Here is a 111,945-nt window from a genome sequence, read left to right as displayed (position 1 = left end):
CCGAGTCCAAGGGGTTGACGCGCACCCACAGCGCGGGCCCGTCGCCCGGCCGCGCCGCCAGATACTCGCGCACCATGCCGCGCGCCAGCGGCAGGCGCGAGGCATCCACCGAATCCTCCAGATCCAGCACCAGGGCGTCGGCGCCACTGGCCTGGGCTTTGGCCAGTTTGCGCTCGCTATCTCCGGGGACGAACAACAACGATCTCAATGCCATGACTGCCTCCTTTACTTTCCTTGGAATACTGCCGGCCGCCGCTCGGCGAAAGCGGCCACGCCCTCGGCCACATCCTCCGAACCCTGCAAGAGCCGCAAAAAGAGTTGTTCCATGCGCAAGCCCTCGGCCAGGCTCAGGTCGCGGCTGCGTACCGCCAGCTCCTTGGCCGCCTGCACGGCCAGCGGCGCATTGGCCGCCAGGCGCCGCGCATAGTCCTGCGCGACCGTCATCAGCTCGGCGGCGGGCACCACTTCGTTGACGATGCCCCAGCGTTCGGCGCGAGCCGCGTCGAACGCATCGCCCAGCAACAGCAGCTCCATGGCAATGGCGTGCGGCAACTGGCGCGCCACGCGCTGCGTGCCGCCATTGGCCGGGAATGCGCCACGCTTGACCTCGGTCAGGCCAAAGCGGGCTTGCGGCACGCACAGGCGCAGATCGGTGGCCAGCAACAGCGTCATGCCGCCGCCCAGGCAATACCCGTTGACCGCGGCGACCACCGGTTTCCAGACTTCCAGCCCGCGGTTGAGCAACTGCCCCTGTTGCGTGAGCATGAGTTCGCTCAAAGTGGGCGGCGCGTTGACGAAGGACTTGAGGTCCGCGCCGGCGCAAAACGCCTGATCGCCCGCGCCGGTGATGATGGCCGCCCGCACCTGGGGATCGTCGCGGACCTGGCACCAGGCCTGCGACAGGGCCTCGTAATGCGCGTGGTCCAGCGCGTTGCGCCGTTCGGGACGATCGATGACGATGGTCGCCACCGCGTCCTGCACCTCATAGCGGATCGGCATCAGTCGGCCTCCGGCGCCTGCGCCGCCAGCGCGGCGAGAATCTCCTGCGTGTGCGCGCCCAGCGCAGGCGGCGGCGCGCTGGGTTGCGGGCGTTTGCCATCGAAGCGCAAGGGCTGCGACACCACCCGCAAGGGGCCGCGCTGGGCATCCTCGATGGTGTGCACCATGCCGCTGGCGGCCGTATGCGGGTGATCGATCAGTTCGCCGAGGCTGTGAATCGGCGCGCAAGGGATGCTGGCCTGCGCGAAGCGCGCGAGCCATTCATCGCGCGGGCGCTGGCCCAGCGCGGCCTGCACCAGTTCCAGCACCGCGTCGCGATGCAGCACCCGCTGGGCGTTCGTGGCATAGCGGGGATCATCGGCCAGGGCCGGCTGGCCGATCTCGCGGCAGAAGGCCTGCCACAGGCTATCGTTGGCCACGCCCAGCAAAAAGGGGCCATCGGCCGCATCGAACACCTGATACGGGCAGAGCGACTCGTGCGCCGAGCCCCACCGGCGCGGTTCGGTGCCGCGCTCCCAGTAACTCTGCATCACATAACCCATAAAACCCACGGCCGTGTCGAACAGCGAAGCCTCGATGCGGCAACCGCGGCCATCGCGTTCGCGGCGCAGCAGCGCCGCCACGATGCCCATGCCCGCATGCATGCCGGTGGCCTGATCGATGGGCGAGATCGGGCTGCGCACCGGCGAGCCTTTTTCTTCGCCCGTCAGGGCCATCATCCCGCTGAAGGCCTGCAGAATGACGTCATAACCTTTGGCGTTGCTCAGCGGCCCCTGGCTGCCGAAGCCGGAAATACTGCAATAGACGATGTCCTCGCGCAGTTCGCGCGCGCTCTCGTAGTCGATGCCCAAGCGGCGCGCCACGCCGGGGCCGTAGCTCTCGACCACCACGTCGGCGCTGGCGATGAGCTGGCGCGCGGCGTCGCGCCCCTGCGGCGTCTTCAAATCCAGCACCACGCTGCGCTTGTTGCGATTGGCGCTCAGAAACACCGTTCCGTCGCCGTCGCGAAACGGCGGCCAGCGCCGCGTATCGTCGCCTTGCGCCGGCTCCACCTTGATGACATCGGCGCCCATGTCTCCCAGGTACTGGGTGCACAGCGGCCCGGCCAGCACCTTGGAGAAATCCACCACGCGCATACCCTGCAAAGCATCCATGCTCTCGCTCTCCCGGTTCAGAACGCGACCTGATCGCGGCCCTTGGTCTGAATCATGGCGCGCGCCTCATCCGGCGTGGCCACCTCGAGCGACAGCTCTTGCAGAATGCGCCGTATCCGGGCGACCTGGTCGGCATTGGAGCTGGCCAGTTGCCCGCGCCCGAGATACAGGCTGTCCTCCATCCCCACGCGCACATTGCCGCCCAGCAACGCGCTGGCCGTCACGAACGACATCTGATGCCGGCCCGCGGCCAGCACCGAGAGGTAGTAGTCGTCGCCGAACAACCGGTCGGCGATCAGGCGCATATGCATCAGGTTGTCGTGATCCGCGCCGATGCCGCCGAGAATGCCGAAGATGCACTGCAGAAAAAACGGCGGCTTGGCCAGGCCGCGATCGACGAAATGCGCCAGGTTGTAGAGATGCCCCACGTCATAGCATTCGAACTCGAAACGGGTTCCCTGCTCGGACAGCGTGCGCAGGCCATGCTCGATCTGATTGAACGTGTTCGAGAGAATGAAGTCGCGCGTCATCTCCAGATAGGGCTTTTCCCAGGCATGCTTGAACTGGCTGATGCGCTCGCCCGCGCCGGCGATATTGAAATTCAGCGAGCCCATGTTCATCGACGCCACTTCGGGCTGGGCCCAACGCGCCGGCGCCAGGCGCTGCTCCAGCGACATGCCCAGGCCGCCGCCCGTGGTGATGTTGATGATCGCGTCGCTGCGCGCCTTGATCTGCGGCAGGAATTCCGCGAAGCGCTCCGGCGTCTGGTCGGGCTGGCCGGTCTGCGGATCGCGCGCGTGCAGGTGCACCATGGCCGCGCCGGCTTCGGCCGCGGCCACGGCTTCGTCAGCGATCTGTTGCGGGGTGATCGGCAGATGCGGCGACATGGTCGGGGTATGGATGGACCCCGTCACCGCGCAGGTGATGATGACTTTCGGCGCTTTGCGCATGGCTGTCTCCTCCGGCCCGACTGGGCTCAATACGATTTGGGCAGGCCCAGCACCTTCTCGGCGATATGGCAGAGAATGAGCTGTGGCGACACCGGCGCGATGCGCGGCAGCATCGCTTCGCGCAGGTACCGTTCGACGTGGTATTCCTTGGCATAGCCCATGCCGCCATGGGTCAGCACGGCGGTTTCGCAGGCCCGGAACCCCGCCTCGGCGCAGAAGAACTTCGCCGCGTTGGCTTCGGCCGCGCAGGGCTTGCCCTGGTCATAGAGCCAGGCCGCGCGGCGATAAAGCAGCTCGGCGGCCTCCAGATCCACCCAGCGTTCGGCCAAGGGATGCTGCACGCCCTGGTTCTTGCCGATGGGGCGGTCGAACACGACGCGCTCGGCGGCATAACCGACGGCGCGGCGCAACGCCGCGCGCCCCAGCCCGGTCGCCTCGGCCGCCAGCAGCACGCGCTCCGGATTCAGGCCATGCAGAATGTAGGAAAAGCCCATGCCCTCTTCGCCGATCCGGTCCGCCACGGGCACCTCCAGGCCGTCGATGAACAGCTCGTTGGAGTCCACGGCCTTGCGCCCCATCTTCTCGATCTCGCGCACGCTGATACGGCTGCGGTCCAGATCGGTATAAAACAGGCTCAGCCCGCGCGTCGGTTCGCTGACTTCCTCCAGCGGCGTGGTGCGGGCCAGCAACAGGATCTTGCTGGCCACTTGCGCGGTCGAAATCCAGATCTTCTGCCCGTTGACGACATAGCGGTCGCCCTGACGGCGCGCCAGGGTGCGCAGCTTGAGCGTGTTCAAGCCCGTATTGGGCTCGGTCACGCCGAAGCAGGCTTTGTGATCGCCGCGGATGATGGGCGGCAGCCAGCGTTCTTTCTGGGCGGCGCTGCCGTGCACCACCACCGGATGCAGCCCGAAAACATTCATGTGGATGGCCGAGGCCCCGCTCAGGCCGGCGCCGCTGGCGCTGACCGTCTCCATCATGAGGGCGGCTTCCTGGATGCCCAGGCCCGCGCCACCGTATTCCGCGGGCATGGCGATGCCCAGCCAGCCGGCGTCGGCCATGGCGCGGTAGAAGTCCTCGGGAAACCCGCCTTCGCGGTCGCGTTCCAGCCAGTAATCATCATCGAAACGAGCGACGGTCTGGCCCACGGCCTCGCGGATGGCCTGCTGATCGGCGTTAAGCGCAAAATCCATGATCGCGGCTCCGCTTCAGGCCGGCTGGCGCAGCATCAGCGCCACGCGGCGGCACGAGGCCACCAGCTCGTTGCGCTGATTGAAGGCCTGATGCTCGAACACCACGATGCCGTTGTCCGGCCGCGACTTGCTGTCGCGCAGCTCGAGCACGGCGCTCTCCACCCGCACGGTGTCGCCCACGAACACCGGCCGCGGAAAGCGCACCTCGTCCCAGCCCAGATTGCCCACCGTGGTCCCCAGCGTGGTGTCTCCCACCGAGATCCCCACCATCAGGCCCAGGGTGAAGGCGCTGTTGACCAGCGGCCGGCCGAATTCCGTGCCCCGCGCATACTCGGCATCCAGGTGGATGGCGGCAGGATTGTGGGTCATGGTGGTAAAGAGCACGTTGTCCGTCTCGGTCACCGTGCGGCGGATGTCGTGCGTGAAGCGCTGCCCGACCTGGAACTGCTCGAAATACAACCCTGCCATCGTGTCTCCTTCGTGATGCTGGCGCATCGTTTTTTTGTAAGCTACCATATTGTATGCATGCATACTATATAAGGAATAACCCGAGGAGAGAGGCATGAATCGACAAGTCGTTCTGGTCAGCCGGCCGCACGGCATCCCGCAGGCCGAGCATTTCGCCATCCGCTCGGCGCCCCTGCCCACCCTGCAGCCTGGCCAGGCCCTGGTGCGCAATCGCTATCTGTCCGTCGACCCGGCCATGCGGGGCTGGGTCAATGCCGCGGCCAATTACGCCGATCCGGTGGCCATCGGCGCGGTCATGCGCGCCTTCGCCGCCGGCGAAGTCATCGCTTCGCGCAACGACGCGCTGCCGCAAGGCACGCGGGTCATGGGTATGCTCGGCTGGCAGGACTACGCCGTCACCGACGGCAGCGATCTGCGGCGCATCGTGCGCGAAGACGATCTGCCCCTGTCGCTGTCGCTGGGGGTGCTCGGCATCAACGGCCTGACCGCCTATTTCGCCTTGCGCACCCTCGGCCAGCCCGCAGCCGGCGACACAGTGGTGGTGTCGACGGCCGCCGGCGCCGTGGGCTCCATCGTGGGCCAGTTGGCCAAGCAGGCGGGCTGCCGCGTCGTGGGGATTGCCGGCGGCGCGGAAAAGTGCCGCCTGTGCATCAGCGAATTTGGCTATGACGCGGCGCTGGACTACCATGCGGACGATCTGGGCGCGGCGCTCGATGCGGCCTGCCCCGATGGCATCGATGTGTACTTCGACAACACGGCCGGGCGCATCAGCGACGCGGTGCTGCCCCGCATCCGCCGGCATGCGCGCATCATCGTCTGCGGCACCGCCTCGGTGGCCAGTTGGGATCCCTGGCCCCAAGGGCCCCGCGTCGAGCGGCACCTGCTCAACAAGGCCGCCCGCATGGCGGGATTTCTGGTCTGGGATTACGAAGACCGCTACGACGAAGCCATCGCGGCGCTGGCCCCGCTGGTGCGCAGCGGTGCGCTACGCTATAGAGAAGAAATCCAGCAGGGATTGCAGTGCGCGCCGGGCGCCATCGCCGATCTCTACGCCGGGCGCAACCTGGGCAAGCGCCTCATTCAGCTGGAAGATCCCTCATGACGTCCGCGACCCTTTCCATGGCAGAAAACACACCGACAGACCCGCCCGCGCGCGAAGCGCTCCAGGAAAACTGGGATCAGCGCCTGGGCTTTCTCATGCATGATGTCTCGCGCCTGCGCCGCAAGGTCTTCGACGAAGTCATGAAACCCGAAGGCATCACGCGTTCGCAATGGTGGGTCATGGCCCACCTCTCCCGGCACGACGGCATGTCGCAAAGCGATCTGGCCGAACGTCTGGACCTGGGCCGCGCCGCGCTGGGCGGCCTGGTCGACCGGCTCGAGGCCGCCGGGCTGGTGCGGCGCGGCGCCGATGAGCAGGACCGGCGCGCCAAACTGGTTTTCCTGACGCAGGAAGGCAGCTCCGTGATCGAGCGCATGCGCCTGAAAAGCGATCAGATGAGCGAGGCCATCCTCCATGGCTTAAGCCGGCAGCAGCGCACGCAGCTCGCCGAGATGCTCAGCCTGGTCAAAGCCAATCTGCTGGCCTTCGACGAACTGCCCGCCGGCTGAGGCGGGGGCCGCTGCTATACTTTTTTCAGCGCCGCCCCTACTCAGACATCGCGTGAATCCACCCCCGCTGCCAGGCCAGCTCGCCTTCCTGCACGAGATCGACCAGCTCAAGCGCATCGTGCGCCAGACGACGCTCATCGATGCGTCGCGCCGCGAAAACAGCGCCGAGCACTCCTGGCATCTGGCCATGTACGCGCTCACCCTGGCCGAACACGCGGCCGCGCCCGTCGATGTGCTGCGCGTGATCAAGATGCTGCTGATTCACGACATCGTCGAGATCGACGCCGGTGACGCCCCCTTTCATGACGCGGCGGCGCAGGCCGGCCAGGCCGAGCGCGAGCAGGCCGCGGCGCGGCGCCTCTTCTCCTTGTTGCCGCCCGCGCAAGGCGAGCCGCTGCGCGCACTGTGGCAAGAGTTCGAAGCCGGCGCCAGCGCCGATGCCCGCTTCGCCAAGGCGCTGGATCGGCTACAGCCGCTGCTGCACAACGTCGCCACCGGCGGCGGCACCTGGAATGCCGCGCAACTGAGCGAAGCCCAGGTCATGGCGCGGTATGGCCCGGTGATCGAGCGCGGCGCGCCCGCGCTCTGGCACGCGGCCGCCTCACAGGTGCGCGCCCACTTTCACTCCTCTTCCCCTCTCTTCAAGGACGCCAGCCGCATGCTGCGTATCGAAAACCTGAGCAAGCGCTACGCCGACCACCTCGTCTTCGAGGGGCTGACGCAAGACTTCGGCCCGGGCTGCGTGGCCTTGTGCGAACAGGAAAGCACCGGCAAAAGCACTCTGCTGAAACTCATCGCCGGCGTCATGACGCCCGATACGGGCAAGATCTGGATAGGCGGGCACGATCTGGCGGGCGAGCCGCAAGCGGCCCGTGCGCGCCTGGCTTACGTCCCCGACGATTGCCTGGCGTTTCCCGAGCAGACCGGGCTGGGCCTGCTCAGGCAGACCGCCGCCGATAAGCAGGTCGCGCTCGATGACAGCGTCATCGATCTGGCGCGGCGGCTGGGCCTCGAACCGCATCTGGCAAAGCGCTTCGAGCAAATGTCCACCGGCACGCGCCGCAAGGTTTATCTGGCGGCGGCGGCCATCGGCGCGCCGGCCGTCGTCCTCGCCGATGGCCCCAGCCAGGGCTTGGACGCCCCGGCCCGCGAGGTGCTGGCCGAGACCTTGCGCGACTGGGCGCGCGACCGCGTGGTGCTGTTTGCCAGCCATGACCCGGAACTGGTCGCGGCCTGCGGCGCCCGCCTGGCCGACGTCGGCGCGCTGCGCCACCGCAACGCGCCCTGAAGGGCTTATTGCGGTTCGATCTTGGCGTCGACGGCGCGCTGGGTCCAGATCTGACGCTGCGTCTGCGCAAACGCCTTGTGCTCGTCGACCGTATTGGGCGAGACCTGCATGCCCAGCGATTCGAAACGTTGCACCACGTCCGGCTCGCGCAGAATGTCGGCCACCTCTTTGTTCAGGCGCTGCACGATGGCATCGGGCACACCGGCCGGCGCGGCCACCCCGACCCAGACCACCAGATCGAAATTCTTGTACCCCAGTTCGCCCAGCGTAGGCACCTTGGGGAAATCCTTGGCGCGCTCGTGCCCGGTAAAGGCCAGCCCGCGCAGCTTGCCGCTTTGCATGAAAGACGTCACGACCGACAGATCCGCGAACAGATAGTCGACATGGCCGCCCAGCAGATCGGTCACCGCCGGCGGCTGGCTCTTGTACGGCACGGCGTTGGCGGCCGCGCCGGCCACGGTGTTGAAGGTCGCGCCCGCGATCTGGCTGGTGGGCGAACCGTAGGCGTAGTTCAAGGGCTTGCTTTGCGTCGCCTTGACCAGCGCCTGCAGCGTATCGTAGGGCGCGTCCTCGCGCACCACCAGCATCATGGGGATGGTCGCGATGCGGATGATGTGGACAAAGTCGCCCGTGGGATCGAAAGGCAGCTTGCGAAACAGCGCCGGCGTGGCCGAATGCGTCGAGCTGCTGGTCAGGATCAGCGTGTAGCCGTCGGGCTGGGCGCGCGCGGCGAACGACGCGCCGATCGTGCCCGAGGCGCCAGGCTTGTTCTCGATCACGATGGGCACGTTCAGGCGCGGGCCGAGCTTCTCGGAAATGATGCGCGCGCTGGTATCGGTGGCGCTGCCCGGCGAGAACGGCACCACGATGGTGATGGGTTTGTCGGGATAGCCGGCCGGCTCCGCGGCGGCGGCCAGCGTGCTGCTCAGCGTCAGGCCGCTCAAGGCCAATACGCCGACGGCGCGGCTCAGGAAGGTGCGCTTCATCATTGTTGTCTCCTGTGGACCTCGGGGCCCTCTTGCTTGAGACCGTATGATGCGCGCCGACCGTTTATCCCAACAAGAGACTAATTTTCATAGACTCATTCCGGTTCGGGATCAATCTTCCTCGGCCTCGCGCTGACGCAGCGCCTGCTCGGTTTCGTGCAGAAACGCCGACGCCGCCATCGACAGGCGGGCGTTGTGCCGCTGGATCAGCCACAGCTCGTGGCCATGGCGGCGCGCGCCGTCGATGTCCAGCACCCGCAGGCCCAGTTCACGGGCGAGGCCGCGCGCATAGCCCGGCACCACGGTGATGCCCAGCCCCGCGCCGACCAGCTTGAGCACCGAGGTCAGCATCCCCGCTTCGATACGGTAATCGAAGGCAAGGTGCAGATCCGCCGCCACACGATCCAGACTGCGCCTGACGCTATACACATTGCGCAGCATGATCAGCTCGTGGCGCGCCACCTCGGCCCAGGACACGGCGCGCTGCCGCGCCAGCGCATGGTCGGCCGCGCACACCGCGAACATGGTGTCGCGGTAAATGACCCGCGTGCTGAGTTCCGCGGCGGGCGTTTCCAGCGACACGATGCCGAAATCGGCATGGCCATTGCGCACATGCTCGATGGTGTCATCGGTGGACAATTCGAAGAGATCCAGCTTCACGCTGGGATGGGCGCGGTGATAGGCGGTCACGACCTCGCCCAACAGGCCCACCATCATGAGCGGCGAGGTTGCCACGCCCACCCGGCCGCGCTCCAGGCTGCGCAACCCCGACATGCTGCGCTCGGCCGCGCGCACCGTGCCCAGAATTTCCTGCGCATAGGCGTAGAAATCCGCCGCTCCGTCGCAGGGCGTGACGCTGCGGGTCGAGCGCTCGAACAGCGGCTGGCCGACCTCGGCCTCGAGTTCGGCACAGAGTTTGCTGACGGCCGATTGCGTCACGAAGGCCGCGCGGGCGGCCGCCGTGAAACTGCGCAATTCATACAGCGCGCAAAAGACGCGCAATTGCTTGAGGGTGATGTTCATGATCGCGGCCGCGCCCCGGACCGCCGGGCAGAAGCTAGAGCATATCGCGATCGGCATCCTGCTGCGGCGCCAGGCGCCGCAGCTCGCCCGGCGTGCGCGAAAAGCGTACAGGAATGGCGGTCGCCAACAGACTGCCCTCGGTGGGATGCTCCACCGGTTGAAAGAAACCCGTGGCGCGCAGATGCGGGTCGTCCAGCAGCGACTCCGGCGTATTGACGCGCGAATGCGGGATATCCGCGTCGGCCAGCAAGGCCAGCCACGTCTCGGTATCGCGGCTGGCCACGATGTCCGCCAGGTCCTGATACAGGGCGTCGAAGTGGCGCGCGCGCGTGGCGGCATCCCCATAGCGCGCGTCGGCCGCCAGATCGGGCCGCTGCGCCAGCGCGAAAAAGCGCGTCCATTGGGCATCCGTATAGGGCAGCAGCGCCAGATAGCCGTCACGCGTGCGATACGGCCGGCGCTGCGGCGAAAGCACCCGGCTGTAACCCATGGGCCCGCTCGGCGGCACGAAGGTGTGCCCGCTCATATGCTCGATCAAGGTGAACGAGACCATGGTCTCGAACATCGGCACCTCGATGGCCTGCCCCTGGCCGGAACGCTCGCGCTCGTACAGCGCCATGGGGATGGCATAGGCCAGCGTCAAACCCGCGACCTTGTCGGCCAGGATGGTATTCACATACGCCGGGGCGCCGCCATTGCGCCCCTGCAGGTCGGCCATGCCGCTCATGGCCTGGATGATGTCGTCGAAGGCCGGATGCGCGGCGTAGGGGCCGTCCTGGCCGAAGCCCACGGCCGAACAGTGAATCAACCGCGGATAGCGCGCGCACAGCGCCGCCGCGTCCAGGCCCAGCCGGGCCAGGGCCGCCGTGCGCACATTGGAGACAAAGACGTCGGCCCCAGCGATCAGCGTCAGCAGGCGGTCCCGGTCGGCGGGCTGCTTGGCGTCCAGCGTCACGCTGGCCTTGTTGCGATTCAGGTTGAGATAGGCCGGCCCCATGCCTGCATGCCGGGCCGGCGCAGACGTGCGAAAGACATCGCCGTCCGGCGCTTCGACCTTGATGACCTCGGCGCCCATATCGCCCAGGATCTGCGTGGCGTAAGGCCCCATGGCCACCGACGTCATGTCGATGATCCGCACTCCCTGCAACGGCCCTGCCATCACTTGGCTTCCTTATGCTGTTTGCGCGCGACGAATGGCGCCATGTAACGCCGAGGCTCGTCCGTGGTGAACGCCTCGCCGAAAGCGGCCACGCTGCGGTCCAGACCGGCCTGCACCGTGGAGGCGCTCCAGTAACGCAACAGCGCCTTCTGCGAACGTACCGCAAGCGGGCCGCTGGCGGCAATGGGTGCGACCGTCTTTTCGACCAGCTCGTCCAGGGCGCCCTGCTCGCTGACGAACTCCACATAGCCCCATTGCAGCGCCTGCCCGGCGTCCACCGTTTCGCCGGTCAACAGCAGCCAATTGGTCGGGCCCGGTCCAATCAGCGCCGGCAACAACACGGCATGGATGACCGAAGGAATGCCCACGCGCACCTCCGGCATGCCGAAGACCGCGTCCTCATTGGCCAGGCGAATATCGCAGGCGGCGGCCAGTTCCATGCCGGCGCCCAGGCAGAAGCCCGGGATGCGGGCGATGGTGGGCACCGGAATATCGGCCACGGCGTCACAGAGATCGCGCAGCCGCGTGATGAACACCCGCGCGCCTTGCGGATCGAGCTCGGCCATTTCATAGATATTGGCCCCGCCCACGAACGCGCGCTCGCCGCTGCCGCGGATGATGACGGCGCGCGCATCCGCCTGCGCGGCGATCCAGCGCACCGCCTCGGTGAGGCTGAGCGTCACGGCGGAGGCCAGAATATTCAGGCTCTTGGCGTCATGGATGCACAGCGTATAGACGCCGCGCGCATCGCGGCTGATGCGGGCGTGGGCAAAATCGGGGATGGCGGCGGGGGTGCTCATGGACAGGCTCCAGCTAGGGTGATGCCGCCGATGCTACGGGCGCCCTTTGATCACAACAAGCGAGTAATTTTCATGAAATAAGTCCTGTTGAGAATAAATCAGGACAGGCCGGCGGCCCGCCCCTGCCGCCGGCGCGCGCGGGCCCCTCCTTCCCGGCGTGCGACATGCGTGTGCGCGAGGCCGCGCGGCACCTGGCACAAGGCCCGCCGGCCCGCGGGCTCGGCGGGCCGGCAGGCGCTTACCAGCGATGCTGATAGATCAGCTTGAGCACCGCGCCCGAGGCGGGCAGGCGGCTGGTGTTGGTGTTACTGCGCAGCAGCTGGCTGTACAGCGGGTAGTAATCGCGATTGAAGAGATTTTCCACACCCAGGGTCAGCGTGTCCTTGGCGCTGAACTGGTAACGGGCCATCAGGTCCACCGTGAAGTAACTGCTGACATCGCGGCGGCCGAAGCTCGCCACGCCGTCGAGCCGGTAATCATGCGCGGCCTGGAAGTTGCCCTGCAGGCGCGCCGTCCAGCGCTCGTTGGGCCGGTACTGCAGGTAGGCGCTGAGCTTCAGCGGCGGAATGCGGTAGCCCGTCATGTCGCGCCAATCGCCATTGTCCGGCTGCTCGCGGCCCTGCATCCAGGTCAGGGTGCCGCCCGCGCCCCAGCGTTCGTCGTCCGTGGTGGTGTCGAGCGTGGCTTCCACACCGTAGATGCGCTCCTTGGTGCGCGTCAGGATGAGGCCATTGTTAAAGCTCTGCACGTCGCCCAGCTTGGAGGTGGTGTAGAACAGCGCCAGCGAGGTCGAGGTCCGGCCGAAGCTACCGCGCCAGCCCAGCTCGTAGTTGTTGATCTTGACCGGTTCGAGATCGGAGGACGAGATATCGAAGCCCGGCCGGGCGTTGCGCATCTGCACCCCGATATCCGGCAGCTGAAAGCCCTGGCTGAACGTGGTGTAGAACTCGTGGTCGGGCACCGGCGCGAAGGTCAGGCCGATATTCGACAGGATGGCGTCGTAGTTGACCGAGCCGCCCGACACCCGGGTCGGATTGGCCACGCGCAACTGCGACAGCGGCATGAAGTCGTCGAAGCTGGCCTGCGCGTACTCGTACCGCAAGCCGCCATGGGCCGACCACTGCTCGGTGAAGCGATGCTCCAGTTGGGCAAAGATGCCCGTGCTGCGCGTGGTCAGCTCGGGCATGTACGTCAGGCGCCCGGTTTTGCGAAACACCCGTCCGCCGCTGGCGTCGAAGGCCGCCGCGTCGAAGATATCGATGGGCATGTCGCTGCGTTCCTGGTTGAAGTCCGCGCCCCACAGCAAGCGTGTGTGCTCGGCCAGCGGCGTGTCCAGCGTCAGGCGGCTGCCCCAGACCTTGGAGCTTTGCATGACCTGATCCACATGGTTGCCGCGCGTGACCACCGCCCGCGCGTCGAACGGCGTGAAGCGGGTGTAGAAGTCGCGGTAGTACACCTGCGCCGACAGTTTGCTGCCCCAGACGTTGAGGTGCTCGTATTCGAGGTTGAGCATGGTATTGCGGATCTGGTTCTGATCCACCAGCTCCAGGCCGCCCAGCGGCAGCGCGCGCGTCGAGCCGGCCGGCAGGCGCGCCACCGTCGGATCGGAACCATAGTCTGAATCCTGATCGGCGTTGTAATAGCTGGCCGACAGTTGCACGCGCTGTTTGTCGTCGATGCGCAACCCCAGCTTGCCGCCCAGGCTGTAGATATTGGAGTCGAACAGATCACCCTGGCTGGGTTCGGAGGCAATGCGCCGGCCCCGTGCGTCATAAGAGGCGCCGTTATGGCGCGCGCCCAGGTCCAGCGCGTAGTCCAGCATGCCCTGGCTGCCGGCGAAGTACTGCTGCAATTGCCCGCCCAGGCCGTCGGCCCGCAGGCGGCTCAGCGGCGAGATGGCCGTGACCGTGGTCTCGGCCACCGGCTCGCCGCCTGCCGGACGCGTCGTGATGGACACGATGCCGCCCGTGGCGCCCGCGCCGTAGATCGAGCTGCTGCCGCGCATGACTTCGATGCGCTCGATGGACGCCGGATCGACGTTGGCCAGGTTACGCGACGAGTCGCGGTTGGTGTTGAGCGGGATGCCGTCGACCAGCACCAGCATGCCCCGGCCGCGCAGCGTCTGACCGTAGTCGGTGATCGTGCGGCTGGAGTCCGCCATGCCCGGCACCTGTTTGGACAACAAGGTCGCGAGGCTGTCGGAACCGGTGCGCAGCTCCTGCAAGGCCTCGCGCTCCAGCACGATGGTCTGCTGCGTGGCGAACAGACCGGAAGTGCGCGAGGCGCTCACCTCGATGGGCGCCAGCTCGGAGGCGGCTGGCGCCGGCTCGAGAATGTAGGCGTCGCCGTCTTGCCGCAGCCGCAAGGGCTGGCCCGCCAGCAGCGCCTCCAGTGCCTGGCGCGCCGACATCCGCCCCGAGACGGCTGGCGCCTGCAGGCCGCGCACCAGGTCTGGCGAATAGAAAACCTGCAGGCCCTGGGCCTGCGCCAGGCTGCGGATCGCCTGATCCAACGGCTGCGCGGGCAGCGAAATATCGACGTCGGCGGCGATGGCCGCGGCGCTGGCCATCCAAAGCACCGCGCCGGCCGTGGCCAGCCGCACGCGCCGGCCCGGTTTTAGTCTGCGATTCACTTCCTCTTCTCCCTGAATCCGGCCGGGTTCGTTCCCGGCAATGGCGAAGAAGACGCAGCGGCGCGAAAAAACCTGAATCGCCGGCACAAGTATTTTGTAACAGCGCGCCGTCAGCGCGGCACGACCTCGACGCGGCCATCGGCCAGCGTGCGCAGTTCGACCGGCAGGATGCGCGGCAAGGCGCGCAGAAAGGCCTCGGTATCGTCGATGCGGAACACGCTGCTCAGGCGCATCGTGGCCAGGCGCGGATCCGCGGCCGGCACGACCGCATGCTCGCGGTAGCGCGACACCTCGCGCAGCGCCGCGCGCAGATCGGTGTCGGTAAAAACGATCTGCCCCGAACGCCAGGCCAGGGTGGTCTCCAGACCGGCCGGCTCGACCGCCCCGACCCGGCCCTGCGGGTCCACGCTGGCGGCCTGCCCCGGGCCCAGGGCCACGGCCCGGTCGTCATGCTTGCCGGCCACGCTCACCGAACCGGATTCGACCGCCACGCGCAGCGCCTGACCATCGCGCCGCACATCGAAACGGGTGCCGGTCACGGTGGCGGTGCCCGCGCCGGCGTCCACCGAAAAGGGCCGGCTCGCATCCTTGACCACGGAGAACATGGCTTCGCCGGCCAACAGCTCCACCTTGCGGTGGTGGGCATCGAAGCGCAACCGCAGATGGCTGCGGCTATTGAGTTGAGCCAGAGAGCCGTCGGGCAGGCTGACCTCGCGGCGCTCGCCGGCGGCGGTGCGATACTCGATCAGCGGCTCGCCGGGCAAGGACCGCCACACCACGACACCCAGCCCCAGCGCGAGGGCACAGGCGCCCAGCGCCAAGGCCTGCCGGCGGGCAGGCCGGTGGCCGGGCGGCTCGGCCAAGGCGCGCAGACGGTCGGCCGGCACCTGCGCGGCGGCCTGCCAGATGGACTCCAGCGCCTGAAACTCATAGCGGTGGCGCGGATCCTCGCGCAACCAGGCATCGAGGTCGGCGCGGCCGGCCGCGTCCAGGGCGTCGGCGCGGCTGCGTGCGAACCAGCGCGCAGCCTGGGCACGCACCTCGTCGGCCTTGCGGTCAGTTGGGCGCATATTCCCCCAGGCGCTCGCGCAGGTGCAAAGCAGTGCGGATCATGTATTTTTCGACCATGTTCTTGGACAGGCCCATGCGCTGGGCGATCTCGGCCTGGGACAGGCCCTCCAGGCGCTGCCAGATAAAGACCTGGCGGCACTTGAGCGGCAACTCCGCCAGGGCGGATTCCAGCGCCTCGCCCAACTGCTGCGCGCGGGCTTGCGCCACCGGATCGCCCAGCGTGCCGGGCTCGGCAGCTATGGTATCAAGCGGCACCCACTGGCGGTCGCCCTCACGGCGGAAGTTGTCGATCGCCGCATTGCGCGCGGCCTGATGCAGATAGGCCCGCGGCTGCTCGATCTTGGCGCTGTCGGCCTCCAGGCATTTGACGAAGGCATCGTGCGCAAGATCGCGGGCCGCGTCGCGGCAGCCCAGCTTCCGGGTCCAGACCGCAAGCAGCTCTTCGTAAAAGACAAGGAAACCGGAAGGACGCATGGCACATGATCGTTAAGGCCACACATGATAATGGTTTCAATTATCAATTACCAAACGGCCGGTCCGCAAACCGGCCGGCCGGCACGGCGTCAATCCACCTCGGCGCCCGAGCGGCGCACCACCTCGCCCCATTTTCCGACTTCGGCGGCAACGAAATCCGCCGTCGCCTTCGGCGATGAAGGCATGGCTTCGGCGCCGCGGTCATGGAAGAACTTGCGCATCTCCGGGCTGTTGAGCACCTGCCCGATATGCTGGCTCAGGCTGCCGGTGATCGCATCGGGCGTGCCCGCCGGCGCCAGCACGGCGGCCCAGCCGATGGCCTCGAATCCGGGATAGCTCTCGGCCACGGTGGGGACGTCGGGCAGTTGCGCCAGGCGCTTGCGCGTCGTGACCGCCAGCGGCACCGCCTTGCCTGACTGGATGTGCGGCAGCGCCGCGGTGACCGAGTCCACCATCAAGGGCACCTGCGCGCCCAGGAAGTCGGCCTGAGCCGGGCCGCTGCCCTTGTACGGAATGTGGCGCACATCGACATTGGCCGCGGCCTTGAACATCTCGGCCGCCAGATGTTGCGTGCCGCCGATGCCGGCGCTGGCGTAGACCAGCTCGCCCGGTTCGGCGCGCGCGCGCTCGACCAGGGCCGCAAGGCTGGTGATGCCCGAGGCCGGCGTGGCCAGGAAGACCAGCGGCACGGAAAACACGCCGGACACCGGGGCGAAATCCTGGGTCAGGCTGTAGTTGATGTTTTTGTACAGCGTCTGGTTGACCGCGGCGGCGCTGCCGGCGATCACCAGCGTGTAGCCGTCGGGCTTGGCGCGCGCGGCCTCGGCCATGCCGATGTTGCTGCCCGCGCCGGCACGGTTCTCGACCACGATCGTTTGCTTGAGGTTGCTCCCCAGTTTCTCGGCCAGCGCGCGCGCGAAGATATCGGTGGCCTGCCCGGGCGGGAAGGGCACGATCAGGCGGATGGGGCGGTCGGGATAGGCGGCGTGGGCGGCCGAGGCCAGCGCCAGGCTGGCGCACAGGCCGGCAAGAATACGTTTCATGATCAGCTCGAAAAAGGAAATCGTCGCGGGCCAGGCCCGCCCTGTCTCGGTACGCCTTTTGAGCCACCGTCGGGCTGGCGCGCAGCACGCGGCCCCCCCTCCTGCCCTTGTCGGGCCAGGCCTTCATGATAAAGGCAAACGCGGCCGGGCTCGTCGCGCCGCCGCTTGCCGGCAGGGCTGGCCCGGCGCAGCCCGCCTTGCGGGCCCGCGGTATTTGCTCATAAGCACAAGAAAAGAACGAATCCTTCGTTGGGCCGCGCGGCACGCTGTCATAGAGTTTTCGTCAGCAGTGATGCCCGTGATTTTCTTTTCTGGAGCCCGCCATGAACGACCGCCTCAGCCGTGTCCAAGCCTCGCGATCCGCCGCCGTCAAGGCCACGCTGGACTATCCGGTGATCGACACCGACGTCCACGTCAACGATTACGCCCCCATCCTGGAAGACTATGTGCAGCACTATGGCGGCGCCAAACTGGTCGACGCCTTGCGCCGCGCATTGGGCTCGCGCTTCGCGACCAAGTCGCAGGGGCGTGATTGGTATGCGCAGACCGCGCAAGAACGCCAGTACCACCGCACGCTGCGCTCGCCCTGGTGGGCGCGCGTGACACGCAATACCCTGGATCTGGCCACCTACACCCTGCCCGAACTGCTCTATGAGCGTCTGGCCGAACAGGGCGCGGATTACTCCGTGCTCTTTCCGAACGATGTGCTGGCGCCCCTGGCCGCGCGCGATGACACGCGCCAGGCCCTGCACCGCGCCATCAATCATTTCCACGCCGACCAGTACCGCAAGTACAGCGACCGGCTCACGCCGGTGGCGGGCATCCCGATGACCACGCCTGCCGAAGCGATCGAAGAACTGGAATTCGCGGTCAAGACGCTGGGCCTGAAGGTGATCAACATCCCTGGCGGCGTCAAACGCCCTATCCGCGCCATCGCCGACAAATACCCGGCCAGCGACTATCCCGACATCGCCCGGCATGCGCACTACACCGACTTCTACGGCATCGACAGCGAGTACGACTATGACCCCTTTTGGGCCAAGGTGGTCGAGCTCGGCGTGCCGGTTACCACGCATTACGGCAGCCAGGGCTGGACGGGCCGTCAGTCCATCAGCAACTACATGTTCAACCATATCGGCCATTTCGCTGATGGCTCGCAAGCCTTCGCCAAGGCGCTGTTCTTCGGCGGGGTGACGCGGCGCTTTCCGGGCTTGCGCGTGGGGCTGCTCGAAGGCGGCGCCGACTGGGGTTCGCACGTCTACACGCATCTGGTGGATCGCTGGGAAAAGCGCAATCGCGTCGCCGTCCAGAACTACAACCCCGCCAACGCCGACCTGGCCCTGCTCAAGAGCCTGTTCGAGCGCTACGGCGCGGACTTCATCAAGGGGCGCGACCTGGATCCGGCGCAGTTGCTGCGCGATAGCCTGGGCATCTCCGCCCTGCCCCACAGCCGCGATCCCCATCCCGACGAACTCGACGACTTCGCCCTGGCCGGCATCGAAAAGGTCGAGGACATCCGCGACCGCTGGGTCAACAGCTTTTACTTCGGCTCGGAAGCCGATGACCGTACGGTGGCGGCCGCCTTCAATGACCGGGTCAATCCGCTGGGCGCCAGGATCAATGCCATCTGGTCCTCGGATGTGGGCCACTGGGATGTCCCCGATCTGACCGAACCCCTGGCCGAAAGCTGGGACCTCGTCGAACAGGGCGTCCTGAGCGCCGAGGATTTCAAGGCCTTTGTCTTCGGCAACCCCTACCGCTTCTACACCGAAGCCAATCCCGCCTTTTTCGCCGGCACCGAAGTCGAGCGCAAGCTTGCCCCCCAGGCCAAAGCGGCCTGATCCCTGGAGTCCTGCATGAACACCGTGTCCAAGACGGCCGCCCGCGCGGCCCTGATTCTCGCCTTGGCCCTGTCGGCCAGCGCCCAGGCCGCCGAGGTCATCCGCATCGGCGTGGCCACCGCCGGCGGCGGCGACCCCATCACCTGGGGCGGCTCCCCCGGCGGGGTGGCGCGCGCCACCCACGCGCTCGAAGACGCCTTCAAGGCCGATGGGGTCAAGGTCGAATGGCTGTTTTTCAAGGGCGCCGGACCCGCGGTCAACGAGGCCTTGTCCAACAAACAGATCGACTTCGCCTATCAGGGCGATCTGCCGCAGGTCGTGGGCCGCGCCAATGGTCTCAAGACCAAGCTGCTGCTGGTCAGCGGCGCGCGCAACAACCTCTATGTCGTCGCGCCGCCGGCCTCTCCCTTGGCGCGCATCGAAGATCTCAAGGACCGCAAAGTGTCGATCTTTCGCGGCACCAACGGCCATCTGGTCGCCATCAATGTGCTCGCCGCGCACGGGCTGGCCGAGCGCGATATCAAGGGCGTGAATCTGGACGCGGGCAGCGCGCAGGCGGCCCTGGTGTCCAACGGCGTGGACGCGGCGTTCGGCGGCTATGAATGGTTCAAGGTGCGCGACCAGGGCCTGGCCAAGGTCATCTACTCCACGCAGGGCGAGGATCCGGCCCTCACGCGCCAGGCGTCGCTGCTGGTGCGCGAGGACTTCGAGCGGGACAATCCCGCCCAGGTGCAGAAGGTGGTCGACGTTTTCGTTCAGGCGGCCAAGTGGGCCTCCGACGAAAACAACCGGGATGCGCTGTTCAAGATCTGGGAAAAGAGCGGCGTGCCCTATGCCTCGTGGGCCGCCGAGTTCGACAAGCAGGATCTGGCCGTGCGCAATTCGCCGCTGGTCGATGACTTCATCATCGCGCGCTACAAAGCGGTCGCGGCGGATGCCCTGAAAGAAAAACTCATCCGCCGTGAAGTGCCCATCGACGGCTGGTTCGACACCCGCTATCTGGAACAGGCGCTCAAGACGCAGGGCCTGACGGGTTACTGGACCCCGTACGACGCCAGCGGCAAGGCCGTGGCGGCGCCGCGCCAGGCCAGTGCGCAATAACGTGCCCCGCCGAGGAACCGTCATGAGCACTGTGAGCCTGCCGCGCCTGCCGGCAATCGCCCTGGATGGCCGCAACCTGGCCTGGCAGATCGCGCCCTGGCTGCTGCCCATCCTGTTGTACATCCTCTGGCACGCGGGTGCGGCCCAGGGCTGGATCTCGCCCCAGGTCCTGCCGCCACCCGCCTACGTCTGGGACACGCTGCGCGAGCTGGCCACCAGCGGCGATCTCTGGCTGCACCTGGGCGCCAGCATGGCACGGGTGCTGGTGGGCTTTGCCGCCGGCGCGCTGCTGGGCCTGGCCCTGGGCGTGGCCATGGGCCTGTGGCGTCCGCTGCAGGCCTATGTGCTGCCGCTGTTCAACGCGCTGGTGCAGATCCCCGTACTGGCCTGGCTGCCCTTCGTGCTGCTGCTGGTGGGCATCGGCGAGACCCTGAAGTACATCCTCATCGCCAAGGCCGCGCTCGTGCCCGTGACGCTGGGCACATTGCAGGGCTTTCGTCAGGCCAGCCCCGCCTTGCGCGAAGTGGCGCGGGTCTACGGCTATACCCGGCGCCAGGAAGTGCTGGAAGTGGTGTTGCCTCTGGCCACGCCGACCATCTTCACCGGCCTGCGCCTGGGCTTCACAAAGGCCTGGCTGTCGCTGGTGGTCGTCGAACTGGTCGCCTCGAGCGAAGGCCTGGGCTACCTCATCGTGTATGGCCGCCAGTTGTTCCAGCTCGATCTGGTCATGGCCGCCGTCATCATCGTGGGCGCCGTGGGCTATGCCATCGACCGCCTGCTGGACTGGACCGAAGCGCGCCTGATCGGCGCCAGCCGCCGCCGCAACGCACAGGGAGAACGGGCATGAGCACGCAAACGCTGGCCACGGGAGACGAACACCAGCGCCGCTGGCACGGCGCGGTCCTGCCCCTGGCCCTCATTGTCCTCTGGTGGGCCGCCTCGCAGGCCGGCGTCGTCAACTCGGCCTTGCTGGTCTCGCCGGCGAAAGTGCTGGCAACGGCCGCCGACCAGATTCTCACCGGCAAGCTCTGGCGCGCCCTGGGCGCGAGCCTGGCGCGCGAGTTGACCGGTTTCGTCATCGGCACCACCAGCGGCCTGCTGCTGGGCGCGCTGCTGGGGCTGTCACGCCGCTTCAACCGCCTGGTGGGCCCGAGTTTCAACACCTTCAAGCAGATCTCGCTCTTTGCCTGGATCCCGCTGATCTCGGTGTGGTTCGGACTGGGCGATATCGCCAAGGTAGTGTTTCTGTCGCTGGCCGCGCTCGTGCCGGTGGTCGTCAACACCTGCGACGGCATACGCAGCACCCCGCCGGCCCTGCTGGAAGTCGCCCGCGTGTATGGCTATACGCGCTGGCAGACCTTTCTGTACGTGGTGCTGCCCGCGGCCACGCCGGCCATCTTCACGGGCATCTATCTGGCACTGATCTACTCCTGGCTGGCCACCATCGGCGCCGAGTATCTGCTGGTTGCCGGCGTCGGCATCGGCAATCTGCTCATCGAGGGCAGCGAACACTTTCAGATGGATCTGGTGATCTTCGGCATGTTCGTCGTCGGCCTGGTCGGCTGGCTGATGAACGCGCTGGCCCGCTTCCTCGAACGCCGCCTCGCCTTTCTGCGCGGCGCGGCGCAATAACAACAGGACAGACCCGCATGACACAGCATTCTCAAACCCCGCTGGACCTGGACCTGCAGGCCGTCAGCAAACGCTACGCCAGCAACCAGGCCGACGGCGGCGTGCTGCAGGTGCTCGAAGGCATCGACCTGCACATCCCCTCGGGCGAGTTTCTCTCCGTGGTGGGCACCAGCGGTTGCGGCAAGTCCACGCTGTTGCGGCTGATCCTCGGTCTGGACGATCAATACGAAGGCCACATCACGCTGGGCGGCGCCCCCGTGCGCGGAACCGGACCGGAACGCGGCATCGTGTTCCAGGATCACCGGCTCTTCCCCTGGCTGACGGTGGCCCAGAACATCGCCGTGGGCCTGCGCAACGCCGGCGTGAACGCGGCCGAGAAACGCGACCGCGTGGCCGAGCATATCGCGCTGGTCGGGCTCGAGGGCTTCGAGCACTCGTATCCGCACCAGATCTCCGGCGGGATGGCGCAGCGCGTGGCGATCGCGCGCGGTCTGGTCAACCGCCCGCGCGTGCTGCTGCTGGACGAACCGTTTGGCGCGCTCGACGCCCTGACGCGCGCGCGCCTGCAAGCCGAGCTGCAGCGTATCTGGCAGAAGGAGCGCATCACCATGATTCTGGTCACCCACGACGTCGAAGAAGCCGTCTTTCTCGGCGACCGTATCGTGGTCATGCAACCGCGTCCCGGGCGCATCCGCCGCATCGTGCCCGTGCCGCTGGCCCATGCCCGCAACCGCAGCGACCCGCGCTTCATTCAGATCCGCGACGATGTGCTGTCCGATTTCCTCGGGCCGGTGGCGGAAGCGCCGCTGCCCGAGCGCCCCTTGGTTCAACCCTCTCTTGCCTCGCTGCGCATGGCGTGGTGACCGCCCGGAGACTTTCATGACCTCACGACACATCAAGCTCGGCGCCTTTCTCATGCAGACGGGCCACCATATCGCCGCCTGGCGTCATCCCGACGCGCAGGCGGACGCCGGCGTCAACATCCGCCACTACGTGGACCTGGCCCGGCGCGCCGAAGCCGCCTGCTTCGACGCCCTTTTTCTGGCCGATTCGGTCGGCGTGCGCAACAGCGAGATCGACTCCCTGGCGCGCACCGCGCGCAGCGACCAGTTCGAGCCCCTGACGCTGCTGTCGGCGCTGGCCATGGTGACCGAGCGCATCGGTCTGATCGCCACGGTCTCGACCACCTACAACGAGCCCTATCATGTCGCGCGCAAGTTCGCATCGCTGGACCACATCAGCGGCGGACGCTCCGGCTGGAACCTGGTGACCTCCAGCGGCCAGGGCGAGGCGCAGAATTTCAATCTCGACGAACACGTCGAACACGCCGCCCGCTACGCGCGCGCGGCCGAATTCCACGATGTGGTGCTTGGTCTGTGGAACAGCTGGGAAGATGACGCCTTCGTGCGCGACACGGTCAGCGGCCAGTACTTCGACCCGCAGAAAGTCCACCCCCTGAACCATCGCGGCGAGCACTTCCGGGTGCGCGGCCCCCTGAACGTCGCGCGCTCACCGCAAGGCCGCCCCGTCGTCGTCCAGGCCGGCGCTTCGGCCGCCGGACGCGATCTGGCCGCGCGCACCGCCGAAGTCATCTTCGTGGCGCATCAGACCTTCGAGGAAGCCCAGTCTTTCTACCGCGACATCAAACAGCGCGCCGGCGTCTACGGACGCCATCCGGACGACATCAAGATCATGCCGGGGATCTTCCCGGTCATCGGCCGCACACAGGAAGAGGCCGAGGAGAAGTTCGCCCGACTGCAGGATCTCATCCATCCCGTCGTGGGCGTGCGCCTTCTGTCGAACATGATCGGCGCCGATCTGAGCGGCTACCCCGTTGACGGCCCCCTGCCCGATCTGCCGCAGACCAACGGCGGCAAAAGCCGGCAGCAACTGCTGGTGGATCTGGCGCGGCGCGACGGGCTCACCATCCGGGAGCTGTACCTGCGCATCGCCGGCGCTCGCGGGCACCAGCAGATCGTGGGCACCCCCCAAAGCGTGGCCGATCAACTGCAGCAGTGGTTCGAAGAAGAAGGCGCCGATGGATTCAACATCATGTCGCCCTGGCTGCCCGGCGGGCTGGACGACTTCATCACGCTGGCCCTGCCCGAGCTGCGCCGCCGGGGGCTGGTGCGCACCCGCTACCAGGGCACGACCTTGCGCGAGCACCTGGGACTGCGGCGTCCGGCGCATCCGGCGGCCGAAGCGCGCCAGGCGCGCGCGGCCGCCTGAGGCCGGCTCACAGCTTGGCGACCGAGACCTCGGTGGCCTTGACGAAAGCCAGCACCTCGGTGCCGATCTGCAAATCCAGCTCCTTGACCGACCGGGTCGTGATCACCGACGTCACGATGCCGGCCGGCGTTTCGATGTCGACCTCGGAGACCACGGAGCCGAACACGATCTCCTTGATCTTGCCCCGGAACTGGTTGCGCGCATTGATGGAAGGAAGGGTCACAATAAAACTCCTGCGTGAATCGCCCGGAAAGCCCCGGGGTGGCGGGTCCGCGGGCATCGCTGCCGCGTGATCGCATAGCCTAAGGCGATCCGCCCCGCCGGCAAACGCACAATTGCGACTAAGGATATAAGCGCGCGGCCTCAGGCGCGATACCGGCTGACGGCGGCTTCATCCCATTGCAAGCCGACACCCGGCGCTTGCCCGATGATGGCCTGGCCGTCCTGAAAGCCCAGCGGCTGGCGCAGAATCGGCGCCGCCAGATCCATGCGCTCCAGATAATGCGCGCCAGGGGAGGCGGCCAGCACATGCGCGCTGAACTCCTGGAAGATGTGGCTGGACAGGGGCACCCCGTGCGCCTGGGCCAGCGCGGCGGCCCGCTGCCAGGCCGTCACGCCGCCGATCTTCATGATGTCGGGCATGGCGTAATCGCAGGCGCCGGCGCTCAGGGCCTTGTGCATCTCCTCCACGCCGAACCAGTTCTCTCCCATCTGCACCGGCACCGGACCGCGCAGCCGCGCATGGCCCGCATAGTCTTCCTGCAGCGTCGGCTCTTCGATCCAGCACAGCCCTTCATCGCGCAGGGCATGCAGGCGTTGCGCGGCCTGCGGCACGCTCAGGCCCTGGTTGTAGTCGGCCATGATGGCGACCTCGTCGCCCACTGCGCGCCGCAAGGCCCGCAACACCCGCAAATCCTCCTGCAAGGTGGGATAGCCGATCTTGGTCTTGATGGCCCGAAAGCCCTGTTCGCAGGCCTGCGCGGCCCGTCGCACGCCCAAGGCCTCGCCATCCATGGCGTGGCTGTCATAGGCCGCCAGCGGCGCGCACGTGCCGCCCAGCAGACGCGCCAGCGGCATCTCGCACGCCACGGCCAGCGCATCCCAGGCCGCCATATCCAGGCCGGCGCAGGCCATGCCGGCCAGACCGGTGCGGCCCAGCAGGCGCAGACGTGCGCCGAGCCGGCGATCCAGATCGACGGGCGCCAGGGGCTGCCCGGCCACTACCCCGGCCAGTTGCGAGACCAGCAGGCAGGTCGGCGCCAGGGCCAGCGGCGTATAGGTGAAAAGGTAGGCGCGGCCCACCACGTCCGGCCGGCTGGTGTGCAGGTCGATCAACACCAGCGGCGCGGCATCGACCACGCCGACGCTGGTGCGGATGGGATGCTCCAGCGGCACCAACACCGCGCGCGCCTGAATCCCGGTAATGACGATGTCCAACGCTGGTCCCGACATATCGCTTCCCCCTTGGGCTACAAACCCAGATACGCCTGCATGACGCGCGGATCGCGCAACAAGGCTTGCCCGCTGCCCGACACCGTGATGCGCCCCACTTCGAGCACATAGGCGTGGTCCGCCAGCGCCAGGGCCGCACGCGCATTCTGCTCCACCAGCAGCACCGGCATGTCCAGATCGCGCAGGCGCGCCACCACGTCCAGCACTTCGCGCACCAGCAAAGGCGCCAGCCCCATCGAGGGCTCGTCGAGCAGCAACACCTGAGGGCGGCTCATGAGGGCGCGGGCAATGGCCAGCATCTGCTGCTGGCCGCCCGACAGGGTGCCCGCCGGCAGCGACCGCTTCTGCTGCAGCACGGGAAACAGCGCGAACATCTCGTCCATGCGTTCGCGCGCCTGACGGCCGCGCACATACCCGCCCAACAGCAGATTGTCTTCGACCGACAAGGGGCCGAAGACCTGGCGGCCCTCCAGCACCTGCGCCAGGCCCAGACGCACCCGGCCGTCGGCGCTGGCGCGGGTAATGTCCCGGCCCAGAAGATCGATGCGCCCGGCGCGCACCGGCACCAGCCCGGACAATGCCCGCAACAAGGTCGTCTTGCCCGCGCCATTGGCGCCCACCAGGGCCACCAGCTTGCCCCGGGGCAGATCCAGGTCGATGCCGTGCAGCACTTCGATGCGGCCGTAACCCGCTTTCAGGCCGCGCACCGTCAGCGCCTGCGCGGCGCCCGGGGTTTCATTCTGCATGGCTGACATCGTCGGCTCCCAAATAGGCCTGGATCACTTTCTCGTCGGCGCGAATCTCCTGCGCGCTGCCTTCGGCCAGCCGCTTGCCGTGATCGAGCACCAGAATGCGGTTGGACACGTCCATCACCAGCCGCATGTCGTGCTCGACCAGCAGAATCGTGATGCCGCTGTCGGCGATGCGGCGGATGAGCCGGGTGAGCTCGGCCGTTTCGCTATCGTTCAGGCCGGCCGCGGGCTCGTCCAGCAACAGCAGGCGCGGTTCGCTGGCCAAGGCGCGGGCGATCTCCAGGCGCTTGAGCACGCCGAAAGAAAGCTGCGAGGCGTGATGGGCGCCGTAAGCGCCCACGCCCGCCATCTCCATCCAGCCCAAGGCCTCCTGGGCCAGGCGGCGGTCGGCCGCGCGCGTCCAGCCGAACAGGCCCGCCAGCAAGCCGGCATGCTGGCGCAGATGCGCCCCCAGCATGACGTTCTCGCAGGCGGTCATGTTCATGCAGATCTGCAGGTTCTGGAACGTGCGGCTCAAGCCCCGGCGCGCCAGTTGTTCGGGAGCCATGCCCCCCACGGGCTTGCGGTCGAGCAGAATCTCGCCCGCGCTCGGCGCATACACGCCGCTGATCAGATTGAACAGCGTGGTCTTGCCCGCGCCATTGGGCCCGATGACGGCATGCACATCGCCCTCGCGCACCGAGAAGCTGACATCCTGCACGGCGGTCACGCCGCCGAAATGGCGGCTCAATCCTTGGACTTCCAGCATCAGGTTCTCCGGCGCAGAAGATGTTGCAGCGTGGGAACCAGTCCCTTGGGCAGAAAAATCATGGTCAGCATGAGGATGAGGCCAAAGCACATCATTTCGTACTCGTGCAGGCCGCCCAGCAACTGCGGCAACAGCGTCAGCAGCGCCGCGCCCAGCACCGCCCCGAATGTCGAGGCCATGCCGCCGAGCACCACCATGGTCGCCAGCTCCACCGAATAGGTGAAACCGGCCAGCGACGGCGTGATGAATCCCAGGTAGTGCGCCGTGAGGCAGCCTGCCAGCGAGGTGAAGACAGCCGACGCCACGAAGGCCCGGACCTTGTAGCTGGCCACATTCACGCCGGCCACGCGGGCGGCGACTTCCGAGCCATGCAGCCCGCGCAGTGCGCGGCCTGCCGGCGAGGCATAGAGATTGAGCGACAGCGCTACCGCGCCAAAGAGCAGAACCGCCGCCAGGGCGTACCACAGCGTCATGCCCTCGACGGCATGGCCCATGACCTCCAGCGGCCCCACCGGCATGCCGTCCGGGCCGCCCGTCCAATCGACTTCGTTGATGAGGATGATGTTGACGATGATCCCCAGGCCCAGTGTCGCCATGGTGAGCGAATGGCCGCGCAGCCGCAGAATCGGCCGCGCCACCACGTAGGCCACGGCTGCCGCGCCCAGCACGGCGGCAGCCATCGCCGCCAGCGGCGGCCAATGCAGATGGACCGTCAGGATGCCCACGCCATAGGCGCCGATGGCGACGAAGGCCGCGTGACCGATGCTGACCTGGCCGGCGAATCCCATCAGCAGGTTCAGGCCCACGGCGGCAATGCCGGCCAGGCAGATGCGGACCGCCAGATCCATGAGGAAGTTATTGCCCAGGGCCAGGGGCAGCAGCGCCAGCACCAGGGCCAGCACACAGAGCGAGGGGCGGAGAGGCCAGGCTTTCATACACGCTCCGAACTGCGTTTGCCGAAAATGCCCTGCGGCATGACCAGCAGAATGACGATGATGAGCACAAAGGGCACGGCGTCCTTGTAGGCCGAAGACACATACCCGGCCATGAAGGCTTCCAGCAGCCCGACCAGCAGGCCGCCGGCCACGGCCCCGATCCCGCTGCCGAGTCCGCCCAGGGTAGCCGCCACGAAGCCCTTCATGCCCAGCATCAGGCCCAGGTCGTAGACCGTGGTGGTGATGGGCGCGGCGGTCACGCCGGCCACGGCGCTCAGCCCTGCGGCCAGGCCAAACGACAGCATGAGAATGCGCGAGGTGCTGATCCCCACGGCCTGCGCCGCCAGGCGGTTGGCCGCCACGGCCAGCATGGCCTTGCCGGTGAGCGTGAAGCGAAAGAACACCGCGCAGCCCAGCACCATCAGCAGCGACACGCCCCAGATCCACAAGCTCTGCGGCAGCACATAGGCACCGGCCAGCGAGATGGCCTCATCGCCGCTGAAAGCGGGCAGCGTGCGCTGGTTCTTGCCCAGCACCAGCTGCACCGCTCCCTGGATGAAGAGCGAGGCGCCGATGGTGATGATGATGAGCGACAGCACATTGGCCTCGCGGGCCGGGCGGATGGCCAGGAAGTACAGCAAGAGCCCCACGGCGATACCCACCCCCACGCCCGCCGCCACGGCGGCCGGCAGCGGCACCTGGGCGGCGACCAGCGTGGCCGCGACCATGCCGCCCAGCATCAGAAAATCCCCTTGGGCGAAGTTGATGATGCCGCTGGCGTTGTAAATGACGGAAAAACCCAGTGCCGCCAGGGCGTAGATGGCGCCCGTGGTCAGCCCGGCGAAAACGAATTGCGCGAAATCAGCCATGCGAGCCTCGCTTGTCGAAATCCTGCCTGCAAATATGCGTTGCGCCGAAGTCCTGCACGCGCGCCACCCCCATGAGGGTCATGGTGCGCGCCAGCTCGGCGGCCAGAAGCGTCAATACCTGTTCCACACCGGCCTGCCCTGCCACGGCCAGGCCATAGGCCATGGGCCGGCCCACGAAAACGCCGTTCGCGCCGCTGGCCAGGGCGCGCGCCACATCGGCGCCACGGCGCACCCCGCCATCGACGAACAGCGGCAGGGTCTGCCCCGCCGCGGCGCGGATCTGCGGCAGCATCCGAATGGCGGAAGGCGCGGCATCCAACTGGCGGCCGCCGTGGTTGGACACGATGATGCCGTCCACACCCAGGCTGGCGGCCCGGCGCGCATCCTCGGGATGCAGCACCCCTTTGAGCAGCAAGGGCCCCCGCCACAGCGAACGCAGCCAGGCCAGATCCTCCCAGACCAGCGAGCGATCCATGGCGCGCGCCAACAAGGCCGCCTGGGCCTGGGGCGATGCCGTCTGCCGCTGCGGCGCCAGGTTGACGAAACCCGGCGCGCCGGACGCCGCCATCCTGGCCAGCCAGCGGGGATGGCGCAGCATGTCCCATAGCATGGCGGGCCCGGGACGAAACGGCAGCGAGAAACCATTGCGCACATCCCGCTCGCGGTAGCCGCTGACCGGCACGTCGATGGTCAGCACCAGCGCATCGAAGCCGGCCGCCTGCGCCCGCTGCACGATCTGCTCGGCCAGTTCGCGCGCCTGCATGACGTACAGCTGCATCCAACAGGGGCCGGACGTGGCCTCGCGCACGGCCTCCAGCCGGCTGTTGGAGGCCGTCGACAGGACATAGGGCAGGCCCGCGGCACCCGCCGCCGCCGCGGCCAGCACATCGCCGCCCGGGCGCACCAAGCCCGCCAGCCCGACGGGCGCCACGCCCACGGGCGCGGCCCAGCGCTGGCCGAAGACGTCCACGCCGGTATCGACATGGCGCGTATCGCGCAGCCCCTGCGGCAGCAGATCCAGCCGCTCGAGGTCAGCGCGATTGCGCGCCAGGCAGCGTTCGTCCTCGGCGCCGCCTTCGACATAATCGAACACGAAGCGAGGCAGCACCCGGCGGGCCCGCTGACGGAAATCCGCGACATTCAAACGCATGCCGGCCTCGTCAGGGCAGCGCCTGGAAGGCTCCCTTGCGAACCTCCACCATGCGGAACGCGGAGATATCCAGGCCCATATGGTCCTCGGGCGTCATGGTGTAGATGCCGCTCACGCCGACGAAGCCCTTGGTGTCTTCCAGCGCCTGGCGCAGCTTGGCCGGATCGGTGCCGCCGGCGCGCTTGATGGCGTCGACCACCATCAGCAGGCCGTCATGGGCGTAACCGCCAAACGTCGACACCTCCACCTTGTGCTTGTCCTCGAAGGCCTGGGCGTAATTGACGCTGACCTCGCGCTGGGGATCGCTGGCAGGCAGGCTGCGGGCCACTTGCAGCGCCGGCGACGGCATGCGGATGCCTTCCGCCGCATCGCCCGCCAGACGCACGAACTCCATCGAGGCCTGACCATGGCTGGTATAGAGCGGCTGCTTCATGGCCAGTTGGCGATAGTTGCGGGCGATGATGGCCGGCGCCTGGCCGGTGCCGAAGACAAAGACCGCCTGGGCATTGCTGGACTTGATGCGCGTGAGCTGCGGCGTCATGTCGGTGTCGCGCTCGCCATACTGCTGATCGTCGACCACCTCCACGCCCATGGCCTGCGCCAGCTTCAAGGTTTCGGCGCGGCCGGACTTGCCGAAGCCGCCGGTATCGGACAGCAGCGCCATGCGGGTCACGCCGTTTTTCTTCATGTCCTCCAGCACCTTGGCGGCGGCCATGCGATCCGAGTGCGGCATCTTGAAGACCCAGGGTTTGACGGGCTCGACAATCACACTGGCGGCGGCCAGCGACACGAAGGGAATCTTGGCGCTTTGCACCTGCGGCACCATGGCCATGGTGGAGCCCGTGGTCGAGCCGCCGACGATCACGTCGACGCCGTCCTGCATGATCAGGCGGCGCACGAAGGCGTTGGCCTTGTTGGCATCGCTGGCGTCGTCATACAGCGTGAGCGCGAGTTTGCGCCCCAGCACCCCGCCGTCGGCGTTGAGCTTGTCCACGTAAAGCTGCAGGGTCTTCTGTTCCGGGTCGCCCAGAAAAGAGGCGGGGCCCGTGGCCGAGACCACGGCGCCGACCTTGATCGGGGCAGGATCGGCGTGCACGGGGGTGGCGAATACCGCTACGGCACAGGCCAGGGCGGCAGGCAGCCGCCGGGTCAACATGCGCTTCATCGTTTGTCTCCTAGTCGTTTTGGGACTGCTGGGCTTGCCCGCCGTCTGACGCGGCGATGCGGGGGAACTGCCTGCGGCCGTCAGGCCGCCACTCAGGAACTGGCGGCCTTGCGCACGAAGCGCAACGGCTGCTCGATCATCGGGGGGTCGGGAAGATCCAGGGCGCGCGCCAGCGCCTTGCCCTGCGGGTCGGCCAGCGCCGCGCGGCGCGCCGCCGCGATGCGGGCGGGCAGGTCCTGCAGCGCACCGGTCTGCTGTGCATCGTCCAGAATGGCGCCGAGATTGCGGTGCCCGCGCTCGCTGGTTTCGCCATAGCCCTTGACCAGGTTGCCGCACAAGGCGAGCTCCAGCGCGGCGGACGGCGACAGCGGCAGCAGCGCGCGCACCTGATGCAGCCAGCGCTCGATCAAGGCCTGCTCCTGCAGATACCGCTCGGTGCGCGGGCGCCAGCGGCGCAGGCTGCGCAACAGGCACAGCAAGGCAAAGCCGCTCACCGTGCTGGTGCGCACATGCAAGCCCATGCCGCGCTTGCCCAGCCGCGGCGTCAGCCGCCGCCGCAACCAGCCCGCCAGGCCGGCGGGCAGCACCGAACAGACCTCGTCCAGACCCGGCTTGAGAAACTCGGTGACATGCAGCGGCTCGCCCTGGCCCGCGCCAACCTCGCGACGCACGCGCGCCAGCCGTTCGCGCCGCGTCTTCAGATCGGCCACGCGGATCACGTCCTCGTAGCTCATCCACAGCGCCAGATAGCGTGCCGTCTCACGGCTGACATCCAGCGCCGCATCGCCATAGGCCTGTTCGTCCTGCAGCATCCGTTCCACGCGATCCAGATACAGATCCGCGTAGCGGCGATCCTGATAGTCCTGCACTAGCGCCGCCCCGGCGCCAGCCACCTCGCGCAGCACGGCAGGCAGGGCCGCCACGCGCGCCGAAGGCAGCGCCGCGGCTTGCGCGGGCCGCGCCGCCTCGGGCGCCGCATCGCCGCGCGCCCGGTCGTAACCGGCCGCGAAACCGGCCAGGCTGGCCTCGACCGCCTTGCCGGACTGCCGGATCGCGGCCTCACAGGCGCTGCGATCGAAAGGCAAGGCCCCGCTGCCGGCCATGGCGCCGAACAGCACCGTGTTGATCACCGTGCGGTGGCGGGCCGCCAGCACCGCCATATCGAACAGAATGGCCTCATGCGCCAGCGTGGCGGCGGCGGCGGTGACACGCGCGCCGTCATAGCGGCCGTCGCCCATGGCGGATTTCTCCGAGACGGCGTACTCGCGATGCGTCGACGCGACCAGCACCGTCTTCTGCGGATGCACATAGCCGCCCTGCAGCATGCGGCCGGCTTCCACCAACTCGGAAGCGGCCACGATGGACACATCGCCCGGATAGGGCACGAGCGAAAACACCGGCTCGCGGCCACCCAGTTCGGCGCGCGGCACCGGCAGAATCTCCAGGTAATAGTTGGTCGCGCCCGTGCGCTGCGCCACGCCGGGCACCGACGTGCTCTGCACCGGATAGTCCTGCGCCGTGGCCGCCGCGATGATCCAATCGGCCAGCACCCCGCCGCCTTCGCCGCCCAGGGCGGCGATCAATATCGTCACGGGGGCCGTCATGCCGTCACCTCGCGCGGCAGGCTGGCCCGCCCGGCCATGGCATGGATGAGCCGTTCGCGCCAGCGCGCCAGGCGCCGCTCCCACGCGCTGGGGTTCTGAACGATCTCGGCCTTGAAGAAAGAGGGGCACAGCTGCGCCGCATGGGCCACCTCGCCACACAGCCCGCAACCCACGCAACCCTGATTGACCGTGGCCACGGGGTCGGTGCGCAAGGGGCTGGGATTGGGCTTGACCGACAAGGACGGACAGCCCGAGAGCCGGATACAGGAATGATCGCCCGTGCAGACGTCCTCATCGATGCCAAAGCGCGTGCGCACCACGCGCAGCCCCTGCTTGAGCCGTTGCGCGTTCTGCGGTTTGATGCGCCGCTGGCGTTCGAGCTGGCATTCGCCATCGGCGATGATGACTTTCAGACCGCCCTCTTCGGTGGTCATCGCCTCATCCAGGGTGCGCCGCATATCCGCCACGTGATAGCTGGGCACTTTGCGCAACCACTTCACGCCCACCCCGCGCAGCGCCGTCTCGATATCCAGCGTCAGCGGCTTGGCGGCCGGCTGCGACGGCGAAGAAGGAATGGCCTGCGTGCCCGTGGCCGAGGTATAGCCATTCTTCAGGATCACCAGCACGGAATCCTGGTTGTTGTACATGGCGTTGACCACGCCGCTGGTAAAGCCGTTGTGCCAGAAGCCGCCATCGCCCATCACGCTGACCACGCGCCGGCCCATGAGCGGGGCGATGCCCGACGAACTCGCCAGCCCCAGGCCATAGCCCAGCACCGTGCTGCCGATATTGAACGGCGCCAGGGTGCCGAAGGTGTGGCAGCCGATATCGGCGCTGATATGCAAGGGCCCCAGCTTCTGCTGCACCATCTTGATGGCCGAGAACACGGGCCGCTCCGGACAGCCCACACAAAAGCCCGGCGGACGGGTCGGCACCGGTTCGCCCAAGGCCTGCACGGCGGCCTGTTTGTGGCCGGTCAGGCCGCCTGCGGCGGCCGCGCTGCCCGATTCCGGCTGGGCGCGCTCCAGGTAGGCGGCCACGCCCCGCAGCATCACTTCGCCGTTGTACTCACCGGCCATGGGAAACACATCCTTGCCATGCACGCGGGTAGCCAGCCCGGCGCGGCGCAACAGGGCCGTGAGCGCCTCTTCCAGATAATTGGGCTGCCCTTCCTCGACGATCAGCACGGCGTCCTTGCCGGCACAGAAGGCCTGCAGCGCATCCGGCACGAGCGGGTACACCACGTTCAGCACATGGATGGGCAGCTCGCTGGCGCCGAACACATCGGCCAGGCCCAGTTGCTGCAAGGCGCGGATCAGGCCGTTGTACAGGCCGCCCGGCACGATCAGGCCGAGCTTGTCACGCTTGCCCGGAAAGGTCTCGTTCAGGCCCGCACGGCGGATATGCTCCAGCGCCGCCGGCCAGCGCACCTGCACCTTCTGGCGTTCGTGCTCGTAGATCGAGGGCGGCAGATTGATGCGCGAATAATCGAACTTGCCCTCGCGCAGGGCCTGGCGCGTGGACACCGCGGGCGCGACGTTGTCCTTGCACACAAAGCTGCCATGCACATGACAGGCGCGGATGCGCAACTGCATCATCACCGGCGTCTGGCTGGCCTCGGACAACTGAAAGGCCTGCTCGACCGCATCCACGATCGACGTGAGATTGGGGCGCGGATCCATGAGCCAGATCTGCGACTTCATCGCGAAGGCATGCGTGCGCTCCTGAATGATGCTCGAGCCGTCACCGTAGTCTTCGCCCAGGATGATCAGCGCGCCGCCCGTCACCCCGGCCGACGCCAGGTTGGACAGCGCGTCGGAGGCCACATTGGTGCCCACCGTGGACTTCCAGGTCACCGCGCCGCGCACCGGATAGTGGATGGAAGCGCCCAGCATGGCCGCGGCCCCGGCCTCGGAGGCGCTGTTCTCGAAGTAGATGCCGAGCTCGTCGAGCAGCTCGCGCGCATCGCCCAGGACATCGATCAGATGCGACACCGGCGCGCCTTGGTAGCCGCCGATATAGCTCACGCCGGACTGCAGCAGGGCCTTGGTGACCGCGAGAATGCCCTCGCCATGAAAGACCTCGCCGGCGCCGAGCGCCAGACTGCCCACTTCGCGTGCGAATGAACGCTCCATACCCCTTGTCTCCCGGGCGGCTCTGCACCGCCATCATCGATTTGGAGGCATAGTAGGAGCGGAACTACAATCTAAACAATCGATGATTGATATGTTTCATATCGATGTCATCGATAAATAAAAACAGGCGCCAGGCGCCACGGAGACAGTGCCATGGATACCCCCGCCGAGGCTCGCCTCGACCTGAATCTCGTGCGCCTCATGACGGCGGTGTTCGAAACCCGCAGCGTCAGCCTCGCGGCCGAACGCCTGGCCCTGACCCAGCCGACGGTCAGCTACGGGCTGGCGAAACTGCGGCAGGCGTACGGCGACGCGCTCTTCGTGCGCGATGGCCGTGGCATGGCGCCCACCCCGCGCGCCGAACAGATCTACCTCGCCTTCCAGGAGGCCCTGGCCTGTATCGACAGCACGCAGGAGCTGGCCAGCCCCTTCGACCCGGCCACCACGACGCGGCGCTTTCGCGTCGCGATGTCGGATATCGGCGGGCTGTGCTTTCTGCCGCCCTTGGTGGCGCATATGCGCAAAGTGGCGCCGCTGGCGGATCTGGAGGTCGTCCAGGTGCCGGTCGACACCCTGATCGAACATCTGGCCGCCAGCAAAGTCGACGCCGCGATCGGCAATCTGCCCATGCTGCACGAGAAGCTGCACAACCGCCTGCTGTTTCGCGAACACTACGTCTGCCTGATGGCGCAAAGCCACCCCGCCGCGTCGAGCCGGTCCCTGACGCTGCCCTCGTTTCTGGCCGCGCGCCATGTGCTGGTGACCTCGCCCTTCTTCGCGCACCAGCATGTGGAAGACACCCTGCGCGCCCAGGGCATCCATCGCAAGATCGCCCTGCGCATTCCGCACTTCACCATCCTGCCGGGGCTGATCGCGCAAAGCGACCTGCTGGCGACTCTGCCGATGCGCGTGGCGCGCGTGTTCGAATCCTACGGGCAGCTGTGCAGCATGGATCTGCCGGTGGACATCCCGGAGTTCGAGGTCCGTGTGCATATCCACACCTACCATGCCTCCCAGCCGGCGGTGCAATGGTTCGCCGAACAGATCGTGCTGGCCCTGCAGGACCTGTGACCACGATGAGCGCCCTGTCCCAACTCGACATCGCCGCCCTGCGCCTGCTGATCGCCATCGCCGACCAGGGCAGCATCAGCGCCGGCGCGGCGCGCAGCCACCTCTCGGTGGCGGCCGCCAGCAAACGCATCAGCGACCTGGAGACGCGCGTGGGCATGGCCCTGCTGCTGCGCCACCGGCGCGGCGTCAAGCCCACGCCGGCGGGCGAAATCTTCATCGCGCACGCGCGGCGCATGGCCGCGCTGGCCGGCGCGATGGAAGAAGACCTGCGCGACTATGCCAGCGGCGTCGAGGACCGCGTGCGCATCGTCGCGAACTCGGCGGCCATCGTGCAGTTTCTGCCCGAAGACCTGCACGGCTATATGCAGGGCAATCCCCGCGTGCGCATCGAACTCGAAGAACACACCAGCCGCTCGGCGGTCGAGCAGTTGCAGACCGACCGGGCCGACCTGGGCTTGTTCGACGGCGGCTATGCGGCCGCCAACGTGCATTGCCATCCCTACCGCGCCGACACCCTGGTCTGCGTCACGCATCCGCGTCACGGCCTGGCGCGCGGCCGAGGCGCCCTGCGCTTCGAACAGACGCTGGAGCACGATCACGTCGGCCTGTACCGGGGCACGGCCATCCTCACGCAGATGGAGCGCGCCGCCGCGCAAGCCGGCCGCAGCCTGCGGCTGCGCATCCAGGTCACCAGCTTCGACGCCGTCTGCCGCATGGCGGAAAGCGGCATCGGCGTGGGCATCGTGCCGGCCCGCGTGGCGCAATCCTATGTGACGCTGGGGCGCCTGCGGCAGATCCGGCTCAGCGACGCCTGGGCCCATCGCCAGCTCATGCTCGGCTGGCCGCAGCAGCGCGAACCCTCTCCCGGCGCGCAGGCGCTCATCGCCCATCTGCTGACCGCCCCTGCTTTAACCTAAGTCGAAAGCAGCTTGAGAAAATCGCGATTGTCCACGGCGCTCGGCGCGACCTATAACGCGGAAAGCCCACCACGGAGACAATCATGCAGCAGATCGGCGCGGACATGGACATCACACGGGTGTCCGCCATCCCCCTGAATATCGACGTCGCCATGCCGGTGCCCGGCGGCGAAAAACGCAGCAATCTGTCCTGTGTGCTGGTGCGCATCGACACGGCCTGCGGTCTGAGCGGCTGCGGTTTCACCGCCATCACCGAAGAAGAAGTCGTCGCCGCGGCGATCGAACACATCGCCGCCGATGCCCTGATCGGCGAGTCGGCCATGGACAGCGAAAAACTGTGGGACAAGCTCTACTGGCTGCTCTCCCCGCGCGGCCAGAGCGGCTACGCCAGCCATGCCATCGCGGCCATCGATATCGCGCTGTGGGACCTCAAGGCCCAGCGCCTCGGCCTGCCGCTGTGGCGCCTGCTGGGCGCGGCGCGCGCCCGTGTGCCCGTCTATGCCACCTTCGGTTTCAACTTCCTGAACCGCGAGCAACTGGCCGACGCCGCCGCGCAATGGGTCGAACGCGGTTTCTCGCGTTTGAAGATGACCGTCGGCAACCACGGCCTGCAACGCCGTGACGAACCGCGCCCGCTGGCCGAGCTGATCCGCGAGGATGAAGCCCGCGTGCGCGCCGTGCGCGACCGCGTGGGACCGGATGTCGAGCTATGCATCGACGCCAATTGCAGCCTGGATGCCTATCACGCCCGCATGCTGGCCCAGCGCCTGGCCGACTGCGACATCGCCTTCTTCGAGGAGCCCCTCACGCAGAACGACGTCCAGGCGCTGGCCGATCTGCGCCAGCGTGCGCCCATGCCGCTGGCGGCCGGGCAGAACGAAGGCCTGGCGTCGCGCTTTGCCGATTTCTTCCGCGCCGGTTCGGTGGACATCGCTCAGCCCAATGTCGTCATCACGGGCGGCTACACCCAATGCCTGCGTATCGCCGGCATGGCCCAGGCCTGCAACATCGCCATCGCCAATGGCGGGGCATGGCCGTTTCACAACATGTCTCTGCACGCCGGTCTGGCGCATGGCGGATTCATCGAGTACCACACCGTCGCCGTCAAGGTCTGCGAACAGATTTTCAAAGGTCTGCCGCAACCCGAAGCCGGCTGGCTGCCCTTGCCCGACACGCCCGGGCTGGGTTTCACCCCCGATTGGGAGCGTATCCAGGACATCGCCCGGCGCCCGCTGTCGCGCGGCCACGGCAAACACTGACCACCCACCATCCACGAAAAGCCGTGCCATGACGCGGCGGGAGACAAACATGCAAAGCATTCGCCCCAAGGGGAACCGGGCACGCGGCTGGCTGGCCGCCCTCTTCGCTGCAGCGGTCACCTGTAGTTCGCAGGCCGCGCCCTGGCCGCAGCAGCAGCCCATCCGGCTGATCGTGCCGGCCGCGCCGGGCGGCTCGCTCGACATCCTGTCGCGGCCGCTGGCCACGCAACTCGGCGCCATTCTCGGGCAGACCGTCATCGTCGAGAACCGGGGCGGGGCCGGCGGCATGCTGGGCGCGGACTATGCCGCCAAGGCCACCCCCGACGGCTACACCTTTCTGATGGGCGCGGTGCATCACGCCATCGGCGCCACGGTCAATCACAACCTGATGTTCAAACCCGAGCGCGAGCTGGTGGGCGTGGCCAGCATCGGCACCACGCCCAACGTCGTCATCGTCAACAAGAAAATCCCCGTCAACACGCCCCAGGAGCTGGTGGCGTGGATGAAGCAAAAGGGCGACAGCGCGAATTACGCGACCGGCGGCCCGGGCACCTTGCAGCATCTGAGCATGGAATGGTTCAAGGCGCTGACCGGCGTCAAGGCCGTCGCGGTGCACTACCGCGGCAGCGCGCCGGCCATGAGCGACCTGCTGGGCGGACAGGTGGACCTCATGTTCGAGACCATGCCGCTGGCGCTGGCGCAGACCCGCTCTGGCGCGGTGCGCGCCATCGCCGTGACCAGCCAGGCGCGCGCCCCCGCCCTGCCGGATCTGCCCACGCTGAACGAAACGGTCGCTCCCGGCTTCGCGGTCTCGAGCTGGTACGGCGTCATGGCGCCGGCCGGCACGCCGCCGGCCATCATGGACCGCATGCATGCGGCCATCGACCAGGCGCTGCAAACGCCCGAACTCAAAAAGGTCTGGGACGGCGCTGGCGTGCAGCCCGAGCAAATGTCACGCACGCAATTCCAGGCCTTCTGGCTGGCGGACATCCAGCGCTGGGGCAAGATTGCGCGCGAGCACGGCATCCGCATCGATTGAGCTCCCGGCCCGCGCGGCCGCGGGCTGCGCTCAACCGTCGCGCGGCTCCTGCGGCGTGGGCAGAATCCGCTGATAGAAGGCCGCATCCAGCCAGCGGCCGAACTTGAACCCCACCTGCGGCAGCGTCCCGGAATGGGTAAAGCCCAGTTTTTCGTGCAGCGCGATGCTGCCCGCGTTGCTGGCGTCGATGCAACCGACCATCACGTGCAACTGGGCCTGCTGCGCCCGCGCGATCAAGGCGCGCAGCAACAAAGCGCCCAGGCCCCGGCCACGCTGGTCGCGCTGCACATACACACTGTGCTCCACGGTGTACTTATTGGCCGGAAAGGCGCGGAAAGTCCCCCAACTGGCAAACGCCAGCAGGCGGCCTTGCGCATCGACCGCGCCCAGCACCGGAAAGCCTCCGGCCCGCTTGGCCGCGAACCACGCCGTCATGGCGGACGGCGGGCGCGGCACGTAGTCATACAGGGCCGTCGAATTGACGATGGCATCGTTGAGGATGTCGAGAATCGCGGCGGCGTGTTCGGCCTCCGTGCATTCGATCAGGCGCACATCTTCGTGCGGCGTAGAGGCGCTCATCAGAGGCTCCGGCAGGTAGGGACGGTCATGGTGGGGCAAGCGGATCGAGCGTGGCCAGCAGATAGCGGGCGGGGGTGCGCTGCGGATTGCTGAATACGATGGGGCAGTCCAGCGTCATGGCTAGGCAATCGCCGGCGCGCAACTGAAAGCGCGCCTCGCCCAGCAAAATGTCCATGCTGCCCGCCAGCATCCAGAGCTGTTGCTGCAAGGCGGGCTGACGCACCGCGATGTCATACGCCACGCGCGCGCCGGCGGGGAACGTCACTTCCACCAACTGCAGGGCTGAAGACCCGCCCGAGGGCGACAGCGAGCGGCGCGCATAACCGGAAGCGGGGTCGCGCCAGAGGGCTTGATCGGCATGCCGCCGCAAGGGTCCTCCGCCCGGGGGGCCGGCGTCGAACAGACTAGCCAGGGCCACGCCCAGCCCCGCGGCCAGGCGATCCAGCACAACCGCGGTGGGGCTGGCCGCGCCGCGCTCGATCAGCGAGATCATGGAGCGGCTCACGCCGCAGCGCTCGGCCAGGGCCTGCAGGGACAACCCGCGTGCGGCGCGCAGCTCGCGCACCCGCTGAGCGATGCGCGCGTTGACGCCGGCGGCGGCATCCTGTGCATCGGCGTCGTCGGGGGGGCTCGTGATATCCATCATAATAGATATATTATCCATCAAAATAGACAACCCTCACCCGCCCGCCAAACAAAAACGCCCGGCGCGCAAGGCGCCGGGCGTTATCCGCCTGCGGGACGAAACGGCTTACTTGGCGCGTTCGAACGTCAGCGTGGTCACGAAGCGCGTCTTGGTGAACGGCTTGCCGTCGTGCTGGCCGTTCTTCTCGACCAGGTGGCCTGCTTCCAGGACGTACTGGCCAGGCCAGGGGGTCTCGATGGTGAACTTGCCAGCCTCATCGGTGTGGAATTGCTTCATCCACTTGGGCGGGCCGAACACGGTGACTTCGGTCTTGGCCAGGGGCTTGCCTTCGAAGGTCAGCACGAAGGTGTTGCCACCCGCTGCCGTGGGCGCGATCTCCAGGGGCAGCAGGGCCTTGGTGTCGTCGCGGCCCAGGCGGGCGTTGTAGTCCACCAGGGTTTCCTTGAAGAGCACGGGCTGGCCCAGACGCGTATCGCCGCGCGCTTCGAATTCGAAGTAATCCGCGCCAGTGGCCAGCGGCTTGACCTTCTTGCCGTTGACCGACGGCTCGACCACGACCTTGCCCAGGAAGCCATCCGTCTTTTCGCGCTGATCGTCGGCCCATTCGCCGAAATAGGCGCGGACCTTGTTCTCGCCAGCCGGCTCCAGCCACACAAAGTGAGCCGATGCCATGCTGGTCCAGCCCAGCAGCGCCAGCGCTGCCACGGATTTGATGATGCGCATATTGCCTTCCTTTTTGGTGATGTTGTCGCGGCGCGCCCCGACGCACGGCCGCTCATGGGCACGATGGCCGACTTATGGCCGATCGAGGATGAAAATTATAATCATTAATGATTGGCCCACGAACCAAAGCCCCTGTGCATCATGCCGGTATTGCGGCCGGCGCGCGAAGCGCCGCCTGCCCGGCTCAGAGATACAGCCCGCCGTCGATCATGACTTCCGCGCCGGTGATGTACTTGGCGGCGTCCGACAACAGAAACACCACCGTCGGCGCCACATCCTCGGCCTCCGCCAGCCGCCCCAGCGGCACCTCGGCCGCCCGCTGGCGATTGGCCGCTTCACCCCGGAACTGGATCATCGGCGTATTGACCGGCCCCGGCGCCACATAATTGACGCGCACATTGTCGACCCCCACGTCGGCGGCCAGGGCCTTGGTCATGCCGCGCAAAGCCCATTTGGTGGCGCAGTACGAAAAGGAATTGGGCGAACCCCGCATGCCCGCGGCCGAGCCGATGTTGACGATGCTGCCGCCTTTACGGGCGCGCAGATGTTCGGCGAAGACCTTCATCCCGAGAAAGGCGCCCAATTGGTTGACCTGGAAATGGCGCTCGAAATTCTCCGCCGTCGTGCCGGCGATGGGCTGCGGATCATAGATGCCGGCATTGTTGACCAGACCATGCACCTCGCCCAGTTCCTGCGCCACCGCCAGCGCCTGCCGCCAGTCCGCCTCGCGGGTGACATCCATCGGCTCGAAACGCGCGCGCGCGCCCAGGTCGCGCTCGGCCTGCCGGCCTTCCGGCTCCAGCACGTCACCGATCACGACGCTGGCGCCGCGCTCGATGAGCATGCGGGCCTCGAGCAGCCCCTGGCCGCGCGCCCCTCCGGTGATGACAATGACTTTACCGGCGAATTCATCCATGTGTGTGCTCACTGAGTTGTGCTTGACGGGAATCGATGCCCGCCCGCCGACGGGCATCGGGAGTCAATCGGCGGAAATATTGCCTTCCTTGATGATGGCATTCCACTTGGCGATTTCCGCGGCGATGTAGTCCTGCGATTGCGCGCGCGACAGCGCCATCGGCTCGGCGGCGTTCTCGCGAAAGAGCTTCTGCAACTTGTCGGTCTTGATGACAGCCTGCGTGCTCTTGTGCAGTTTGTCCAGGATCTCCGGCGCCACGCCCTTGGGCGTCATCAGCGCCACCCAGGTCGTGGCATTGAACCCCGGGTAGTACTTGGCCACGGTCTCCACCGCCGGATAACCGGCCAGGCCCTTGGCCGAGCCGGTGGCGATGATTTTCAGCCGCCCCGAATCGAGATGCGGCTTGGCCGCCGGCAGCGACTCCACCATCAGATCCACGTCGCCGCCGATCAGCCCGGTCAGGGCCGCCGTCGCGCCTTTGTAGGGAATGTGCAGCACGTCCACGCCGGCGTAACGCTTGAACATCTCCATGGTCAGGTGGTTGGTCAGCCCGATGCCGCCCGAGGCGTAATTGGTGCCTGGCTTCTTCTTCAGATAGGCCACCAGCTCATCGACCCGGTTGGCCGGCATATCGGCCCGCGTGATCAGCACCTGCGCCATTTCATACAGCACGGCGATCTGGTCGAAGTCGCTGAGCGTGTGATACGGGATGGCTTTGTACAGGCTCTCGTTGATGGACGCCGGCCCGCCCGAGGTAAACAGCACCGTGTAGCCGTCGTTGGGCGCCCGCTTGGCCGCCTCGGTGCCGATGATGCCGCCCGCGCCGGCGCGGTTCTCGACGATGATGGGCTGCTGCAGCTCCTTCTGCAGCTCTTCGGCGAAAGCCCGCGCGATGATGTCGGTCGTCTGGCCCGGCGGAAACGGCACGATCAGCTTGACCGGGCCTTCCGGATAGGCCGCGTGCGCCGAAAAGGCCATACAGGCGCTGATCAGCCATCCCTTGATGATGGTCTTCATAATGTCTCCTCGTTTTTATTGTTCGTCGCGCTCAGCGGATGAAGTGCTTGACGAAGTCTCTGCCCAACCCGACTTTCTCGAAATGCGCCTCGGCCAGATTGGCGTAGTAAAAGGCGTCGACCACTTTCTCGATACTGCCGTCCTCCCGGTAGTACGTGATGGCGCCGTGGTTCTGAAAGAGCGTGATCATCTCGTCCTGATCTTCGTCCACGACCAGGGTGTGAATATCGCCCGGCGTCTCGTACAGATAAGAGCCGGCGCGTGCGACCCAGTCACGCTCCAGATAGCGCCACGATCCTTTGATGACATAGGCATGCACCGGCGCGGGATGCCGGTGGCGCGACAGAAAGCCGCGGCCGCGAAAGCGGGTGAGATGGACCCAATAGCCTTGCGACAGATTCAGGCACAGCGGCCTGGACCAGCGGTTCTCGCCATTGGGGACCCATAGCCGGTCGTCGTCGGCCGCGAGCACGTCGGGCACGAACAACTCCGGCAACATATGTCTTTCCTGGGGCCCGGTATAGGGTTTGATTTGCTCCACGATTCCCTTCTGCTGCTCTGATGATCGGAGCGGGCAGTGTAGGAAGCGGCCCGGGCCCTATATACCCCGGTTCGGAAATGGCGCCATCAGTTTTTGTGATGGATCAGGCGCGTCCCCTGCCAAATGCCGTCGCCGATCAACTGCCGGATGCATTCCGCCATGACGGCGCGCGCGGCCAGCGCGGCCGGCGAGAGATCCTCTTCCTTGAGACTGCACAGCAGATTGATCCTGAGCGCATCCTCATCCTGGATGCGCGCCCACTCGAAGCGCTGCGCGGCATCCTTGACGCTGCCCATGACGGCCCAGGGTTGAATCACCGCGCCCAGGCCGGCCGCCAGCGCGGCCATGGTCATGGGCTGGGAGTCGACATCCAGCGCGATGCGCGGCTGGACCTGCGCGCGCGTGAACGCCGCGTCGAGCACCGAACGCAGGCCGTGGCCCACCGTCGGCAGGATGAGGGGCTCGCCGCCCAGATCGCCCAGCCTGACCTCGGCCGGCAAGGCCGGCCCCTGCCGGCGCCGCGCGCGGATCAGGAACAGCTCTTCCTCGAACAGCGGGCGCACCGTCCAATTGCGCCCGGCGAACACGCTTTGCCGGCCGCGCAGGTCGAACAGGATCGCCATGTCCAGCGCGCGCGCATTGAGCATGTCGGCCAGCATGCCGGACATGCCGCCCACCATGTGCAGACGCACATCGGGAAAGCGGCCGCGCAAGGCGGAGATCAGCGGCAATCCCAGCATGGACTCGGTGGTCGCGGGCAGGCCGATACTGACGCTGCCCGTCAAGCGCGGCTGCTGCGCGCTGCGCATGGCCTGCTCCGCATGGCGCAGGGTCAGCTTGGCTTCGCGAAAAAACGCCGTGCCGGCTTCGGTCGGCTCCACGCCGCGCGGGTTGCGCTTGAGCAGGCGCGCCCCCAGTTCGCCCTCGAGCCGGCTGATCTGCTGGCTGAGCGCGGACTGCACCATGTCCAGCTCCAGGGCGGCACGGCTCATCGAACCCAGTTCGACGATACGGATGAAATAACGGAGCTGGCGAAGTTCCATCGCGCGGGCGGACCTGATCGGTGGCAAGGAGCCCGATTATCCCTCACCTGCCCGGCCTCACCGCGGGTCGCGCTAACGGCGCCCGGGCACTCAGTACTGATGCTCATGGCGCGGCAACCCGGGCTCTGCTACTTTATCGCCCCATTCAAATGACCGCGCATGCGATGTTCCCTGCTATTTTCCGGCGCCGCGACCGCTTGGCTCTGACGCGCGCCGCCTGCCTGGCCCTGCTGCTTGCCGCAGCCGCGCCGCTGCACGCGCAAGACAGCCAGGCCGCGGCCCTGGCCCTGGTCGAGCAACGCCATCTGGGCGACAACCTGGCGGCCCTGGGCGCGCAGGTCGCCATCCGCACTTCGACCTACGCCGTCCTCGTCAAGCGCCTCGGCCAGGAACAGGCCGGCGCGCTGGTGCGCCAGCAGCTTAGGCAGGCCCTGCCCAAATACCAGCCCCAATGGAATGCCCATCTGGCCACGGCTTACGCCAGCGTCTTCAGCGCAGCCGAACTGGCCTCGCTGGCGCGCGAAGGCCAGGCCTCGGCGGCAGCCCCCAAGCTCGCCGCGCACCAGCAGGACATCGGCGAAGACATGCGCGCGCGCTCCACGCCCGTCTTGCAGGCCTACGTCACCGAGGCCATGAACCAGGCCTTCAAACTCTCTAAATGACGGCCCGGCGCGACCGCCGCCGGGCCCCTGCGCAAGACTCAGACCTGGGCCAATGCCTGGTCCAGATCCGCGATCAGATCGTCGATATGCTCGATCCCGATGGACAGGCGCACGGTTTCTTCGCGCACGCCGGCGCGCGCCAGCTCCTCGGGATTGAGCTGCCGGTGCGTGGTCGAGGCCGGATGCGTGGCCAACGACTTGGCGTCGCCAATATTGACCAGCCGCGTAAATAGCTGCAGGGCGTCCTGAAAGCGCGCGCCCGCCTCGCGGCCGCCCTTGACCCCGAAGGTGAACAGGCCCGGCGCCTTGCCCCCGAGGTACTTCTGCACCAGCGCGTGGTCGGGATGATCCGGCAAGCCGGCGTAGTTGACCCACTCCACCTTGGCGTGGCCTTGCAGGAAACCGGCAGCCTTGACGGCGTTCTCGACGATGCGGTCCACCCGCAGCGCCAGGGTCTCGATGCCCTGCAGGATCTGGAAAGCGTTGAAAGGCGAAATGGCCGCACCGGTGTTGCGCAAGGGCACCACGCGCGCGCGGCCGATATAGGCCGCCGCGCCAAAGGCTTCGGTGTACACCACCCCGTGGTAACTGACGTCGGGCTCGTTCAGGCGCTTGAAGCGCTCCGCGTGCTGCGCCCACGGGAACTTGCCCGCATCGATGATGGCGCCGCCCAGGCTCGTGCCGTGGCCGCCCAGATACTTGGTGAGCGACTGCACGACGATGTCCGCGCCGTGCTCGATGGGCCGCAAGAGATAGGGCGACGGCACGGTGTTGTCGACGATGAGCGGCAGGCCATGGCGATGGGCCAGCGCCGCGAGCGCGGCGATGTCCGTGATGTTGCCCAGCGGATTGCCGACGGATTCCGCGAAAATCGCCTTGGTCCGCGCGTCGATCTGCCGCTCGAAGCTGCTCAGGTCGCGCGGATCGGCAAAGCGCGTCGTGATGCCGTACTGCGGCAGCGTATGCGCAAAGAGGTTGTACGTGCCGCCATACAGCGTGCTCGACGAGACGATGTTGTCGCCCGCCTCGGCGATGGTCAGCACCGCATAGGTCACCGCCGCCTGCCCGGAAGCCAGCGCCAGCGCGGCGATACCGCCTTCCAGGGCGGCCACGCGCTGCTCCAGCACATCGGTGGTGGGGTTCATGATGCGCGTATAGATATTGCCCGGCACCTTCAGGTCGAACAGGTCCGCGCCATGCTGCGTGTCATCGAAGGCATAAGCCACCGTCTGGTAGATGGGCACGGCAACGGCCCGCGTGGTGGGGTCGGGTCGGTAGCCGCCATGCACGGCGATGGTCTCCAGACGCCATGGGGGGGATGTACTCATGTCTTGCTCCTCCTTGTGCTCACGCTGATCGGGCCAGCCTCGAGGGCGATTGTAGGCGTGCGGAAAACGTCCGCCAGCCCTGACGCCGGCATATCGATATGCGAGGGCGCAAGGCGGCGGGCCGACGGCGCATCGTCTCGTCACAATTTGAAATAATAGGGCCGTAGCCCGGCCGCCGCGGCGGTATCCCCGCTGTCATTCCGGCTGAACGCACAATAATATTGCGGGTTTACCCTAGGTTTGCGGCTATTTTTGCGAAAAACCTACATCCAACGGCAACTTTTAGTAGCGAGATCCGATATACCCCGGGATCAAACAGGTATTCTTCGTGCTCTTGATCGAAAATCCGCGCCTGCCGCGCCTTCGATCTCCAGGCTGGGCCCGACTCGGCCGGATCCCTATTAGCTATTCGAGACAATGAGGGTGGTACTCAATATGCAATTCAAGCCCCAGAAACTGCTGGTCGCAATCGCCGCCGCCGGCCTCATCCCGGCCGCCCATGCCGCCGATATCAAACTCGGCGTGGCCGAAGCCCTGTCCGGCGGCGCCGCGCAGTACGGCAACTCGATCCGCAACGGCTTCCAGCTGGCTGCCGACGAGATCAATGCCGCCGGCGGCATCAATGGCAATAAGCTGGTGCTGGTGGTCGAAGACGAACAAGGCAAGAAAGAAGAAGCCATCAACGTCTTCAAGAAACTGATCTTCAAGGACAATGTCCTGATGGTCTTCGGCCCGACGCTGTCGAACTCCGCCCAGGCCGCCGACCCGATCGCCCAGGCCGCCAAGACCGTGGCCTTCGGCACCTCCAACACCGCCGATGGCATCACCTCCATCGGCAACTATGTATTCCGCAACTCGGTCACCGAAGCCGACGTGCTGCCGGCCACCATCTCCACCGTCAAGGCCAAGACCGGCCTGAAGAACGTCGCCGTCCTGTATGGCAACGACGACGTCTTCACCAAGAGCGGCTACGACAACTTCAAGAAGGCCCTCGAAGACCAGAAGATTCCGGTCACCACGACCGAAACCTTCGCCAAGGGCGACGTGGACTTCAAGGCCCAGCTCACCAAGATCAAGGGCACCAATCCCGACGCCATCGTGCTGTCGGCCCTGCTGGCCGAAGGCGGCCCCATCATGGTGCAGGCACGCCAGCTGGGCCTGAATGTGCCGGTCATCGGCGGCAACGGCATGAACTCGGTCAAGATCTTCGAACTGGCTCCGGGCGGCGCGTCCAACAATCTGTGGATCGGCAGCCCCTGGTCCATCGAGAACAAGACGCCGCAGAACACCAAGTTCATCGACGCCTACAAGGCCAAGTTCGGCAACGCGCCGGATCAGTTCTCGGCCCAGTCGTATGACGCGATGTACATCGCCGCCCAGGCCCTGAAGAACACCAAGCTCACCGGCGACCTGCCCAAGGATCGTGCCGCGCTGCGCGACGCGCTGCCTTCGGTGCAATGGACCGGCGCCACCGGCCCCTTCAAGTTCCGCCAGGCCAACGACCGCGCGGGCAAGCCGGCTGGCTATGACGCCGACCAGGCGCCGATCATCAGCGTCACCAAGGACGGCAAGTACGTCATCGAGAAGTAAGCTGCCGCCTTATCGGTAAGCCGCCTCTCTATCGGGAAGCACAGCGCCTTGCGGAAGACACAATCCTCCGCAAGGCGCTTGATTTGGGAAGTCCCTTATGTTGGAACAACAATTCGTCAACGCGCTCTCTCTGGGTAGCGTTTACGCCCTCTTTGCGCTGGGGTTCACACTGGTCTTCGGCGTGCTCGGCGTCATCAACCTGGCGCACGGGGCCGTGTTCATGGTGGGCGCCTACGCGGCCCTGACCGTGGTACAGCTTTTCGCCCTGCCGCTGTGGCTGGCGCTCATCGTCGCCTTCTTCGTCGCCGGCCTGACCGGTGTACTCATCGATTTTCTGGTGCTCAAGCCGCTGCGCAAGCGCAATGCGCCCCACCTGATCCCGATGATCGCCACCATCGGCGTGGGCATCATCCTGAATAACGCCGCACAGGGCATCTTCGGCGCCGGCAATATGCGCTTCCCGCACGGCACCGTGCCCGAGGAAGTCATCGAGATCGCCGGCCTGCACCTGACCGTCATCGAACTGGGCATCATCTTTCTGTCCTTCGCGCTGATGGCCGTGCTCATGTTCGTCATGCGCCGCACGCAATTCGGCCGCGCCCTGCGCGCCATCGCCGAATCGCCCAAGGCCGCCTGGCTGCTGGGCATCAACGTCGAAAAACTCTTCATCACCACCTCGTTCGCCGCGGCAGCCCTGGGCGGCGTGGCGGGCGTGCTGATCGGCCTGTACTCCAACGCGCTCTTTCCGCTCATGGGCCAGCCCATGCTGCACAAGGGCATCGCGGTCATCATCCTCGGCGGCATGGGCGATATTCGTGGCGCCATGCTGGGCGGTCTCTTCCTGGGATTCGCAGAGGTGCTGTCGGTCGCCTATATCGGCTCGACCATGCGCGATGCGGTGGCATTCGGCCTGCTGTTCCTGATCCTGCTGGTGCGTCCGCAGGGCCTGTTCGGCAAAGTGGTTCAACGCAAGGCGTAAGTGATGAGCGGATTTGAGAATTTCTGGGCCATTTATGGCAACCTGGTGCTCACCCTGGGCACCAACGCCCTGCTGGCGCTGTCCATCTGGCTGACGCTGGCCTGCGGCATGCTGGCCATGGCCAATGCGGCCTTCATGGGTATCGGCGCCTATGCGGCGGCGCTGCTGACGATGAACTACGACGCGTCCTTCCCGGTGGCGCTGCTCGGCGGCATGCTCGCCCCGGCCGTGGTGGCAGCCCTCATCGGCCTGCCCACTTTGCGGTTGTCGGGCGTGTATCTGGCCATGGCGACGCTGGGCTTTGGCGAAGTGGTGCGCGTGACCATCCTCAACACCGAGTCGGTCACCGGCGGCGCGCTGGGCCTCAACGGCATCCCGCAACTGACGCAATGGTGGCATGTGGCGCTGGCGCTGGTCATCGTGCTGTTCGTGCTCTGGCGCATGCGGCGCTCCAAGATCGGCCGCGCATTTGACGCCATCCGGGGCGACGAAACCGCCGCCGGGCTGATGGGCATCGACGTGCGCGCCAACAAAATGCTGGCCTTCGTGCTGGGCGCCATGATCGCCGGCCTGGCCGGCGGCCTCAACGCCCATCTGACCTTCTTCATCGGCCCCAATGAATACGGCTTCGACCGTGGCGTCGAGATCCTGACCATGGCCATCCTCGGCGGCATCGGCAGCCTGGCCGGCCCGGTGCTGGGCAGCACCATCGTGACGGTTCTGCCCGAACTGCTGCGCGGTTTCGCGGATTTCCGCCTGGTCATCAATGGAGTGATCCTGGTTGTGATCGTGTTGTTCCTGCCGCAAGGCATATGGGATCCGGCGCGCTTCAAGCGCTGGTTGCGTCAAGGAGGCAAACGCCATGCTTGAGCTTTCCTCCGTTTCCAAGAGCTTCGGCGGCCTGCACGTCCTGCATGACGTGAATCTGTCCGTGCCCGAAGGCAGCATCTATGGCCTGATCGGCCCCAACGGGGCCGGCAAGACCACGGTGTTCAACCTCATCACCGGCCTGCTGCCGCCCAGCGGCGGCAACATCAGCTTCAATGGCGAGACCCTGCTCAAGCGCGCGCCGCACAAGATCACGCGCATGGGCATCGCCCGCACCTTCCAGAACATCCGCCTGTTCAAGGAAATGACGCTGCTGGAGAACGTGGTCGTGGGCGCCTATCGCCACATGAACTACGGCCTGGCGGGTCTGCTGTTGAGCCTGCCCGCCTTCCGCGAAGCCGAACAGCGCGCCCGCGAGCGCGCGCATGAACTGCTGACCTGGATGCGCCTGGATCACAAGGCCAATGATCTGGCCGACAATCTCTCCTATGGCGAGCAGCGCCGACTGGAACTGGCGCGCGCGCTGGCCACCGAGCCCAAGCTGCTGCTGCTCGACGAGCCGGTCGCCGGCATGAACACCGGCGAGCGCGCCGAGCTCATGCGCGAGATCCTCGCCATCCGCGACCGCGGCTACACCATCCTCATGATCGAGCACGACATGCGCTTTGTCATGGGGCTGTGCGAGCGCATCGCGGTGCTCAACTTCGGCAAGATCATTGCCTGCGGGGGCCCGGAAGAGATCCGCAACAATGAACAGGTCATCGAAGCCTATCTGGGCCGCGAAGACGACGAAGACACCGAACAGGCGGAGGCCGTGCAATGAGCGCCATGCTGGAAGTCCGTGGGCTCGAAGTGAACTACGGCCATATCGAAGCGGTGCGCGGGATCGACCTGAGCCTGCACGCCGGAGACATCACCGCCCTGGTGGGCGCCAACGGCGCGGGCAAATCCACCACGCTGCTGGCGCTGTCGGGGCTGCTGCCCAAGGCCGCCGGCCGCATCGTCTTCGAAGGCGAAGACGTCACCCAACTGGCCCCGCATCAACTGGTCGCGCGCGGCATCGTGCAAGTGCCCGAGGGCCGTGCCATCCTGACCACCATGACGGTGCTGGAGAACCTCGAGCTGGGCGCTTACCGGCGCGGCCTGAAGCATCTCGGCAGCGATCTGGAATATGTCTTCAACCTGTTCCCGCGCCTGAAAGAGCGTATCCACGGCATGGCCGGCAACCTGTCGGGCGGCGAGCAGCAGATGCTGGCCATCGGCCGGGCGCTGATGGCCAAGCCGCGCCTGCTGCTGCTGGACGAACCCTCCATGGGCCTGGCGCCCATCGTGGTGCAGGATATTTTCCGCTCGCTGCGGGCCATCAACGCCGACGGCCTGACGCTGTTCCTGGTCGAGCAGAACGTCAGGCAGGCGCTGAAGATCGCCCAGAAAGGCTATGTGCTGGAAAACGGCGCCATGGCCCTCGAAGGCACCGGACGCGAGTTGCTGGGCCACCCGCGCGTGCTCGAAGCCTATCTGGGCGCCTGAGCCCGCGCGCGGCGCGCGCCACAGCGCCTGCGTCTCGACCTCAGCCGCGAGCGCACGGCGACTGACCGCCAACGCCCCGAAGGCCTGAGTCCGGTATCGCACCGGACTCAGGCCTTTTCACTTGGGCGGGAGGGGGACGCCACGGCGGCCTGGCCGGATGCCGGCCGGCCACGGGCCGAGGCCGGCGATGCAGCCGCGGCTCAGGCCTGCGCCGTCAGCCGCTGCCGCAAGCCTTCGAGCAGCGCGGGCCAGCCCTGCGCGCACCGCAGCAACTCGACCGAGGGGTACCACGGGGTGTCGGCGCGCTGCAGCTGCCAGCGCCAATCCGGCATGGCCGGCAGCAGCAACCAGGTCGGCACCGCCATCGAGCCGGCCAGATGGGCGGCGGCGGTATCCACGCTGATGACGCGATCCAGGTTGGCGACCAGACCGGCGGTGTCATGGAAATCCTCGAGCGGCGGCAGCGCCAGACGCGCCGCCGCGCCGCGGCCGCGCCAGGCGTCGATGGCCTGCAGGTCGGCTTCGCGCACATCCTTCTGGATGCACACGAAGTCGCAGGGCGCATCGAGCAGCGCGGCCAGCTGCGCAAACGGAATCGAGCGGTTGTGGTCGTCCGGATGCACCGCGTTGCCGGACCAGGACAAGCCGATGCGCGGCCGGCGCGGGCCGTCGAACATCGTATCCAGCCGCTCGGCCCAGGCGGCTTGCGAGGAAGCGGCCGCCTGCAGAGGGCGCGCCAGCGGCCAGGGCTCGGCGCCCCGCGCGGCCAAGGCCAGCGGCAGGCTCAGCAAGGGCACATGGCGATCAAAAGCGGGCAGCGGCTCGTCCGCGGCCAATACGGTGACCTCCGGCAGATTGGCCTTGAGCAGGGCCAGCAAGGGAGGCTGCACCTGCAGCACCACTTGCCCGGCCTGCGCGGCCAGGGCCGGCACGTAGCGGCTGAACTGCAAGGTGTCTCCCAGCCCCTGCTCGGCATGCACCAGCAGCGTCAGGCCCGTCAATGCCGTCTCACCCAGCCAGGGCGCGCCTTCGACAGGGCGGGTCTGCCCGCCGTCGCGCCAGCGCCATTCATAATCGCGCCAGCCATGCGCATACTGGCCCAGCAACAGATTGGTCTGCGCGCGGTTGTTGCGCGCGCCGGCGTTGTCCGGATCGATGGCCAGCGCCTGCTTAAAATGCCGCAAGGCATCCTGCAGGCGCAGTTCGTCACGGGCCAGCACGCCCAGATTGGTGTGCGCGTCGACCAGCTTCGGGTCGAGTTTGAGCGCGGTCTCATAGGCTTGCCGCTCGTCGCGGCGGCGGCCCAGCGCACTGAGCGCCATCCCGCGCAGATAATGCAGGCCGGCCGATTGCGGCGCCAGGGCCAGGGTGCCATCGATCACCACCAGCGCCTGCTCGGCGCGCCCCAAGTGCTGCATCAGATCGACGATCTGTCCAAGCAGGGCGATGTCATGGCCCGCGAGCCGGTAGGCGGCCCGGTAGTGGGCCAGGGCCGCCTCGGGCCGGCCCGCCTTGCGATTGACCGCTGCGGCGTCGCGCAGCAAGGCGGCGTCGGTGGGGCGCGCGCGTACTGCCCGGTCGAAATGGTCCGCCGCCTCGGGCAGACGCCCCTGCCGGCTCAGCGTATAGCCCATCGCGCTGAGCACGCCGGCCTCCTCGGGCGCGAGGACCAGTGCCTGCGCGAGCAGCTCGGCGGACTGCGCATAGGCGCCCGAAGCAAACGCCTGCGCGGCGCGCTGGCGCAAATCAGAGAGAGAGTCGGTCATGCGGCGGTCGGAATCCGTGCGGGGCCGGGGGCGACCCGGCTGAGAAGGAAGATCCGGATTTTATCGTCCGCCCGCCGCGGGCGCGCAATCAACGCACCTGCTGCTCCACCACCATGTCCAGCACATAGACCTTGTCCGGCGCGTCGGCCGGCGGCTGCTGCCGCGTGTAACGCTTGACGCGCAGCACCGTCCGCACGCCATCGTGGTGTTGATAGCCTTCGATGCCCTGGTAAAGCGGCTGCCAGTCTGCCTGCGGCGGCAGCGCCACGCCGGATTCGCTGTAGCGGCGCTCCCGCACCTGCAGGCAGCGCTGGCCGGGCATCATGGGATGGTTGCAGGCGGTGGTGGCGCCGGCCACTTCCAGAAAGATCGTCTCGCCCGCTCCGCCGTAACGGGTTTCGGCCGTCGGCTCGCCGGCGAAGGTCAGCACGCTGCCATCGGCCGCCGTCAGTTGCAAGCCCGGCGCGGCCGCGCCGCCGGTGCGATTCAGGCGCAAAGCGCCCTGGAACACCCGCGCGACGTCGGCATCCAGGCGCATGAGCGCGGGTTCGCAGGCTTTCATGCTGGCCGCCAGGTTGGCCACGGTCAGCACGTCGCCGGCCAGCTTGTAGCCGCCGAACTGCGTGTTGCAGCCGCCCTGGATGTTGAGCGCGTCCGGCGTGAAGCTCAAGCGCAGGCCGCGTTCGACGCCGGTGCGCAGGATGGCCTGCCCGCCCGCGTCGGTCGCGCCGCTCAGGCGCCAGGTGTAAGCGGTCAAAGGCAGCGCGGCAGCCGCAGCGTTCATGGTCGTGGATTCCTCGCGAGGCGCAGAGGCCGGCGCGCAGCCCGCCAGCAAGGCGGCCAGCATCGGGGCCAGAAGCAGATGTTTCTTCATGGACGTACCTCTCTGGATTTCAGGCCGCATTCTACGAAGCGCGGACAGGCCGGCCGCCAGGGGCCGTTTCAAAATCTAAACCATGCCCGCCGCCGCGCCGCGCCACCTTACATACTGAAACGATAAAAACCGCGCGCCCAAGCAAAAGCCCCCTTGCGGGGGCTTTGGACTGCCTGCTTCCTCGGGAAGCAGCAAGCGGCATTACACGCGCTTGATCTTTTCCAGCATCTTGAAGATGCCCTTCGGGGCATTGACGAAAAGGCGCTTGAACGACTTGCCCAGGCAACGGCGTTCGAGGGTGTTACGACGTACGCGCTTGCGTTCGGCCATGATGAATATCTCCGCTAAAGGATTCGTGGGGTTCGAGCCGCCCCGCAAGCTGCGCGCGGCGAAAATTCGGGTAACTCGGGATTCTAGCCCGAAATGGGTGCAAGCGACAAACCTGGCTTTGTCAACCCGTCCCCTTTACCTATCCGGCGCCGGCCCGTCCCGCCGGCGCGCCGCCAACGCGGGGATTTGCGATCCGGCCATAAATTTGTTGTACTGTTTATTCATCCAGTTTTGTCTGTATCCCGCGCTCGCGGTCCCGCCCGCGCTCCGAGCGTGACGGCCCCCCGCAAGGCGGGCCCCGCCCCCGCATCCGGGCTCGCCCCCCACACCGGCTACGATTACGCCCCATGAGCTCCCATATCCGCATCGTTGGCGCCCGCCAGAACAATCTCAAGAATCTTGATCTCACCATCGCCACCGGCGAGCTGGTCGTCGTGACCGGGGTTTCCGGCTCGGGCAAGAGTTCACTGGCCTTCGACACGCTGTACGCCGAAGGGCAGCGGCGCTACGTCGAGACCTTCTCGCCCTATGCGCGCCAGTTCCTGGACCGCATGGACAAACCCCAGGTCGACCGCATCGAAGGGATTCTGCCGGCCATCGCCATCGACCAGACCAACCCGGTGCGCAGCTCGCGCAGCACGGTCGGCACGATGACCGAGCTCAACGATCACCTCAAACTGCTGTTCGCGCGCGGCGCGCAGCTGTATTGCCGCGGCTGTGGCAAACGGGTGCGGCGCGACACGCCGGAATCCATCTTCCACTCCCTGGCCGAGCGCAGCGCCGCGGCCGCGGATCCGCGCCTGGTCATCACCTTCCCCATCACGGTGCCGGCCAACTTCACCGAGGAAGAGGTCAAAGGCTTTCTCGAAGGCCAGGGCTACACCCGGGTGCATCGCGAAGAGGCCGCCGCGGCCGTGGCCAAAAGCAAGGGCCGCGGCAAAAAAGCCGAGGCGCCCGAAGCCCGCCGCACCCTGCATGTGGTGCAGGATCGCCTGCGCTTTGGCAATGCCGAGCGCGACCGCGTCATGGAGGCGCTGGACACCGCCTTGCGCATGGGCGCCGGCCACCTCGCGGTGTATGCCATGGACGCCGAGGGCGGCGACGCCGCGGTCTGGAAGTACAGCGACCGGCTGCATTGCGCCGACTGCAATATCGAATACAGCGACGTCCTGCCCAGCAGCTTCTCCTTCAACTCGCCGCTGGGCGCCTGCGAAGCCTGCCGGGGTTTTGGCCGGGTGATAGGCATCGATCTGGGTCTGGTCATCCCCGATGAAAACAAAACGCTCAAGGAAGGCGCGATCAAACCCTGGCAAACCCCTTCCTTCAAGGAGTGCCAGGATGAAATGATGAAGTACGCGCCGCGCGCCGGCGTCCCGGTTTCCGTGCCGTGGAAATCCCTGTCGCCGCAGCAGCGCGCCTGGGTGCTCGATGGCGATCCGGATTTCAAGGGCGGCGCCTCGGCCTGGAAACATCAGTGGTACGGCGTGCACCGCTTTTTCGCCTGGCTGGAGAGCAAGGCCTACAAGATGCATGTGCGCGTGCTGCTGTCCAAGTACCGCAGCTATACGCCCTGCCCCAGTTGCCACGGCGCCCGCCTCAAACCCGACGCCCTGCTCTGGCGCCTGGGCAGCAAAGCCGAGGCCGATGCCGTGCTGCCGCCGGGCGACGCGCGCTATCAGCGTTTCATGCCGGCCGGCGTGAGCTGGACGCGCGAGTTGCTCGACAGCCTCGATGGGCTGTCGGTGCATGACGTGATGTTGCTGCCCATCGAACGCGTGCGGCGCTTCTTCGATGCGCTGCGCTTCCAGGGCGCCATGGATGCCGCCGCCGACCTGCTGCTGACCGAAGCGCGGGCACGCCTGAAGTTCCTGTGCGACGTGGGCCTGGGCTACCTCACCCTGGATCGGCAGAGCCGCACGCTGTCCGGCGGCGAGGTGCAACGCATCAACCTCACCACCGCGCTGGGCACCTCGCTGGTCAACACGCTGTTCGTCCTGGATGAGCCGTCCATCGGCCTGCATCCGCGCGACATGCACCGCGTGGTCGAGGTCATGCATCGCCTGCGCGATGCCGGCAATACGCTCGTGGTGGTCGAACACGACCCGCAGGTCATGGTGGCGGCCGACCGCATCATCGACGTGGGCCCCGGCCCCGGCGAGCGCGGCGGACGCATCGTTTTCGACGGCACGCCGGCGCAATTGCGCGCCGCGCCCACCCTGACCGGCGACTATCTCGGCGGGCGGCGCCACGTCGAGGCCCCGCGCCCCATGCCGGTCGCGGCCAACACGCCGCGCCTGTTGCTCGAAGGCGTGCGGGCGCACAACCTCAAGAATGTCTCCATCGAACTGCCGCTGGGCCGCCTGGTCTGCGTGACCGGCGTCTCCGGCTCGGGCAAGTCCACCCTGGTGCAGGATGTGCTGTACCCCGCGTTGCTCAAGCAGCAGGGCAAACCCTCCGAAGCGCCCGGCCCCTTCGACCGCCTGCTGGGCGCCGAGCAGATCGCCGATGTCGTCATGGTGGACCAGACCCCCATCGGCAAGACCGCGCGCTCCAATCCCGCCAGCTACGTCGGCGCGTTCGACGCGATCCGCAAACTGTTCGCGCAAGCGCCGCTGGCCAGGGAGCGCGGCTATACCGCCGGCACCTTCAGCTTCAACAGCGGCGACGGCCGTTGCCCGACTTGCGGCGGCACCGGCTTCGAACACGTCGAGATGCAGTTCCTGTCGGACGTCTATCTGCGCTGCCCGGATTGCGATGGCAAACGCTTCCGCCCCGAAGTGCTCGAAGTCCGCGTCGAACACCTGGGCAAGAGCGCGTCCATCGACCAGGTGCTGGAGATGACCGTCAGCGAAGCGCTGGAGTTCTTCCGCGGCCTGCGCGACGTGCAGACCGGCCTGGCGCCGCTGGGCGACGTGGGCCTGGAGTACGTGCGCCTGGGCCAGCCCGTGCCCACGCTCTCCGGCGGCGAGGCGCAGCGCCTGAAACTGGCCGGCCATCTGGCCGAGGCCGCGCGCTCGGGGATTTCCACCGCCAAGGTGGCCAAGAAAGGCAGCCTCTTCCTGTTTGACGAGCCCACCACCGGCCTGCACTTCGACGACGTGGCGCGGCTGATGCGCGCCTTCCGCAAGCTGCTGGCCGCCGGCCACACGCTGCTGGTCATCGAGCACAATCTGGACGTCATTCGCGCGGCCGACTGGCTCATCGACCTCGGCCCGGACGGCGGCGATGCCGGCGGCGAACTCGTCGGCGTGGGAACGCCGCAAGACCTGATGGACAACCCGCGCTCGTATACCGGGCGGGCGCTGCGCGATTACGCCACCAGCATCCTGCCGGCCGACGTGGTGGTATCCACCGACGCCGATCGCCAGGAAGCCGAGCAGGCCGGGCTGACCGCGGTGCTCGAAGAGCCCGCCACGCCCTACGCCAGCGGCACGCCCCTGCAATCGCTGATGCGCCGCCGCCGGCAACAGGCCGAGGCCATCGAGATCCGCAACGCGCGCGAACACAACCTCAAGAACATCAGCGTGGAGATCCCGCGCGACACCTTCACCGTCATCACCGGTGTGTCGGGCTCGGGCAAGTCCACGCTGGCCTTCGACATCCTGTTCAATGAAGGCCAGCGGCGCTATCTGGAGTCGCTCAACGCCTATGCCCGCGCCATCGTGCAACCGGCGGGCAAACCCGACGTGGATGCCATCTTCGGCATTCCGCCGACGGTGGCCATCGAACAGCGCACCAGCCGCGGCGGACGCAAGTCCACCGTGGCGACGATGACCGAAATCCATCACTTCCTGCGTCTGCTCTACGTCAAACTGGGCACGCAGTTCTGCCCCGATTGCAACGTGCCGGTCGAACCGCAGAACACCGAACAGATCGTCGCCCGCCTGCTGCGCGAGCACAAAGGCCGCCATCTCGGCCTGCTCGCGCCGCTGGTCACCGCGCGCAAGGGTTACTACACCGACCTGGCCAAATGGGCGGCCGGCAAGGGCTACACCCATTTGCGCGTCGATGGCGAGTTCATCCCGGTCAGCCCCTGGCCGCGCCTGGACCGCTACAAAGAACACACGATCGAGCTTCCGGTGGCCGACGTGGTGGTCGACGCGGCCAACGAGGCGGCGCTGCGCGAGGCCGTCAAGGGCGCGCTGGAGCATGGCCAGGGTGTGATGAGCATTCTTTGGGATCTGACGCCGGGCGCCCAGGGCGACGCGCCGCTGCGCCGCGAGGCGGGCCTGAACCAGCAACTGCAGCAGCAGCATTTCTCGGTCAAGCGCGCCTGCCCCTCGTGCGGCATCAGCTTCCCCGAACCCGATCCGCGTCTGTTCTCCTACAACTCCAAGCATGGCTGGTGCGAAGGCTGCTTCGGCACGGGCCTGCAATTGCAGGGCTTTGACGCCGAACAGACCGGCGAGGAAACCGCCTGGAACGCCTGGTACGAGGGCGAGGCCAAGGCCTGCGGCGTCTGCCACGGCCAGCGCCTGAACCGCACCGCGCTGGCCGTGCGCTGGCGCGATCGCTCCATCGCCGCCCTGGCCTCCATGCCGGTGTCCGAGGCGCACAGCTTCTTCACCGGCCTGGTCATGCGCGGTCGTGAAGCCGAAATCGCGCGCGACATCCTGGCCGAAATCCGCGGCCGCCTGGACTTCATGCAGGAAGTCGGCCTGAACTACCTGGCGCTGGATCGCGCCGCGCCCACGCTCTCGGGCGGCGAGGCGCAGCGCATCCGGCTGGCCGCGCAGCTCGGCTCCAATCTGCAAGGGGTGTGCTACGTCCTGGACGAGCCCACCATCGGGCTGCACCCGCGCGACAACCGCATCCTGCTCGATGCGCTGGCACGGCTGGAGGGCAATGGCAACACGCTGGTCGTCGTCGAGCACGATGACGACACCATACGGCGCGCCTCGCACATCATCGACATCGGGCCGGGCGCCGGCATCCGTGGCGGCCGCGTCGTGGCCCAGGGCAGCGCCCAGGATCTGATCGACGCGCCCGAGTCGGTCACCGGCCGCTATCTCGCCCGCCCGCTGGCGCATCCGCTGCAGGGCCGGCGCGCCATCGACCAGGACACCCCCATGCTGCGCATCAAGGCCGCGCACCTGCACAACCTGGGCAACGTCAATGCCAGCGTGCCGGTCGGGCGGCTTACCGTGGTCACGGGCGTGTCCGGGTCGGGCAAGTCCACGCTGGCGCGTGAGGTCCTGCTCGACAACCTGAGCCGCGTCGTTGCGGCGGGCAAGGCCGACCAATGGATGGGTTGCGCGCGCATCGAAGGGTGGGAAGCCATCGACCGGGTGCTCGAGGTGGATCAGACCCCCATCGGCAAGACGCCGCGCTCCTGCCCGGCCACCTATGTGGGCTTTTGGGACGATGTGCGCAAGCAGTTTGCCGACACCCGCGAGGCGCGCATGCGCGGCTGGGGCGCGGCGCGCTTTTCCTTCAATACCGGCGACGGCCGCTGCCCGATCTGCGAGGGCCAGGGCATGCGCACCATCGAAATGAGCTTCCTGCCGGACGTCAAAGTGCCGTGCGACGCCTGCAATGGCGCGCGCTTCAACGCCGACACGCTGAGCGTGCAGATGCGCGGCAAGAACGCCGGCGAGGTGCTGGCCCTGGAGGTCGACGATGCGCTGGACTACTTCGCGGCGCATCCCAAGATCCATCGCCCCCTGCAATTGATGCAGGATGTCGGCCTGGGCTATCTGACCCTCGGACAGCCCTCGCCCACCCTGTCCGGCGGCGAAGCCCAGCGCATCAAGCTGGTCACCGAACTGGCCAAGGCCCGTCTGACCGACGGGGTCATCAAGACCGGCCGGGCCTCGCGCATCCCCCACACCCTCTACGTCCTCGATGAGCCCACCGTGGGCCTGTCCATGGCCGACGTCGAAAAACTCATCCACGTCCTGCACCGGCTGGTCGAGGCCGGCAATACGGTGGTCGTGATCGAGCATAATCTCGATGTCATCGCCGAAGCCGACTGGCTGCTGGACCTCGGTCCGGAAGGCGGGACGGGCGGCGGCCAATTGGTGGCCGAAGGCGCTCCGGAACATGTCATGAGCCTGCGCGACCGGTCCCATACGGGGCAGGTGCTCGCCGAGTTCCTCAAACAATAGACGGATATGGATTGTTGGTTCGAAGACCGCCTGGCCGGGCGGTCGCGCCGCCTGTCGGGGCAGGTGGCGCGCATCGAGGCCGCGCAGCCGCAAGCGCTGCCGGCGGCCTGGGAGGCCATCGAGGCGGCGCGCCGCGCCGGCCGCTGGGTGGCCTTGCTGCTGGATTACGAATTGGGCGAATGGCTGCTGCCGCAGGCGCTGCACGCGCCGGCCAGCGGGCCCAACCCGCCGCCGCGCCCGGACCTGCCGCCGCGCCTGACCGCACTGGTGTACGAACAGGCCGAGCTGACCGGCCCCTGGACGGGCAGCACCGACGCGCGCGTCGTCTGCGCCACCCCGCGCCAGGCCGAGGCCGACTATATCGAGCGCATCGAGCGCATCCGGACCGGCATCGGGCAAGGCGAGTTCTACCAGGTCAACTACACCCAGCCGCTGGACGTCCGCATCGAGGGCGCGCCAGACGCCCTCTACCGTGACATCGCCCAACGCCATCCCGTGGCGCATGCCGCCTACGTGCGCGACGGCCGGCGCACGGTGCTGTCCTTTTCGCCCGAACTCTTCGTCGCCCGCCAGGGCGAGCGCCTCGTCACCCGCCCCATGAAGGGCACGGCGCCGCGCGCGGCCGATCCGCAGGAAGACGCACGCCTGGCCGGGCAATTGCTGGCCAGCGAGAAAGACCGGGCCGAAAATCTGATGATCGTCGACCTGCTGCGCAACGACCTGGGCCGCCTGGCGCGGCCGGGCTCCGTGAGCGTGGACGCCCTGTTCTCGCTGGAGCGCTATCCGACGGTCTGGACCATGACCTCGACGGTCAGCGCCCACGCGCCCCAGGCCAGCCTGGCCGAGGTCATCACCGCCCTGTTTCCTTGCGGTTCGATCACCGGCGCGCCGAAAATTTCCGCCATGCGCCGCATCCGCCAACTGGAGATAGCGCCGCGCGGCCTGTACTGCGGCAGCGTGGGCTGGCTCGCGCCGGACGGCGATTTCTCGCTCAATGTCGCCATCCGCACCCTGGTGCTGGACGACAGCGGCCAGGGGGTCTACAGCACAGGGGGTGGGATTGTGTACGACTCGGACCCCGGGTTAGAGTGGCAGGAATGCCAATGGAAGGCCCGCATCCTGGGTCAGCCCCTTTAGGATAGCCATGGCCCCCGAGCTGATCGAAACCCTCCTCGTGACCGCCGACCGCAGCCTGCCGCTGCTGGGCCGGCACCTGACCCGGCTGGCGGCTTCGGCCCAGGCGCTGGGCTATCACTGCGACGAAGCCGCCATCGAGCGCGACATCCTGGCCGCCGCGCGTGCGCCGGCCGGCCTGGAGCCCTATCGCATGCGCGTGCTGCTCGAGCGCAGCGGGCGCTACGACATCCAGACGACGCCGCTCGCACCGCTGCCGCTGGTGCAGGAAATCCTGCTGGCGCCCGAACCGCTGGACTCGCGCGAACCGCTGCTGCGCTACAAAACCACCTTCCGCCCCTGGTACGCCAAGGCGGCGGATTGGTTGCCCGCGCATCCGCAGATCTTCGACATGGTGTTCTTCAACGAAAAAGGCCAGCTCTGCGAAGGCAGCCGCAGCAATCTCTACCTGCTGCTGCACGGCCAGTGGTATACGCCGCCGGTCGAATGCGGCCTGCTGCCGGGCGTGCAGCGCGCCGAACTGCTGGAAACCGGGCAAGTCCGCGAGCGGGTGCTGGAGGTCGACGACCTGCGCCGCGCCGATGGCCTGCGCCTGTCCAACGCGCTACGCGGCTGGATCGACGTCACCCTGCACGACTACTGACGGCCCGCCTGGGCGGTCAGGGCGCTGGCGGCCGGGCCAAGATGGCCTGGATGGCCTCGTTGGCGGCCGCCATGCCCATGGCCGCCGTCACCGTCACGACCGATCCGTAACCGGCGCAGGACAACCCCTGCGGCGCGCCGGGCGCCGCCTGCGCGGCGTCGGCCTGCCAGGCCGCCGGCAGGATGGCCGGCTGATCGAACCACAGGGCGCGCACGCCCATGCGCGGCACCCGTTTGAGCGCCCGCCCCTGCGCATCACTGGCGCGCGGGTAGCCATGCTCACGGCGCAGCTTGTTGCGCAACTTGGCCAACAAGGCGTCGTTGACGGCCTGCGACAGATCGCCCGCGCGCAAGGCGAGCGGGTCGGTTTTGCCGCCAGCGCCGCCGCACAGCAGCATCGGCAGCCCGCGGGCCCGCGCATGCAGCACCATCGCGATCTTGGCCGCCGCCTGGTCGGTGCAATCGACGATCATGGCGTAATCGCCGGCCAGCACCTGCTCCACATTGCCGGGTTCGACGAAATCCTCGATGCGCGTCACCCGGCATGCCGGATGGATGGCGGCGATACGCTCGGCCATGGCATCGACCTTGGCCTGACCCAGGGTGGCGCTCAAGGCATGGATCTGCCGGTTCACGTTGGATTCGGCGATATTGTCCAGATCGATCAGTGTCAGGGCGCCGACGCCGCAACGCGCCAGGGCCTCGGCGGTCCAGGAACCCACGCCGCCCAGGCCGGCCACCGCCACGTGCGCGGCGCGCAGGCGGGCAGGCGCCTCGGGGCCATACAGGCGGGCCAAGCCGCCAAAACGGCGCTCGGCGTCAATCTCACAGGCAACAGGGTCGGGCAGCATCATGGGGCGTATTGTCCCACGACGGCGTCGCCGCCCAGCGCCTGATAGATCTGCACCTGATTGCGCAGTTGCTGCAAGCGGTTCTCGTCCACCGCCACTTCCGCGGCGCGGCGCTTTTCCTGGGCGTCGAGCCAGATCCGCAAGGCCACCGCGCCGGCGCGCCAGCGCGTTTCATAGAGCCGTTCGACCTCGCGGGCCGCGTCCAGCGAGGCCTGCAACAGACGCGCCCGGTCGGCCAACTGGCTGCGCGCCGACAAGGCATTCTCCACGTCGCTCATGGCCTGGTAGAGCGCCTGGCGGAACTGCGCCACCAGGATCTCGTAATCGGTTTCGGCGATGCGGATGTTCAGCCGCATCTGGTTCCAGTTCAGAAAGGGCAAGGCCAGGCCCGCGCCCAGCGTGGCCACCGGATTGGCCAGCAAATGGCCCAGCGAATCGCTGGCCGAGCCGACCGAGCCCGTCAGCGTCATGGGCGGGTAAAAGCTGGCGCGCGTGGCATCGGTACTCGCCAGCGCGCCGCGCAGCCGCGCCTCGGCCGCGCGCAGATCGGGGCGCCGCGCCAGCAAGTCGGCCGGCAGCCCGGCGTCCACCCCGGGCAAGGGGCCCTGCGGCAGACGCTGGGGATCGGCCACGATACGATCCGGCGGCCCGTCGAACAGAATCGTCAGGCCATTGATCGCTTCGACGCGCTGCTGCAGCAGATCGGTATGCGCGGCCTCCTGGCTGGCCAGGGTCTGACGCGCCTCGGCCACTTCCAGGCCCGACGCGCCGCCCGCGCCATATTGCGCCTGTACCAGTTCGAGGGTGCGCCGCGCGTAGGCAATGCTCTCGCGGCTGCTGGCCAGACGCTGATTGAGATAGGCGGTCTGCCAATACAGCTCGGCCGTGGTCCCTACCAGGCTGAGCGCCGCGGCCTGGCGGTCCTCTTCGGTAGCCAGCGCCTGCCACTGCGCGGCATCCCGCGCGCGCGCCAGCTTGCCCCACAGATCGAGCTCCCAGCTCGCCGCGAGCTCCACATTGGTGGCGCGCGCGCTGGCCCGCGCGCCGTCCAGGTTGCGGCTGCGATTGAAGCTGCCCGTGCCGCTGGCGGTCGGATAGAGATCGCTTTGCGCCAGCCCGGCCTGCAGCTGCGCGCGGCGCACGGTCAGGGCCGCCACGGCCAGATCGTTGTTGCGCGCCAGGGCCTGCTCGACCAAGGTGTCGAGCACCGGATCCTGGAAATTGCGCCACCACGGGCCACCCGGCGCCGGCGCGCGCGGGGACGTGGGCTGCCCCTGCTGCCAGCGCGCCGGTGTCTGCACCTCGGGCCGCTCGTAGGGAGTATGTATGCATCCGGCCAACAGCAAGGATGCCAGGATCAGGACAGGCTTCATTCTCGTGCCAGCGATTCGATGGGATCCAGGCGCGCCGCATTGCGCGCCGGCAGATACCCGAAGGCCACGCCGATCAGCGTGGAACACACAAAGGCCGCCACCATGGACGTGCCGGAATACACCATCTGGAAAGCGCCACGCGTGGCCTGCGACACCAGCACGCCGATCGACAGCGACAGCAGAATGCCCAACAGCCCGCCGATCAGGCAGACCAGAATGGCCTCGATCAGAAACTGCTGCATGATGTCACTGCGGCGCGCGCCCACGGCCATGCGCACGCCGATCTCGCGCGTGCGCTCGGTGACCGACACCAGCATGATGTTCATCACGCCAATGCCGCCGACCACCAGCGAGATCACGGCGATCAGCGACACCAGCAGCGTCAGGGTCGCCGTCGTGCGCTCCACCGTCTGGCGTATGGTGTCGGTATTGAAGACGAAAAAGTCCTTGGCGCCATGGCGCTGCCGCATGAGCGTGGTGATGGCTTCCTCGGCCGCCTTGGTCGGCATGCTGTCGCTCACGCGCACCGTGATGCTGCGCAGATGCTGCTGGCCCAGGATGCGGCTCAGGGCCGTGGTGTACGGAATCCAGACATGCAGCGTATCGGCGTTGGCGAACAGCGTTTCCTGCGGCTGGGTCACGCCGATCACGCGCGCGGGCACCGCGCCCAGAAAAATCACCTGACCAATCGGATCGGTATGGTTGCCGAACAGACTCTTGGCCGTGTTGGTGTCGATCACCACATCCTGGCTGCGCCGGGAAACACCGGCTTCGTCGAAAAATTGCCCCTGGGCGATCTTCACGCCGCGCACCCGGAAGTACTGCGCGCCCACCCCCTGCACCGAGCCATTGACCGACACGTTGCGATAACGCAGCGTGGTGGTGGTCGAGACCTCGGGTGAGACGCTGTCGGCGTAGGGCTGGCGCGCCAGCGCCTCGGCATCGGCCGGCACCAGCGTGCGGATGGTGGATGCCTTCTCGTCGCCGAAATCCTTGCCCGGGAAAATATCCACGGTATTGGTACCCATGGCGCTGATATCGCTCAGTATCTTCTGGCGCGAGCCCGTGCCCAAGGCCACCACCGACACCACGGCCGCGATACCGATGATGATGCCCAGCATGGTCAGGCAGGTGCGCAACCGGTGCGCGTTCATGGCCAGCAGGGCCATGCCCAGCGCCTCGCGGCCCCGGTCCAGCCAGGCCCGCCAGGGCTGCTGCGGCGGTTTTTCTTCCTCCGGCCCGGCATCGCCGGCCAGCGCGGCGCGCTCGGGCGCCTGCGGATTGGCGCGGTCGGACACGATGCGGCCATCGCTGATCTCGATGATGCGGCGCGCATGGCGCGCCACGCTCATGTCGTGCGTGACCAGCACAATCGTGTGGCCCGCCGCATTCAGCTCTTCGAGGATGCGCAGCACCTCCTGGCCGGTCTGGCTGTCCAGCGCGCCGGTGGGCTCGTCGGCCAGAATGATGCGGCCGCCGTTCATGAGCGCGCGCGCGATACTCACGCGCTGCTGCTGGCCGCCCGACAACTGCCCGGGGCGGTAATCCAGCCGCTCGGCCAACCCGAGCCGGCGCAGCAGGTCGGCCGCGCGTGCCTGGCGCGGCCCGCGCGCCAGGCCGGCGTACACCGCCGGCATCTCCACATTGCCCTGCGCCGTCAAATCGGCCAGCAGGTGATAGCGCTGAAAAATGAAACCGAAGTGCTCGCGCCGCAACTCGGCCAATTCGTCCGGCCCCATGCGCGACGTCTCGCGGCCGTCGACGCAATACACCCCGCGCGAAGGCCGGTCCAGACACCCGAGCAGATTCATCAGCGTGGACTTTCCCGAGCCCGACGCTCCCACGATGGCCACCATCTCGCCGGCCGCGATCTCGAGATTGACCTCACGCAGGACGGCGATGACCTGGTCGCCGGCGGCGAACTCCCGCCAGACGTCCCGCAACTGGATCAGCGCGCCGCTCACGGCCGCCCCGCCGCCGGCGCGGCATCCGCCGATACGACCTTCTCGCCTTCGCTCAGCCCTTCGAGCACCTCGGCCATGACGTTGTTATTCATGCCGACGCGGATCTGGCGCGCCTGCGGCTGGCCATCCTCGCCCACCACCCGCACGGTGTACCACCCGTCCTCGCCCTTTTTGCCCAGCGCCGACGACGGAATCTGCAGCACCTGGCTGGCTTCGCCCAACACCACGAAGACCTGGGCCGTCATCGAAATGCGCAGCACCTCATCCGGGTTGGGCACGTCGAACAGGCCGTTGTAATAGACCGCCGACGAGGTCGAGGTGCTGGAAGTGTTGGTCAGCGCGGAGGTGCTCTCGTCGCGCTGGATGGAGTCGGGCGCCGGTTCGATGGCCCGCAGCACGCCATAGTGGCGCGTGTCGGGCTCGCCCAAAATCGTGAAGTAGACCTTCTGGCCCGGACGCACCCGCGTGACATCGGCCTCCGAAATCTGTGCCTTGACCGTCATGGTCCCCACCTGCGCGACCTTGATGATGGTCGGCGCGCTCTGGATGGAATTGACCGTCTGGCCTTCCTTGGTGACGATGGCCACGACCTTGCCGTCCATGGGCGAGACGATGCGGGTGTAACCGAGGTTGACCTTGGCCTTGTCGACCTCGATCTCGGCCTGCGCGATCTGGGCCTGCAGGGCCACGATGTCGGCACGGGTCACATTGAGGGTGGCCTCGGCGGACTCGAACGACTCGCGCGAACTGGCGTCGGCCGCCAACATTTTGCGCTGCCGGGCATAAGCTTGCTCGGCCTGCTTGAGCGTGGCCTGCTTAGCGCGCAACTCGGCGCGCCGGGTCTCCAAGGCCGCCTGCACATTGCGCAGCTCGTTCTGTTGCGTCATGTCGTCGATCTCGGCGATCAACTGGCCCTGTTTGACCTCCTCGCCCAGCTTGACCTTGAGCGACTTCAGCTGGCCGGAGACCTGCGCGCCCACGCTGACCTGCCGGACGGCTTCCAGCGTTCCGCTGGCCAGCACGCTGTTTTCCAGGTCGCCGCGCTTGACCGTCGCGGTGGCGAAGGTGGGCGGTGGGGCACTGGGGAAGAACAGCCATTTAATCAGCAACGCGGCGATCAACAGGCCGATGGCGATCCAGACATAGCGCTTGAGGCGGCCAGGTTTTGCTTTCATCGACATCCTGGGGCAAGGCCCCGTAGATAGGAAAAGTTTTTATCTGCGAACTGCCCGCATTCTACGGGCGGCCCGGGCAAACCCGAAATGGCGCCAGATAGCTGACGTCCCAACCGTATAGACCTAAAGCGTTGTATGCAAGACACAATCGCGCCGCCGCCGCCCGTCCGCCGCCCCTGCCCGGCTGAAACGGCTACTGCGCCCAACTCCGCCCAACGCCCCGCCAATCGCCGCCGACCTGATGCATACGGCCCCGTTTCCGTCCAACCGCGAGCCGCCGGCCCGGCGCCGGCAGGCCCGCCCCGCTGCCTCGACATTCACGGAAGTTAGGCACAGAATCATTGCAAATAGCCGTGTCCAAGCCCCCCGACTCCTCTTCCTCCAGCGCATCCCACTCCGCCTTCCAAGGAGCCGCCTGGCTGTGCCTGCTGGCCATGCTCAATCACGTGGCATTGACCGGCGGACGGATCACGGTGTCCCTCACGGCGCTGCAGATCGGCCTGTCCACCTTCAAGGTGGGCACCCTGGTGGCAGTCTTTGCCGTGCTGCCCATGCTGTTTTCCGTCCATGCCGGACGCTGGGTGGACAAGGTCGGCGTGCGCAAGCCCCTGATCATCGGCACCTCGCTGGTCACGCTGGGCACCGCGCTACCCTTTCTGACGCCGACGCAATCCGCCCTGCTCATCGCCTCGTGTTGCATCGGCATCGGCTTCATGCTGCATCAGGTCGCCACCCAGGATCTGCTGGGCCATGCCGAACCCCGGCAGCGGCTGCGCAATTTCTCCTGGATGTCGCTGGCGCTGGCCGGCTCCGGTTTTTCCGGTCCGCTGATCGCCGGTCTGGCCATTGACCACCTGGGCAACCGCATGGCCTTCGGCCTGCTGACGCTGGGACCGCTGCTGTCCATCGGCGGCCTCTACCTGCTGCGGCGGCGTCTCAGGCAGGCCGATCTGGCGCTGGCCGGCGTCAGCACGCAGCGCGCCGCCGAAAAGCGCCGCGTCACCGAGTTGCTGGCCGTCCCCGCCCTGCGCCGCGTACTCATGGTCAACACCATCCTGTCCGGCGCCTGGGATACGCATCTGTTCGTGGTGCCCATCTTCGGGGTGGCCATCGGCCTGTCGGCCACCACGATCGGCCTGATTCTTGCCGCCTTCGCGGCGGCAACATTCGTCATCCGCCTGCTTCTGCCCTTTATCCAGAAACGCGTGCGTTCCTGGACGCTGGTGCGCGTGTCCATGGCCACGGCGGCCGTTGATTTCATGCTTTACCCGTTTTTCACCGACGTCAGCACCCTGATCGGGCTGTCTTTCGTGCTCGGGCTGGCCCTGGGCTGCTGCCAACCGAGTATGCTTTCAATGCTGCATCATTATTCGCCGCATGGGCGCGCAGCCGAAGCGGTCGGGGTTCGCATGGCCCTGATCAACGCGTCGCAGGTGACCCTGCCGCTGACTTTCGGCGCCCTGGGCGCAATCATCGGCGTGGCGCCGCTGTTCTGGGCCTATGCCCTGGCCCTGACGGCCGGGGGCTGGTTCAACCGCCATCCGCCGCAAGATACCGAAATGTCGTCGTGACCTCGCCGCTTTCCGCTCCCGCCGACGCGCCCGTCCTCTCCGGCGCGTCCACTCCCTTCCGGCTCTGGACGCCCGAAGAGCGCCGCGCCTCGCTCGATGCCGCGCTGGCGCATTGGCGCGACGGCCAGGACCTGTGGGTCTATGGCTATGGCTCGCTGATCTGGCGGCCGGATTTCGCGTTCGAAGAACGCCGCCTGGCCATGCTGCGCGGCCACCACCGCGCGCTCTGCCTGTGGTCGCGCGTCAACCGCGGCACGCCCGAATGCCCGGGGCTGGTCTTCGGCCTGGACCGGGGCGGCTCCTGCCGGGGCGTGGTCTACCGCCTCGCCGGCGCCCAGGTGCCGGAATACTTCCCCGCCCTCTGGGATCGCGAGATGTCCACCGGCGCCTATCTGCCGCGCTGGCTCACCTGCCAGACCGAGAACGGTCCCGTGCAGGCGCTGGTCTTCATCATGAACCGCGCCAATCCCGCCTATATCCGCGCCCTGCCCGAAGAAGAAGTGCTGGCCATCGTGCGCCGCGCGGCCGGCCGCTACGGCCCCTGCACCGACTACGTGGTCGAAACCGCGCGCGCGCTGCGCGCCGCGGGCATCCACGACGCGCGCCTGGAAGGCCTGGCCCGCCATCTCGACCCGGCGCCGCAGCCCGCCCCCGCGCGCTGAAGGCCGCCCCAGGGGAAACCCGGGGCGGATGGCGGTAAACTGAGATCTTCCCCACGCCACTGCCGACCATCATGTCCGTTTCCGATCTGCGTCAAAGCTATGAAAGAGGCGTCCTGCTGGAAAATCAGGCCGCCATCGCGCCGCTCGACCAATTTGCGCTGTGGTTCCAAGAGGCCATCGCCGCCCAGGTTCCCGAGCCCAATGCCATGACCCTGGCCACGGTCGACGCCAGCGGCCAGCCCTCGGCGCGTATCGTCCTCATCAAGGGATACGACGTCCGCGGGTTTACCTTCTTCACCAATTACGAGTCGCGCAAAGGCCATGATCTGCTGGCCAACCCGCGCGCCGCGCTGCTGTTTTTCTGGCAGCCGCTGGAGCGCCAGGTGCGCATCGAAGGGGTGATCGAGCGCGTCAGCGCCGAAGAATCCGACGCCTATTTCAAAAGCCGGCCGGTCGGCTCGCGCATTGGCGCCTGGGCCTCCAATCAAAGCCAGCCCGTCACGCGCGAAGACCTCGAAGCCCGCGAACGCGATTTCCGCGCCCGCTACGGCGACGAGCCGCCGCGCCCGCCGCATTGGGGCGGCTATCGCCTGGTCCCGACGTGTTTCGAATTCTGGCAAGGCCGCCCGTCGCGCCTGCACGACCGTCTGCGCTACCGCGCCGATGGCAAGCAGGGCTGGGTGATGGACCGCCTTTCGCCCTGACGCCGCCCACGCATGTCCCCTCTTCCCGAATTTGATGCCGCCTTTTTTCGCACCGCCCTGGGCCGTTTCGCCACGGGCGTGACCGTCGTCAGCACCACCGGCTTGTCCGGCGAGCGCATCGGCATGACCGTCAGTTCCTTCAACTCGGTCTCGCTGAACCCGCCGCTGGTGCTCTGGAGCCTGTCGCGCGCATCGTCCTCGCTGCAGGCCTTTCTGCGTTGCGAGCGCTACGTCATCAACGTGCTGTCGGCCGAGCAGATAGCCCTGGCGCGTCACTTCGCCACCGGCACGACCAGCGAACGCTTCAACGGCCTGCCCGACGTCAGCGCCCCGCATGGCACCCCGCGCCTGGACGAGCGCAATGCGGCCTGGTTCGAATGCCGCAACCGCAGCCAGTACGAAGAAGGCGACCATGTCATCATGGTCGGCGAGGTGCTCGCCTGCGGTTGCAGCACCGAAGACCCGCTGGTCTTTCACGCCGGCGGATTCGACCTGACCCCTGCCCGCCAGACCTGAACGCCATGAACACCGATATCGATTGCATCGTCATTGGGGCCGGCGTCGTCGGCCTGGCCATCGCCCGCGCACTGGCCTTGTCCGGCCGCGACGTGCTGGTGGCCGAGGCCACCGAAGCCATCGGCACGGGCACCAGCTCGCGCAACTCCGAAGTCATTCACGCCGGCATCTACTACCCGGCGGGCAGCCTGAAGGCGCGCCTGTGCGTGCGCGGCAAGCATCTGCTCTATGACTACTGCGCCGCGCGCGGCATCGGCCACAAGCGGCTGGGCAAACTCATCGTCGCCACCTCCGAGGCCGAAGCCGCCAGCCTGGCCGGCATCGCGGCCCGGGCCGCAGCCAATGGCGTGGACGACCTGCAGCCGCTGAGCGCGAAGCAGGCGCAGGCGCTCGAACCCGCCCTGCGCTGCACCGCCGCGCTGCTGTCGCCATCGACCGGCATCGTCGACAGCCATGCCCTGATGCTGTCGTATCAGGGCGAGGCCGAGAACGCCGGCGCGCAATTCGTCTTCCATACCCCCATGCTGCGCGCCCGCGTGCGAGACACAGGCGGCTTCGATGTGGATTTCGGCGGGCCCGAACCCCTGAGCCTGAGCTGCAACGTGCTCATCAACAGCGCCGGGCTGCACGCCCCCACGCTGTCACGCCGCATCGAGGGCCTGCCGGCCGCAAGCATTCCGGCCGAGTATCTGTGCAAAGGCAGCTACTTCACGCTCAGCGGCCGCGCGCCCTTTTCCCGCCTCATTTACCCGGTGCCGCAACACGCCGGCCTGGGCGTGCACCTGACGCTGGACATGGGCGGGCAGGCCAAGTTCGGCCCGGACACCGAATGGATTCCGGTCGAGGACTACACCCTGCACCCCGAGCGCGCCGACGTCTTCTACGACGCCGTGCGGCGCTACTGGCCCCAACTGCCCGACCAGGCCCTCACGCCCGGCTACACTGGCATCCGGCCTAAAATCTCGGGCCCCACCGAACCGGCCGCGGACTTCATGATTTCCGCGCCTGCCCAGCATGGCGTTGCCGGGTTCGTGGGCCTGTATGGCATCGAATCCCCCGGCCTGACCTCCAGCCTGGCGCTGGCCGAAGACACCCTGGCCTTGCTGGCCCGCTGATCGCTATCGTTTATTGACCCCAGAGAACATGCAGCACAACGACTACATCCTGACCCTGTCTTGCCCCGATCGCACGGGCATCGTCTATCGCGTCAGCGGCCTGCTGTTCGAACTGGGTTGCAGTATTCTCGATTCGCAGCAGTTCGGTGACGAAGAAACCGGCCGCTTTTTCCTGCGCGTGCACTTCGACCTGCCGGGTGAAGGCGACGCCGCGATGCTGCGCGAAAAGTTCGCCACCGTGGCGGCCGACTACAGCATGGACTGGCAGATCCACGACGCCCGCCAAAAGCCGCGCCTGCTCATCATGGTCAGCAAGCAGGGTCACTGTCTGAACGACCTGCTGTTCCGCGTGGGCAGCGGTCAGCTGCACGCCGAGATCGCGGCCATCGTCTCCAACCACAATGACTACGCCGGCCTGGCGGCCTCTTACGGCATCCCCTTTCACCACCTGCCCGTCACGGCCGAGACCAAGACCGCGCAAGAGCATCAGGTGCTGGAGCTGGTCGAGCGCGAGCGCATCGATCTGGTGGTGCTGGCGCGCTATATGCAGATCCTGTCCGCCGACCTCTGCCACGCCCTGGCCGGACGCGCCATCAACATCCACCATAGCTTCCTGCCCAGTTTCAAAGGCGCGCGCCCTTATCACCAGGCCCATGCCCGGGGCGTGAAGCTCATCGGCGCCACCGCGCACTACGTCACCTCGGACCTGGACGAAGGCCCCATCATCGAACAGGATATCGAGCGCGTGGATCACACCATGACCGCCCAGGCATTGACCCAGGTCGGCAGCGATATCGAATCCATGGTGCTGTCGCGCGCGGTGCGCAGCCACGTCGAGCACCGCATCCTGCTCAACCGCAACAAGACCGTCGTCTTCCGCTGATCCGCCGGCCCGGCCCTCAGCGGCCGAGCGCCACCCCTTCGCGGCGCGGATCCGCGCCGCCCTCGAGGCGGCCGGGCGTCATCATGATGCCCTGCACGCCGCTCGGAAACTCCACCATCTCGACCTTGTGCCCCAGCGCGCGCAGGCCCGGCGCCAGGGCCTGCAGCGTGCTGCCCTGCTCCAGCTCGGTGGCCCGGTTGCGGCTGCCCATGTTGGGCAGGGCGATGGCGCGCTGGATGTCCAGACCGCCATCGATCACGCCGACCAGCGTCTTGGCCACGTAGTTGATGATGGCGCTGCCGCCCGGCGAGCCCAGCGCCAGCCAAGGCTTGCCCGACTGGAACACAATCATCGGCGACATGGCGCTGCGCGGCCGTTTGCCGGGCTCGATGCGGTTGGCGATCAGGCGCCCCTGCGCATCATGCCAGGACGACGAAAAATCCGTCATTTCGTTGTTGAGCAGAAAACCATGCACGAAGATCTTGCTGCCGAAGGCCGACTCGATCGTGGAGGTCATGGAGACGACATCGCCCTGCGCATCGACGGCCACCAGATGGGTGGTGGACGGCACCTCGAAAGCATCATCCTGCCCGCGCGCCTGCCGCATCCCGGCCGGGTCGCCCGGCAAGGCGTGCCCCATGCTGCGGTCCGGACGGATGAGCGCGGCGCGCTGGCGCAGATACGCGGGATCCAGCATGGCCGCCACCGGCACCGGCACGAACTGCGGGTCGGCCACGTAAAAATCCCGGTCGGCGAAGGCCAGCCGGCCGCTCTCGGCGAAATAGTGCACGGTGCGCAGCGATTGCGCCCCGTCCAGGCGGTAGGGCTCCAACTGGCCCAATATCTGCAGCACCGCCAGCGGGCCGCTGCTGGGCGGCGGCGGGCCGCACAGCCGGTAGCCGCGGTAGCGTCCACAGACAGGCTCGCGCCGCAAGGCCTGATAGCCCGCCAGATCCGCCTCGCTCAAGTCGCCCGGCTGGGCATGGGTGCGCACGGCCGCGACGATGTCGCGCGCCACCTCCCCGGTGTAGAACGCGTCCGGGCCTTCGGCGGCGACGCGCCGCAGCAGGCGCGCGAACTCGGGGTTGCGCAGCACATGGCCGACAGGCCAGGGGCGGCCCTGGCCGTCCAGGAAGTAAGCCGCCGCGGCCGGCTGGGCCGCCAGCTGCGGCGTCTCCTGGATCAGCGTATGCAGGCGGGGCGACACCGCAAAGCCCTCCTCGGCCAGGGCAATGGCCGGCGCGAACAGCTCGGCCCAGGGCAAGCGGCCCTGGTCGGCATGCGCCAGCGCCAGCCCGCGCAGCAGCCCTGGCGTGGCCACCGCGCGGCCATTGTTGACTGCCTGCTCGAACGGTATCGGTTTGCCCGCCTGCAGAAAACGGTCGGCCCGCGCCGCGGCGGGCGCGGTTTCGCGGCTGTCGTAGGTAACGAGCTCATGCGAAGCGGCGTTGTAATGCAGCATGAAAGCCCCGCCCCCGATGCCGGAAGACTGGGGTTCGGTGAGGTTGAGCACCAGTTGGGCGGCAATCACGGCATCGACGGCGCTGCCGCCCCGTGCCAGGATGGCCTCGCCCGCCCGGCTGGCCAGCGGGTTGGCCGTGGCGATCATGTAATGGCCGGCCACCGCCAGCGACTTGGGCTGGTAGCCGCTGCCCGCCTCGGGATTGACCTCACGCGCGCCGGCCGGGGCCAGCAAGGCCAGCGCCAGGCTGGCAAGCGCAGAAAAGCGTACAAAAACAAGCCACATCAGCAAAGCCCCGACTCGATCGCGTCAGCCCACATCTTAAGCGGCGAACGGGGATTTCGGCCTTAGAATCGGCCTTTTCGACCCCCGGACCGCCATGCGCCTGCGCCATATCGAAGTTTTCGAAGCTATCCGCCGCACGGGCTCACTGACCGAGGCGGCCGCGGCGCTGCATATTTCGCAGCCGGCGGCCAGCAAGCTGCTCGCGCACGCCGAGACCCAACTGGGCTTCAAGCTGTTCGAGCGCGTCAAGGGCAGACTGGTCGCCACGCGCGAAGCCGACATCCTCACCCCGGAGATCGCCCGGCTCAATCAGGATCTGAACAGCGTGCGCCGCCTGGCGGCTTCATTACGCGAGAGCCCCTATGGCCACCTGCGCCTGGGCTGCGCGCCGGCGCTGGGCCTGGGCCTGCTGCCGGACGTGGTGCGCGCCAGCCGCGACGCCCACCCGGGGCTGACCTTCGACATCCACACCCATCACAGCGCCGAACTGGTGCAAGGCCTGCTGGCGCGCGAACTGGATCTCGCCATCACCTTCGACACCAATGATCATCCGGGGCTGACGCGCAGCGTGCTGGGGCACACGTCGCTGGTGCACTTGAGCCGCCAGCCGGGCCAGGGCCCGGCGCGCCTGGCCGACCTGGCCGAAGACACCCTCATCGTGCTCGACGCGCGCGACGCCTCCGGCTCCCTGCTGCAAACGGCGCTCGATACCTTGGGGCTGGCCCCGGCCGTGGCGATCCAGGTGCAGACCCATTATGTGGCTTGCGCCCTGGCGCAGGCCGGCTGCGGCCACGCCATCGTCGACGCCATCACCGCGCGTGCCATGCTGCGCCCGGGGATGTGGGTGCGCCCGCTGGCGCCGCCGCTGCGCGTGCCCATCGGCGTGCTCACGCGCAGCCGCGATCCTTTGCCCACGCTCTATCACGACTTCGTCGACCGCCTGCGCGAGCAGTGCCAGGCGCTGGAGCAGGCCGGACTGCCCGAGGGCAGCTAGCGCGGGACAAAAAAAACGCCGTGTCAGCGACACGGCGTTCTGTGCAGCAATCAGGCCGGCATCAATCCAGCTTGATGTTCTGCTTCTTCACCACATCAGCGGCCCAGTCGTACTGTTCCTTGATTTCCTTGGCGAACTCTTCCGGCGTGTTGCCCGAAGGCGCGGAGCCCTGGTCATCCAGCGTCTTGAGCACCTTGGGGTCCTTCAGGGCGATCACGGCAGCGTCACGCAGCTTGTTGACGACTTCCATCGGGGTGCCCTTGGGCGCGAGCAGACCGTACCAGACGGGCTGGTTCAGCACCGGGAAGCCCGCGTCGGCGAAGGTGGGAACGTCCTTGATCGCATCGATGCGCTTGGGCCAGGCGATGGCCATGGCGCGCAGCTTACCGGCCTGGATCTGGGGCATGGACGAAGGCAGGTTGTCGAAGATCAGTTCGATCTGGCCGCCCACGGCATCCGCCACGGCCGGACCCGACCCCTTGTAAGGCACGTGCACGATATCCGTGCCGGTGGCCATTTTGAAGGACTCGCCCATCAAGTGCAGCACGCCGCAGGTGCCCGAGCTGCCGTACGAATACTTGCCCGGGTTTTTCTTCAGTTCTTCGAGGAAGCCCTTGAAGTCCTTGGCCGGGAACTTCGGATTGACCGCCACCACGTTGGCCGTATTGGCGAAGTTGGTGACCGGCTGGAAATCCTTGATCGGATCGTAGGGCAGATCGTTCGGGCGGCAGGCCGGGTTCACGGCCATGGTCGACACCGTCGCGATCGACAGCGTGTAGCCGTCCGGGGCCGCGCGGGCCGCTTCGGCCGCGCCGATGGCGCCACCTGCGCCGCCCTTGTTCTCGACCACCATGGGCTGGCCCAGTTCCTGGGACATGCGCTGGGTGACGATACGGGCGATGATGTCGGTCGAACCGCCAGGCGCGAAAGGCACGATCACGCGGATGGGCTTGTCCGGAAAATCGGCAGCCTGCGCGCCGGCCACGGCGGCAAAACCCATGGCCACGGCCATCGCCTGAACGAGAGTGCGTGTTTTGATCATCGGTGTGTTCCTCCTGATAAGCAGCGCCGCGCGTGAGCAGCGCCGGTGTGCTGGATCGGCCATCTGTAGACGGCCTGTGTCTGTATGATTATTTGCGAACGCGATCTGTGTCTGTCGCCGCCCGGGAGCCGGACGGCGTGCGTTCGATGTCGCAGAATAGCAGCAAATGGCGAGCACGCGGTAGGATTCAGCCTTCTCGAACCCCTACGCCCCGCGCTCATCCATGTCGGTTGCCCTGCTCGTTCTGCCTGACTTTCTGCTGGTTGCCCTGGGTTGGGCCTTGCGCCACAAACTGGGTTTTACGCGCGAATTCTTCGCCGGCTGCGAGCGTCTGGTCTATTTCGTGCTCTTTCCGGCCTTGCTCTTCCAGTCCATCCTGCGCACGCCCATCAGCGCGGGCAATGCCGTACTGCTGCTGCAGGCCGCCTTCGCCGTGATCGCCGCCGGCGTGGTGCTGTCCTGGCTCGCCGCCCCCGTCTTGAAGCCCGCCCCCATGGCGCTGGCCTCGGCGGCGCAATGCGGCTACCGCTTCAACACCTACATCGGCCTGGCGCTGGCGGCCAGCCTCAACGGCGCGGCCGGCCAGACCGCCATGGCCCTGATCATCGGTTTCGCCGTGCCCATGGCCAATGTCGCCGCAGTCTACGGTCTGGCGCGCCACAACGGCAACCGGCTGCTGGGCGAACTGGCGCGCAACCCGCTGGTCGTCTCCACGCTGACGGCCCTGGCCTGTAATCTTGCCGGCCTGACCTTGCCCGGCCCGGTGGGCACGGTGCTGGGCCGCCTGGGCGCGGCCGCCATCGCCCTGGGCATCATGTGCGTCGGAGCCAGCCTGTCGTGGGAAGGCGGGCGCGGCCACGGCCGCCTGATCACCTGGATGCTGGTGGTCAAGCTGCTGGCGCTGCCGCTGGTGGCCCTGGGCGTGGCCCGGCTGCTGCACATGCCTGCCCTGGAGGCGCGCATGCTACTGCTGTTCGCCGCCCTGCCGACGGCCTCGGCCAGCTATGTGCTGGCCATGCGCATGGGCGGCGATGGCCGCATGGTGGCCGTGCTGCTGTCGCTGGGCACGCTGTTCTCGGCGCTGACCATCCCGCTGTGGCTGATGGCCGGCTAAAAAAACAGGCTGCCCGCGGCCTTGCCGCGGACAGCCTGCTTATGCCCCCGGGGCGCCTGGACTCAGCGCTTGGCGTTCGTCATGTTGCCCGGCACGACCCATTCGGCGAACTGCGCTTCCGACACATGGCCCAAGGCCAGCGCGGCCTGCTTGAGCGACAAGCCTTCCTTGTGCGCCTTCTTGGCGATCTGGGCGGCCTTGTCGTAGCCGATGTGCGGGTTCAGCGCCGTCACCAGCATCAGCGAACGGTCGACCAGCTCGGCGATACGCTCGAGGTTGGGTTCGATGCCGCGCGCGCAATGCGCTTCGAAGCTGGCCATGCCATCGGTCAGCAGGCGCACCGACTGCAGGAAATTGTGGATGATCACCGGCTTGTAGACGTTGAGCTCGAAGTTGCCGCTGGCGCCGCCGATGTTGATGGCGACGTCATTGCCCAGCACCTGGGCCGACAGCATGGTCAGGGCTTCGCACTGCGTCGGATTGACCTTGCCCGGCATGATGGAGCTGCCCGGCTCGTTTTCCGGGATGCTGATCTCGCCCAGGCCCGACCGCGGGCCGCTGGACAGCCAGCGCACGTCGTTGGCGATCTTCATGGCGCCGGCGGCCAGCGCCTTGAGCGCGCCATGCGCGAACAGCAACGCCTCGTGCGAGGCCAGCGCCTGGAACTTGTTGGGCGCCGACACGAAGGCCACCCCCGTGTCATGCGCCAGCGCGGCCGACACCTTGGCGCTGAACTCCGGGTGGGCGTTCAGGCCCGTCCCGACGGCCGTGCCGCCGATGGCCAGCTGGTGCAGGCCGGGCAGCGTCGCCCGGATCTGCGCTTCGGCCAGATCGAGCTGGGCGACCCAGCCGGAGATTTCCTGACCCAGGGTCAGCGGCGTGGCGTCCTGCAAGTGGGTGCGGCCGATCTTCACGATGTCGAAGAAAGCGGCGCTTTTCTCGGCCAGCGTGGCGCGCAGCACCTTCAGCGACGGCAGCAGATGCTGCTCGACCTGCACGGCGGCGGCCACGTGCATGGCCGTCGGGAAGGTGTCATTGGACGACTGGCCGCGATTGACGTGATCATTGGGATGGACTTTGCGCGCTTCGCCGCGCACGCCGCCGAGGATCTCCGAGGCGCGGTTGGCCAGCACCTCGTTCATGTTCATATTGCTTTGCGTGCCCGAGCCCGTCTGCCAGACCGACAGCGGAAACTCATCCGGCCATTTGCCGGCGATGACTTCGTCGGCCGCCGCGATGATGCCCTTGGCGATGGCGGGGTCGAGCTCACCCAGCTCGGCATTGACCTGCGCGGCGGCGCGCTTGAGCTGCGCCATGGCCGTCACCAGCGGCACCGGCATTCTTTCGGTGGAAATCGCGAAAAAATGCAGCGAACGCTGGGTCTGCGCGCCCCAGAGATGATCGTCGGGGACTTCGATGGGGCCGAAAGTGTCTTTTTCGGTGCGGGTCTTCATGAATCGCGGCTCCGTAACAACGAGACAATCCTGCCGGAAAGAATCGGGCAAGGACAATGAGAATCACTATCAAATCGAAAGCGTAGCAGAAAGCGCGGCCTTCCTATAATCCGACTCACCAATTTGTTTTTACCACCTGCTCGCCGCCATGTCCGCTCCCCTCGCCCACCTCGCCCTGCACCTGCCCGACGAACACGCCACGGACGCGCTGGCCGGCCAATTGGCGCCGCTGGTCAACGGCGCTCACGGTCCCGCCGGGGGGCGGATACACCTGCGCGGCGACCTGGGCGCGGGCAAGACGGCCTTCACCCGGGCACTGTTGCGCGCAAGCGGCATCAAGGGCCGGATCAAAAGCCCGACCTATGCCCTGCTTGAATCCTATAAAGTTTCTAACTTATACTTCTATCACTTTGATTTTTATAGACTTAGTGATACGCGAGAATGGTTGGACGCAGGATTTCGCGATTTACTGCGTGACGATGCCGTCGTTTTGATCGAATGGCCCGAGCGCGCCGGCGCATTTTTACCGGTGCCGGATCTGGAGATTGCCCTGCTCCACACCGAGCAGGGACGCGATGCCAGCCTGACCGCCTACACCGCCCGAGGACAAACATGGTTGAACGCGATTGTCCCTCCGATAGCGGCGCACTCCCGCCACGTGCCGCCACCCGCCGACGCCTGATCAGCGTCGCAGCGACGCTGCTCGTCTTGCCGGTCGTGCCGCGGCTGGCGCAAGCGGCCACCATCCTGGCGGTGCGCACCTGGCCCGCCGAAGAATACACACGCGTCACGCTCGAACTCGACCGCGAGCTCAAGGCCGAGCAATTCACGCTCGAAAATCCCCATCGTCTGGTGGTCGACATCGAAGGCCTGACCACCAACGCCGCCCTGAACGATCTGGTGGCCAAGGTCCGGCCCGGCGACCCCTACATCCAGGGCCTGCGTGTCGCGCAGAACCGCCCCAATGTCGTGCGCCTGGTGTTCGACCTCAAGCAGGCCGTCGCGCCTCAGGTCTTCACCCTCAAGCCGGTGGGCGATTATCAATACCGCCTGGTGCTCGATCTGTATCCCAAGATCGCGCAGGATCCGCTGGTCGCCATCCTGAACAAATCCTCCGGGCCGGATGTCGACGATCCGCTGGCCCGCGTGCTGGACGAGATCTCGCGCAACCAGCCCACGCCGGCGCCCGCTCCGCTGGCGCGCGGCCAGGAGCCTGCCCCCACGCTGCCCACGCCCGCCCCCAAGCCGGCCGCGCCGACGCCGGCGCCCGGGCGCGCCCGCCGACGCATGCTCACCATCGCGCTGGATCCTGGCCATGGCGGCGAAGATCCCGGCGCCATCGGCGCGACGGGCCTGCGCGAAAAAGACGTGGTGCTGCGCATCGCACGCCGCCTCAAGACGCTGATCGATGCCCAGCCGGCCATGCGCGCCTATCTGACGCGCGACGACGACTATTTCGTGCCCCTGCACGTGCGGGTGCAAAAGGCGCGCCGCGTGCGCGCCGACCTGTTCATCTCCATCCACGCCGACGCCTGGATCAAGCCCTCGGCCAACGGCTCTTCGGTATTTGCGCTGTCCGAGCGCGGGGCCTCCAGCACGCAGGCGCGCTGGATGGCCGACAAGGAAAACGCCGCCGATCTGATCGGCGGGGTCAATCTCGGCAGCCATGACCGCCAGGTCGCCAAGGTGCTGCTGGACCTGTCCACCACCGCCCAGATCAATGATTCGCTCAAGGTCGGCACAGCCTTCCTGGACGAAATCAAAAAGATCAACCGCTTGCACAAGAATCATGTCGAACAAGCGGGTTTCGCGGTGCTCAAGGCGCCCGACATCCCGTCCATCCTGGTCGAGACGGCCTTCATCAGCAACCCCGATGAAGAATCCAAGCTGCGCAGCAACTCGCACCTGGACAAACTGGCACAGGCCATGCTGACCGGTATCGATCGGTATTTCACGGCCAACCCGCCGCTGGCCCGCATGGCTGACGTCAGTTGAAGGCAAACGCGGCACAAAAAAAATCCATCCCTCGGGATGGATTTTTTTTGCCTTGCGGCCAGGCCCGCGCCTAGGAGGCCTTCCCCGACCGTTGCCGGCCACGGATAAAGCGCAAGGCGGCGGCGGCGGCAACCGGCACGACGGCCGCGGCCAGCCCCAGCAACACGATGGTGTTCAGATGGTCTCTGACGATGGGAATGTTGCCGAAGAAATAGCCGGCCGTCACCAGCCCGACGACCCACAGCAACGCCCCGGCGATATTGAAAAACTGAAAGCGGCCCTGCGGCATGTGGGCCACGCCCGCCACGAAGGGCGCGAAGGTGCGCACCACCGGAATGAAGCGCGACATGACAATGGTTTTGCCGCCGTGCTTCTCGTAGAACAAATGCGTTTTGAGCAGCGCGCCGCGATCCAGAAACCGGACGTTCATGGTGAAAGCGCGCGGCCCCAGCGCTCGGCCTACCCAGTAATTGAGCGTGTTGCCCGTCACCGCGGCGACCACCAGCAGCGCGCCCAACAGCACCGGATCGATCGCGCCGCTGGCGCCGAACGCGCCGGCGATGAACAGCAGCGAATCCCCGGGGAGAAACGGCAAGACGACCAGCCCCGTCTCGGCGAACACAATCAAGAAAAGCACCAGATAGACCCATGCACCGTACTGCTCGATCCAGACCCCGAATGTCTGATCGATGTGCAGGATCATGTTGAGAAAATCCATTGTCCGCGCGCGCCCCGGCCTTGCCCAAAAAAGAAGAGACACTATAGCAGCGCCGGGCAGGGGCTAAAATCAGCGCTCTTTCCCGCCTCGCCTTCGCCCGCCATGTCCGACCGCCGCTCCATCGCTCAACTCCCCGACCTGCTGATCAGCCAGATTGCAGCCGGCGAAGTGATCGAGCGCCCGGCCTCGGTACTGAAGGAAATCCTGGAGAACGCCATCGACGCCGGCGCCCGCGCCATCGAGATCCGGCTCGAAGGCGGCGGCATCCGCCGCATCGCGGTCAGCGACGACGGCTTTGGCATCCCGCCCGACGAACTGCCGCTGGCCGTGGCGCGCCACGCCACCAGCAAGATCCGCTCGCTCTCGGAGCTGGAGTCCGTCGCCTCCATGGGGTTCCGGGGCGAGGCCCTGGCCTCGATCGCCTCGGTGGCGCGCTTGAGCATCATCTCGCGTGTGCGCCAGGGCGACCATGCCTGGCAGATCGACGCGGCGAGCGGCGAAATCAGCCCGGCGTCGGGCCCGGCCGGCACCACGGTAGATGTCCGCCAACTGTTCGACAACGTTCCGGCGCGCCGCAAATTCCTGCGCTCCGAGGCCACCGAATTCGGTCATTGCCTCGACGCCCTGGAACGCATCGCGCTGGCCAATCCGCAGATTGCTTTCCGCCTGTTCCATCACGACAAGGCGCAGCGCCAATGGCTGCCCGCCGACCCGGGCCAGCGTATCCGCGACGTACTGGGCGCGGAGTTCGCCAGCCAGGCCTTGCCCGTGGACACGCGCTACGGCGCCATCGGCCTCATGGGCATGGTGACCCGCCCGACGGCCGCGCGGGCGCGCGCCGATCGCCAGTATCTGTATGTCAACGGCCGCTACGTGCGCGACCGCACCGTCAGCCATGCGCTGCGCAGCGCCTACGCCGATGTGCTGCATGGCGATCGCCAGCCCGCCTATGTGCTCTATCTCGAGGTCGATCCGGCCGCGGTGGACGTCAACGTCCATCCGGCCAAGCACGAGGTGCGCTTCCGTGACAGCGGCGCCGTGCATCGCTTCGTGGCGCAGGTGGTCGGCCAGGCGCTGGCGCAGACCGGCGGCGCGCAAGCGCTGGACGACACGGCAGCCAGCGAGGCCGCGCCAGCGGCCGCCGCCGGCCCGGCCGCCCTCCCGCCGCGCGCACCGGCTCCGCTGCTGTCGCCCAGCCCGCCCGCGCCGGCCGCACGGCCGCATACGCAAGTGCCGTTCCGGCTGCAGGAACCCGCCGGCGTGGCGGCGCGCGACTGGCAGTCTCTCTACCGGCCGCTGAACGACGCGGCCGCCGCGTCCGCGCCACTGGCCGAACCGGCTTCCGGCTCGGCCCCGCTGCCCGAGCACGACGAGCAGCCCCTGGGCATGGCGCTGGCGCAATTGCATGGCATCTACATCCTGGCGCAGAACAGCCGCGGGCTGGTGCTGGTGGACATGCATGCCGCGCACGAACGCGTCGTGTACGAACAGCTCAAGCGCGCGCTCGACAATCGCAGCCTGCCGCGCCAGGATCTGCTGGTGCCCGTGGTCTTTCATGCTCAGGAAAAAGACGTCGCACTGGTCGAAGAGTTTGCCGAACAACTGGGCGAACTGGGCTTCGAAATGCGGCCCGCCGGCCCCAACGCCATCGCGGTGCGCAGCGTGCCCGCGCTGCTGGCGCGCGGGGATATCGAAAGCCTGACGCGCGCCGTGTTGCGCGACCTGGGATCGGTCGGCGAGTCGCGCCTGCTGACCGAGCAGCGCAACGAACTGCTCTCCACCATGGCCTGCCATGGTTCCGTGCGCGCCAACCGCCGCCTGACCCTCGAAGAGATGAATGCGTTGTTGCGCCAGATGGAGGCCACGGAGCGCGCCGACCAGTGCAACCATGGCCGCCCCACCTGGATACAGTGGTCCGTGAACGATCTGGACAAACTGTTTTTGCGCGGTCAATGAGCATGGCATCACTTCCCCTGATCTGTCTGGCCGGCCCGACGGCGGCCGGGAAAAGCGCGGCCACGCTGGCCCTGGCGCAGCGCTGGCCGCTGGAAATCATCAATGTCGATTCCGCGACCATCTATCGCGGCATGGATATCGGCACGGCCAAACCCTCGCCGGCCGAACAGGCTCAGGTGCCGCAGCATCTGCTGGATATCCGTGACCCGGCGCAGGCCTACTCAGCCGCCGAGTTCTGCAGCGACGCACTGCGCCTGATCGCCGAGATTCAGGCGCGCGGCCGCATTCCCTTGCTGGCGGGCGGGACCATGCTTTATTACAAGGCGCTGCGCGAAGGTCTGGACGCCCTGCCCCAGGCCGATCCGGCATTGCGCGCCCGGCTCGAGGCCCAGGCCGCCGAGCAGGGTTGGCCGGCCCTGCACGCCGAACTGGCGCAGCGCGACCCGATCACCGCCGCCCGGCTCTCGCCCAACGACAGCCAGCGGATTCAGCGCGCGCTGGAAATCTGTGTGCTGTCCGGCCAGCCCATGTCGGCCCTGCTGACCGGCGCGGCGCGCCGCCCCGACGGCGATCATCGTTTTCAGACCATCAGCCTGGAGCCTTCGGAGCGGGCGGGCCTGCACGCACGCATCGCTCAACGCTTCGACGCCATGCTGGACAACGGCCTGGTCGAGGAAGTGCGCACCCTGCGCCTGCGCGCCGATCTGCATCCCGGCCTGCCTTCCGTGCGCTGCGTGGGCTACCGCCAGATCTGGGCCCATCTGGACGGCGAGATCCCGCTCGATGAGGCCCGCGAGCAAGGCATCGCCGCCACGCGCCAGCTCGCCAAACGGCAGCTCACCTGGCTGCGCGCCCAGCCCGATCGCCTCATCACGGACTGCCTGGCGCCGACGGCCGCGCAGCAGGTGGTCGACCTGGCCGCGCCCTATCTGGACGCCCGCCCCCCGGGCTAGGCCCGGCAGCGGAACTCAGCATGAAAAAAACCCGCCGCGGCGGGTTTTTTTTCATGCAGCGGGCCGGACTCAGACCACGAAGGTCTGGGCCATGCCGTTTTCCTGGGCCACGATCTCGCCGATACGGCTGACCACTTCGCCCTGACCCCGCAAGGTGGTGGCGATGGCATCGGCCTGATCGGCCGCCACCACCAGCACCATGCCGATACCGCAGTTAAAGACGCGGTGCATTTCCGCGTCGGCCACGGCGCCCTGTTGCTGCAGCCACTGGAACAGCTTGGGCATGGTCCAGCCGTCGCGGTTGAGCCGGGCCGCCAGGCCGGGCTGCAGAATGCGCGGCACGTTTTCGACTAGGCCGCCGCCGGTGATGTGGGCCAGGCCCTTGATGGCCGTGCCGTGCTGCGCCATGGCCGCCAACACCTGCTTGACGTAGATGCGCGTGGGCGCCATGACCACATCGACCAGCGGCTGGCCGTCGAAGTCCTGCTCGGGACGGGCGCCCGCGCGCTCGAGGATCTTGCGCACCAGCGAATAACCGTTGGAATGCGCGCCGCTGGAAGCCAAACCCAGAATCACGTCGCCCGGCTGGATCGACTTGCCATCGATGATGGCCGACTTTTCGACCGCGCCGACGGCAAAGCCGGCCAGGTCATATTCGCCTTCCGGGTACATGCCGGGCATTTCGGCGGTTTCGCCGCCGATCAGCGCGCAGCCGGCCAGTTCGCAACCCCGGGCGATGCCGCCGACCACGGCTGCGGCCGTGTCCACCGACAGTTTGCCGCAGGCAAAGTAGTCGAGGAAGAACAAGGGCTCGGCGCCTTGCACGAGGATGTCGTTGACGCTCATGGCAACCAGGTCGATGCCGACCGTGTCGTGGCGATTCCAGTCGAAAGCCAGGCGCAGCTTGGTGCCCACGCCGTCGGTGCCCGAGACCAGCACGGGCTCACGGTATTTCTTGGGCACCTCGAACAAGGCGCCAAACCCGCCGATGCCCCCCAGCACGCCGGCGCGCATGGTGCGCGCCGCCAAGGGCTTGATGCGATCGACCAGCGCGTCGCCAGCGTCGATATCAACCCCGGCGTCGCGGTAGGTCAGAGGGGCGTTGTTTTCAGTGGTCATGGGGCAAACCGTGGGAAATGTAATAATTTCGGATTCGGGGGGATAGAGCGGGATTTTAGACGAAGCCGCGAATAGACCCAATCCGGCGCCGGTTGGCGGGGTATCCGCTGCTTTCCGGCACCATTTTTTACCGAGGGGCGGCCGGCTGCCGGCGCCATGCGGGACGGCAGGGGCTTTCGTGGTTTAAAGTTAAGGGTTAGCCGTGCACGGCCAGCCGCCGCGCCCAGCCCCGAGCTCGTTTTCATGCACTTTCAATGAACCGCCAGCTGCTGCTTGACGTACTTCCTGCGCCAGCGCCTTCGCTGAACAATTTCATTGCCGGCCCCAACGGCGAGGCCTTGGCAGCCGCACGCGCGCTCGCTGCCGGACGCGCCATCTACCTCTGGGGCCCGGCCGGTTGCGGCCGCAGCCATCTGCTGCGCGGGCTGGCCGCGCGCGCGCAGGCCGTCTATATCGACGCGCCCAGCGGGCCGCAGCTGCTGCGCCAACTCGCCCAGGCCGACTCCACCGCCCCCATGCCCGCCATCATCGCCGTCGACGACGTGCATCTGATGGACAAGGCGCGGCAGGCGGCCCTGTTTGCCCTGTACAATCGCTGGCGCGAATCGGCTGCGACCGACCGCGCCTTCGCGCTGGCCGTGGCCGGCGACCGGGCGCCCATGTCGCTGCCGCTGCGCGAAGACCTGCGCACCCGCCTTGGCTGGGATCTGGTCTTTCGCCTCGAACCGCTGTCGGACGCCGACAAGCTGTCCGCGCTGTCCGCGCAGGCTGCCGACCGTGGCCTGCAGCTGGCACCCGAAGTCATCAACTGGATGTTGACGCACCACGAGCGCGACATCCGCAAGCTGGCCGCGCTGCTCGATGCGCTGGACCGCTATTCCCTGGCCAAAGGCCGCCCCATCACCACCGCGCTGTTACGCGCCATGCTTGCCGAATCTCAAGCCACATGAGCACCCGCCGCCTCGCCCTGTTCGATCTGGACCACACCCTGCTGCCTCTGGACAGTGACTATCAATGGGCTGACTACCTGGCGCGCACCGGCCGGGCCGGCGATCCGGAGCAAGCCCGGCGCCGCAACGACGACCTGATGGAGCGCTACAACCAGGGCGAGCTCACCGCCGAGCAGGCCGCCGAGTTCATGCTGGGCCTGCTGGCGGCCCACAGCCCCGTCGACCTGGCCGCCTGGCACGAAGCCTTCATGGCCGAAGTCATCCGGCCGGCGATGCAGGCCCGCCCGCTAGCGCTGGTCGCCGAGCATCTGGCCGCCGGCGATCTGTGCGCCGTGGTCACCGCCACCAACAGCTTCGTGACCGCGCCCATCGCCCGCGCCTTCGGCATCCCGCATCTGATCGCCACCGACGCCGAATACCGCCATGGCCGCTACACTGGCCGCATCGACGGTACGCCCAGCTTCAAGGCGGGCAAGGTGTTGCGGGTCAATCAATGGCTGGCCGCGCAGCAGTTATCGCTGAGCGACTTCGCCGAATCCTTCTTCTACAGCGACTCGACCAACGACATCCCCCTGCTGGAAGTCGTCACCCGACCCATCGCCACCAATCCCAGCCCCAGCCTGCGTCAGACCGCGTTGGAGCGCGGCTGGCAGGTGCTGGACATGTTCGACCACCTCGAGGACCATAAGTCCTGATGATCACCGACACCATACGAAAATTCGTCGGACGCCTGTTTGGGCCCGTCAACCGCGGTCCGCAACGCATCGCCAGCGACAAGCACGGCATCGACCGCCGCAATGTCTCGCGCCATGCCATCAAAGTCTGCGAAGTGCTGCGCCAGCATGGCTATGAAGCCTATATCGTGGGCGGCGCGGTCCGCGACCTGATCACCGGCCTGGAACCCAAGGACTTCGACGTGGCCACCAACGCCACGCCCGAACAGATCCGCCCGCTGTTTCGCCGCGCCCGCATCATCGGCCGCCGCTTCCAGCTGGTGCACGTCGTCTTCGGCCAGGAGATCATCGAGACCTCCACGTTCCGGGCGCCGGCCTCGGCCGACCAGGAAACCGACGAGCACGGCCGCATCCTGCGCGACAACGTGTTCGGCAGCCAGGAAGAAGACGCGGCCCGCCGCGACTTCACCATGAATGCCCTCTACTACGATCCGCATACCGAGGAAGTCATCGACTACCACAACGGTGTGCAGGACCTGAAAAAGCGCCAGATCCGCATGATCGGCGATCCGGTCAAACGCTATCGCGAAGACCCGGTGCGCATGCTGCGCGCCGTGCGTTTTGCCGCCAAGCTCAACGGCACCATCGATCCGGCCACGCGCCAGCCCATCAGCACCATGGCCGAGCTGATCGAAAACGTGCCGGCCTCGCGCCTGTTCGACGAGATGCTCAAGCTGCTGACCTGCGGTCACGCCATGGACTGCCTGCGCCAGCTGCGCGCCGACGGGCTGCACCATGGCCTGTTGCCGCTGCTGGACGTAGTGCTGGAGCAACCTGGCGGCGAACACTTCGTCGAACTCGCGCTGGAGCGCACCGACGCCCGCGTGCGCGCCGGCAAGACCATCAGTCCCAGCTTCCTGTTTGCCGCCCTGCTCTGGCAGCAGGTCGAATCGCGCTGGAAAGAACTGCGCGGCCGCGGCGAGCACAACATCCCCTCGCTGCTTCAGGCGGCAGACTCGGTGCTCGACGAGCAGACCGAAAAGCTCGCCATCCAGCGCCGGTTCTCGTCCGATATGCGCGAGATCTGGTTCATGCAGCCGCGCTTTGAGCGCCGGGGCGGCAAGACCGCCTATCGCATGATCGAACAGCCCCGTTTCCGCGCCGCCTGCGATTTCCTGCAGCTGCGTGCCGCGGCCGGCGAGTTCGACAGCGTGCTGGCCCAATGGTGGATGGATCTGGCCAATGCCGACGATGCCACCCGCGCCGAGATGATCGAAGCCTCCGCCAGCCTGCCGCGCGAAGAAAGCAGCGACGACAACAGCCCGGCGCGCCGCCGCCGCCGCCCGCGCCGCCGGCCCTCGCGCAACAACGCAGAATGAGCACGCGCGCCTACGTCGGTCTGGGCGCCAATCTCGGAGATGGCGCAGCAACCCTGCGCACGGTATTGACCGAACTGGCAGCCCTGCCCGGTGTGCAGCGCTGCCGCGCTTCCCCGTTTTACCGCTCGGCCCCCGTCGAGGCGAGCGGCCCGGATTTCATCAATGCCGTGGCCGCGCTCGACACCACGCTGGCCCCGCTGGCGCTGCTCGATGGCTTGCAGGCCCTCGAACACCGCCACGGCCGCGAGCGCCCCTATCGCAACGCTCCCCGCACCCTGGATCTGGACCTGCTGCTCTATGGTGAGCAGGCGCTGGATACCCCGCGCCTGATCCTGCCGCATCCGCGTCTGCACGAACGTGCCTTCGTGCTGCTGCCGCTGCGCGATCTGGCGCCCGATCTGCAACTGCCGCAAGGCAGCTATGCCGATCTGCTGGGCGGCCTGCGCGACCAGGCCATCGAGCGCCTGTAAGCCTCTGCCGCCCCCTCGCGTTGCACGGCATGGGCCGCCAGGGCCGCGCCGCGCAACACGAGGCGGGACTCAGACCCCGATCTTGCCGCCGTCGGCGCGCTGGATCACCACCGTCGAAGAACGCGGCCGCACCACGGCGGCCGAGGCCACGGTGGCGTCGTCGGTATCGTAGGCCGGCCAGTTCACCGGATGCTGCACGTTCAGAAAGATCGTGCTGTAGTCCGGCGTGAAGGCAAAGCCGGTGATTTCGGCTTCATTGGGGCCCACGAAGAAGCGGCGCAGATCCGCCTGATTGGCACTGTTGATGACCGGACCGGTGCCGCTACTGGCGCCCATCGCGGGCGGGATCACGGCCAGCATCTGATCGTTGATGGTGCGGGCCACGTCGTTGTTGCGGCCGTTGTCGATGCCGTTGTCGGTCTGGATCCACAGGATGCCGCGATCGTCGAAGGCCAGGCCATCCGGGCTGGCCAGCTCGTTCATGGCCGTCAGGCCGGACCGATTGGTGTCGGCGTCGGCGCCGGCGTTCGAGCCGAAGACGAAGATCTCCCACTTGAACGTATCCGCGCCGGCCTCGTCATGCCAGCGCACGATGTGGCCGTTGACGTTGTTTAATCGCGGATTGGCCGCGTTGACCCCCGCGGCGGCGTTGCGGCGCGTATTGTTGGTCAGGCTCAGGTAGACGTCGCCATTGCCCGGATGCGTGGCCGTCCACTCGGGCCGGTCCATGGGCGTGGCGCCCACGAAATCCGCCGCGCCGCGCGTGTTGATGATGATGTTCTCCTGCGAGCCAAACTCATCGCCCAGCGTGCGGCCGCCCGTGCCGGCCGAGGCCGGCGTCAGCGGCAGCCACGTACCGCTGCCGTCGGCATCGAAACGCGCGACGTAGAGCGTGCCGCGGTCCAGGTACTTGGCGCCCACGGCGAGGCGGTCGGTGCGCTCGGCATCCTTGGGATCCCACACGGCTTCGGACACGAAGCGGTAGAGGTACTCAAACTGCGAGTCGTCGCCCGAGTAAAAGGAGATCGGCTTGCCGGCTTCGAGCTTGCCGTAGGCGCAGCCCTCGTGCGCGAAACGGCCCATTGCGCTGCGCTTGGTCGCGATGCTGTTCGGGTCATAGGGGTCGATCTCGACCAGATAGCCAAAGCCGTTGACCTCGTTGCGCCAGTCCTGCGTGGCGTCCGCGCCCGAGGGCGTGACGTTAAAACGCGCGAACTCGCCCAAGACCTCCGACGCATCATTGGCGGCGCTTTCCCAGCCATAACGTCCGGTGGCGGTGCTCACGCCGACACGCACCTGGTGCGCCGGGCGGGTCCCGGTGTTGACGAAACAGGAAGCCCAGTTTTCCTCGGCGGTGATGTAGGTGCCCCAGGGGGTCGTCCCGTTGCCGCAATTGTTGTTGGTGCCGCGCACCATCGCGCCCGTGGGCGAGAACGGCGTCTTGACCCAGTCGCTGCCGGCCACCGGACCCGCCAGCTTCATGGCCGTGGCCGAGGTGAAGCGGCGGTTATAGCGCGAGTTGTTGACGATTTCCCAGCGGCCATTGGCCTGGCGGATATGCATGACCGCCACGCCGTGGGCGTTGATCTCCTTGCGCACCTCTTCGACCGGACGCTTGCCGGCCACGCGCGTGGCGCCGTTCGGATGCAAGGCGCCCTGATCGATGTACTCGTGGTTGACCACCAGCAAGCCCTCGGTCGAGCTGCCCTCCAGCGGGAAGTAGTGCATGCCGTCATGATGCATGCCCGTGGAATTGAGCAGGTCATTGGCGCTGTTGTTGCCGTTGCGGTCCCAGGGCTGCGCGTTGTCGTTCAACGGCGTGCCCCAGGCGCCCAACACATGCGCCACATAGCCGGCCGGCACCACACAGGCATGGGTCATCGATGCCGGCAGCGAATCGAAGCCCAGCTTCAAGGCTTCGGGCGGAGTGGTCGGCGTGGTCGGCGTCGTGCCGGGATCGCTGCCCGGCGTCTCGCTCGCGTCGTCATCATCGCTACTGCCGCCACAGGCGGCCAGGCCCAGCGATCCCATCGTGGCCAGCGCGGCCAGGCTGCCACGCATGACGGCCCGGCGCGACAGGTTGCGCTGCAGAATTTCACTGAAGGGAAGATTGCCGCTCGCGTTGCGGATGACCTTGTCTGTTATGGACTTGCTCATGTGGGCTCCTGTCGTAGAGTCGCGCCAGTTGTCGGAAGCAAGATCCTAAGAACTGAACGTTAATCGCTCATGACAGCAAGCCGGGAAATATCGCGGCGAGCCTAGCCGCGCCACGCATGCCAAAGCGGCAGCAGCACATCCGCCACCAGGTAAGGCCCCGCCCCCCAGACCGCCGTCCAGGCCAGCGCACCGATCACATTGGCAGCCAGAAAACGCGGAAACGGCATGCCCGCCGAGCCGGCGATCAGGCCATTGAGCTGGCGCAGCACCACCACGAAACGCGCCACCATCACGAGGTAGACGCCGCGCTGGCGAAACGCCGCTTCCAGCCGCGCCAGCCGCTCGGGCGTGAGTTTGACCAGATGGCCGTAACGCGACAGCAGGCGCCGTCCGCCATAGCGGCCGATGGCATAGCCGGTGCAATCCCCCAGCACCGCCCCCGCGAACACCGCCGCCAGCAGCGCGGGCAGGCTCATCTCGCCATGCCGGGCCAACAGCGAAGAGGCGATCACCGCCGACTCGCCCGGCACCGGCACGCCCATGGACTCAAGATAGACGCAGACAAAGAGCGCCCAGGCGCCGTAGGTCTCCAGAAGATGATGCAGCGTCTGCATGGCGCTCGGCGCGGGCCGGCCGGCGGGCCTCAGGCCGGCAAGCTCTCGCCGGCGCGCTCGAGCAGGTGGCGCGCCCGCGCGATGACCGGCGCGTCGATCATCTTGCCATCGAGCTTGAAGGCGGCCTGGCCGCTGTCACGATGCGCGCGCACGACCTCGCGCGCCCAGGCGAGGTCGGCCAACGGCGGCAGGAAGGCTTCGTGCACCACCGGCACCTGCGTGGGATGGATGCACAGCAGGCCGCCGAATCCCATGTCGCGCGCGCGTATCGAGGCCGCGCGCAGGCCGGCCGTATCCTGAATACCCGGAAACACCCCGTACAGCGGCTGGGCCAGCCCCGCCACGCGGCCGTGCAGCAGCAATTGCACGCGGGCATGGTCGAGCACCAGATCAGCCCCCTCGGTATCCGGCGTCATGGCCAGGTCGAGCGAGTAGTCCAGCGAGCCGAAGGCCAGGCGCTGAACGCCGGGCGTGGCGGCGATATCGGCCAGATTGAGTACGCCCCGGGCCGTCTCGACGATGGGAATGATGGGGATGTTGGTCTGTGCCGCATGACGGACCTGCGCCATGCTCTCGGTCTTGGGCAGCACGATGCCGCTGACCGTGGCCCGCCCCTGCAAGGCCCGCAGGTCGGCGTCGTGCCAGGGCGTGCTGGCATCGTTGACCCGCACCCACAGACGCACGTCCGGCTCGGCATCCAGAAAATCGCTCAGGGCCTGGCGCGCGCTGTCCTTGCCCAGGTGCTCGACCGCGTCCTCGAGATCGACGATCACGGTGTCGGCGCCGGCGGCCAGGGCCTTGGCAAAACGGTCCGGCCGGTTGGCCGGCACGAACAGCGCAGTACGGATGACTGAGGGCATTACACGACCTCCGCGGCATGCAGGCGCGCCACGTCCTCGGGCGCATACCCCAACGATGCTAACACCGCGTCGGTGTTCTGGCCCACCGCCGGCACCGCGTCCATGCGCGGGGTGAAGGCATTATTGTGCGCGGGCGGCAGCAAGGACGGGATGCGTCCGGCCGGGCTGTCGATCTCGCGCCAGTTGTCGCGCGCCTTGAGCTGGGGATGTTCCCACACGCCCTTCATGTCGTTGACGCGGGCATTGGCGATCTGCGCGGCCTCCAGGCGGGCCGTGACCTCGTCGATGGTCAGCGCCGCGAACGCCTGCACGATGAGCTGGCGCAGGGCGTCGCGGTTGGCGGTGCGTTGGGAGTTGCTCGCAAAGCGGCTGTCGCTGGCCAGATCGGGTTGATGGAGCACCTGATCGCAAAAGACCTTCCATTCGCGCTCGTTCTGCAGGCCCAGCATGATGGTCTTGCCATCGCCCACCGGGAACGGCCCATAGGGATAGATGGTGGCATGCGAGGCGCCGGCGCGCGGCGGCGGCGGCGCATCTTCGAAGGCGTAATACATCGGATAGCCCATCCACTCCACCATGCTCTCGAGCATGGAGACGTCGACGCGGCTGCCCTGGCCGGTGCGTCCGCGCAGCAGCAAGGCGTTGAGAATGCCGCTATAGGCATACATGCCGGCCGCGATGTCCGAAATCGAGCAGCCCGCCTTGACCGGTTCATCGGGCGTGCCGGTGACCGACACGAAGCCGCTTTCGCTCTGGATCAACAGATCGTAGGCTTTCTTGTCCTGGTAGGGGCCGCCCTCGCCATAGCCCGAGATATCGCACACGATGAGCCGCGGAAAGCGCTCGCGCAGGGCCTCGAAGGACAGGCCCAGGCGCGCGGCGGCGCCGGGCGCGAGGTTTTGCACCAGCACATCGGCCCCGGCCAGCAGGCGCTGCATCACCTCGTCGGCATCGGGCTTTTTCAGATCGAGCGTGAGACTCTCTTTGGAGCGGTTGGTCCAGATGAAATGCGAGGCCTGGCCGCGCACCCGCTCGTCGTAGCGCCGGGCGAAGTCGCCCACGCCCGGACGCTCGACCTTGATGACGCGCGCGCCCATATCGGCCAGCTGGCGGGTGCAGAACGGCGCGGCGATGGCGTGTTCGAGACTGACGACGGTGATGCCGTCGAGGGGACGGGGAGCGCTCATGCTTCGAACCTCACTTCAGCCTGGTGGGCCAGGGTGCCCTCCTGTTCGGCCCACAGCCGGGCCAGCCCCGGAGCCTCGATCAGCCCGCCGACCTCGAAAGCCTTGGGCGAAATGAGCGGGCGCAAGCCCCGGTAAGCGAAATGCTTCAGCCGCGCCTCGGGATGGGCCCGGCAGAACGCCGAGAGCATGGAGGTGGCGATCAGCGGGCCATGCACCACCAGGCCGGGATAGCCCTCGACCTCGGTCACATAGGGGTAATCGTAGTGAATCCGGTGGCCATTGAAGGTCACGGCCGAATAGCGGAATAGCAGCACGGCGCTGGGCTCGATGGTTTCGCGCCATTGCGCCTGCGGCGCCGGTTCGCTGCCCTCGAGCTTGGGCGGCGAGGGCTGGCGATAGACGATGTCCTGCTCTTCGACGATGGCGGCCCGGCCCTGCTGCAGAAACTCGTGGCGCACGGTCACGAACAACAGCTGGCCGGTGCGGCCGTGCTTTTCCTTGATGGCGGTGACGGTGGACACCCGCTCGGCGGCCTCGCCGACCTTCAGGGGATGGTGAAAGTCCACGCGCCCGCCCGCCCACATCCGATTGCGGTCATCGGCCGGCGGCAGAAAGCCGCCGCGCGCCGGGTGTCCGTCGCGGCCCAGTCCCGCCATATCGGCGGTGCGGATGAAGTACGCCCACTGCCACAAGGGCGGCAGGGCCTCGCCCGCGGCGGGTGCCGCCACCCCCAGCGTGGCGGCGATGCGCGCCGCGTGCACCGGGTCCAGGGTGTCGGCCATGCGTTCGGCGCTGCCGATCCACTGGTCTAGGGCCTGCTCAGACATGAATTCACTCCTTTGCGTGTAATCCCACAGAGGATGCCGGGGCCGCCCCGGCCTGTAAATTCGTTTTTGCTCAAGCCCGGGTTAGCGCCACCTTAAGCACAAAGCGGCCTGCCCTGGCCGGATCACCCTCCCGCCAAGACAAGCCGCTGCTACCGGCCGGGGACCGGCGCCGGTCAGACCGTGGCGACGGGGATCTTGCCGATCCTGGCCTGCCATTCCTTGGGACCGGTGCTGTGCACCGACACGCCCTGCGCATCCACGGCGACGGTCACGGGCATATCCTTGACGTCGAATTCGTAGATGGCCTCCATGCCCAGGTCTTCGAAAGCCAGCACGCGGGCTTCACGGATGGCCTTGGACACCAGATACGCGGCGCCGCCCACGGCCATCAGATAGGCCGACTGGTGCTTCTTGATCGCTTCGATGGCGACCGGACCCCGCTCGGATTTGCCGATCATCGAGATCAGGCCGGTCTGCGCCAGCATCATCTCGGTGAACTTGTCCATGCGGGTCGCGGTGGTGGGGCCGGCCGGGCCGACCACTTCATCGCGCACCGGATCCACCGGGCCCACGTAGTAGATGACGCGGTTGGTGAAGTCCACCGGCAGCGTCTCGCCGCGCGACAGCATGTCCTGGATGCGCTTGTGCGCGGCATCGCGGCCGGTCAGCATCTTGCCCGACAACAGCAGCGTCTGGCCGGGTTGCCAGCTGGCCACTTCTTCGCGCGTGAGCGTGTCCAGATTGACCTGCTTGGACTTGTTGTAGTCAGGCGCCCAATGCACGTCGGGCCACTCGCTAAGCGCGGGCGGATCCAGCCGGGCCGGGCCCGAACCATCGAGCACGAAGTGCGCATGGCGGGTGGCGGCACAGTTGGGGATCATGGCCACGGGCTTGGATGCCGCATGGGTCGGGAAAGTATGGATCTTGACGTCCAGCACCGTCGTCAGGCCGCCCAGGCCCTGCGCGCCGATGCCCAGTGCGTTGACCTTCTCGTACAGCTCGATACGCAGCTCTTCGAGCTTGTTCTGCGGGCCGCGGGCCAGCAGCTCGTACATATCGATGTCTTCCATCAGCGACTGCTTGGCCATCAGCATGGCCTTTTCGGCCGTGCCGCCGACACCAATGCCCAGCATGCCCGGCGGACACCAGCCCGCGCCCATCGTCGGCACCGTCTTGAGCACCCAGTCGACCAGCGAATCGCTGGGATTGAGCATGACGAACTTGGTTTTGTTCTCGGAGCCGCCACCCTTGGAAGCCACTTGCACGTCGACCGTGGCGCCAGGCACCAGGTCGACGTGCAGAATACAGGGCGTGTTGTCGCGCGTGTTCTTGCGCGCAAAGAGCGGATCATCGAGCACCGACGCGCGCAGCGGATTGTCCGGGTTGGTGTAGCCGCGGCGCACGCCTTCGTCACAGAGTTCCTGCAGGCTGCGCTTGGTCTCGAAGCGCACATCCATGCCGATCTTCAGGAACACGTTGACGATGCCGGTGTCCTGGCACAGCGGACGCTTGCCTTCGGCGCACATGCGCGAGTTGGTCAGGATCTGCGCCATCGCATCGCGCGCGGCCGGGCTTTCCTCGCGCTCATAGGCGCGCGCTAGATGGCGGATGTAATCGAGGGGGTGGTAATAGCTGATGAACTGAATCCCGTCGGCGATCGACTGAATCAGGTCTTCTTCTTTGATGGTGACTGTCATGGCATTACGGTGAGAAACAACGGGGACAATCGGCCGGGCGCCAGGCCCGGCCCGCGAAAGGGATTTACTTGCCTTGCCAGACGGGCTTGCGTTTTTCGGCAAAGGCCGTCGCGCCTTCCTTGGCGTCGGCGGACGTGAAAATATGCGCGATCAAGGGACGCTGGCGGTCGAACATGCCTTCCTGCTCCCAATCCAGCGATTGCTGCACGATGCTCTTGGCGGTCTGCACGGCCAAGGGGCCGTTCTCGACGATGACGCGCGCCAGGGCCAGCGCGCCCTCCAGCGCCTGGCCGGCCTCGGTCAGGCGGTTGACCAGGCCCAATTGATGCGCCCGCTCGGCGCTGAGCATATCGCCGGTCAGCACGATTTCCATGGCCACGTGATAAGGCAGGCGGCGCGGCAGGCGGATCATGCCGCCCGAACCGGCGACCAGGCCGCGCTTGACCTCGGGCAGCCCGAACTTGGAATTATTGGCGGCCACGATCAGATCGCAGGCCAGCGCCATTTCGCAACCGCCGGCCAGGGCATAGCCTTCCACCGCGGCGATCAGGGGCTTTTTGGGCGGGCGCTCGTTCAGGCCGGCAAACCCGCGGCCGGGAATCAAGGGCCGCTGGCCGCTCTGCGCGAACGCCTTCAAGTCCATCCCCGAGGAGAAGGTGCCGCCGGCGCCGGTCAGGATGCCGATGCGGATATCGTCGCGGGCATCGAGTTGATCGAGCGCGGCGGCCATGGCCTGGGCGGTCTCGAGATTGATGGCGTTTTTGGCATCGGGGCGATTGACCGTAATGACCTGAATCCCGTCGGCGACTTCGACCTTGACCAACTCTGACATGTATTGCTCCTTCCTGAGGCGTTTGGGAACGGCTCCCAACTTCTATATAAGACTGCGCAAACCAGAATCATACGACCAATGCCCAGCCCGGTACCGGCGCCCCGCCGCCCGAGACCGCGTGGGGCGCGTGCCCACGCTTGCCGTCCGGGGCCCGCCTCCCGTACACTTGTACTATTGTAAGCACAACATAACAGGAGAGAGACATGCACCATTGGCAGCGCCTGACGGCGGGCACCCTTTTGAGCGCCGCGGCGCTGGCCCCGGCCTGGGGCCAGAGCGACGTGGTCAAACTGGTGGTGGGCGCGCCGCCAGGCGGCACCACCGATACGGTGGCGCGCAGCATCGCCCAACATATGTCCAAGGACCTGCAACGCACGGTGCTGGTGGAAAACCGGCCCGGCGCGGGCGGCAATATCGCCGCCGACTATGTCGCCAAAAGCAAGGCCGATGGCGGCACGCTGCTGGTGACCTTCACGGGCTTCTCGATCAACGCTTCGCTCTACCGCAAACTGCCTTTCGATCCGGTGCGCGACTTCACGCCGATCAGCATGCTGGCCCAAGTGCCCAGCGTGCTGGTGGCGCGCAAGGACTTCCCCGCCAACGACATCCCGCAGCTGCTCGAGCAGGTCAAGGCCCATCCCGGTAAATACACCATGGCGCTGGGCGCGGTCGGCTCCTCGCTGCATCTGGCCGGTGAACGCATGAAAATGCTGGCCGACCTGGATATCCTCAATGTCCCCTACAAAGGCACGGCGCCGGCGCTGGCCGATCTGCTGGGCGGCCAGGTCGACATGATGATCGCCAGCTCCCTGAACGCTCAGCCGCACATCAAGAGCGGCTCGCTCAAGGCGCTGGGCGTGACCAGCCCGCAGCCCTTGGCGCAATTCCCGGGCGTGAAGCCCATCGGCGATACCATCAAGGGCTTCGAGTCCAACGCCTGGTTCGCTCTGTTCGGCCCGGCGGACCTGCCGCCGCAGACCCTGCAGGCGCTCAATGCCGCGGCCCGCAAAGCCGTGGCCACGCCCGAGTTCCGCAAACTGCTGGAAAACGAAGCCGCCACCGCCGTCAGCAGCAGCCCCGAAGAACTGGATGCTTTCGTGCGCCAGGACATCGACCGCTATGCCGAAATCGTCAAGTTCACCGGCGCGACGGTCGACTGACCCCCTACCCTCTGGAGTCCCCGTGGCCGACAGCCCGCTACCGCTTTATCACAAGGTTTATCTGCTGCTGAAGCAACGTCTGCAGGCAGGCGGCTTCGCGCCGCTGGCGGCGCTGCCGGGAGAAAATGCCCTGGCAGCCGAGTACGGCGTGTCGCGCCTGACGATACGGCGCTCCCTGGAAGCGCTCGAAGCCGACGGCCTGATCGAGCGCCGACAGGGGCGCGGCACCTTCGCGTCTGCGCAAAGCGCCGCCCATGGCACGCAGCACAGCTCCGACATGGACTCCCTGATGGCGCACCTGGCGCGCATGGGCATGCAGACCCAGGTCAGGCTGCTGGCGCTCGACACGCTCGCCGCGCCGCCTCAGGTCGCCGCGCACCTGGAACTGGCGCCCGGCGCGCCGGTGCAATGCGCCGTCCGCGTGCGCAGCCACGCGGGCCTGCCGTTTTCCTACCTGACCACCTATGTGCCGCAGGCCATCGCTCAGGCCATCACCCAGGCGGATCTCATGAGCAAACCGCTGCTGGCCATCTTCCGCGACCTGGGCATCCAGGCCGCGCGGGCCGAACAGACCCTCTCGGCCGTCCTGGCGGACCCCGAAGCCGCCGCCGCGCTGGACGTCCCGGTGGGCTCGGCGCTGCTCAGTCTGCAGCGCCTGGTCCGCGACGCCAGCGGCCGCCCGGTGGAATGGCTGCATGCGCTGTACCGCCCGGATCGTTATGAATACCGCATGGATATGCAAGCCCATGACATGCCCGGGCAGCCGACCTGGCTGCCGGCCGGCGCCCCCGCTTCCGGAGAGACCCCCGCATGACGGCCCATACGCTGGCCCAGAAACTTCTGGCCGCCGCCGCCGGCCGCCACACCGTCCAACCCGGCGACATCGTCACCTGCCAGGTCGACCTCGCCATGTTCCACGACTCCAGCGGGCCGCGCCGCCTGCAGCCCATGCTGCAGGACCTCGGCACCGGGCTGTGGGATCGCAAAAAAGTGGTCCTGGTCATGGACCATTATGTGCCCGAGGCCGATGAGGAATCCCGCCGCATCGTTCGCATCGCGCGCGACTGGGCGCGTGAGCAGCAACTGCCGCATGTCTACGATTCCGTCGGCATCTGTCACGTCGTGCTGCCCGAACACGGGCATGTCCGGCCAGGCATGTTCTGTGTGGGCGGCGACTCGCACTCGCCGACCGGCGGCGCCTTCGGCGCCTACATGTTCGGCGTGGGCAGCACCGAGATGCTGGGCGTGGTCAGCAGCGGCGAAATCTGGATGCGGGTGCCCGAAACCCTGATGATGTGCTGGCATGGGCGGCTCGCGCCGGGCGTGATGGCCAAGGACATGATGCTCTATCTGATCGGCCGCTACGGCATGAACGGCGGGCGCTATCAGGCGGTGGAGTTCTGCGGCGAGGCCGTCAGCGCCCTGTCCATGCGCGAGCGCATGACCCTGTCCAATCTGTCGGCCGAGATGGGCGCGCAGGCCGGCCTGATCGCGCCGGACGCCGTCACGCAGGCCTATCTGCAAGCCGCTGGCGCGCCGCTGACCGATATCGCGCACTGGCGCTCCGATCCTCAGGCGCCGGCCCATTGGCACGAGTTCGACGCCGCCACCCTGCCGCCGCAGGTCGCCGCGCCCCACAGCCCGGCCAACACCGCGGCCGTGGACGCTTATCCCGACACCCCGGTCCAGGTGGCCTATATCGGCGCGTGCACCGGCGCCAAGCTGGATGATTTGCGCGCCGCCGCGCAGATCCTGCGCGGCCGCCGGATCGCCCCGCAGGTCCGCCTGCTGGTGGCCCCGGCCAGCCAGCGCGAACAGGCGGCCGCTCAGGCCGAAGGCGTGCTCGATGCGCTGCTGGCCGCCGGCGCCAGCCTGCTGCCCACCAGTTGCGGCGCCTGCTCCGGCTACGGCGGCTCGATTCCGCCGGGCGCCACCGTCATCGCGACCACGGCGCGCAATTTCAAAGGCCGCATGGGCGCGGCGGACGCCCGCGTCTATCTGGCCTCGCCGTACACGGTGGCCGCCTCGGCGCTGGCGGGCCGCATCGCCGATCCTCGCGAGGTGCTGCAATGATGTCCCAACACACTGTCTGGCGGGTCGGCGACGACATCGACACGGACCAACTGGCGCCGGGCGCCTACATGAAATTCGGCCTGGACGAGATCGCGCGCCATTGCCTCGAAGGCGTCGACGCGCGCTTTGCGGCCGGCGTGCGCCCCGGCGACGTGCTGGTGGCGGGCCGCAATTTCGGGATTGGATCATCGCGCGAGCAGGCCGCCGCCGCCCTGGTGCAGCTCGGCTTGCGGGCGGTCATCGCCCCCAGCTATAGCGGCCTGTACTTCCGCAATGCCTTCAACGTGGGCCTGCTGTTGCTGACCTGCGAACGCGCGGGCGAGATCGCGGCCGGCGACAGCGTCGGCCTGGACTTACCCGGCCAGCGCGTGCTCAAGGCCGACGGCACGGCGCTGCCGTGCGAACCCGTGCCTGACTTCCTGCTCGACATGGTGCAGGCCGGTGGCCTGCTCATGCAACTCAAACGCCGTCTGGCCGACGGCAGCCTGCCCCGCCACCCCATGAGTGCCGTATGACTGCTTCCTCCTTGAAATCCCGCCTGCGGGCCGGCTCCGCCTTGCTGGCCCCCGGCGTCTACGACGCGCTGTCCGCCTTGATCGCCGAGCAGGCCGGCTTCGATGCGCTGTACCTGTCCGGCGCCTCGATCGCCTACACCCGGCTCGGCCGTTCCGATGTCGGGCTGACGACCTATAGCGAGGTCGAATCCGTGCTCGGCCGCATGACCGAACGCGTGCGCTGCCCGATCATCGTCGACGCCGACACCGGTTTCGGCAACGCGCTCAACGTGCAACGCACGGTGCGCGGGCTGGAGCGCGCCGGCGCGGCCATGATCCAGCTCGAAGACCAGGACTTTCCCAAGCGTTGCGGCCATCTGGACGGAAAGACGCTCGTGTCGGCCGACGAAATGTGCGGCAAGCTGCGGGCCGCGCTCGACGCGCGCCAGCACGACGACACCTTGATTCTGGCGCGCACCGACGCGGTCGCCGTCAAGGGGCTGGAGGCGGCCCTGGAGCGCGCCGAACGCTATCTGGATTGCGGGGTGGACGCCCTGTTCATCGAGGCCCTGCGCTCGCCCGCCCAGATGGACGCGGCGTGCGCGCGCTTTGCCGCGCGGGTGCCCTTGCTGGCCAATATGGTCGAAGGCGGACAGACGCCGATAGAAAGCGCCCAGGCCCTGGCCGCGCGCGGCTTTCAGATCGTCATTTTCCCGGGCGGCACCGCGCGCGCGGTGGTTCATACCCTGCAAGGCTATTACGGCAGCCTGCGCGCTCAGGGCAGCACGGCCGCATGGCGCGCACAAATGCTGGACTTCGATCAGCTCAACGACGTCATCGGCACGCCCGAGCTGCTGGCCCAGGCGCAACGCTACCGCTGAGACGGCGGGCGCGGCAGGCGATGCCAGAACACCGCCGCCGCGGCCAGGCCCAGCGCGCCCATGGCGGCCACCCCGGCCGCCAGCGACACCAGCGCGGTCAGGCCCGACAACAGCACCGGCCCCAGGCTGCTGCCCAGATCGGCCATGAAGCGCCATATCCCCAGAAATTCGGTCCGCGCGTGCGGCGGCGCGGCGTCTGCGCCCAGCGTCATCACGATGCCGGAACTGATGCCGTTGCCCAGGCCCAGCAGCATGGCGGTGATCACGAAGGCCGCCGTGCCGCCCGATAGCGCGATGCCGATCAGCGCCAGCCCCATCATCAAGGCGGACGGCAGCGCCACGGCGCGCCGCCCCCGGCGATCCATGACGACCCCGGCCGGGTAGAACACCGACATATCCACCGCCGCGACCAGACCGTAGATCACGGACGTGACCGCCGCATCGATGCCCAGATGATCCGCCCACAGCGGAATCACGACCTGGCGCGAGGCCCGCACGGCGCTCACCAGCAGGATGCCCAACCCCAGCGTGAGATAGACGTGGCGGTGCGCGCGGAACACTTCGTGCATGCGCGGGCGCGCGGGCGGCACCTCGCCTTCGTTGAGCGGGGCTTTCATGTCCGGGGCGACGGCCGCGATGGCGCCGGCGCCCAGCACCGCCACCAGCGCGACCCAGTAAGCCCCCTGCAAATCCATCAGATGGATCAGCGCCGCGCCGGCGAAGGGCCCGACGAACACGCCGATGCGCATCGTGCCGGCCAGCGTGGACAGGGCGCGCGCACGCATGCCGGCCGGCACCGCGTCGACCATATAGCCCTGCCGCGCCAGCAGAAACACCGAAGAGGCGATCCCCACCATGAACACGCCGGCGGCCAGCATCCCGAGGGACGTGGCAAAAATACACAGCAGCATGGCCAGCGCGCTGACCAGCGAGGCGGCCACCATGGACCGGCGCTCGCCATGCCGCGCCGTGAACAGCGCGGCGGGAATATTGCTCACCAGCGATCCCACGCCCACCAAGGCCACGATGAAGCCGGAGGCCGCCATCGAGGCGCCCAGCTCCCGGGCGCTCAGGGCGATCACCGGCAAAATGGCGCCATTGCTCACGCCGTACAACAAAGAGGGGCCAAAGGCGGGGACGGCGACGTCGCGCAGTCGGAAAGCGGTTTGCGGATCGGATTCGGGCACGGTAGGCGGAAAAGGTCGGCGGCGGGCGTCAACGGACGGGCAGCGGGTATTCTAGCCAGCGGCAGCCCCGGGGGAATGGGCCGGCGGCGCTCAAAATGCATCCGCCCAACCCGCGGGCCCAAGGCCAGTTAAAATGTCGGGTTTTCCACGCTGGCGGGCGGCGAGCCCAACGCGCCTCACTTTCCAACTTCTATGCTTACCTTTCAGCAAATCATCCTCACGCTCCAGGAATACTGGGACAAACAAGGTTGCGCCCTGCTGCAGCCCTATGACATGGAAGTCGGCGCCGGCACCTCGCACACGGCGACCTTTCTGCGCGCCATCGGGCCGGAGCCCTGGCGCGCGGCCTATGTCCAGCCCTCGCGCCGCCCCAAGGACGGCCGCTATGGCGAGAACCCCAACCGCCTGCAGCACTACTATCAGTACCAGGTCGTGCTCAAGCCGGCGCCGCCGGAAATCCTCGACCTGTACATCGGCTCGCTCAAGGCCCTGGGCATCAACCCGGCTGAGCACGACATCCGCTTCGTCGAGGACGACTGGGAAAACCCCACGCTGGGCGCCTGGGGCCTGGGCTGGGAAGTCTGGCTCAACGGCATGGAAGTCACGCAGTTCACCTATTTCCAGCAAGTCGGCGGGCTGGATTGCACACCCACCACGGGCGAGATCACCTATGGCCTGGAGCGTCTGGCCATGTATCTGCAAGGCGTCGAGAGCGTCTACGACCTGGTCTGGACGGAAGGGGCCCAAGGCCGCCGCGTGTTGTACCGCGATGTCTTCCACCAGAACGAAGTCGAGCAATCCACCTACAACTTCGAGCATTCGTCGGCCGACATGCTGTTCGCGCACTTCAATGACTACGAAGCCGAGGCCAAGCGCCTGATGGAAGTGCCGCTGGCCCTGCCGGCCTATGAGGCCGCGCTCAAGGCCGCGCACACCTTCAACATGCTGGACGCGCGCGGCGCCATCAGCGTGACCGAACGCGCCGCGTACATCGGCCGCATCCGCAACCTGTCGCGCGCCGTCGCGCAGGCCTATTACGACTCCCGAGAACGATTGGGCTTTCCCATGCTGGGCGACAGCGCCCCCGCCGGGGAGGCTGCCTGACATGACCACCACTATCCGCCCCCTGCTGGTTGAGCTGCTGACCGAGGAACTCCCGCCCAAGGCCTTGAACCGCCTCGGGCAGTCTTTCGCCGAAGGCGTGCGCGCCACGCTGGAACGGCTGGGCCTGCTGGCCCCGGACTGCCAGGTCACCGCCTATGCCACGCCGCGCCGCCTGGCCGTGCATCTGTCGGCCGTGCTGGCCCAGGCTCCCGATCAGGCCTATGCCGAGAAGCTCATGCCGGCCAAGATCGGCCTGACCGAAGACGGCAAGGCCACGCCCGCCCTGATCAAGAAACTGGCCTCCAAGGGCCTGGAACACCTGGATCCGGCCGCCCTGGAGCGCGAATCCGACGGCAAGCAGGATTACCTGATCGCCCGCGGCACCGCGCCCGGCGCGCAACTGGCCGCCGGCCTGCAGGAAGGCCTGGACCACGCCATCAACGGCCTGCCCATCCCCAAGGTGATGCGCTACCAATTGGCCGATGGCGTGAGCAGCGTGAAATTCGTGCGCCCCGCCCACCGCCTGATCGCGCTCTTCGGCGCGGACATCGTGCCCATCTCGGCCCTGGGCCTGACGGCAGGCCGCAACACGCTGGGCCATCGCTTCATGAGCGAAGGCGATGTCGTGATCGCCCAGGCCGACGCCTACGAGCCCACGCTGGCGCAAGCGCGCGTAGTGGCCTCCTTCGAGAAGCGGCGCGCCGACATCGACCGCCAGTTGCAAACGCAAGCCGCGCGGCGGTCGGCCACGCTGGGCGATGACCCCGAAGTCGCCGCGCTGCTCGACGAAGTCACGGCCCTGGTCGAACACCCCACGGTCTACGTCGGCCAGTTCGAGGAGCAGTTCCTGCAAGTGCCGCAGGAATGCCTGATCCTCACCATGCGCCTGAACCAGAAGTATTTCCCGCTGTTCGACCCCGCCACCGGCAAGCTCACGCATCGTTTCCTGATCGTCAGCAATATGGAAGTCGCCGATCCGGTGAACATCGTCGAAGGCAACCAGCGCGTGGTCCGCCCGCGGCTGGCCGATGCGCAGTTCTTCTTCGAAACCGACCGCAAGGTGCCGCTGGCCGCGCGCGTCGAACAACTGGGCAACATCGTCTATCACAACAAGCTGGGCACCCAGCTCGAACGCGTGGACCGCGTGCGCGCCATCGCGCGCGGCGTGGCCGAGGCGCTGGGCGCCAATGTGTCGGCCAGCGATCGCGCCGCCCTGCTGGCCAAGGCCGACCTGGGTTCGAACATGGTGGGCGAGTTCCCCGAGCTGCAAGGCGTCATGGGCGCCTATTACGCGGCCGGCGACGGCGAACCGGCCGAAGTGGTCGAAGCCCTGCGCACGCAATACCGCAACCGCTACGACAGCCCCGTCACGGCCGAGACGCTGACCGCTGCGGTGCTCTTCGTCGCCGAGCGCGTCGAAACCCTGGTCGGCATCTGGGCCATCGGCCTGGCACCCACGGGCGAACGCGATCCCTTCGGCCTGCGCCGCGCGGCCCTGGGCCTGATCAGCGCCTTCGAACAACTGGCCGCGGGCGGCTGGCTCAAGATCAGTGACAACGGCCCCTTGTCGCTCACCGGCCTGCTCGGATTGGCCGCGGCCAGCTACCCGGCCGGCAAAGTGCCCGCCAGCACCCTGCCCGAAGTGCAGGCCTTCATCTACGAACGCTACCGCAATCAGTTGATCGCCGAGCATGACCGCAATGCGGTCGAAGCCGTGATCGCGCTGACGCCGCCGCTGCATCAAGTCGGCGAGCGCGTGCGCGCCGTGACGGCCTTTAGCCAGATGCCGGAAGCGGCCAGCCTGGCGGCCGCGAACAAGCGCATCGGCAACCTGCTCAAAAAGGCCGAAGGCGACATCGGCGCCGTCGACGCCGCCCGCCTGGCCGACCCGGCGGAAAAAGCGCTGGCCGACGCCATCGCCCAGCTCGGCCCGCAAGCCGCCGCGCAACTGGCCGCGGGCGACTTCGCCGGCAACCTGCGCACGCTGGCGCAGGCACGCGAACCGGTCGACGCCTTCTTTGCCGACGTCATGGTCATGGCCGAAGACCCGGCGCTGCGCGCCAACCGTCTCGCGCTGCTCAAGCAGTTGCACGGCCTGATGAACCAGGTCGCGGACATTTCCAGGCTGGCGCAGTGAAGCTCATCATCCTGGACCGCGACGGCGTCATCAACCGCGACAGCGACGCCTTCGTCAAAAGCCCTGACGAATGGCTGCCGCTGCCGGGCAGCCTGGAGGCCATCGCCCGCCTGACCCAATCGGGCTGGACCGTGGTCGTGGCCACCAACCAGTCGGGGCTGGCGCGCGGCTTGTTCGACATGGATACGCTCAACGCCATCCATATCAAGATGCGCCGCAAGCTGGCCGCCCTGGGCGGCAGCGTCGATGCCATCTTCCTGTGCCCGCATGGCCCGGACGACGGCTGCCAGTGCCGCAAACCCCTGCCGGGCATGATGCATGACATCGCCCTGCGCTATGACGTCGATCTCGACGGCGTGCCGGCGGTGGGCGACTCGCTGCGCGACCTGCAGGCCAGCGCGGCGGCCGGCTGCGCGCCGTGGCTGGTGCTCACCGGCAACGGCGAAAAAACCCGGGCCAAGGGCAATCTGCCCGCCGGCACGCGGATCTGCGCCGATCTGGCCGACGTGGTCGACCATCTTTTGCAGGAAGATTGATCCATGGCCTGGTTGCGTTCCTTGCTCTACATGGTGTTTCTCACCATCACCGTCATCCCCTACGCCTTCGCCTGCATTCTCTGGGCGCCGGTGCCGCTGCGGCTGCGTTACCGGCTCACCGTGGGCTGGCCCCGGCTGGCGATCTGGGGCGCCAAGGTTTTCTGCGGCATCCGCTGGCAGGTCAAGGGCTGGGAGAACCTGCCCGACGGCCCCATCGTGCTGCTGTCCAAGCATCAGTCGGCCTGGGAAACCCTGTTTTTCCCGGCGCACATGCCGCGCCCGGTCTGCTTCGTCTACAAGAAGTCGCTGCACTGGGTGCCGTTTTTCGGCTGGGGCCTGGCGCTGCTGCGCATGATCCCCATCGACCGCGCCAAGGGCCGCGATGCCTTCGAGCAGGTGGTGCGCGAAGGGCAGAAATGCCTCGATGACGGCCGCTGGCCGCTGCTCTTTCCCGAAGGCACGCGCGTGGCCCCCGGCCAGACGAGCCGCTTCAAGATGGGCGGCGCGCTGCTGGCGTCGCGCACCGGCGCGCGCGTCGTGCCCGTGGCCCTGAACGCCGGCGAATGCTGGCGCCGCAATGCCTTCGTCAAGCGGCCCGGGCTGGTTACCGTCTCCTTCGGCCCCGCGATAGAATCGCAGGGACTCACTCCCGAAGAACTCAACGCCAAGGTCCAAGCCTGGATCGAAGCGGAAATGCGGACGCTCAATCCTGAAAGGTATGGCCAGCGCTGATCAGCTCGAACTCCTGTTCGATGCCGGCCTCTCCCGCGAGACGCCGGCAACAGCCAGCGCGCCCCCAGCGGGCATTCCCACCCCCTGTCCCGATCCTCTGCCCGCCGGCGCGCGCTGGCGCGAGGTCCAGACCGAACAGCAGCGGATCGGCTTCGTGCTGCTGCGCTCGCGCCGCCGCAGCATCGGCTTCGTCATTGCCGACGACGGCCTGCGCGTGACCGCCCCCAATTGGGTGACCCTGGGGCAGATCGACGATGCGGTGCGCGAGAAGGCGCGCTGGATACTGGCCAAGCTGCGCGACTGGCACGCCCGCCGCGAACAACTCGCGCTGGCGCAGACCCGCTGGCAAGCCGGCGGCGAACTGCCCTACCTGGGCAAACGCATCATCATCGGCCTGGCGGCCGACCGGCGCCAGGCGCATCTCGACGGCGACGCCGCCGACCCCGCCGAAGGCGCCACGCTCTGGCTGCCGCTGCCGGTCAACGCCGAACCCACACGTATCCGCGACGCCGCCCAGGCCTGGCTGCAGCAGCGCGCCGGCACGCTCTTTGGCGAGCGTCTGGCCCACTTTCTGGCGCGCACCGGCCTGAAGATCCGCCGTTGGCGGCTGTCGTCGGCCGCCACGCGCTGGGGCTCCTGCACCAGCGATGGCAACATCATGCTCAACTGGCGGCTGATTCACTTCAGCCCCGACATCATCGATTACGTCATCGCCCACGAACTCGCGCACCTGCGCGAGATGAACCACAGCCAGGATTTCTGGGCCGAAGTCGGCCACATCCTGCCCGGATTCGAAGCGGCCAAGAAAGTCCTGCGCCGCCACGATCCCGCCATGCTGCCCAAGTTCTGACGCCATGGAACTGCGCCAACTGCGCTACTTCGTCAAGGTCGTCGAATGCGGCAGCCTGGGACGCGCGGCCACCGAACTGGGCGTGGTCACCTCGGCGCTGAGCCAGCAGATCAGCCGCCTGGAGGGCGAGCTGAGCACGCGCCTGCTGACCCGCACCTCCACCGGTGTGGTGCTCACCGATGCCGGGCTGGCTTTCCTGCGGCAGGCGCAGCTGTCGCTACGCCACGCCGACGACGCCATGAAAGCGGCGCGCGAGTCGCGTCTGAGCGGGCATGTCAGCATCGGCCTGGCGCAAACGACGGCCTCGGTGCTGGCGCTGCCCTTCATGCGCGCCATGCGTGAGCGGTATCCGGACGTGCGCCTGCGCCTGGTCGAAAGCCTGTCGGGCCACCTGTCCACCATGCTCAACGCCCGGCAGCTCGACCTGGCCATCGTGTTCCAGACCGAAACCGCGCGGCGCTGGAGCGTCATGCCCCTGCTCGATGAAAGCCTGTTCCTGATCGCGCGCGACGACTTGCCCGGCCTGCCGCCGCCGGGCTCGGTCCGGCTGCGCGACCTGGCCGGCCTGCCCCTGCTGCTGCCCAGCGACAGCCACGGACTGCGCGCCCTGGTCAACAACGGGTTTGCCCGTTTCAACGACCGGCCCAACCTCGCGGCCGAGATCGACGGCCTGGACGTATTGATGGAATTGGTCGAGGCCGGCCTGGGCGCCACCATCCAGCCCGGCGCGGCCACCGTCCGGCTGCGGGGCGAAAAGCTCGCCACCTGGCAGATCCGCGAGCGGCAATTGGCGCGCAGCAATTTGCTGGTCAGCCTGTCCGATGACGAGCTGTCCCCGGCGGCCTTGGCCGTCAGAGTGCTGCTGGCTCAGGTGGCCGCCGACCTGGTGCGCGCCGGAGCCTGGCCAGGAGCGACCCTTCACAAATCGTGAAGAGGCATTGTCCGTCGCCTTCTGGCGGCCCCTGAAAGCGTCCCCTATAGTCGCCCTCATCTGATGATGGACGACGACATGATAGACGTACTCGTGATCGGCGGCGGCAACGCCGCCCTGTGCGCGGCCCTGATGGCGCGCGAGGCCGGCGCCAGCGTGCTGCTGCTCGAAGCCGCGCCGCGCGAATGGCGCGGCGGCAACTCCCAGCACACCCGCAACCTGCGCTGCATGCACGATGCGCCGCAGGACGTGCTAGTCGAGGCCTACCCCGAAGAAGAATACTGGCAGGATCTGCTCAAAGTCACGGGCGGCATCACCGACGAAAAACTGGCCCGTCTGGTCATCCGCGCCTCCTCGTCCTGTCGGGACTGGATGCGCAGCCACGGCGTGAACTTCCAGCCGCCGCTGTCCGGCGCGCTGCACGTGGCGCGCACCAACGCCTTTTTCATGGGCGGCGGCAAGGCGCTGGTCAACGCCTACTACCGGAGCGCCGAAGCCCTGGGCGTGCAGATCCGCTACAACGCCCCGGTCGACGCCCTGGAGCTGGAAGACGGCCGCTTCGTGGCCGCGCGCATCGGCACGGAGCGCATCGCCGCGCGCAGCTGCGTGCTGGCCGCCGGCGGCTTCGAATCCAATATCGAATGGCTGCGGCAGGCCTGGGGCCAGAACGAACGCGGCGAATGGCCCGCCGACAACTTCCTGATCCGCGGCACGCGGTTCAACCAGGGCGTGCTACTCAAGTTCATGATGGAGGCCGGCGCCGACATCATCGGCGAGCCTTCGCAATCGCATTGCGTGGCCATCGACGCCCGCGCGCCGCTCTACGACGGCGGCATCTGTACCCGGATCGACTGCGTCTCCCTGGGGGTGGTGCTCAACCGCGACGCCGAGCGCTTTTACGATGAGGGCGAAGATTTCTGGCCCAAACGCTACGCCATCTGGGGCCGCCTGGTGGCCATGCAGCCAGGGCAGATCGCCTACTCCGTCATCGACGCCAAGGCGGTGGGCCGCTTCATGCCGCCGGTATTCCCCGGCGTGCGCGCCAACTCGCTGGCCGAACTGGCGCAAAAGCTCGAACTGGACCCGGCGCGTTTCGTGCAGACCATCGAAGCCTACAACCAGGCCTGCCGAGTCGGCAGCTTCGACCACACCCGTCTGGATGACTGCCACACCGAAGGCCTGGCGCCCGCCAAGACCCATTGGGCCCGCCCCATCGACACCGCCCCTTTCTTTGGCTATGCGCTGCGGCCAGGCATCACGTTTACCTATCTGGGCCTGAAGGTCGACGAGACCGCCGCGGTGCGCTTCGGCGGCAAGCCCAGCGACAACCTCTTCGTCGCCGGCGAGATGATGGCCGGCAATGTGCTGGGCAAGGGCTATACGGCCGGTGTCGGCATGTCCATCGGCACGGCCTTCGGCCGCATCGCCGGCACGCGCGCCGCAGCCGCCGCGCGCGCCCAAGCCCAGAACGGAGTCCAACGTGAAGCAGCTTGAACACCTTGCCCGCCAGGCCGAACTGGCCGGCGCCGCCCCCTCCGCCCAGCCCCTGAAATTCGTCGCCAACGCCAGCACGGCCGGCGCGCGCATGAGCGAAGACGAAAGCGAAGTCGCGCGCATGATGCAGATCTGCAATGCCTGCCGTTACTGCGAGGGATTCTGTGCGGTGTTTCCCGCCATGACGCGCCGCCTGGAATTCGACAAGGGCGACGTCAACTACCTGGCCAACCTCTGCCACAACTGCGGCGCCTGTCTGCACGCCTGCCAGTACGCGCCGCCGCACGAATTCGGCGTCAACGTGCCGCAAGCCATGGCCCGCGTGCGGATGCAAACCTATACCGACTACGCCTGGCCCCAGGCCCTGGGCAAGCTCTATCAACGCAACGGCCTGACGCTCTCCCTGGCCGCCGCCGCGAGCCTGGCGCTGTTCCTGGTGCTGGTGGTGAGCATCAACGGCGGCTGGCTGCATGCGCCGCTGGCCGGGAATTTCTACGCCATCTTTCCGCACAACACGCTGGCGCTGATGTTCGGGGTGGTGTTCGGCTTCGCGGTGTTGGCCCTGGCCCTGGGCGTGACCCGCTTCTGGCGCGACGTCAGTCCGGGCGCGGCCAGCGGCCCGGCCGTGGCCGAAGCCGCGCACAACGTGCTGCGCCTGAAGTATCTGGATGGCGGACACGGCAAGGGCTGCAACGAGGCCGATGACGCCTTCACGCTGGCGCGGCGGCGTTTCCACCACTTCACCTTCTACGGCTTCATGCTGTGCTTTGCCGCCACCTCGGTCGCCACGCTCTACCACTACCTGCTGGACCTGCACGCGCCCTACCC

The 111,945-nt window shown here is 67.4% G+C and carries 103 protein-coding genes and 1 pseudogene (2 of these 104 cut by a window edge); 52 read left to right on the top strand and 52 right to left on the bottom strand.

What is annotated here, in order from left to right:
- The 6 genes in view from CAL22_RS04790 to CAL22_RS04765 are tightly spaced (at most 26 nt apart) and all read right to left on the bottom strand, a layout consistent with a single transcriptional unit that may run on beyond the window.
- Positions 1-214, bottom strand: the 5' end (the start) of a protein-coding gene (locus CAL22_RS04790; RefSeq protein WP_094810821.1) for an HpcH/HpaI aldolase/citrate lyase family protein. The gene continues 662 nt to the left of window position 1, outside the view; only the first 214 of its 876 coding nucleotides appear in the window; the start codon lies at positions 212-214; its stop codon lies off the left edge, out of view.
- Positions 215-225: 11 nt separating this feature from the next.
- Positions 226-999 carry an enoyl-CoA hydratase/isomerase family protein gene (locus CAL22_RS04785; RefSeq protein WP_094810820.1) on the bottom strand — a complete coding sequence of 258 codons (774 nt, stop codon included), beginning with the start codon at positions 997-999 and terminating at the stop codon, positions 226-228.
- Positions 999-2,153: a CaiB/BaiF CoA transferase family protein gene (locus CAL22_RS04780; RefSeq protein WP_094810819.1), complete on the bottom strand. Its 1,155-nt coding sequence runs from the start codon at positions 2,151-2,153 to the stop codon at positions 999-1,001. Before CAL22_RS04780 ends, CAL22_RS04785 begins: the two co-directional genes overlap by 1 nt.
- Before the next feature lie 17 nt (positions 2,154-2,170).
- The gene (locus CAL22_RS04775; protein ID WP_094810818.1) at positions 2,171-3,103 is read right to left on the bottom strand and encodes a 3-keto-5-aminohexanoate cleavage protein; all 933 of its coding nucleotides are present in this window, start codon (positions 3,101-3,103) and stop codon (positions 2,171-2,173) included.
- 26 nt (positions 3,104-3,129) lie between these two features.
- The gene (locus tag CAL22_RS04770; RefSeq protein WP_094810817.1) at positions 3,130-4,296 is read right to left on the bottom strand and encodes an acyl-CoA dehydrogenase family protein; all 1,167 of its coding nucleotides are present in this window, start codon (positions 4,294-4,296) and stop codon (positions 3,130-3,132) included.
- A gap of 15 nt (positions 4,297-4,311) precedes the next feature.
- Positions 4,312-4,764 (bottom strand): MaoC family dehydratase, encoded by a 453-nt coding sequence (locus tag CAL22_RS04765; protein WP_094810816.1) that lies wholly within the window; start codon positions 4,762-4,764, stop codon positions 4,312-4,314.
- Positions 4,765-4,858: 94 nt separating this feature from the next.
- On the opposite strand from CAL22_RS04765, the gene CAL22_RS04760 reads away from it, so the two are divergent.
- The 4 genes and pseudogenes from CAL22_RS04760 (at position 4,859) to CAL22_RS21250 (ending at position 7,663) form a co-directional block, all read left to right on the top strand.
- Positions 4,859-5,866 (top strand): NADP-dependent oxidoreductase, encoded by a 1,008-nt coding sequence (locus CAL22_RS04760; RefSeq protein WP_094810815.1) that lies wholly within the window; start codon positions 4,859-4,861, stop codon positions 5,864-5,866.
- Positions 5,863-6,375: a MarR family winged helix-turn-helix transcriptional regulator gene (locus CAL22_RS04755; protein WP_094810814.1), complete on the top strand. Its 513-nt coding sequence runs from the start codon at positions 5,863-5,865 to the stop codon at positions 6,373-6,375. Before CAL22_RS04760 ends, CAL22_RS04755 begins: the two co-directional genes overlap by 4 nt.
- Before the next feature lie 52 nt (positions 6,376-6,427).
- A pseudogene (locus tag CAL22_RS21255) lies at positions 6,428-6,904 on the top strand (HD domain-containing protein); the annotation flags it as partial.
- A gap of 129 nt (positions 6,905-7,033) precedes the next feature.
- Complete coding sequence (locus tag CAL22_RS21250) at positions 7,034-7,663, top strand: ABC transporter ATP-binding protein (RefSeq protein WP_244193801.1); 630 nt, start codon at positions 7,034-7,036, stop codon at positions 7,661-7,663.
- A 5-nt stretch (positions 7,664-7,668) separates the two neighbouring features.
- On the opposite strand, the gene CAL22_RS04745 is transcribed toward CAL22_RS21250, so the two are convergent.
- From CAL22_RS04745 to CAL22_RS04710, 8 genes are all read right to left on the bottom strand, one after another.
- Positions 7,669-8,652 (bottom strand): Bug family tripartite tricarboxylate transporter substrate binding protein, encoded by a 984-nt coding sequence (locus CAL22_RS04745; RefSeq protein WP_094810812.1) that lies wholly within the window; start codon positions 8,650-8,652, stop codon positions 7,669-7,671.
- A 108-nt stretch (positions 8,653-8,760) separates the two neighbouring features.
- Positions 8,761-9,672: a LysR family transcriptional regulator gene (locus tag CAL22_RS04740; protein WP_094810811.1), complete on the bottom strand. Its 912-nt coding sequence runs from the start codon at positions 9,670-9,672 to the stop codon at positions 8,761-8,763.
- A gap of 34 nt (positions 9,673-9,706) precedes the next feature.
- Positions 9,707-10,831 (bottom strand): CaiB/BaiF CoA transferase family protein, encoded by a 1,125-nt coding sequence (locus CAL22_RS04735; protein ID WP_094810810.1) that lies wholly within the window; start codon positions 10,829-10,831, stop codon positions 9,707-9,709.
- Positions 10,831-11,631: an enoyl-CoA hydratase gene (locus CAL22_RS04730; RefSeq protein ID WP_094810809.1), complete on the bottom strand. Its 801-nt coding sequence runs from the start codon at positions 11,629-11,631 to the stop codon at positions 10,831-10,833. Before CAL22_RS04730 ends, CAL22_RS04735 begins: the two co-directional genes overlap by 1 nt.
- 238 nt (positions 11,632-11,869) lie before the next feature.
- On the bottom strand, positions 11,870-14,200 hold the full coding sequence (locus CAL22_RS04725) for a TonB-dependent siderophore receptor (protein WP_244193800.1): 2,331 nt from the start codon (positions 14,198-14,200) through the stop codon (positions 11,870-11,872).
- Positions 14,201-14,373: 173 nt separating this feature from the next.
- Complete coding sequence (locus CAL22_RS04720; RefSeq protein ID WP_094810807.1) at positions 14,374-15,333, bottom strand: FecR family protein; 960 nt, start codon at positions 15,331-15,333, stop codon at positions 14,374-14,376.
- Entirely contained in the window at positions 15,320-15,808 is a 489-nt protein-coding gene (locus tag CAL22_RS04715) for a sigma-70 family RNA polymerase sigma factor (protein WP_094810806.1), read from the bottom strand. Before CAL22_RS04715 ends, CAL22_RS04720 begins: the two co-directional genes overlap by 14 nt.
- Positions 15,809-15,897: 89 nt before the next feature.
- The gene (locus tag CAL22_RS04710) at positions 15,898-16,851 is read right to left on the bottom strand and encodes a tripartite tricarboxylate transporter substrate binding protein (protein ID WP_094810805.1); all 954 of its coding nucleotides are present in this window, start codon (positions 16,849-16,851) and stop codon (positions 15,898-15,900) included.
- A 323-nt stretch (positions 16,852-17,174) separates the two neighbouring features.
- Between CAL22_RS04710 and CAL22_RS04705 the strand changes: the two genes are divergently transcribed.
- From CAL22_RS04705 to CAL22_RS04680, 6 genes are read left to right on the top strand one after another with little or no spacing between them, the layout of a single operon-like run.
- On the top strand, positions 17,175-18,692 hold the full coding sequence (locus CAL22_RS04705; protein ID WP_094810804.1) for an amidohydrolase family protein: 1,518 nt from the start codon (positions 17,175-17,177) through the stop codon (positions 18,690-18,692).
- Between the two features lie 15 nt (positions 18,693-18,707).
- Entirely contained in the window at positions 18,708-19,793 is a 1,086-nt protein-coding gene (locus CAL22_RS04700) for an ABC transporter substrate-binding protein (protein WP_094810803.1), read from the top strand.
- A gap of 22 nt (positions 19,794-19,815) precedes the next feature.
- Positions 19,816-20,640, top strand: a complete 825-nt coding sequence (locus CAL22_RS04695) for an ABC transporter permease (protein ID WP_094810802.1) — start codon at positions 19,816-19,818, stop codon at positions 20,638-20,640.
- Positions 20,637-21,425 carry an ABC transporter permease gene (locus CAL22_RS04690; RefSeq protein ID WP_094810801.1) on the top strand — a complete coding sequence of 263 codons (789 nt, stop codon included), beginning with the start codon at positions 20,637-20,639 and terminating at the stop codon, positions 21,423-21,425. Before CAL22_RS04695 ends, CAL22_RS04690 begins: the two co-directional genes overlap by 4 nt.
- 17 nt (positions 21,426-21,442) lie before the next feature.
- Complete coding sequence (locus tag CAL22_RS04685) at positions 21,443-22,288, top strand: ABC transporter ATP-binding protein (protein ID WP_094810800.1); 846 nt, start codon at positions 21,443-21,445, stop codon at positions 22,286-22,288.
- Positions 22,289-22,304: 16 nt separating this feature from the next.
- Positions 22,305-23,654 (top strand): LLM class flavin-dependent oxidoreductase, encoded by a 1,350-nt coding sequence (locus tag CAL22_RS04680; RefSeq protein WP_094810799.1) that lies wholly within the window; start codon positions 22,305-22,307, stop codon positions 23,652-23,654.
- A gap of 7 nt (positions 23,655-23,661) precedes the next feature.
- Here CAL22_RS04680 and CAL22_RS04675 read toward each other — a convergent pair whose 3' ends face one another.
- From CAL22_RS04675 to CAL22_RS04630, 10 genes are all read right to left on the bottom strand, one after another.
- Complete coding sequence (locus CAL22_RS04675) at positions 23,662-23,877, bottom strand: TOBE domain-containing protein (protein ID WP_094810798.1); 216 nt, start codon at positions 23,875-23,877, stop codon at positions 23,662-23,664.
- A 140-nt stretch (positions 23,878-24,017) separates the two neighbouring features.
- Positions 24,018-25,106 (bottom strand): enolase C-terminal domain-like protein, encoded by a 1,089-nt coding sequence (locus tag CAL22_RS04670; RefSeq protein ID WP_094810797.1) that lies wholly within the window; start codon positions 25,104-25,106, stop codon positions 24,018-24,020.
- Positions 25,107-25,123: 17 nt separating this feature from the next.
- Positions 25,124-25,852: an ABC transporter ATP-binding protein gene (locus CAL22_RS04665; RefSeq protein WP_094810796.1), complete on the bottom strand. Its 729-nt coding sequence runs from the start codon at positions 25,850-25,852 to the stop codon at positions 25,124-25,126.
- Positions 25,842-26,606, bottom strand: a complete 765-nt coding sequence (locus CAL22_RS04660) for an ABC transporter ATP-binding protein (RefSeq protein WP_094810795.1) — start codon at positions 26,604-26,606, stop codon at positions 25,842-25,844. The genes CAL22_RS04665 and CAL22_RS04660 overlap by 11 nt, the downstream gene beginning before the upstream one ends.
- Positions 26,606-27,541, bottom strand: a complete 936-nt coding sequence (locus CAL22_RS04655) for a branched-chain amino acid ABC transporter permease (protein WP_094810794.1) — start codon at positions 27,539-27,541, stop codon at positions 26,606-26,608. Before CAL22_RS04655 ends, CAL22_RS04660 begins: the two co-directional genes overlap by 1 nt.
- The gene (locus CAL22_RS04650; RefSeq protein WP_094810793.1) at positions 27,538-28,410 is read right to left on the bottom strand and encodes a branched-chain amino acid ABC transporter permease; all 873 of its coding nucleotides are present in this window, start codon (positions 28,408-28,410) and stop codon (positions 27,538-27,540) included. The genes CAL22_RS04655 and CAL22_RS04650 overlap by 4 nt, the downstream gene beginning before the upstream one ends.
- On the bottom strand, positions 28,403-29,560 hold the full coding sequence (locus CAL22_RS04645; RefSeq protein WP_094810792.1) for an alpha-hydroxy acid oxidase: 1,158 nt from the start codon (positions 29,558-29,560) through the stop codon (positions 28,403-28,405). Before CAL22_RS04645 ends, CAL22_RS04650 begins: the two co-directional genes overlap by 8 nt.
- A 10-nt stretch (positions 29,561-29,570) precedes the next feature.
- Positions 29,571-30,725, bottom strand: a complete 1,155-nt coding sequence (locus tag CAL22_RS04640; protein WP_094810791.1) for an ABC transporter substrate-binding protein — start codon at positions 30,723-30,725, stop codon at positions 29,571-29,573.
- Between the two features lie 92 nt (positions 30,726-30,817).
- Complete coding sequence (locus CAL22_RS04635; RefSeq protein WP_094810790.1) at positions 30,818-32,329, bottom strand: indolepyruvate oxidoreductase subunit beta family protein; 1,512 nt, start codon at positions 32,327-32,329, stop codon at positions 30,818-30,820.
- On the bottom strand, positions 32,326-34,464 hold the full coding sequence (locus CAL22_RS04630; protein ID WP_094810789.1) for an indolepyruvate ferredoxin oxidoreductase subunit alpha: 2,139 nt from the start codon (positions 34,462-34,464) through the stop codon (positions 32,326-32,328). The genes CAL22_RS04635 and CAL22_RS04630 overlap by 4 nt, the downstream gene beginning before the upstream one ends.
- Positions 34,465-34,617: 153 nt before the next feature.
- On the opposite strand from CAL22_RS04630, the gene CAL22_RS04625 reads away from it, so the two are divergent.
- The 4 genes from CAL22_RS04625 to CAL22_RS04610 all read left to right on the top strand — a co-directional run bounded on the left by CAL22_RS04625 (position 34,618) and on the right by CAL22_RS04610 (position 38,750).
- Positions 34,618-35,535: a LysR family transcriptional regulator gene (locus CAL22_RS04625; RefSeq protein WP_094810788.1), complete on the top strand. Its 918-nt coding sequence runs from the start codon at positions 34,618-34,620 to the stop codon at positions 35,533-35,535.
- 5 nt (positions 35,536-35,540) lie between these two features.
- Positions 35,541-36,452: a LysR family transcriptional regulator gene (locus CAL22_RS04620; protein WP_094810787.1), complete on the top strand. Its 912-nt coding sequence runs from the start codon at positions 35,541-35,543 to the stop codon at positions 36,450-36,452.
- A gap of 83 nt (positions 36,453-36,535) precedes the next feature.
- On the top strand, positions 36,536-37,711 hold the full coding sequence (locus CAL22_RS04615) for a mandelate racemase/muconate lactonizing enzyme family protein (protein ID WP_094810786.1): 1,176 nt from the start codon (positions 36,536-36,538) through the stop codon (positions 37,709-37,711).
- 49 nt (positions 37,712-37,760) lie between these two features.
- Positions 37,761-38,750, top strand: a complete 990-nt coding sequence (locus tag CAL22_RS04610; RefSeq protein ID WP_094810785.1) for a Bug family tripartite tricarboxylate transporter substrate binding protein — start codon at positions 37,761-37,763, stop codon at positions 38,748-38,750.
- A 30-nt stretch (positions 38,751-38,780) separates the two neighbouring features.
- On the opposite strand, the gene CAL22_RS04605 is transcribed toward CAL22_RS04610, so the two are convergent.
- The 7 genes from CAL22_RS04605 to CAL22_RS04575 all read right to left on the bottom strand — a co-directional run bounded on the left by CAL22_RS04605 (position 38,781) and on the right by CAL22_RS04575 (position 44,215).
- Entirely contained in the window at positions 38,781-39,329 is a 549-nt protein-coding gene (locus CAL22_RS04605; protein ID WP_094810784.1) for a GNAT family N-acetyltransferase, read from the bottom strand.
- Between the two features lie 25 nt (positions 39,330-39,354).
- Positions 39,355-39,975, bottom strand: a complete 621-nt coding sequence (locus CAL22_RS04600; RefSeq protein WP_094810782.1) for a helix-turn-helix domain-containing protein — start codon at positions 39,973-39,975, stop codon at positions 39,355-39,357.
- Positions 39,976-40,080: 105 nt separating this feature from the next.
- Positions 40,081-40,698 (bottom strand): DUF4198 domain-containing protein, encoded by a 618-nt coding sequence (locus CAL22_RS04595; RefSeq protein ID WP_167383550.1) that lies wholly within the window; start codon positions 40,696-40,698, stop codon positions 40,081-40,083.
- A 184-nt stretch (positions 40,699-40,882) separates the two neighbouring features.
- Positions 40,883-41,614: an SDR family NAD(P)-dependent oxidoreductase gene (locus tag CAL22_RS04590; protein WP_244193778.1), complete on the bottom strand. Its 732-nt coding sequence runs from the start codon at positions 41,612-41,614 to the stop codon at positions 40,883-40,885.
- Positions 41,615-41,677: 63 nt separating this feature from the next.
- Positions 41,678-42,631, bottom strand: a complete 954-nt coding sequence (locus tag CAL22_RS04585) for a Bug family tripartite tricarboxylate transporter substrate binding protein (protein ID WP_244193777.1) — start codon at positions 42,629-42,631, stop codon at positions 41,678-41,680.
- Positions 42,632-42,662: 31 nt separating this feature from the next.
- Positions 42,663-43,130: a 2,4'-dihydroxyacetophenone dioxygenase family protein gene (locus CAL22_RS04580; RefSeq protein WP_094810778.1), complete on the bottom strand. Its 468-nt coding sequence runs from the start codon at positions 43,128-43,130 to the stop codon at positions 42,663-42,665.
- A 128-nt stretch (positions 43,131-43,258) separates the two neighbouring features.
- A complete protein-coding gene (locus CAL22_RS04575; protein ID WP_094810777.1) occupies positions 43,259-44,215 on the bottom strand; it encodes a LysR substrate-binding domain-containing protein in 957 nt (318 codons plus the stop codon).
- A 164-nt stretch (positions 44,216-44,379) separates the two neighbouring features.
- On the opposite strand from CAL22_RS04575, the gene CAL22_RS04570 reads away from it, so the two are divergent.
- Positions 44,380-44,877 (top strand): hypothetical protein, encoded by a 498-nt coding sequence (locus CAL22_RS04570; protein WP_244193776.1) that lies wholly within the window; start codon positions 44,380-44,382, stop codon positions 44,875-44,877.
- Between the two features lie 38 nt (positions 44,878-44,915).
- Here CAL22_RS04570 and CAL22_RS04565 read toward each other — a convergent pair whose 3' ends face one another.
- Positions 44,916-46,205, bottom strand: a complete 1,290-nt coding sequence (locus CAL22_RS04565) for an O-acetylhomoserine aminocarboxypropyltransferase/cysteine synthase family protein (protein ID WP_094810775.1) — start codon at positions 46,203-46,205, stop codon at positions 44,916-44,918.
- A 435-nt stretch (positions 46,206-46,640) separates the two neighbouring features.
- Here CAL22_RS04565 and CAL22_RS04560 point away from each other — a divergent pair, with 435 nt between their 5' ends.
- From CAL22_RS04560 to CAL22_RS04540, 5 genes are all read left to right on the top strand, one after another.
- Positions 46,641-47,795 (top strand): ABC transporter substrate-binding protein, encoded by a 1,155-nt coding sequence (locus tag CAL22_RS04560; protein WP_094810773.1) that lies wholly within the window; start codon positions 46,641-46,643, stop codon positions 47,793-47,795.
- Positions 47,796-47,892: 97 nt separating this feature from the next.
- Positions 47,893-48,774, top strand: a complete 882-nt coding sequence (locus CAL22_RS04555) for a branched-chain amino acid ABC transporter permease (protein WP_094810772.1) — start codon at positions 47,893-47,895, stop codon at positions 48,772-48,774.
- Between the two features lie 3 nt (positions 48,775-48,777).
- Positions 48,778-49,644, top strand: coding sequence for a branched-chain amino acid ABC transporter permease (locus CAL22_RS04550; protein WP_094810770.1), 867 nt, complete (start codon positions 48,778-48,780; stop codon positions 49,642-49,644).
- Complete coding sequence (locus CAL22_RS04545; RefSeq protein WP_094810768.1) at positions 49,637-50,425, top strand: ABC transporter ATP-binding protein; 789 nt, start codon at positions 49,637-49,639, stop codon at positions 50,423-50,425. Before CAL22_RS04550 ends, CAL22_RS04545 begins: the two co-directional genes overlap by 8 nt.
- Positions 50,422-51,132 (top strand): ABC transporter ATP-binding protein, encoded by a 711-nt coding sequence (locus CAL22_RS04540; protein WP_094810766.1) that lies wholly within the window; start codon positions 50,422-50,424, stop codon positions 51,130-51,132. Before CAL22_RS04545 ends, CAL22_RS04540 begins: the two co-directional genes overlap by 4 nt.
- A gap of 200 nt (positions 51,133-51,332) precedes the next feature.
- Here the strand turns inward: CAL22_RS04540 and CAL22_RS04535 are convergent, their stop codons facing one another.
- The 3 genes from CAL22_RS04535 to CAL22_RS21405 all read right to left on the bottom strand — a co-directional run bounded on the left by CAL22_RS04535 (position 51,333) and on the right by CAL22_RS21405 (position 54,102).
- Entirely contained in the window at positions 51,333-52,898 is a 1,566-nt protein-coding gene (locus CAL22_RS04535) for a tetratricopeptide repeat protein (RefSeq protein ID WP_094810764.1), read from the bottom strand.
- A gap of 88 nt (positions 52,899-52,986) precedes the next feature.
- Entirely contained in the window at positions 52,987-53,772 is a 786-nt protein-coding gene (locus tag CAL22_RS04530; protein ID WP_094810762.1) for an META and DUF4377 domain-containing protein, read from the bottom strand.
- A gap of 201 nt (positions 53,773-53,973) precedes the next feature.
- Positions 53,974-54,102, bottom strand: coding sequence for a hypothetical protein (locus tag CAL22_RS21405; RefSeq protein ID WP_256682143.1), 129 nt, complete (start codon positions 54,100-54,102; stop codon positions 53,974-53,976).
- Positions 54,103-54,449: 347 nt separating this feature from the next.
- Between CAL22_RS21405 and uvrA the strand changes: the two genes are divergently transcribed.
- From uvrA to CAL22_RS04515, 3 genes are read left to right on the top strand one after another with little or no spacing between them, the layout of a single operon-like run.
- Complete coding sequence (gene uvrA, locus CAL22_RS04525) at positions 54,450-60,209, top strand: excinuclease ABC subunit UvrA (RefSeq protein WP_094810760.1); 5,760 nt, start codon at positions 54,450-54,452, stop codon at positions 60,207-60,209.
- A 6-nt stretch (positions 60,210-60,215) separates the two neighbouring features.
- On the top strand, positions 60,216-61,346 hold the full coding sequence (locus CAL22_RS04520; RefSeq protein WP_094810758.1) for an aminodeoxychorismate synthase component I: 1,131 nt from the start codon (positions 60,216-60,218) through the stop codon (positions 61,344-61,346).
- A 7-nt stretch (positions 61,347-61,353) separates the two neighbouring features.
- On the top strand, positions 61,354-61,986 hold the full coding sequence (locus CAL22_RS04515; protein ID WP_094810756.1) for an aminotransferase class IV family protein: 633 nt from the start codon (positions 61,354-61,356) through the stop codon (positions 61,984-61,986).
- Positions 61,987-62,002: 16 nt separating this feature from the next.
- On the opposite strand, the gene CAL22_RS04510 is transcribed toward CAL22_RS04515, so the two are convergent.
- The 4 genes from CAL22_RS04510 to macA are packed head-to-tail and all read right to left on the bottom strand — an operon-like array spanning position 62,003 to position 67,348.
- Entirely contained in the window at positions 62,003-62,839 is an 837-nt protein-coding gene (locus tag CAL22_RS04510) for a tRNA threonylcarbamoyladenosine dehydratase (protein WP_094810754.1), read from the bottom strand.
- Positions 62,836-64,209 (bottom strand): efflux transporter outer membrane subunit, encoded by a 1,374-nt coding sequence (locus CAL22_RS04505; RefSeq protein WP_094810752.1) that lies wholly within the window; start codon positions 64,207-64,209, stop codon positions 62,836-62,838. The genes CAL22_RS04510 and CAL22_RS04505 overlap by 4 nt, the downstream gene beginning before the upstream one ends.
- Positions 64,206-66,173 carry a MacB family efflux pump subunit gene (locus CAL22_RS04500; protein WP_094810750.1) on the bottom strand — a complete coding sequence of 656 codons (1,968 nt, stop codon included), beginning with the start codon at positions 66,171-66,173 and terminating at the stop codon, positions 64,206-64,208. Before CAL22_RS04500 ends, CAL22_RS04505 begins: the two co-directional genes overlap by 4 nt.
- Positions 66,170-67,348 carry a macrolide transporter subunit MacA gene (gene macA / locus CAL22_RS04495; RefSeq protein ID WP_094810748.1) on the bottom strand — a complete coding sequence of 393 codons (1,179 nt, stop codon included), beginning with the start codon at positions 67,346-67,348 and terminating at the stop codon, positions 66,170-66,172. Before macA ends, CAL22_RS04500 begins: the two co-directional genes overlap by 4 nt.
- Before the next feature lie 434 nt (positions 67,349-67,782).
- Here macA and CAL22_RS04490 point away from each other — a divergent pair, with 434 nt between their 5' ends.
- The 6 genes from CAL22_RS04490 (at position 67,783) to purU (ending at position 72,799) form a co-directional block, all read left to right on the top strand.
- Positions 67,783-68,919 (top strand): MFS transporter, encoded by a 1,137-nt coding sequence (locus tag CAL22_RS04490; protein WP_167383565.1) that lies wholly within the window; start codon positions 67,783-67,785, stop codon positions 68,917-68,919.
- Positions 68,916-69,581: a gamma-glutamylcyclotransferase gene (locus CAL22_RS04485; RefSeq protein ID WP_094810744.1), complete on the top strand. Its 666-nt coding sequence runs from the start codon at positions 68,916-68,918 to the stop codon at positions 69,579-69,581. The genes CAL22_RS04490 and CAL22_RS04485 overlap by 4 nt, the downstream gene beginning before the upstream one ends.
- 71 nt (positions 69,582-69,652) lie before the next feature.
- The gene (gene pdxH / locus CAL22_RS04480) at positions 69,653-70,285 is read left to right on the top strand and encodes a pyridoxamine 5'-phosphate oxidase (protein ID WP_094810742.1); all 633 of its coding nucleotides are present in this window, start codon (positions 69,653-69,655) and stop codon (positions 70,283-70,285) included.
- A gap of 12 nt (positions 70,286-70,297) precedes the next feature.
- Complete coding sequence (locus CAL22_RS04475) at positions 70,298-70,801, top strand: flavin reductase family protein (protein WP_094810740.1); 504 nt, start codon at positions 70,298-70,300, stop codon at positions 70,799-70,801.
- A 5-nt stretch (positions 70,802-70,806) separates the two neighbouring features.
- Positions 70,807-71,916 carry an NAD(P)/FAD-dependent oxidoreductase gene (locus CAL22_RS04470; protein ID WP_094810738.1) on the top strand — a complete coding sequence of 370 codons (1,110 nt, stop codon included), beginning with the start codon at positions 70,807-70,809 and terminating at the stop codon, positions 71,914-71,916.
- Positions 71,917-71,944: 28 nt separating this feature from the next.
- Positions 71,945-72,799, top strand: coding sequence for a formyltetrahydrofolate deformylase (purU, locus tag CAL22_RS04465; RefSeq protein WP_094810736.1), 855 nt, complete (start codon positions 71,945-71,947; stop codon positions 72,797-72,799).
- A 16-nt stretch (positions 72,800-72,815) separates the two neighbouring features.
- Here purU and ggt read toward each other — a convergent pair whose 3' ends face one another.
- Positions 72,816-74,546, bottom strand: coding sequence for a gamma-glutamyltransferase (ggt, locus tag CAL22_RS04460; protein WP_094810734.1), 1,731 nt, complete (start codon positions 74,544-74,546; stop codon positions 72,816-72,818).
- Between the two features lie 94 nt (positions 74,547-74,640).
- Here ggt and CAL22_RS04455 point away from each other — a divergent pair, with 94 nt between their 5' ends.
- Positions 74,641-75,540, top strand: coding sequence for a LysR family transcriptional regulator (locus CAL22_RS04455; protein ID WP_094810732.1), 900 nt, complete (start codon positions 74,641-74,643; stop codon positions 75,538-75,540).
- Positions 75,541-75,601: 61 nt separating this feature from the next.
- Here CAL22_RS04455 and CAL22_RS04450 read toward each other — a convergent pair whose 3' ends face one another.
- Positions 75,602-76,582, bottom strand: a complete 981-nt coding sequence (locus CAL22_RS04450; RefSeq protein WP_094810730.1) for a tripartite tricarboxylate transporter substrate binding protein BugE — start codon at positions 76,580-76,582, stop codon at positions 75,602-75,604.
- A gap of 223 nt (positions 76,583-76,805) precedes the next feature.
- On the opposite strand from CAL22_RS04450, the gene CAL22_RS04445 reads away from it, so the two are divergent.
- Positions 76,806-77,696: an AEC family transporter gene (locus tag CAL22_RS04445; RefSeq protein ID WP_094810728.1), complete on the top strand. Its 891-nt coding sequence runs from the start codon at positions 76,806-76,808 to the stop codon at positions 77,694-77,696.
- 62 nt (positions 77,697-77,758) lie between these two features.
- On the opposite strand, the gene fumC is transcribed toward CAL22_RS04445, so the two are convergent.
- Positions 77,759-79,150, bottom strand: a complete 1,392-nt coding sequence (gene fumC, locus CAL22_RS04440; protein ID WP_094810726.1) for a class II fumarate hydratase — start codon at positions 79,148-79,150, stop codon at positions 77,759-77,761.
- Between the two features lie 148 nt (positions 79,151-79,298).
- On the opposite strand from fumC, the gene tsaE reads away from it, so the two are divergent.
- Together tsaE and CAL22_RS04430 are read left to right on the top strand one after the other, a co-directional pair.
- The gene (tsaE, locus tag CAL22_RS04435) at positions 79,299-79,832 is read left to right on the top strand and encodes a tRNA (adenosine(37)-N6)-threonylcarbamoyltransferase complex ATPase subunit type 1 TsaE (RefSeq protein ID WP_094810724.1); all 534 of its coding nucleotides are present in this window, start codon (positions 79,299-79,301) and stop codon (positions 79,830-79,832) included.
- Positions 79,763-81,145 (top strand): N-acetylmuramoyl-L-alanine amidase, encoded by a 1,383-nt coding sequence (locus CAL22_RS04430; protein WP_143276937.1) that lies wholly within the window; start codon positions 79,763-79,765, stop codon positions 81,143-81,145. Before tsaE ends, CAL22_RS04430 begins: the two co-directional genes overlap by 70 nt.
- A gap of 70 nt (positions 81,146-81,215) precedes the next feature.
- Here CAL22_RS04430 and CAL22_RS04425 read toward each other — a convergent pair whose 3' ends face one another.
- The gene (locus CAL22_RS04425) at positions 81,216-81,848 is read right to left on the bottom strand and encodes a VTT domain-containing protein (protein WP_094811120.1); all 633 of its coding nucleotides are present in this window, start codon (positions 81,846-81,848) and stop codon (positions 81,216-81,218) included.
- Between the two features lie 117 nt (positions 81,849-81,965).
- On the opposite strand from CAL22_RS04425, the gene mutL reads away from it, so the two are divergent.
- Positions 81,966-83,819: a DNA mismatch repair endonuclease MutL gene (mutL, locus tag CAL22_RS04420; protein ID WP_094810722.1), complete on the top strand. Its 1,854-nt coding sequence runs from the start codon at positions 81,966-81,968 to the stop codon at positions 83,817-83,819.
- Complete coding sequence (gene miaA, locus CAL22_RS04415; RefSeq protein ID WP_094810720.1) at positions 83,816-84,772, top strand: tRNA (adenosine(37)-N6)-dimethylallyltransferase MiaA; 957 nt, start codon at positions 83,816-83,818, stop codon at positions 84,770-84,772. The genes mutL and miaA overlap by 4 nt, the downstream gene beginning before the upstream one ends.
- Before the next feature lie 69 nt (positions 84,773-84,841).
- Here miaA and purM read toward each other — a convergent pair whose 3' ends face one another.
- Positions 84,842-85,891 carry a phosphoribosylformylglycinamidine cyclo-ligase gene (gene purM / locus CAL22_RS04410; protein ID WP_094810718.1) on the bottom strand — a complete coding sequence of 350 codons (1,050 nt, stop codon included), beginning with the start codon at positions 85,889-85,891 and terminating at the stop codon, positions 84,842-84,844.
- Positions 85,892-86,145: 254 nt separating this feature from the next.
- On the opposite strand from purM, the gene hda reads away from it, so the two are divergent.
- The 4 genes from hda to CAL22_RS04390 are packed head-to-tail and all read left to right on the top strand — an operon-like array spanning position 86,146 to position 89,364.
- Complete coding sequence (gene hda / locus CAL22_RS04405; protein WP_094810716.1) at positions 86,146-86,841, top strand: DnaA regulatory inactivator Hda; 696 nt, start codon at positions 86,146-86,148, stop codon at positions 86,839-86,841.
- Positions 86,838-87,536: an HAD family hydrolase gene (locus tag CAL22_RS04400; protein ID WP_094810714.1), complete on the top strand. Its 699-nt coding sequence runs from the start codon at positions 86,838-86,840 to the stop codon at positions 87,534-87,536. Before hda ends, CAL22_RS04400 begins: the two co-directional genes overlap by 4 nt.
- Positions 87,536-88,894, top strand: a complete 1,359-nt coding sequence (pcnB, locus tag CAL22_RS04395; protein WP_094810712.1) for a polynucleotide adenylyltransferase PcnB — start codon at positions 87,536-87,538, stop codon at positions 88,892-88,894. Before CAL22_RS04400 ends, pcnB begins: the two co-directional genes overlap by 1 nt.
- Positions 88,891-89,364: a 2-amino-4-hydroxy-6-hydroxymethyldihydropteridine diphosphokinase gene (locus tag CAL22_RS04390; protein WP_094810710.1), complete on the top strand. Its 474-nt coding sequence runs from the start codon at positions 88,891-88,893 to the stop codon at positions 89,362-89,364. Before pcnB ends, CAL22_RS04390 begins: the two co-directional genes overlap by 4 nt.
- Positions 89,365-89,433: 69 nt before the next feature.
- On the opposite strand, the gene CAL22_RS04385 is transcribed toward CAL22_RS04390, so the two are convergent.
- From CAL22_RS04385 to CAL22_RS04355, 7 genes are all read right to left on the bottom strand, one after another.
- Entirely contained in the window at positions 89,434-91,521 is a 2,088-nt protein-coding gene (locus tag CAL22_RS04385) for a PhoX family protein (RefSeq protein ID WP_094810708.1), read from the bottom strand.
- A 101-nt stretch (positions 91,522-91,622) separates the two neighbouring features.
- Positions 91,623-92,135: a DedA family protein gene (locus CAL22_RS04380; RefSeq protein ID WP_094810706.1), complete on the bottom strand. Its 513-nt coding sequence runs from the start codon at positions 92,133-92,135 to the stop codon at positions 91,623-91,625.
- Between the two features lie 29 nt (positions 92,136-92,164).
- Positions 92,165-92,995 (bottom strand): HpcH/HpaI aldolase/citrate lyase family protein, encoded by an 831-nt coding sequence (locus tag CAL22_RS04375; protein ID WP_094810704.1) that lies wholly within the window; start codon positions 92,993-92,995, stop codon positions 92,165-92,167.
- The gene (locus CAL22_RS04370; protein ID WP_094810702.1) at positions 92,995-94,182 is read right to left on the bottom strand and encodes a CaiB/BaiF CoA transferase family protein; all 1,188 of its coding nucleotides are present in this window, start codon (positions 94,180-94,182) and stop codon (positions 92,995-92,997) included. Before CAL22_RS04370 ends, CAL22_RS04375 begins: the two co-directional genes overlap by 1 nt.
- Positions 94,179-95,009, bottom strand: a complete 831-nt coding sequence (locus CAL22_RS04365; RefSeq protein WP_094810700.1) for an FAS1-like dehydratase domain-containing protein — start codon at positions 95,007-95,009, stop codon at positions 94,179-94,181. The genes CAL22_RS04370 and CAL22_RS04365 overlap by 4 nt, the downstream gene beginning before the upstream one ends.
- 173 nt (positions 95,010-95,182) lie before the next feature.
- Positions 95,183-96,706 (bottom strand): fumarate hydratase, encoded by a 1,524-nt coding sequence (locus CAL22_RS04360; protein WP_094810698.1) that lies wholly within the window; start codon positions 96,704-96,706, stop codon positions 95,183-95,185.
- 64 nt (positions 96,707-96,770) lie between these two features.
- Complete coding sequence (locus CAL22_RS04355; protein ID WP_094810696.1) at positions 96,771-97,538, bottom strand: crotonase/enoyl-CoA hydratase family protein; 768 nt, start codon at positions 97,536-97,538, stop codon at positions 96,771-96,773.
- A 203-nt stretch (positions 97,539-97,741) separates the two neighbouring features.
- Here CAL22_RS04355 and CAL22_RS04350 point away from each other — a divergent pair, with 203 nt between their 5' ends.
- From CAL22_RS04350 to CAL22_RS04330, 5 genes are read left to right on the top strand one after another with little or no spacing between them, the layout of a single operon-like run.
- Positions 97,742-98,698, top strand: coding sequence for a Bug family tripartite tricarboxylate transporter substrate binding protein (locus CAL22_RS04350; protein WP_094810694.1), 957 nt, complete (start codon positions 97,742-97,744; stop codon positions 98,696-98,698).
- 22 nt (positions 98,699-98,720) lie between these two features.
- Positions 98,721-99,512 (top strand): GntR family transcriptional regulator, encoded by a 792-nt coding sequence (locus CAL22_RS04345; RefSeq protein ID WP_094810692.1) that lies wholly within the window; start codon positions 98,721-98,723, stop codon positions 99,510-99,512.
- Positions 99,509-100,771, top strand: coding sequence for a 3-isopropylmalate dehydratase large subunit (locus CAL22_RS04340; RefSeq protein ID WP_094810690.1), 1,263 nt, complete (start codon positions 99,509-99,511; stop codon positions 100,769-100,771). Before CAL22_RS04345 ends, CAL22_RS04340 begins: the two co-directional genes overlap by 4 nt.
- Complete coding sequence (locus tag CAL22_RS04335; protein WP_094810688.1) at positions 100,768-101,286, top strand: 3-isopropylmalate dehydratase; 519 nt, start codon at positions 100,768-100,770, stop codon at positions 101,284-101,286. The genes CAL22_RS04340 and CAL22_RS04335 overlap by 4 nt, the downstream gene beginning before the upstream one ends.
- On the top strand, positions 101,283-102,146 hold the full coding sequence (locus tag CAL22_RS04330; protein WP_094810686.1) for an isocitrate lyase/PEP mutase family protein: 864 nt from the start codon (positions 101,283-101,285) through the stop codon (positions 102,144-102,146). The genes CAL22_RS04335 and CAL22_RS04330 overlap by 4 nt, the downstream gene beginning before the upstream one ends.
- Here CAL22_RS04330 and CAL22_RS04325 read toward each other — a convergent pair.
- Positions 102,137-103,333 (bottom strand): MFS transporter, encoded by a 1,197-nt coding sequence (locus tag CAL22_RS04325; RefSeq protein ID WP_094810684.1) that lies wholly within the window; start codon positions 103,331-103,333, stop codon positions 102,137-102,139. The two genes, CAL22_RS04330 and CAL22_RS04325, sit on opposite strands and share 10 nt — an antisense overlap.
- Positions 103,334-103,525: 192 nt before the next feature.
- Between CAL22_RS04325 and glyQ the strand changes: the two genes are divergently transcribed.
- The 8 genes from glyQ to tcuB form a co-directional block, all read left to right on the top strand.
- Positions 103,526-104,437 (top strand): glycine--tRNA ligase subunit alpha, encoded by a 912-nt coding sequence (gene glyQ, locus CAL22_RS04320; protein WP_094810682.1) that lies wholly within the window; start codon positions 103,526-103,528, stop codon positions 104,435-104,437.
- Position 104,438: 1 nt separating this feature from the next.
- Positions 104,439-106,574 carry a glycine--tRNA ligase subunit beta gene (glyS, locus tag CAL22_RS04315; protein ID WP_094810680.1) on the top strand — a complete coding sequence of 712 codons (2,136 nt, stop codon included), beginning with the start codon at positions 104,439-104,441 and terminating at the stop codon, positions 106,572-106,574.
- On the top strand, positions 106,571-107,110 hold the full coding sequence (gene gmhB / locus CAL22_RS04310) for a D-glycero-beta-D-manno-heptose 1,7-bisphosphate 7-phosphatase (protein ID WP_094810678.1): 540 nt from the start codon (positions 106,571-106,573) through the stop codon (positions 107,108-107,110). Before glyS ends, gmhB begins: the two co-directional genes overlap by 4 nt.
- A 3-nt stretch (positions 107,111-107,113) precedes the next feature.
- A complete protein-coding gene (locus tag CAL22_RS04305; protein ID WP_094810676.1) occupies positions 107,114-107,842 on the top strand; it encodes a lysophospholipid acyltransferase family protein in 729 nt (242 codons plus the stop codon).
- On the top strand, positions 107,829-108,692 hold the full coding sequence (locus tag CAL22_RS04300) for a M48 family metallopeptidase (protein ID WP_094810674.1): 864 nt from the start codon (positions 107,829-107,831) through the stop codon (positions 108,690-108,692). The genes CAL22_RS04305 and CAL22_RS04300 overlap by 14 nt, the downstream gene beginning before the upstream one ends.
- Before the next feature lie 4 nt (positions 108,693-108,696).
- Positions 108,697-109,623 carry a LysR family transcriptional regulator gene (locus CAL22_RS04295; RefSeq protein WP_094810672.1) on the top strand — a complete coding sequence of 309 codons (927 nt, stop codon included), beginning with the start codon at positions 108,697-108,699 and terminating at the stop codon, positions 109,621-109,623.
- A 78-nt stretch (positions 109,624-109,701) separates the two neighbouring features.
- Entirely contained in the window at positions 109,702-111,117 is a 1,416-nt protein-coding gene (tcuA, locus tag CAL22_RS04290; protein ID WP_094811118.1) for an FAD-dependent tricarballylate dehydrogenase TcuA, read from the top strand.
- Positions 111,104-111,945, top strand: partial view of a tricarballylate utilization 4Fe-4S protein TcuB gene (tcuB, locus tag CAL22_RS04285; protein ID WP_094810670.1) — the 5' portion only. The gene runs 364 nt beyond the window's last position; the window shows 842 of its 1,206 coding nt (coding positions 1-842); the start codon lies at positions 111,104-111,106; the stop codon falls past the right edge of the window. The genes tcuA and tcuB overlap by 14 nt, the downstream gene beginning before the upstream one ends.

It is taken from the genome of Bordetella genomosp. 12, assembly GCF_002261355.1.
Classification (GTDB): domain Bacteria; phylum Pseudomonadota; class Gammaproteobacteria; order Burkholderiales; family Burkholderiaceae_B; genus Bordetella.
Note: the sequence above shows the minus strand (reverse complement) of the source record. Positions and strands in the feature narration are given on the sequence as shown.

What these genes read in the sequence shown, in the direction of transcription:
- CAL22_RS04685 (WP_094810800.1), top strand. Translation starts at nt 21,443, where the DNA reads ATGACACAGCATTCTCAAACCCCGCTGGACCTGGACCTGCAGGCCGTC.
- CAL22_RS04450 (WP_094810730.1), bottom strand. Translation starts at nt 76,582, where the DNA reads ATGATCAAAACACGCACTCTCGTTCAGGCGATGGCCGTGGCCATGGGT.
- CAL22_RS04540 (WP_094810766.1), top strand. Translation starts at nt 50,422, where the DNA reads ATGAGCGCCATGCTGGAAGTCCGTGGGCTCGAAGTGAACTACGGCCAT.
- glyQ (WP_094810682.1), top strand. Translation starts at nt 103,526, where the DNA reads ATGCTTACCTTTCAGCAAATCATCCTCACGCTCCAGGAATACTGGGAC.
- pcnB (WP_094810712.1), top strand. Translation starts at nt 87,536, where the DNA reads ATGATCACCGACACCATACGAAAATTCGTCGGACGCCTGTTTGGGCCC.
- CAL22_RS04710 (WP_094810805.1), bottom strand. Translation starts at nt 16,851, where the DNA reads ATGAAACGTATTCTTGCCGGCCTGTGCGCCAGCCTGGCGCTGGCCTCG.
- CAL22_RS04725 (WP_244193800.1), bottom strand. Translation starts at nt 14,200, where the DNA reads ATGGCCAGCGCCGCGGCCATCGCCGCCGACGTCGATATTTCGCTGCCC.
- CAL22_RS04610 (WP_094810785.1), top strand. Translation starts at nt 37,761, where the DNA reads ATGCAAAGCATTCGCCCCAAGGGGAACCGGGCACGCGGCTGGCTGGCC.
- CAL22_RS04700 (WP_094810803.1), top strand. Translation starts at nt 18,708, where the DNA reads ATGAACACCGTGTCCAAGACGGCCGCCCGCGCGGCCCTGATTCTCGCC.
- CAL22_RS04545 (WP_094810768.1), top strand. Translation starts at nt 49,637, where the DNA reads ATGCTTGAGCTTTCCTCCGTTTCCAAGAGCTTCGGCGGCCTGCACGTC.
- CAL22_RS04490 (WP_167383565.1), top strand. Translation starts at nt 67,783, where the DNA reads ATGCTCAATCACGTGGCATTGACCGGCGGACGGATCACGGTGTCCCTC.
- purU (WP_094810736.1), top strand. Translation starts at nt 71,945, where the DNA reads ATGCAGCACAACGACTACATCCTGACCCTGTCTTGCCCCGATCGCACG.
- CAL22_RS04740 (WP_094810811.1), bottom strand. Translation starts at nt 9,672, where the DNA reads ATGAACATCACCCTCAAGCAATTGCGCGTCTTTTGCGCGCTGTATGAA.
- CAL22_RS04370 (WP_094810702.1), bottom strand. Translation starts at nt 94,182, where the DNA reads ATGAGCGCTCCCCGTCCCCTCGACGGCATCACCGTCGTCAGTCTCGAA.
- CAL22_RS04600 (WP_094810782.1), bottom strand. Translation starts at nt 39,975, where the DNA reads ATGATGGATATCACGAGCCCCCCCGACGACGCCGATGCACAGGATGCC.
- CAL22_RS04735 (WP_094810810.1), bottom strand. Translation starts at nt 10,831, where the DNA reads ATGGCAGGGCCGTTGCAGGGAGTGCGGATCATCGACATGACGTCGGTG.
- CAL22_RS21250 (WP_244193801.1), top strand. Translation starts at nt 7,034, where the DNA reads ATGCTGCGTATCGAAAACCTGAGCAAGCGCTACGCCGACCACCTCGTC.
- CAL22_RS04665 (WP_094810796.1), bottom strand. Translation starts at nt 25,852, where the DNA reads ATGCAGAATGAAACCCCGGGCGCCGCGCAGGCGCTGACGGTGCGCGGC.
- miaA (WP_094810720.1), top strand. Translation starts at nt 83,816, where the DNA reads ATGAGCATGGCATCACTTCCCCTGATCTGTCTGGCCGGCCCGACGGCG.
- pdxH (WP_094810742.1), top strand. Translation starts at nt 69,653, where the DNA reads ATGTCCGTTTCCGATCTGCGTCAAAGCTATGAAAGAGGCGTCCTGCTG.
- CAL22_RS04760 (WP_094810815.1), top strand. Translation starts at nt 4,859, where the DNA reads ATGAATCGACAAGTCGTTCTGGTCAGCCGGCCGCACGGCATCCCGCAG.
- CAL22_RS04620 (WP_094810787.1), top strand. Translation starts at nt 35,541, where the DNA reads ATGAGCGCCCTGTCCCAACTCGACATCGCCGCCCTGCGCCTGCTGATC.
- CAL22_RS04715 (WP_094810806.1), bottom strand. Translation starts at nt 15,808, where the DNA reads ATGCGTCCTTCCGGTTTCCTTGTCTTTTACGAAGAGCTGCTTGCGGTC.
- CAL22_RS04375 (WP_094810704.1), bottom strand. Translation starts at nt 92,995, where the DNA reads ATGCCCTCAGTCATCCGTACTGCGCTGTTCGTGCCGGCCAACCGGCCG.
- CAL22_RS04630 (WP_094810789.1), bottom strand. Translation starts at nt 34,464, where the DNA reads ATGGAGCGTTCATTCGCACGCGAAGTGGGCAGTCTGGCGCTCGGCGCC.
- CAL22_RS04560 (WP_094810773.1), top strand. Translation starts at nt 46,641, where the DNA reads ATGCAATTCAAGCCCCAGAAACTGCTGGTCGCAATCGCCGCCGCCGGC.
- CAL22_RS04550 (WP_094810770.1), top strand. Translation starts at nt 48,778, where the DNA reads ATGAGCGGATTTGAGAATTTCTGGGCCATTTATGGCAACCTGGTGCTC.
- CAL22_RS04780 (WP_094810819.1), bottom strand. Translation starts at nt 2,153, where the DNA reads ATGGATGCTTTGCAGGGTATGCGCGTGGTGGATTTCTCCAAGGTGCTG.
- CAL22_RS04535 (WP_094810764.1), bottom strand. Translation starts at nt 52,898, where the DNA reads ATGACCGACTCTCTCTCTGATTTGCGCCAGCGCGCCGCGCAGGCGTTT.
- CAL22_RS04355 (WP_094810696.1), bottom strand. Translation starts at nt 97,538, where the DNA reads ATGTCAGAGTTGGTCAAGGTCGAAGTCGCCGACGGGATTCAGGTCATT.
- CAL22_RS04755 (WP_094810814.1), top strand. Translation starts at nt 5,863, where the DNA reads ATGACGTCCGCGACCCTTTCCATGGCAGAAAACACACCGACAGACCCG.
- CAL22_RS04730 (WP_094810809.1), bottom strand. Translation starts at nt 11,631, where the DNA reads ATGAGCACCCCCGCCGCCATCCCCGATTTTGCCCACGCCCGCATCAGC.
- ggt (WP_094810734.1), bottom strand. Translation starts at nt 74,546, where the DNA reads ATGTGGCTTGTTTTTGTACGCTTTTCTGCGCTTGCCAGCCTGGCGCTG.
- CAL22_RS04455 (WP_094810732.1), top strand. Translation starts at nt 74,641, where the DNA reads ATGCGCCTGCGCCATATCGAAGTTTTCGAAGCTATCCGCCGCACGGGC.
- CAL22_RS04515 (WP_094810756.1), top strand. Translation starts at nt 61,354, where the DNA reads ATGGCCCCCGAGCTGATCGAAACCCTCCTCGTGACCGCCGACCGCAGC.
- CAL22_RS04690 (WP_094810801.1), top strand. Translation starts at nt 20,637, where the DNA reads ATGAGCACGCAAACGCTGGCCACGGGAGACGAACACCAGCGCCGCTGG.
- glyS (WP_094810680.1), top strand. Translation starts at nt 104,439, where the DNA reads ATGACCACCACTATCCGCCCCCTGCTGGTTGAGCTGCTGACCGAGGAA.
- CAL22_RS04670 (WP_094810797.1), bottom strand. Translation starts at nt 25,106, where the DNA reads ATGTCGGGACCAGCGTTGGACATCGTCATTACCGGGATTCAGGCGCGC.
- CAL22_RS04365 (WP_094810700.1), bottom strand. Translation starts at nt 95,009, where the DNA reads ATGTCTGAGCAGGCCCTAGACCAGTGGATCGGCAGCGCCGAACGCATG.
- CAL22_RS21405 (WP_256682143.1), bottom strand. Translation starts at nt 54,102, where the DNA reads ATGGCCGAACGCAAGCGCGTACGTCGTAACACCCTCGAACGCCGTTGC.
- CAL22_RS04605 (WP_094810784.1), bottom strand. Translation starts at nt 39,329, where the DNA reads ATGAGCGCCTCTACGCCGCACGAAGATGTGCGCCTGATCGAATGCACG.
- CAL22_RS04305 (WP_094810676.1), top strand. Translation starts at nt 107,114, where the DNA reads ATGGCCTGGTTGCGTTCCTTGCTCTACATGGTGTTTCTCACCATCACC.
- CAL22_RS04590 (WP_244193778.1), bottom strand. Translation starts at nt 41,614, where the DNA reads ATGGATGAATTCGCCGGTAAAGTCATTGTCATCACCGGAGGGGCGCGC.
- CAL22_RS04530 (WP_094810762.1), bottom strand. Translation starts at nt 53,772, where the DNA reads ATGAAGAAACATCTGCTTCTGGCCCCGATGCTGGCCGCCTTGCTGGCG.
- CAL22_RS04595 (WP_167383550.1), bottom strand. Translation starts at nt 40,698, where the DNA reads ATGCGCATCATCAAATCCGTGGCAGCGCTGGCGCTGCTGGGCTGGACC.
- CAL22_RS04615 (WP_094810786.1), top strand. Translation starts at nt 36,536, where the DNA reads ATGCAGCAGATCGGCGCGGACATGGACATCACACGGGTGTCCGCCATC.
- CAL22_RS04565 (WP_094810775.1), bottom strand. Translation starts at nt 46,205, where the DNA reads ATGAGTACATCCCCCCCATGGCGTCTGGAGACCATCGCCGTGCATGGC.
- CAL22_RS04295 (WP_094810672.1), top strand. Translation starts at nt 108,697, where the DNA reads ATGGAACTGCGCCAACTGCGCTACTTCGTCAAGGTCGTCGAATGCGGC.
- CAL22_RS04585 (WP_244193777.1), bottom strand. Translation starts at nt 42,631, where the DNA reads ATGAAGACCATCATCAAGGGATGGCTGATCAGCGCCTGTATGGCCTTT.
- CAL22_RS04350 (WP_094810694.1), top strand. Translation starts at nt 97,742, where the DNA reads ATGCACCATTGGCAGCGCCTGACGGCGGGCACCCTTTTGAGCGCCGCG.
- purM (WP_094810718.1), bottom strand. Translation starts at nt 85,891, where the DNA reads ATGACCACTGAAAACAACGCCCCTCTGACCTACCGCGACGCCGGGGTT.
- tcuA (WP_094811118.1), top strand. Translation starts at nt 109,702, where the DNA reads ATGATAGACGTACTCGTGATCGGCGGCGGCAACGCCGCCCTGTGCGCG.
- CAL22_RS04300 (WP_094810674.1), top strand. Translation starts at nt 107,829, where the DNA reads ATGGCCAGCGCTGATCAGCTCGAACTCCTGTTCGATGCCGGCCTCTCC.
- CAL22_RS04625 (WP_094810788.1), top strand. Translation starts at nt 34,618, where the DNA reads ATGGATACCCCCGCCGAGGCTCGCCTCGACCTGAATCTCGTGCGCCTC.
- CAL22_RS04340 (WP_094810690.1), top strand. Translation starts at nt 99,509, where the DNA reads ATGACGGCCCATACGCTGGCCCAGAAACTTCTGGCCGCCGCCGCCGGC.
- uvrA (WP_094810760.1), top strand. Translation starts at nt 54,450, where the DNA reads ATGAGCTCCCATATCCGCATCGTTGGCGCCCGCCAGAACAATCTCAAG.
- CAL22_RS04635 (WP_094810790.1), bottom strand. Translation starts at nt 32,329, where the DNA reads ATGACGGCCCCCGTGACGATATTGATCGCCGCCCTGGGCGGCGAAGGC.
- tsaE (WP_094810724.1), top strand. Translation starts at nt 79,299, where the DNA reads ATGTCCGCTCCCCTCGCCCACCTCGCCCTGCACCTGCCCGACGAACAC.
- CAL22_RS04330 (WP_094810686.1), top strand. Translation starts at nt 101,283, where the DNA reads ATGACTGCTTCCTCCTTGAAATCCCGCCTGCGGGCCGGCTCCGCCTTG.
- CAL22_RS04770 (WP_094810817.1), bottom strand. Translation starts at nt 4,296, where the DNA reads ATGGATTTTGCGCTTAACGCCGATCAGCAGGCCATCCGCGAGGCCGTG.
- CAL22_RS04580 (WP_094810778.1), bottom strand. Translation starts at nt 43,130, where the DNA reads ATGTTGCCGGAGTTGTTCGTGCCCGACGTGCTCGCGGCCGACGACGAC.
- hda (WP_094810716.1), top strand. Translation starts at nt 86,146, where the DNA reads ATGAACCGCCAGCTGCTGCTTGACGTACTTCCTGCGCCAGCGCCTTCG.
- CAL22_RS04575 (WP_094810777.1), bottom strand. Translation starts at nt 44,215, where the DNA reads ATGGAACTTCGCCAGCTCCGTTATTTCATCCGTATCGTCGAACTGGGT.
- CAL22_RS04390 (WP_094810710.1), top strand. Translation starts at nt 88,891, where the DNA reads ATGAGCACGCGCGCCTACGTCGGTCTGGGCGCCAATCTCGGAGATGGC.
- CAL22_RS04505 (WP_094810752.1), bottom strand. Translation starts at nt 64,209, where the DNA reads ATGAAGCCTGTCCTGATCCTGGCATCCTTGCTGTTGGCCGGATGCATA.
- CAL22_RS04775 (WP_094810818.1), bottom strand. Translation starts at nt 3,103, where the DNA reads ATGCGCAAAGCGCCGAAAGTCATCATCACCTGCGCGGTGACGGGGTCC.
- CAL22_RS04360 (WP_094810698.1), bottom strand. Translation starts at nt 96,706, where the DNA reads ATGACAGTCACCATCAAAGAAGAAGACCTGATTCAGTCGATCGCCGAC.
- CAL22_RS04680 (WP_094810799.1), top strand. Translation starts at nt 22,305, where the DNA reads ATGACCTCACGACACATCAAGCTCGGCGCCTTTCTCATGCAGACGGGC.
- CAL22_RS04660 (WP_094810795.1), bottom strand. Translation starts at nt 26,606, where the DNA reads ATGCTGGAAGTCCAAGGATTGAGCCGCCATTTCGGCGGCGTGACCGCC.
- CAL22_RS04510 (WP_094810754.1), bottom strand. Translation starts at nt 62,839, where the DNA reads ATGATGCTGCCCGACCCTGTTGCCTGTGAGATTGACGCCGAGCGCCGT.
- CAL22_RS04720 (WP_094810807.1), bottom strand. Translation starts at nt 15,333, where the DNA reads ATGCGCCCAACTGACCGCAAGGCCGACGAGGTGCGTGCCCAGGCTGCG.
- CAL22_RS04655 (WP_094810794.1), bottom strand. Translation starts at nt 27,541, where the DNA reads ATGAAAGCCTGGCCTCTCCGCCCCTCGCTCTGTGTGCTGGCCCTGGTG.
- CAL22_RS04335 (WP_094810688.1), top strand. Translation starts at nt 100,768, where the DNA reads ATGATGTCCCAACACACTGTCTGGCGGGTCGGCGACGACATCGACACG.
- CAL22_RS04475 (WP_094810740.1), top strand. Translation starts at nt 70,298, where the DNA reads ATGTCCCCTCTTCCCGAATTTGATGCCGCCTTTTTTCGCACCGCCCTG.
- CAL22_RS04555 (WP_094810772.1), top strand. Translation starts at nt 47,893, where the DNA reads ATGTTGGAACAACAATTCGTCAACGCGCTCTCTCTGGGTAGCGTTTAC.
- CAL22_RS04705 (WP_094810804.1), top strand. Translation starts at nt 17,175, where the DNA reads ATGAACGACCGCCTCAGCCGTGTCCAAGCCTCGCGATCCGCCGCCGTC.
- CAL22_RS04425 (WP_094811120.1), bottom strand. Translation starts at nt 81,848, where the DNA reads ATGATCCTGCACATCGATCAGACATTCGGGGTCTGGATCGAGCAGTAC.
- macA (WP_094810748.1), bottom strand. Translation starts at nt 67,348, where the DNA reads ATGAAAGCAAAACCTGGCCGCCTCAAGCGCTATGTCTGGATCGCCATC.
- CAL22_RS04430 (WP_143276937.1), top strand. Translation starts at nt 79,763, where the DNA reads ATGGTTGAACGCGATTGTCCCTCCGATAGCGGCGCACTCCCGCCACGT.
- CAL22_RS04570 (WP_244193776.1), top strand. Translation starts at nt 44,380, where the DNA reads ATGTTCCCTGCTATTTTCCGGCGCCGCGACCGCTTGGCTCTGACGCGC.
- CAL22_RS04380 (WP_094810706.1), bottom strand. Translation starts at nt 92,135, where the DNA reads ATGCAGACGCTGCATCATCTTCTGGAGACCTACGGCGCCTGGGCGCTC.
- CAL22_RS04385 (WP_094810708.1), bottom strand. Translation starts at nt 91,521, where the DNA reads ATGAGCAAGTCCATAACAGACAAGGTCATCCGCAACGCGAGCGGCAAT.
- mutL (WP_094810722.1), top strand. Translation starts at nt 81,966, where the DNA reads ATGTCCGACCGCCGCTCCATCGCTCAACTCCCCGACCTGCTGATCAGC.
- CAL22_RS04640 (WP_094810791.1), bottom strand. Translation starts at nt 30,725, where the DNA reads ATGAAGCGCATGTTGACCCGGCGGCTGCCTGCCGCCCTGGCCTGTGCC.
- CAL22_RS04745 (WP_094810812.1), bottom strand. Translation starts at nt 8,652, where the DNA reads ATGATGAAGCGCACCTTCCTGAGCCGCGCCGTCGGCGTATTGGCCTTG.
- CAL22_RS04650 (WP_094810793.1), bottom strand. Translation starts at nt 28,410, where the DNA reads ATGGCTGATTTCGCGCAATTCGTTTTCGCCGGGCTGACCACGGGCGCC.
- CAL22_RS04785 (WP_094810820.1), bottom strand. Translation starts at nt 999, where the DNA reads ATGCCGATCCGCTATGAGGTGCAGGACGCGGTGGCGACCATCGTCATC.
- fumC (WP_094810726.1), bottom strand. Translation starts at nt 79,150, where the DNA reads ATGAAGACCCGCACCGAAAAAGACACTTTCGGCCCCATCGAAGTCCCC.
- CAL22_RS04400 (WP_094810714.1), top strand. Translation starts at nt 86,838, where the DNA reads ATGAGCACCCGCCGCCTCGCCCTGTTCGATCTGGACCACACCCTGCTG.
- CAL22_RS04765 (WP_094810816.1), bottom strand. Translation starts at nt 4,764, where the DNA reads ATGGCAGGGTTGTATTTCGAGCAGTTCCAGGTCGGGCAGCGCTTCACG.
- CAL22_RS04470 (WP_094810738.1), top strand. Translation starts at nt 70,807, where the DNA reads ATGAACACCGATATCGATTGCATCGTCATTGGGGCCGGCGTCGTCGGC.
- CAL22_RS04520 (WP_094810758.1), top strand. Translation starts at nt 60,216, where the DNA reads ATGGATTGTTGGTTCGAAGACCGCCTGGCCGGGCGGTCGCGCCGCCTG.
- CAL22_RS04695 (WP_094810802.1), top strand. Translation starts at nt 19,816, where the DNA reads ATGAGCACTGTGAGCCTGCCGCGCCTGCCGGCAATCGCCCTGGATGGC.
- CAL22_RS04645 (WP_094810792.1), bottom strand. Translation starts at nt 29,560, where the DNA reads ATGCGTTTGAATGTCGCGGATTTCCGTCAGCGGGCCCGCCGGGTGCTG.
- CAL22_RS04445 (WP_094810728.1), top strand. Translation starts at nt 76,806, where the DNA reads ATGTCGGTTGCCCTGCTCGTTCTGCCTGACTTTCTGCTGGTTGCCCTG.